Source organism: Streptomyces sp. NPDC006529, from assembly GCF_040611795.1.
Classification (GTDB): Bacteria; Actinomycetota; Actinomycetes; order Streptomycetales; family Streptomycetaceae; genus Streptomyces.
This window is the reverse complement of record NZ_JBEXPB010000002.1, coordinates 182899-294251: the sequence shown is the minus strand read 5'-3', so window position 1 is coordinate 294251 and position 111353 is coordinate 182899. Positions and strand designations below refer to the sequence as shown.

General features: G+C 73.2%; 110 protein-coding genes (1 of these 110 running past the window's edge). 40 read left to right on the top strand and 70 right to left on the bottom strand.

What is annotated here, in order from left to right; genetic code table 11:
• Nucleotides 1–1408, top strand: partial view of a tetratricopeptide repeat protein gene (locus tag ABZY31_RS03315; protein WP_356404277.1) — the end only. It extends 1769 nt beyond the left edge of the window; the window shows 1408 of its 3177 coding nt (coding positions 1770–3177); its start codon lies beyond the left edge, outside the window; its stop codon occupies nucleotides 1406–1408.
• Nucleotides 1409–1498: 90 nt separating this feature from the next.
• Here the strand turns inward: ABZY31_RS03315 and ABZY31_RS03310 are convergent, their stop codons facing one another.
• Together ABZY31_RS03310 and mca are read right to left on the bottom strand one after the other, a co-directional pair.
• Entirely contained in the window at nucleotides 1499–1732 is a 234-nt protein-coding gene (locus ABZY31_RS03310) for a hypothetical protein (protein WP_356404275.1), read from the bottom strand.
• Between the two features lie 2 nt (nucleotides 1733–1734).
• Nucleotides 1735–2616, bottom strand: a complete 882-nt coding sequence (gene mca, locus ABZY31_RS03305) for a mycothiol conjugate amidase Mca (RefSeq protein ID WP_356404273.1) — start codon at nucleotides 2614–2616, stop codon at nucleotides 1735–1737.
• 125 nt (nucleotides 2617–2741) lie between these two features.
• Between mca and ABZY31_RS03300 the strand changes: the two genes are divergently transcribed.
• Together ABZY31_RS03300 and greA are read left to right on the top strand one after the other, a co-directional pair.
• Nucleotides 2742–3158, top strand: coding sequence for a DUF4307 domain-containing protein (locus tag ABZY31_RS03300; RefSeq protein ID WP_356404271.1), 417 nt, complete (start codon nucleotides 2742–2744; stop codon nucleotides 3156–3158).
• Between the two features lie 227 nt (nucleotides 3159–3385).
• Entirely contained in the window at nucleotides 3386–3883 is a 498-nt protein-coding gene (gene greA, locus ABZY31_RS03295) for a transcription elongation factor GreA (protein WP_356404269.1), read from the top strand.
• 112 nt (nucleotides 3884–3995) lie between these two features.
• On the opposite strand, the gene ABZY31_RS03290 is transcribed toward greA, so the two are convergent.
• The 3 genes from ABZY31_RS03290 to ilvA form a co-directional block, all read right to left on the bottom strand.
• Nucleotides 3996–4853, bottom strand: coding sequence for an ABC transporter permease (locus tag ABZY31_RS03290; RefSeq protein ID WP_356404267.1), 858 nt, complete (start codon nucleotides 4851–4853; stop codon nucleotides 3996–3998).
• Entirely contained in the window at nucleotides 4850–5815 is a 966-nt protein-coding gene (locus ABZY31_RS03285; protein ID WP_356404265.1) for an ATP-binding cassette domain-containing protein, read from the bottom strand. The genes ABZY31_RS03290 and ABZY31_RS03285 overlap by 4 nt, the downstream gene beginning before the upstream one ends.
• Before the next feature lie 85 nt (nucleotides 5816–5900).
• Entirely contained in the window at nucleotides 5901–7133 is a 1233-nt protein-coding gene (ilvA, locus tag ABZY31_RS03280) for a threonine ammonia-lyase (protein WP_356404263.1), read from the bottom strand.
• A 233-nt stretch (nucleotides 7134–7366) separates the two neighbouring features.
• On the opposite strand from ilvA, the gene ABZY31_RS03275 reads away from it, so the two are divergent.
• From ABZY31_RS03275 to ABZY31_RS03265, 3 genes are all read left to right on the top strand, one after another.
• On the top strand, nucleotides 7367–7888 hold the full coding sequence (locus tag ABZY31_RS03275; RefSeq protein WP_356404261.1) for a MarR family transcriptional regulator: 522 nt from the start codon (nucleotides 7367–7369) through the stop codon (nucleotides 7886–7888).
• 145 nt (nucleotides 7889–8033) lie between these two features.
• Nucleotides 8034–8486, top strand: a complete 453-nt coding sequence (locus ABZY31_RS03270; protein ID WP_356404424.1) for a sigma factor-like helix-turn-helix DNA-binding protein — start codon at nucleotides 8034–8036, stop codon at nucleotides 8484–8486.
• A complete protein-coding gene (locus ABZY31_RS03265) occupies nucleotides 8486–8737 on the top strand; it encodes a hypothetical protein (RefSeq protein ID WP_356404259.1) in 252 nt (83 codons plus the stop codon). Before ABZY31_RS03270 ends, ABZY31_RS03265 begins: the two co-directional genes overlap by 1 nt.
• Before the next feature lie 39 nt (nucleotides 8738–8776).
• Here ABZY31_RS03265 and ABZY31_RS03260 read toward each other — a convergent pair whose 3' ends face one another.
• The gene (locus ABZY31_RS03260) at nucleotides 8777–9934 is read right to left on the bottom strand and encodes a cystathionine gamma-synthase (RefSeq protein ID WP_356404257.1); all 1158 of its coding nucleotides are present in this window, start codon (nucleotides 9932–9934) and stop codon (nucleotides 8777–8779) included.
• A 163-nt stretch (nucleotides 9935–10097) separates the two neighbouring features.
• Between ABZY31_RS03260 and ABZY31_RS03255 the strand changes: the two genes are divergently transcribed.
• The 5 genes from ABZY31_RS03255 (at nucleotide 10098) to msrA (ending at nucleotide 16077) form a co-directional block, all read left to right on the top strand.
• A complete protein-coding gene (locus ABZY31_RS03255; RefSeq protein WP_356404255.1) occupies nucleotides 10098–11204 on the top strand; it encodes a hypothetical protein in 1107 nt (368 codons plus the stop codon).
• Between the two features lie 129 nt (nucleotides 11205–11333).
• Nucleotides 11334–12446: a hypothetical protein gene (locus tag ABZY31_RS03250; RefSeq protein ID WP_356404254.1), complete on the top strand. Its 1113-nt coding sequence runs from the start codon at nucleotides 11334–11336 to the stop codon at nucleotides 12444–12446.
• A gap of 144 nt (nucleotides 12447–12590) precedes the next feature.
• On the top strand, nucleotides 12591–14198 hold the full coding sequence (locus ABZY31_RS03245) for a M48 family metalloprotease (RefSeq protein ID WP_356404252.1): 1608 nt from the start codon (nucleotides 12591–12593) through the stop codon (nucleotides 14196–14198).
• On the top strand, nucleotides 14192–15301 hold the full coding sequence (locus ABZY31_RS03240; RefSeq protein ID WP_356404250.1) for a hypothetical protein: 1110 nt from the start codon (nucleotides 14192–14194) through the stop codon (nucleotides 15299–15301). Before ABZY31_RS03245 ends, ABZY31_RS03240 begins: the two co-directional genes overlap by 7 nt.
• A 101-nt stretch (nucleotides 15302–15402) precedes the next feature.
• Nucleotides 15403–16077 (top strand): peptide-methionine (S)-S-oxide reductase MsrA, encoded by a 675-nt coding sequence (gene msrA, locus ABZY31_RS03235; protein ID WP_356404248.1) that lies wholly within the window; start codon nucleotides 15403–15405, stop codon nucleotides 16075–16077.
• Between the two features lie 49 nt (nucleotides 16078–16126).
• Here the strand turns inward: msrA and ABZY31_RS03230 are convergent, their stop codons facing one another.
• A complete protein-coding gene (locus ABZY31_RS03230; RefSeq protein WP_356404246.1) occupies nucleotides 16127–16477 on the bottom strand; it encodes an AQJ64_40280 family protein in 351 nt (116 codons plus the stop codon).
• A 107-nt stretch (nucleotides 16478–16584) separates the two neighbouring features.
• The gene (locus ABZY31_RS03225) at nucleotides 16585–17655 is read right to left on the bottom strand and encodes an NAD(P)-dependent alcohol dehydrogenase (protein WP_356404244.1); all 1071 of its coding nucleotides are present in this window, start codon (nucleotides 17653–17655) and stop codon (nucleotides 16585–16587) included.
• Between the two features lie 202 nt (nucleotides 17656–17857).
• On the opposite strand from ABZY31_RS03225, the gene ABZY31_RS03220 reads away from it, so the two are divergent.
• A complete protein-coding gene (locus ABZY31_RS03220; protein WP_356404242.1) occupies nucleotides 17858–18832 on the top strand; it encodes a helix-turn-helix transcriptional regulator in 975 nt (324 codons plus the stop codon).
• 3 nt (nucleotides 18833–18835) lie between these two features.
• On the opposite strand, the gene ABZY31_RS03215 is transcribed toward ABZY31_RS03220, so the two are convergent.
• The 5 genes from ABZY31_RS03215 to ABZY31_RS03195 form a co-directional block, all read right to left on the bottom strand.
• On the bottom strand, nucleotides 18836–19855 hold the full coding sequence (locus ABZY31_RS03215) for a GNAT family N-acetyltransferase (protein ID WP_356404240.1): 1020 nt from the start codon (nucleotides 19853–19855) through the stop codon (nucleotides 18836–18838).
• 76 nt (nucleotides 19856–19931) lie between these two features.
• Entirely contained in the window at nucleotides 19932–20609 is a 678-nt protein-coding gene (locus tag ABZY31_RS03210) for an ABC transporter ATP-binding protein (RefSeq protein ID WP_356404239.1), read from the bottom strand.
• 104 nt (nucleotides 20610–20713) lie between these two features.
• Nucleotides 20714–22213 carry an ABC transporter permease gene (locus ABZY31_RS03205; RefSeq protein ID WP_356404237.1) on the bottom strand — a complete coding sequence of 500 codons (1500 nt, stop codon included), beginning with the start codon at nucleotides 22211–22213 and terminating at the stop codon, nucleotides 20714–20716.
• Between the two features lie 123 nt (nucleotides 22214–22336).
• The gene (locus ABZY31_RS03200; RefSeq protein WP_356404235.1) at nucleotides 22337–23608 is read right to left on the bottom strand and encodes an Ig-like domain-containing protein; all 1272 of its coding nucleotides are present in this window, start codon (nucleotides 23606–23608) and stop codon (nucleotides 22337–22339) included.
• Between the two features lie 131 nt (nucleotides 23609–23739).
• Complete coding sequence (locus ABZY31_RS03195; protein WP_356404233.1) at nucleotides 23740–24081, bottom strand: hypothetical protein; 342 nt, start codon at nucleotides 24079–24081, stop codon at nucleotides 23740–23742.
• 107 nt (nucleotides 24082–24188) lie between these two features.
• Between ABZY31_RS03195 and ABZY31_RS03190 the strand changes: the two genes are divergently transcribed.
• Nucleotides 24189–24515, top strand: coding sequence for a hypothetical protein (locus ABZY31_RS03190; protein ID WP_356404231.1), 327 nt, complete (start codon nucleotides 24189–24191; stop codon nucleotides 24513–24515).
• A 63-nt stretch (nucleotides 24516–24578) separates the two neighbouring features.
• On the opposite strand, the gene hutH is transcribed toward ABZY31_RS03190, so the two are convergent.
• From hutH to ABZY31_RS03165, 5 genes are all read right to left on the bottom strand, one after another.
• Nucleotides 24579–26120, bottom strand: a complete 1542-nt coding sequence (hutH, locus tag ABZY31_RS03185) for a histidine ammonia-lyase (protein WP_356404422.1) — start codon at nucleotides 26118–26120, stop codon at nucleotides 24579–24581.
• A 61-nt stretch (nucleotides 26121–26181) separates the two neighbouring features.
• Complete coding sequence (locus ABZY31_RS03180; protein WP_356404229.1) at nucleotides 26182–27291, bottom strand: GGDEF domain-containing protein; 1110 nt, start codon at nucleotides 27289–27291, stop codon at nucleotides 26182–26184.
• 358 nt (nucleotides 27292–27649) lie between these two features.
• Nucleotides 27650–28474: an enoyl-CoA hydratase-related protein gene (locus ABZY31_RS03175; protein ID WP_356404227.1), complete on the bottom strand. Its 825-nt coding sequence runs from the start codon at nucleotides 28472–28474 to the stop codon at nucleotides 27650–27652.
• Nucleotides 28475–28503: 29 nt separating this feature from the next.
• Nucleotides 28504–29691, bottom strand: coding sequence for an adenylate/guanylate cyclase domain-containing protein (locus ABZY31_RS03170; RefSeq protein ID WP_356404225.1), 1188 nt, complete (start codon nucleotides 29689–29691; stop codon nucleotides 28504–28506).
• A 158-nt stretch (nucleotides 29692–29849) separates the two neighbouring features.
• Nucleotides 29850–30716 (bottom strand): biotin--[acetyl-CoA-carboxylase] ligase, encoded by an 867-nt coding sequence (locus ABZY31_RS03165; RefSeq protein WP_356404223.1) that lies wholly within the window; start codon nucleotides 30714–30716, stop codon nucleotides 29850–29852.
• Nucleotides 30717–30857: 141 nt separating this feature from the next.
• Here ABZY31_RS03165 and ABZY31_RS03160 point away from each other — a divergent pair, with 141 nt between their 5' ends.
• The 4 genes from ABZY31_RS03160 to ABZY31_RS03145 all read left to right on the top strand — a co-directional run bounded on the left by ABZY31_RS03160 (nucleotide 30858) and on the right by ABZY31_RS03145 (nucleotide 33567).
• Nucleotides 30858–32453, top strand: a complete 1596-nt coding sequence (locus ABZY31_RS03160) for an acyl-CoA carboxylase subunit beta (protein ID WP_356404221.1) — start codon at nucleotides 30858–30860, stop codon at nucleotides 32451–32453.
• A 28-nt stretch (nucleotides 32454–32481) separates the two neighbouring features.
• The gene (locus ABZY31_RS03155; protein WP_356404219.1) at nucleotides 32482–32691 is read left to right on the top strand and encodes an acyl-CoA carboxylase epsilon subunit; all 210 of its coding nucleotides are present in this window, start codon (nucleotides 32482–32484) and stop codon (nucleotides 32689–32691) included.
• An 81-nt stretch (nucleotides 32692–32772) separates the two neighbouring features.
• Complete coding sequence (locus ABZY31_RS03150; protein WP_356404217.1) at nucleotides 32773–32910, top strand: hypothetical protein; 138 nt, start codon at nucleotides 32773–32775, stop codon at nucleotides 32908–32910.
• A 33-nt stretch (nucleotides 32911–32943) separates the two neighbouring features.
• A complete protein-coding gene (locus ABZY31_RS03145; protein ID WP_356404215.1) occupies nucleotides 32944–33567 on the top strand; it encodes a nucleoside triphosphate pyrophosphatase in 624 nt (207 codons plus the stop codon).
• Here ABZY31_RS03145 and ABZY31_RS03140 read toward each other — a convergent pair.
• Complete coding sequence (locus tag ABZY31_RS03140) at nucleotides 33548–33997, bottom strand: hypothetical protein (RefSeq protein ID WP_356404213.1); 450 nt, start codon at nucleotides 33995–33997, stop codon at nucleotides 33548–33550. The genes ABZY31_RS03145 and ABZY31_RS03140 overlap by 20 nt on opposite strands.
• A 361-nt stretch (nucleotides 33998–34358) precedes the next feature.
• Here ABZY31_RS03140 and ABZY31_RS03135 point away from each other — a divergent pair, with 361 nt between their 5' ends.
• Nucleotides 34359–36122, top strand: coding sequence for a biotin carboxylase N-terminal domain-containing protein (locus ABZY31_RS03135; RefSeq protein WP_356404211.1), 1764 nt, complete (start codon nucleotides 34359–34361; stop codon nucleotides 36120–36122).
• Between the two features lie 108 nt (nucleotides 36123–36230).
• On the opposite strand, the gene ABZY31_RS03130 is transcribed toward ABZY31_RS03135, so the two are convergent.
• Both ABZY31_RS03130 and ABZY31_RS03125 read right to left on the bottom strand, forming a co-directional pair.
• Nucleotides 36231–37178 carry a DeoR/GlpR family DNA-binding transcription regulator gene (locus ABZY31_RS03130; RefSeq protein ID WP_356404209.1) on the bottom strand — a complete coding sequence of 316 codons (948 nt, stop codon included), beginning with the start codon at nucleotides 37176–37178 and terminating at the stop codon, nucleotides 36231–36233.
• A gap of 144 nt (nucleotides 37179–37322) precedes the next feature.
• Nucleotides 37323–38762: an NAD(P)H-quinone dehydrogenase gene (locus ABZY31_RS03125; RefSeq protein ID WP_356404208.1), complete on the bottom strand. Its 1440-nt coding sequence runs from the start codon at nucleotides 38760–38762 to the stop codon at nucleotides 37323–37325.
• 172 nt (nucleotides 38763–38934) lie between these two features.
• On the opposite strand from ABZY31_RS03125, the gene ABZY31_RS03120 reads away from it, so the two are divergent.
• From ABZY31_RS03120 to ABZY31_RS03110, 3 genes are all read left to right on the top strand, one after another.
• Complete coding sequence (locus ABZY31_RS03120) at nucleotides 38935–39372, top strand: gamma-glutamylcyclotransferase (RefSeq protein WP_356404206.1); 438 nt, start codon at nucleotides 38935–38937, stop codon at nucleotides 39370–39372.
• 123 nt (nucleotides 39373–39495) lie between these two features.
• Complete coding sequence (locus tag ABZY31_RS03115) at nucleotides 39496–40302, top strand: purine-nucleoside phosphorylase (RefSeq protein ID WP_356404204.1); 807 nt, start codon at nucleotides 39496–39498, stop codon at nucleotides 40300–40302.
• Nucleotides 40303–40367: 65 nt separating this feature from the next.
• Nucleotides 40368–42023, top strand: coding sequence for a phospho-sugar mutase (locus ABZY31_RS03110; RefSeq protein ID WP_356404421.1), 1656 nt, complete (start codon nucleotides 40368–40370; stop codon nucleotides 42021–42023).
• A gap of 74 nt (nucleotides 42024–42097) precedes the next feature.
• Here ABZY31_RS03110 and ABZY31_RS03105 read toward each other — a convergent pair whose 3' ends face one another.
• The 3 genes from ABZY31_RS03105 to ABZY31_RS03095 all read right to left on the bottom strand — a co-directional run bounded on the left by ABZY31_RS03105 (nucleotide 42098) and on the right by ABZY31_RS03095 (nucleotide 43904).
• Nucleotides 42098–43285, bottom strand: a complete 1188-nt coding sequence (locus tag ABZY31_RS03105; RefSeq protein ID WP_356404202.1) for a methyltransferase domain-containing protein — start codon at nucleotides 43283–43285, stop codon at nucleotides 42098–42100.
• A gap of 9 nt (nucleotides 43286–43294) precedes the next feature.
• The gene (locus ABZY31_RS03100) at nucleotides 43295–43468 is read right to left on the bottom strand and encodes a hypothetical protein (protein WP_356404200.1); all 174 of its coding nucleotides are present in this window, start codon (nucleotides 43466–43468) and stop codon (nucleotides 43295–43297) included.
• 205 nt (nucleotides 43469–43673) lie between these two features.
• Nucleotides 43674–43904, bottom strand: a complete 231-nt coding sequence (locus tag ABZY31_RS03095; protein ID WP_356404198.1) for a hypothetical protein — start codon at nucleotides 43902–43904, stop codon at nucleotides 43674–43676.
• Between the two features lie 214 nt (nucleotides 43905–44118).
• On the opposite strand from ABZY31_RS03095, the gene ABZY31_RS03090 reads away from it, so the two are divergent.
• Nucleotides 44119–44880, top strand: a complete 762-nt coding sequence (locus ABZY31_RS03090; protein WP_356404197.1) for an XRE family transcriptional regulator — start codon at nucleotides 44119–44121, stop codon at nucleotides 44878–44880.
• Nucleotides 44867–45334, top strand: coding sequence for an NUDIX domain-containing protein (locus ABZY31_RS03085; protein ID WP_356404195.1), 468 nt, complete (start codon nucleotides 44867–44869; stop codon nucleotides 45332–45334). Before ABZY31_RS03090 ends, ABZY31_RS03085 begins: the two co-directional genes overlap by 14 nt.
• A 65-nt stretch (nucleotides 45335–45399) precedes the next feature.
• Here ABZY31_RS03085 and ABZY31_RS03080 read toward each other — a convergent pair whose 3' ends face one another.
• The 3 genes from ABZY31_RS03080 to afsQ1 are packed head-to-tail and all read right to left on the bottom strand — an operon-like array spanning nucleotide 45400 to nucleotide 48247.
• Entirely contained in the window at nucleotides 45400–46062 is a 663-nt protein-coding gene (locus ABZY31_RS03080) for a hypothetical protein (RefSeq protein WP_356404193.1), read from the bottom strand.
• Nucleotides 46059–47573, bottom strand: coding sequence for a HAMP domain-containing sensor histidine kinase (locus ABZY31_RS03075; protein ID WP_356404191.1), 1515 nt, complete (start codon nucleotides 47571–47573; stop codon nucleotides 46059–46061). Before ABZY31_RS03075 ends, ABZY31_RS03080 begins: the two co-directional genes overlap by 4 nt.
• On the bottom strand, nucleotides 47570–48247 hold the full coding sequence (afsQ1, locus tag ABZY31_RS03070) for a two-component system response regulator AfsQ1 (RefSeq protein ID WP_283460500.1): 678 nt from the start codon (nucleotides 48245–48247) through the stop codon (nucleotides 47570–47572). The genes ABZY31_RS03075 and afsQ1 overlap by 4 nt, the downstream gene beginning before the upstream one ends.
• Nucleotides 48248–48450: 203 nt before the next feature.
• On the opposite strand from afsQ1, the gene ABZY31_RS03065 reads away from it, so the two are divergent.
• Nucleotides 48451–49158, top strand: a complete 708-nt coding sequence (locus tag ABZY31_RS03065) for a SigE family RNA polymerase sigma factor (RefSeq protein ID WP_356404189.1) — start codon at nucleotides 48451–48453, stop codon at nucleotides 49156–49158.
• Between the two features lie 171 nt (nucleotides 49159–49329).
• Here the strand turns inward: ABZY31_RS03065 and ABZY31_RS03060 are convergent, their stop codons facing one another.
• Nucleotides 49330–50037, bottom strand: a complete 708-nt coding sequence (locus ABZY31_RS03060) for a uridine kinase (protein WP_356404419.1) — start codon at nucleotides 50035–50037, stop codon at nucleotides 49330–49332.
• Nucleotides 50038–50102: 65 nt separating this feature from the next.
• Between ABZY31_RS03060 and ABZY31_RS03055 the strand changes: the two genes are divergently transcribed.
• On the top strand, nucleotides 50103–50453 hold the full coding sequence (locus ABZY31_RS03055) for a hypothetical protein (RefSeq protein ID WP_356404187.1): 351 nt from the start codon (nucleotides 50103–50105) through the stop codon (nucleotides 50451–50453).
• Between the two features lie 94 nt (nucleotides 50454–50547).
• Here ABZY31_RS03055 and ABZY31_RS03050 read toward each other — a convergent pair whose 3' ends face one another.
• From ABZY31_RS03050 to deoC, 3 genes are read right to left on the bottom strand one after another with little or no spacing between them, the layout of a single operon-like run.
• Nucleotides 50548–51474, bottom strand: a complete 927-nt coding sequence (locus ABZY31_RS03050) for an aldehyde dehydrogenase family protein (protein ID WP_356404185.1) — start codon at nucleotides 51472–51474, stop codon at nucleotides 50548–50550.
• Nucleotides 51467–52909, bottom strand: a complete 1443-nt coding sequence (locus tag ABZY31_RS03045) for an aldehyde dehydrogenase family protein (RefSeq protein WP_356404183.1) — start codon at nucleotides 52907–52909, stop codon at nucleotides 51467–51469. Before ABZY31_RS03045 ends, ABZY31_RS03050 begins: the two co-directional genes overlap by 8 nt.
• Nucleotides 52910–52916: 7 nt before the next feature.
• The gene (deoC, locus tag ABZY31_RS03040) at nucleotides 52917–53879 is read right to left on the bottom strand and encodes a deoxyribose-phosphate aldolase (protein WP_356404417.1); all 963 of its coding nucleotides are present in this window, start codon (nucleotides 53877–53879) and stop codon (nucleotides 52917–52919) included.
• A 255-nt stretch (nucleotides 53880–54134) separates the two neighbouring features.
• On the opposite strand from deoC, the gene ABZY31_RS03035 reads away from it, so the two are divergent.
• The 5 genes from ABZY31_RS03035 to ABZY31_RS03015 all read left to right on the top strand — a co-directional run bounded on the left by ABZY31_RS03035 (nucleotide 54135) and on the right by ABZY31_RS03015 (nucleotide 58397).
• Nucleotides 54135–55148 (top strand): hypothetical protein, encoded by a 1014-nt coding sequence (locus tag ABZY31_RS03035; protein WP_356404181.1) that lies wholly within the window; start codon nucleotides 54135–54137, stop codon nucleotides 55146–55148.
• Nucleotides 55149–55227: 79 nt separating this feature from the next.
• Nucleotides 55228–55854 carry a class F sortase gene (locus ABZY31_RS03030; RefSeq protein WP_356404180.1) on the top strand — a complete coding sequence of 209 codons (627 nt, stop codon included), beginning with the start codon at nucleotides 55228–55230 and terminating at the stop codon, nucleotides 55852–55854.
• Between the two features lie 1011 nt (nucleotides 55855–56865).
• Complete coding sequence (locus ABZY31_RS03025; RefSeq protein ID WP_356404178.1) at nucleotides 56866–57474, top strand: PH domain-containing protein; 609 nt, start codon at nucleotides 56866–56868, stop codon at nucleotides 57472–57474.
• 43 nt (nucleotides 57475–57517) lie between these two features.
• Nucleotides 57518–58150 (top strand): VanZ family protein, encoded by a 633-nt coding sequence (locus tag ABZY31_RS03020; RefSeq protein WP_356404177.1) that lies wholly within the window; start codon nucleotides 57518–57520, stop codon nucleotides 58148–58150.
• A gap of 37 nt (nucleotides 58151–58187) precedes the next feature.
• The gene (locus ABZY31_RS03015; RefSeq protein WP_356404175.1) at nucleotides 58188–58397 is read left to right on the top strand and encodes a PspC domain-containing protein; all 210 of its coding nucleotides are present in this window, start codon (nucleotides 58188–58190) and stop codon (nucleotides 58395–58397) included.
• Nucleotides 58398–58424: 27 nt separating this feature from the next.
• Here ABZY31_RS03015 and ABZY31_RS03010 read toward each other — a convergent pair whose 3' ends face one another.
• The 3 genes from ABZY31_RS03010 to ABZY31_RS03000 form a co-directional block, all read right to left on the bottom strand.
• The gene (locus tag ABZY31_RS03010; protein WP_356404173.1) at nucleotides 58425–59195 is read right to left on the bottom strand and encodes a hypothetical protein; all 771 of its coding nucleotides are present in this window, start codon (nucleotides 59193–59195) and stop codon (nucleotides 58425–58427) included.
• A gap of 157 nt (nucleotides 59196–59352) precedes the next feature.
• Nucleotides 59353–59631 carry a hypothetical protein gene (locus ABZY31_RS03005; protein WP_356404171.1) on the bottom strand — a complete coding sequence of 93 codons (279 nt, stop codon included), beginning with the start codon at nucleotides 59629–59631 and terminating at the stop codon, nucleotides 59353–59355.
• 136 nt (nucleotides 59632–59767) lie between these two features.
• Nucleotides 59768–60916 carry an adenosine deaminase gene (locus ABZY31_RS03000; RefSeq protein WP_356404169.1) on the bottom strand — a complete coding sequence of 383 codons (1149 nt, stop codon included), beginning with the start codon at nucleotides 60914–60916 and terminating at the stop codon, nucleotides 59768–59770.
• Nucleotides 60917–61030: 114 nt separating this feature from the next.
• Between ABZY31_RS03000 and ABZY31_RS02995 the strand changes: the two genes are divergently transcribed.
• Entirely contained in the window at nucleotides 61031–61741 is a 711-nt protein-coding gene (locus ABZY31_RS02995; protein WP_356404167.1) for an alpha/beta hydrolase, read from the top strand.
• 204 nt (nucleotides 61742–61945) lie between these two features.
• Here ABZY31_RS02995 and ABZY31_RS02990 read toward each other — a convergent pair whose 3' ends face one another.
• Complete coding sequence (locus tag ABZY31_RS02990) at nucleotides 61946–63088, bottom strand: ATP-grasp domain-containing protein (protein WP_356404165.1); 1143 nt, start codon at nucleotides 63086–63088, stop codon at nucleotides 61946–61948.
• Between the two features lie 157 nt (nucleotides 63089–63245).
• On the opposite strand from ABZY31_RS02990, the gene ABZY31_RS02985 reads away from it, so the two are divergent.
• A complete protein-coding gene (locus ABZY31_RS02985) occupies nucleotides 63246–64322 on the top strand; it encodes a helix-turn-helix transcriptional regulator (RefSeq protein ID WP_356404163.1) in 1077 nt (358 codons plus the stop codon).
• A gap of 1 nt (nucleotide 64323) precedes the next feature.
• On the opposite strand, the gene ABZY31_RS02980 is transcribed toward ABZY31_RS02985, so the two are convergent.
• Entirely contained in the window at nucleotides 64324–65250 is a 927-nt protein-coding gene (locus ABZY31_RS02980) for a LysR family transcriptional regulator (protein ID WP_356404161.1), read from the bottom strand.
• A 98-nt stretch (nucleotides 65251–65348) separates the two neighbouring features.
• Here ABZY31_RS02980 and ABZY31_RS02975 point away from each other — a divergent pair, with 98 nt between their 5' ends.
• From ABZY31_RS02975 to ABZY31_RS02950, 6 genes are all read left to right on the top strand, one after another.
• Nucleotides 65349–66632, top strand: coding sequence for an MFS transporter (locus ABZY31_RS02975; RefSeq protein WP_356404159.1), 1284 nt, complete (start codon nucleotides 65349–65351; stop codon nucleotides 66630–66632).
• Between the two features lie 87 nt (nucleotides 66633–66719).
• The gene (locus ABZY31_RS02970; protein WP_356404157.1) at nucleotides 66720–67457 is read left to right on the top strand and encodes a GntR family transcriptional regulator; all 738 of its coding nucleotides are present in this window, start codon (nucleotides 66720–66722) and stop codon (nucleotides 67455–67457) included.
• A gap of 345 nt (nucleotides 67458–67802) precedes the next feature.
• Nucleotides 67803–68126: a chorismate mutase family protein gene (locus tag ABZY31_RS02965; RefSeq protein ID WP_356404155.1), complete on the top strand. Its 324-nt coding sequence runs from the start codon at nucleotides 67803–67805 to the stop codon at nucleotides 68124–68126.
• Nucleotides 68123–70318, top strand: a complete 2196-nt coding sequence (gene pabB, locus ABZY31_RS02960) for an aminodeoxychorismate synthase component I (protein WP_356404153.1) — start codon at nucleotides 68123–68125, stop codon at nucleotides 70316–70318. The genes ABZY31_RS02965 and pabB overlap by 4 nt, the downstream gene beginning before the upstream one ends.
• Complete coding sequence (locus ABZY31_RS02955; RefSeq protein ID WP_356404151.1) at nucleotides 70315–71193, top strand: prephenate dehydrogenase; 879 nt, start codon at nucleotides 70315–70317, stop codon at nucleotides 71191–71193. Before pabB ends, ABZY31_RS02955 begins: the two co-directional genes overlap by 4 nt.
• A 78-nt stretch (nucleotides 71194–71271) precedes the next feature.
• On the top strand, nucleotides 71272–72954 hold the full coding sequence (locus tag ABZY31_RS02950) for a class I adenylate-forming enzyme family protein (protein ID WP_356404149.1): 1683 nt from the start codon (nucleotides 71272–71274) through the stop codon (nucleotides 72952–72954).
• Nucleotides 72955–73042: 88 nt separating this feature from the next.
• Here ABZY31_RS02950 and ABZY31_RS02945 read toward each other — a convergent pair whose 3' ends face one another.
• The 22 genes from ABZY31_RS02945 to ABZY31_RS02840 all read right to left on the bottom strand — a co-directional run bounded on the left by ABZY31_RS02945 (nucleotide 73043) and on the right by ABZY31_RS02840 (nucleotide 96328).
• The gene (locus ABZY31_RS02945) at nucleotides 73043–74107 is read right to left on the bottom strand and encodes a histidinol-phosphate transaminase (protein ID WP_356404415.1); all 1065 of its coding nucleotides are present in this window, start codon (nucleotides 74105–74107) and stop codon (nucleotides 73043–73045) included.
• On the bottom strand, nucleotides 74104–74913 hold the full coding sequence (locus tag ABZY31_RS02940) for a LuxR C-terminal-related transcriptional regulator (RefSeq protein WP_356404147.1): 810 nt from the start codon (nucleotides 74911–74913) through the stop codon (nucleotides 74104–74106). The genes ABZY31_RS02945 and ABZY31_RS02940 overlap by 4 nt, the downstream gene beginning before the upstream one ends.
• Nucleotides 74914–75031: 118 nt before the next feature.
• The gene (locus ABZY31_RS02935) at nucleotides 75032–76357 is read right to left on the bottom strand and encodes an MFS transporter (RefSeq protein WP_356404145.1); all 1326 of its coding nucleotides are present in this window, start codon (nucleotides 76355–76357) and stop codon (nucleotides 75032–75034) included.
• Nucleotides 76354–77730, bottom strand: coding sequence for an ATP-grasp domain-containing protein (locus tag ABZY31_RS02930; RefSeq protein WP_356404143.1), 1377 nt, complete (start codon nucleotides 77728–77730; stop codon nucleotides 76354–76356). The genes ABZY31_RS02935 and ABZY31_RS02930 overlap by 4 nt, the downstream gene beginning before the upstream one ends.
• On the bottom strand, nucleotides 77727–78950 hold the full coding sequence (locus tag ABZY31_RS02925; protein WP_356404142.1) for a 3-deoxy-7-phosphoheptulonate synthase class II: 1224 nt from the start codon (nucleotides 78948–78950) through the stop codon (nucleotides 77727–77729). Before ABZY31_RS02925 ends, ABZY31_RS02930 begins: the two co-directional genes overlap by 4 nt.
• Nucleotides 78947–80392: a lyase family protein gene (locus tag ABZY31_RS02920; protein ID WP_356404140.1), complete on the bottom strand. Its 1446-nt coding sequence runs from the start codon at nucleotides 80390–80392 to the stop codon at nucleotides 78947–78949. Before ABZY31_RS02920 ends, ABZY31_RS02925 begins: the two co-directional genes overlap by 4 nt.
• Nucleotides 80389–82374, bottom strand: a complete 1986-nt coding sequence (locus tag ABZY31_RS02915; protein WP_356404138.1) for an FAD/NAD(P)-binding protein — start codon at nucleotides 82372–82374, stop codon at nucleotides 80389–80391. Before ABZY31_RS02915 ends, ABZY31_RS02920 begins: the two co-directional genes overlap by 4 nt.
• A gap of 92 nt (nucleotides 82375–82466) precedes the next feature.
• Complete coding sequence (locus tag ABZY31_RS02910; RefSeq protein WP_356404136.1) at nucleotides 82467–83846, bottom strand: aldehyde dehydrogenase family protein; 1380 nt, start codon at nucleotides 83844–83846, stop codon at nucleotides 82467–82469.
• The gene (locus ABZY31_RS02905; protein WP_356404134.1) at nucleotides 83846–84946 is read right to left on the bottom strand and encodes an AMP-binding protein; all 1101 of its coding nucleotides are present in this window, start codon (nucleotides 84944–84946) and stop codon (nucleotides 83846–83848) included. Before ABZY31_RS02905 ends, ABZY31_RS02910 begins: the two co-directional genes overlap by 1 nt.
• A gap of 126 nt (nucleotides 84947–85072) precedes the next feature.
• A complete protein-coding gene (locus ABZY31_RS02900) occupies nucleotides 85073–86089 on the bottom strand; it encodes a 3-oxoacyl-[acyl-carrier-protein] synthase III C-terminal domain-containing protein (RefSeq protein ID WP_356404132.1) in 1017 nt (338 codons plus the stop codon).
• Between the two features lie 7 nt (nucleotides 86090–86096).
• Nucleotides 86097–86390: a phosphopantetheine-binding protein gene (locus ABZY31_RS02895; RefSeq protein ID WP_356404130.1), complete on the bottom strand. Its 294-nt coding sequence runs from the start codon at nucleotides 86388–86390 to the stop codon at nucleotides 86097–86099.
• The gene (locus tag ABZY31_RS02890; RefSeq protein WP_356404128.1) at nucleotides 86387–87964 is read right to left on the bottom strand and encodes an amino acid adenylation domain-containing protein; all 1578 of its coding nucleotides are present in this window, start codon (nucleotides 87962–87964) and stop codon (nucleotides 86387–86389) included. Before ABZY31_RS02890 ends, ABZY31_RS02895 begins: the two co-directional genes overlap by 4 nt.
• A gap of 93 nt (nucleotides 87965–88057) precedes the next feature.
• Nucleotides 88058–88714: an NAD(P)H:quinone oxidoreductase gene (wrbA, locus tag ABZY31_RS02885; protein WP_356404126.1), complete on the bottom strand. Its 657-nt coding sequence runs from the start codon at nucleotides 88712–88714 to the stop codon at nucleotides 88058–88060.
• Between the two features lie 26 nt (nucleotides 88715–88740).
• Nucleotides 88741–89262: a flavin reductase family protein gene (locus tag ABZY31_RS02880; protein ID WP_356404124.1), complete on the bottom strand. Its 522-nt coding sequence runs from the start codon at nucleotides 89260–89262 to the stop codon at nucleotides 88741–88743.
• 50 nt (nucleotides 89263–89312) lie between these two features.
• Nucleotides 89313–89996 (bottom strand): phenazine biosynthesis FMN-dependent oxidase PhzG, encoded by a 684-nt coding sequence (gene phzG, locus ABZY31_RS02875; RefSeq protein ID WP_356404122.1) that lies wholly within the window; start codon nucleotides 89994–89996, stop codon nucleotides 89313–89315.
• 12 nt (nucleotides 89997–90008) lie between these two features.
• Nucleotides 90009–90872: a PhzF family phenazine biosynthesis isomerase gene (locus ABZY31_RS02870; RefSeq protein ID WP_356404120.1), complete on the bottom strand. Its 864-nt coding sequence runs from the start codon at nucleotides 90870–90872 to the stop codon at nucleotides 90009–90011.
• Nucleotides 90865–91233, bottom strand: a complete 369-nt coding sequence (locus ABZY31_RS02865) for a hypothetical protein (RefSeq protein WP_356404118.1) — start codon at nucleotides 91231–91233, stop codon at nucleotides 90865–90867. The genes ABZY31_RS02870 and ABZY31_RS02865 overlap by 8 nt, the downstream gene beginning before the upstream one ends.
• On the bottom strand, nucleotides 91230–93104 hold the full coding sequence (locus ABZY31_RS02860) for an anthranilate synthase family protein (protein WP_356404116.1): 1875 nt from the start codon (nucleotides 93102–93104) through the stop codon (nucleotides 91230–91232). Before ABZY31_RS02860 ends, ABZY31_RS02865 begins: the two co-directional genes overlap by 4 nt.
• Complete coding sequence (locus ABZY31_RS02855) at nucleotides 93101–93724, bottom strand: isochorismatase family protein (RefSeq protein WP_356404114.1); 624 nt, start codon at nucleotides 93722–93724, stop codon at nucleotides 93101–93103. Before ABZY31_RS02855 ends, ABZY31_RS02860 begins: the two co-directional genes overlap by 4 nt.
• A gap of 14 nt (nucleotides 93725–93738) precedes the next feature.
• The gene (locus ABZY31_RS02850) at nucleotides 93739–94215 is read right to left on the bottom strand and encodes a PhzA/PhzB family protein (protein ID WP_356404112.1); all 477 of its coding nucleotides are present in this window, start codon (nucleotides 94213–94215) and stop codon (nucleotides 93739–93741) included.
• 27 nt (nucleotides 94216–94242) lie between these two features.
• Nucleotides 94243–95445 carry an acyl-CoA dehydrogenase family protein gene (locus ABZY31_RS02845; RefSeq protein WP_356404110.1) on the bottom strand — a complete coding sequence of 401 codons (1203 nt, stop codon included), beginning with the start codon at nucleotides 95443–95445 and terminating at the stop codon, nucleotides 94243–94245.
• 58 nt (nucleotides 95446–95503) lie between these two features.
• Nucleotides 95504–96328 carry an SDR family NAD(P)-dependent oxidoreductase gene (locus ABZY31_RS02840; protein ID WP_356404108.1) on the bottom strand — a complete coding sequence of 275 codons (825 nt, stop codon included), beginning with the start codon at nucleotides 96326–96328 and terminating at the stop codon, nucleotides 95504–95506.
• A 236-nt stretch (nucleotides 96329–96564) separates the two neighbouring features.
• Here ABZY31_RS02840 and ABZY31_RS02835 point away from each other — a divergent pair, with 236 nt between their 5' ends.
• Together ABZY31_RS02835 and ABZY31_RS02830 are read left to right on the top strand one after the other, a co-directional pair.
• Complete coding sequence (locus ABZY31_RS02835; RefSeq protein ID WP_356404106.1) at nucleotides 96565–97287, top strand: class I SAM-dependent methyltransferase; 723 nt, start codon at nucleotides 96565–96567, stop codon at nucleotides 97285–97287.
• Entirely contained in the window at nucleotides 97284–97703 is a 420-nt protein-coding gene (locus tag ABZY31_RS02830) for a VOC family protein (protein WP_356404104.1), read from the top strand. Before ABZY31_RS02835 ends, ABZY31_RS02830 begins: the two co-directional genes overlap by 4 nt.
• Before the next feature lie 76 nt (nucleotides 97704–97779).
• On the opposite strand, the gene ABZY31_RS02825 is transcribed toward ABZY31_RS02830, so the two are convergent.
• The 12 genes from ABZY31_RS02825 to ABZY31_RS02770 form a co-directional block, all read right to left on the bottom strand.
• Nucleotides 97780–99162 (bottom strand): FAD-binding oxidoreductase, encoded by a 1383-nt coding sequence (locus tag ABZY31_RS02825; protein ID WP_356404102.1) that lies wholly within the window; start codon nucleotides 99160–99162, stop codon nucleotides 97780–97782.
• A 49-nt stretch (nucleotides 99163–99211) separates the two neighbouring features.
• Nucleotides 99212–100750, bottom strand: a complete 1539-nt coding sequence (locus tag ABZY31_RS02820) for a DHA2 family efflux MFS transporter permease subunit (RefSeq protein ID WP_356404100.1) — start codon at nucleotides 100748–100750, stop codon at nucleotides 99212–99214.
• Between the two features lie 30 nt (nucleotides 100751–100780).
• Nucleotides 100781–101905 carry a ParB/RepB/Spo0J family partition protein gene (locus ABZY31_RS02815; RefSeq protein ID WP_356404098.1) on the bottom strand — a complete coding sequence of 375 codons (1125 nt, stop codon included), beginning with the start codon at nucleotides 101903–101905 and terminating at the stop codon, nucleotides 100781–100783.
• Between the two features lie 53 nt (nucleotides 101906–101958).
• Nucleotides 101959–103212: a transposase gene (locus ABZY31_RS02810; protein ID WP_356404096.1), complete on the bottom strand. Its 1254-nt coding sequence runs from the start codon at nucleotides 103210–103212 to the stop codon at nucleotides 101959–101961.
• Between the two features lie 337 nt (nucleotides 103213–103549).
• Nucleotides 103550–104320, bottom strand: coding sequence for a 4'-phosphopantetheinyl transferase superfamily protein (locus ABZY31_RS02805; protein ID WP_356404094.1), 771 nt, complete (start codon nucleotides 104318–104320; stop codon nucleotides 103550–103552).
• Entirely contained in the window at nucleotides 104317–104718 is a 402-nt protein-coding gene (locus ABZY31_RS02800; protein ID WP_356404092.1) for an acyl carrier protein, read from the bottom strand. The genes ABZY31_RS02805 and ABZY31_RS02800 overlap by 4 nt, the downstream gene beginning before the upstream one ends.
• Nucleotides 104715–107063: a xanthine dehydrogenase family protein molybdopterin-binding subunit gene (locus ABZY31_RS02795; protein WP_356404091.1), complete on the bottom strand. Its 2349-nt coding sequence runs from the start codon at nucleotides 107061–107063 to the stop codon at nucleotides 104715–104717. Before ABZY31_RS02795 ends, ABZY31_RS02800 begins: the two co-directional genes overlap by 4 nt.
• Nucleotides 107060–107635 (bottom strand): (2Fe-2S)-binding protein, encoded by a 576-nt coding sequence (locus tag ABZY31_RS02790; protein WP_356404089.1) that lies wholly within the window; start codon nucleotides 107633–107635, stop codon nucleotides 107060–107062. The genes ABZY31_RS02795 and ABZY31_RS02790 overlap by 4 nt, the downstream gene beginning before the upstream one ends.
• On the bottom strand, nucleotides 107632–108531 hold the full coding sequence (locus ABZY31_RS02785; RefSeq protein WP_356404088.1) for an FAD binding domain-containing protein: 900 nt from the start codon (nucleotides 108529–108531) through the stop codon (nucleotides 107632–107634). Before ABZY31_RS02785 ends, ABZY31_RS02790 begins: the two co-directional genes overlap by 4 nt.
• Complete coding sequence (locus ABZY31_RS02780; protein WP_356404086.1) at nucleotides 108528–108974, bottom strand: ester cyclase; 447 nt, start codon at nucleotides 108972–108974, stop codon at nucleotides 108528–108530. Before ABZY31_RS02780 ends, ABZY31_RS02785 begins: the two co-directional genes overlap by 4 nt.
• 1 nt (nucleotide 108975) lies before the next feature.
• On the bottom strand, nucleotides 108976–110514 hold the full coding sequence (locus ABZY31_RS02775; RefSeq protein WP_356404084.1) for an MFS transporter: 1539 nt from the start codon (nucleotides 110512–110514) through the stop codon (nucleotides 108976–108978).
• A complete protein-coding gene (locus ABZY31_RS02770) occupies nucleotides 110511–111251 on the bottom strand; it encodes an AAA family ATPase (RefSeq protein ID WP_356404082.1) in 741 nt (246 codons plus the stop codon). Before ABZY31_RS02770 ends, ABZY31_RS02775 begins: the two co-directional genes overlap by 4 nt.
• Nucleotides 111252–111353 lie beyond the last annotated feature (102 nt).

Sequence of the window (111353 nt, the reverse complement as noted above, 5' to 3'; positions counted from 1 at the left end):
CTCGGCGCTGCGGCAGTCGGAGGGGGTGGACCAGCAGGCGGTGCTCGACCTGCTGGGGGCGCTGTGCGATTTCTGTCTGCTGCGCGGGGACCTGTACCGGCTCGGGGAGATCAACGAGCTGGCGCAGGCGGTCGACCAGGGGCTGCTGGTGCGTTCGGTGCAGTGGCGCACGGGGATCGCGGCGCGCCAGCTCGGTGAGCTGGACCGGGCGCGCACCACGCTGACGTCGGTGGTGGACCAGTACATGGAGGCGCACCAGGAGGCGGGCGCGGCGATGGCGCTGGTCTCGCTGGGGATCACGCTGCACCACCAGGGGAACCTGCCGGAGGCGGCGGCGCGGATCCGGGAGGCGATCGCGCTCCAGGAGCCGCCGGAGCTGGCGGGTGACCGGGCGTGGGCGCTGCACGCGCTGGCGGCGGTGGAGCGGGACCGGGCGCACCTGGCGGAGGCGCTGACGCTGCTGGAGCGCTCGCTGGTGCTGCACCGGGAGAACGAGAGCGTGCACGGCGAGGCGTGGGCGCACTTCCAGCTGGGGCAGGTGTGTCTGCGGATGGACGACGTGCCGCGCGCGGAGGCGGAGCTGCGGCTCGCGCTGGAGCTGTACGGGCGCACGCACGACGGCCGGGGAAGGGCGTGGGCGCTGACGCAGCTGGGGCGGGCCCGGGTGGTGGACGGGGATCCGGAGCCGGCGGTGGAGCAGTTGCGGGAGGCGCTCGCGCTGCACCGGGAGGCGGAGGACGCGCGCGGCGAGGCATGGACGCTGTACTACCTCGGGCAGGCGCTGGAGGAGAGCGGGGAGCGGGATCCGGCGGTGCGGGAGCTGGAGCGGGCGCGGGCGATGTTCTCGCGGATGCGGGACGTGTACGGGCTGGCGTGCGCGCGCCACCATTCGGGGCGGGTGACCCGGGACCAGCGGGCGGCGCAGACCGGCAACCTGCGCAATTCCGGCTTCGCGCGGCAGCTGCTGGTGGACGCGCGGGCGGACTTCCGGCGGATCGGGCTGGCCCACGGCGAGGGCTGGACGTGCCTGGAGCTGGCGGTGGTGGACGCGGGCAACGGGCGGCTGGCCCAGGCGGCGGGGCTGTGCGAGGAGGCGGGGCGGCTGTTCGCCTCGTACGGGGACCTGCGGGGCGCGGACTGGGCGCGCTTCCTGCGCTGCACGATGCTGGCGTACGCGGTCCCGGGCCCGGAGGGTCTGGCGGCGGCCCGCGCGGAACTCGAAGCCCTGCTCGCCGACGCGCACCCGGCGCGGGACGGGAAGCTGGAGGACTGCCTGGAGCCGTACGGGGTGATCCTGGCGCGCGGCGTGGACCCGGCGGAGGGCTGGCAGGGGTGGCGGCTGTCGATGGTCCCGGACCGGCACTCGCGGGAGATCATGGGCGTCCCGGTGGCGGCCCCGTCGGCGTAGGCGCGGGCGGCCCCCTCACCAGCCGGCTCGGGCAGGCGGAGCCCGCCGCTCCGCCCCGTGGACGGGGCCGGAGCGGCGGGTCGCGGGGGCCTACGGGGCCCGCGGGGCCTCGGTCGCGGCGGGGCCGGTGGCGGCCGGGTCGGGTGCCTCCTCGAAGGCGACCCGGCCCATGTGGCGGTTCATCGACTTCATCAGGAACCACACGCCGACGGCGAGGGCCGCGAACACGATGAAGCCGAGGAGGCCGGGGGTCACCTTGTTCTTGTCGAAGGTGTCACCCGCCAGCGGAAGGAGCCGGGTCAGTGCTGCGTGCGTAGCGCTCATAGCTACGCATTCTCCCGGATGCCCGCGAAGAGGTCGGACTCGGGGAGGGACGTATCGACGAGCGACTTCGCCAGCTCGTACTCCTCCGTGGGCCAGACCTCCTTCTGGACGTCCATGGGCACGCGGAACCAGCCGCCGTCCGGGTCGATCTGGGTGGCGTGCGCGATGAGGGCCTTGTCGCGGATCTCGAAGAACTCGGCGCAGGGGATGTGCGTGGTCAGGGTCCGCTCCTTGCGCTCGAACTCCTTCCAGCGCTCCAGCCACTCCCCGTAGGGGGATTCCATGCCGCGCGCGAGGAGCGCCTCGTGCAGGGCGACGGTGCGCGGCTTGTTGAAGCCCTGGTTGTAGTAGAGCTTGAGCGGCTGGTACGCCGGTCCGAACTCGTCCTCGGGGTACTTCTCGGTGTCGGCCGCGCCCTCGAAGGCCACCATGGAGATCTGGTGGGTCATGATGTGGTCGGGGTGCGGGTAGCCGCCGTTCTCGTCGTAGGTGGTGATGACCTGCGGGCGGAACGCGCGGATCTTCTTCACCAGCTCGCCGGCGGCCTCGTCGACGTCCGCGAGGGCGAAGCAGCCCTCGGGCAGCGGCGGCAGCGGGTCGCCCTCGGGGAGGCCGGAGTCCACGTAACCGAGCCATTCCTGCTCGACGCCGAGGATCTCGCGGGCCTCGTCCATCTCCTTGGCGCGCACCTCGTGGATGTGCTCCTCGATGTACGTGTCGCCCTGGAGCTTGGGGTTCAGGATCGAGCCGCGCTCGCCGCCGGTGCAGGTGACGACCAGTACGGGCACCCCCTCGGACACGTACTTGGCCATGGTGGCCGCGCCCTTGCTCGACTCGTCGTCGGGGTGGGCGTGGACGGCCATCAGTCGAAGCTGCTCGGTCAAGACAGGATCCTCTGTGATTCGTCAGGGTGAGGGCTCTCTATAGTGACCGAATCGGGGGGCCGAAAATTCCGGGGGCGGCACGGCCCGGGGACCCTCCCCGGCGATCCCTTGCGAGAGGAACGATCATGAGCACGGTGCGCGAGGGACTCCCCGAGGGCCGGTACGGCCGGTCGGCGGACGAGCGGACCGACCGCAGGCTCAAGATCGTCGGCTCCCTGCTGGGGGCGGTTCTGCTGGGCGTGATCGGCTGGATCGGCTGGGACTACGTCGGCGGCCAGAGCGTCAGCGGCGAGATCATCAAGTTCCAGGTGGTCTCGGACTCCGAGGTGCGGGTGCACCTGGAGGTCCGCAAGGAGGCCTCGGTCACCGGCGTGTGCACGCTCAGCTCGCAGGACAAGGGGCACGGCGAGGTCGGCCGGGCCGACTACACCTTCGCCCAGGCGACGGACCGGGTGGACGAGCTGGTCTCGCTGAAGACCACCGGCCGCGCCGCCATGATCGAACTGGTCGGCTGCCAGCAGTCCGAGGGCTCCGCGCGCTAGCCGGGCCGGTCCGGTCCGGGGCCGCCGTACCGTGAGCCCGGGGCCGTCCCACGGGCCGCCGTACGGGTGATCATGAAGTGCCCGGGGGCCGTGCTCCCGGGGCCTGACACACTTCACACGCTCGGTGTCCTCCCCCTTTTCTTCCCGAATTGTTAGGCTCGTGGTTTCGCCCGTTGCCGGCGACATTGTTGTCCCCCCGAGTCCCCCTGTACCGACGAGGAGCACCTGTGACCCAGACGAGCGAGAGCGTCACCTGGCTGACCCAGGCGGCGTACGACCAGCTGAAGGCCGAGCTGGACTACCTCTCTGGTCCCGCACGCACGGAGATCGCGGTCAAGATCGCAGCCGCCCGCGAAGAGGGCGACCTGCGGGAGAACGGCGGTTACCACGCGGCCAAGGAGGAGCAGGGCAAGATGGAGCTGCGCGTCCGCCAGCTGACGCAGCTCCTGGAGAAGGCCAAGGTCGGCACCGCGCCCGCCTCCGACGGCGTGGTCGCGCCCGGCACCCTCGTGACCATCGCCTTCGACGGAGACGAGGACGACACGCTGGAGTTCCTGCTGGCCTCCCGCGAGTACGCCTCCTCGGACTTCGAGACCTACTCGCCGCAGTCCCCGCTGGGCTCCGGCGTGATGGGCAAGTCGGTCGGCGAGGACGCCGAGTACGAGCTGCCGAACGGCAAGAAGGCCCAGGTCAAGATCCTGGCCGTGACGCCGTTCAACGGCTGAGACCACGCCGCGGCCGATGCCGTGCGCACAGCAGAGCCCCCGCCGGACGCGCTCCGGCGGGGGCTCTCGCGTACGGGCGTACGAGCCGTACGGGCGTACGGGCGGACCGGCGCTACGCGGTCGCCGAGCGGTACTTGCGGACCGCCAGGGTCCGGAAGACCACGATGATCACCACGGACCAGATCACGGACGCCAGGACCGGGTGCTGCATGGGCCAGGCGGCCGGGGCCTCGTAGCCGGGCGGCAGGTTCCCGAAGAGCTCCCGGGCGGCCTGGACGGTCGCGCTGAAGGGGTTCCACTCCGCGATGTGCCGCAGGAAGGCCGGCATGTTGTCGGACGGGACGAACGCGTTCGAGATGAAGGTCAGCGGGAAGAGCCAGATCAGCCCGCCCGAGGTCGCCGCCTCCGGCGTGCGCACCGAGAGCCCGATCAGCGCCCCGATCCACGAGAAGGCGTACCCGAGCAGGAGCAGCAGGGCGAAGCCCGCCAGCACCTTGCCCAGGTTCTCGTGGGTGCGCCAGCCGACGATCAGCGCGACGACCGCCAGGACCACGATGGTCAGGGCCGTCTGGACCAGGTCCGCCAGGGTGCGCCCGGTCAGGACCGCACCGCGCGCCATGGGCAGCGAGCGGAAGCGGTCGATGAGGCCCTTGTGCATGTCGTCCGCGATGCCCGCGCCGGCTCCGGCGGTGGCGAAGGTGACGGTCTGGGCGAAGATGCCCGCCATCAGGAACTCGCGGTAGGCGGCGGGCGAGGTGTTGCCGCCGACGCTGATGGAGCCGCCGAAGACGTAGCTGAACAGCACGACGAACATGACCGGCTGGATGACCCCGAAGATGATCATCTCGGGGATGCGGGACATCCGGATCAGGTTCCGCTTGGCGATCACCAGTGAGTCGTTGACCCCCTGGACGATGCCGCCGCGCGGGCGCGGGGCGGTCAGCTCCGGGGTGCGGGAGGTGATGCTCACTTGGCTTCCTCCTCGTCCGCCAGTTCGGCCGCGTGGCCGGTCAGGGAGATGAACACGTCGTCCAGGGTCGGGCGGCGCAGGCCGATGTCGTCGATCTCGATGCCCCGGCCGTCCAGTTCGCGGATGACCTCGGCGAGCAGCTTGGCGCCGCCCGTCACGGGCACGGTGAGCTTGCGGGTGTGCTCCTCGACGGTCGTCTCGCCCTTGCCGAACGCGGCGAGGACCTCGCGGGCGGTGGCGATGTGGTCGCGCTCGTGCACGACCACCTCGACGCGCTCGCCGCCGGTGCGGGCCTTGAGCTGGTCGGAGGTGCCGCGGGCGATGACCTTGCCGTGGTCGACGACGCAGATGTCGTGGGCCAGGTGGTCGGCCTCTTCGAGGTACTGGGTGGTGAGCAGCAGGGTGGTGCCGCCGGCCACGAGTTCCTGGATGATCCCCCACAGCTGCTGGCGGTTGCGGGGGTCGAGGCCGGTGGTCGGCTCGTCCATGAACATCACGGGCGGGCTGACGACGAGGGCGGCCGCGAGGTCGAGGCGGCGGCGCATGCCGCCGGAGTAGGTCTTGGCCGTGCGGTCGGCGGCGTCGCCGAGGTTGAAGCGTTCGAGGAGCTCGTCCGCGCGGGCCTTCGCCGCCTTGGCCTTCATCTGGTAGAGCTGTCCCACCATCCGGAGGTTCTCGCGGCCGGTCAGGTACTCGTCGACGGCCGCGAACTGGCCGGACAGGCCGATCGCCCGGCGCACCTCGTTGGGGTGCTTGAGGACGTCGATCCCGGCGACGACGGCCTTGCCGCTGTCGGGCTGGAGCAGCGTGGTCAGGACGCGCACGGCAGTGGTCTTGCCCGCCCCGTTGGGGCCGAGCAGACCGAGGACGGTGCCTTCGGGGACATCGAGGTCCACCCCGTCCAGAGCCCGTACGTCGCCGAAGGTCTTCACCAGACCTTCGGCGTAGATGGCGCCTGGCATATGGATATCTCCTAGCGAAAAGGATCTTTCCTGCGCAAATCTCTTGGTTGGGCGGGCCGGGGTGGGTCGGGCCGGGCGGGACGGGTTACCCCATCACCTTGTACCCGGCGCTGTGCAGCGACCGCGCGACCTCCGCGCAGTGCTCCTGGCCCTTGGTCTCCAGGTGCAGTTCCACCTCCACCTCGGTGAGCCCGAGCCGCGGATCGGTCCGCACGTGACTCACGTCCAGCACGTTCGCGTCCACTCCCGACAGCACCGCCAGCAGCCCGGCCAGCGCGCCCGGCCGGTCCGTCACCCGCAGCCGCAGCGACAGGTAGCGGCCTGCGGCGGCCATGCCGTGCCGCAGGATCCGCTGGAGCAGCAGCGGATCCACGTTGCCGCCGGACAGGACGGCGACGACCGGGCCGTCGCCGTACCGCTCGGGCTCGCTCATCAGCGCGGCGACGGGACTGCAGCCCGCCGGTTCCACGACGAGCTTGGCCCGCTCCATGCAGAGCAGCAGCGCCCGGGAGAGCGCGTCCTCGGACACCGTACGCACGTCGTCGAGGAGTTCGCCGATGATTTTGAAGGGAACGTCGCCGGGACGCCCCACCTTGATGCCGTCGGCCATCGTCTGCGGGGCCTCGATGGAGACCGGGTGGCCGACCTTGAGCGAGGGCGGATAGGCGGCCGCGCCGGCCGCCTGCACGCCGACGACCCGCACGTCCGGGCGCAGCGCCTTGACCGCGACCGCGATGCCGGCCGCCAGGCCGCCGCCGCCGATGCCGACGACGATCGTGCGGACCTCGGGGCACTGCTCCAGGATCTCCAGGCCCACCGTGCCCTGGCCCGCGATGATGTCGCGGTGGTCGAAGGGGTGGATGAACACCGCCCCGGTGCGGTCCGCGTAGTCCTGGGCGGCGGCGAGGGTCTCGTCGACGACCTGGCCGTGCATGCGGACCTCCGCGCCGTAGTCGCGGGTGGCGGCGACCTTGGGCAGCGGGGCGCCGACCGGCATAAACACGGTGGAGCGGACCCCGAGCAGCGAGGAGGCCAGGGCGACGCCCTGGGCGTGGTTCCCGGCGCTGGCGGCGACGACCCCGGCGGCGCGCTGCTCGGGCCGCAGCCCGGAGATCCGTACGTAGGCGCCGCGCAGCTTGAAGGAGCCGGTGCGCTGGAGGTTCTCGCACTTGAAGTGGACGGGGGCGCCGACGAGCGAGGTGAGGTACCGGCTGCCCTCCATGGCGGTCACCCGCGAGACGCCGGACAGCATCTTCTGGGCCCCCCGGACGTCGTCGAGGATGACCTGGGGAACGGGCTCCGGCACGCGGTAGTTCATGGCGCCAAGTCTGGCAGCTGCGCGCGGACCCGGCCCGGTGCGTCCGGGGGGCGGACCGGACGCCCCCTCGGGGCGGGGGGCGAAATCTCGCCATCCGAGACCGGGGCGGAGGGCGGCGGATGTCCGCCCCGGAACGGCCGTACCAGTTCTCGCACGAGGCGTACGAGCCGCAGCGCGGCCGCGTACTCTGTCCCCCATCCTTGTCGGCCCCCATGTGAAGAGAGCCCACGGCCATGCCTTCCACTCCGGCCAGTTCCGACCTCCCGGCGGCGCCGGACGCGCCCGCCGGGGCGGGTCTCCTCGACGCGCTCCAGCACCAGGTGGCGGTCTTCGCCCGGCGGGCGGAGCAGACCCGCCTCGGCGGGGTCGGCCAGGCCCGCAACTCGATGGACCGCGCCGCGTACCTGCTGCTGAACCGCCTCGACCTGGAGGGTCCGATGGGCGTCAAGGCGCTCGCGGGCGGCATGGGCATCGACTCCTCGACCGTGACCCGCCAGGTCGCGCCGCTGGTCGACACGGGGCTGGTCAAGCGCACCTCGCACCCGGAGGACGGGCGCGCGGTGGTCCTCGCGCTGTCCCCGCGGGGGCTGGCGCGGCTGGAGGAGGTCCGCTCCTCGCGGCGCGAGCTGATGTCGCGGGTGACGGAGGGCTGGACGCAGGAGGAGCGCGAGGTGTTCACCGCACTCCTCACGCGCTTCAACCTGTCGCTGTCGGAACTGATGGCGGCGGTCGCCGAGGGCGGTCCGACCTCTTGACCCGGGTGGTCCGGCTGCCCGCACTATGTGGGTTGTGGACCACCGACCGGCGTACGGACAGGGGGAGTTCAGCGGACTCCCCGGTTCCCGCACGCTTCCCTACGCGGAGTTCGAGGCCTTCGTCGCGGGTGCGGCGGGCCGGCTCCTGCACGTCGCCGTCCTGCTGACCGCCGAGCCCGAACGGGCTGCGCCCGCCGCCCGGCGGCTGCTCTCGGGCGCGCTGGCGCGTACGTTCGCCGACTGGCGGCGGCTGCGCGGCGACGACCCCTACGCCGCGACCCGCGCCGAACTGTGCGCGGCCTTCGCCCGCTCCGCCTGGCGCCACCACGCGCGGCTCCGGCCGGGCGCGGAGGCGGGGGTGCTGGCGAGGCTGAGTCCGCAGGAACGTCTCGTGATCGTGCTGCGGGTGTACGAGGGGGTGGCGGAGGAGCAGGCGGCCGCGCTGCTCGGGATCCCCGCGGACCGGGTCCGGGCGGTGTGCCACCGGGCGATGACCGCCCTGCGGGCGGCCGCGGCGGCGGGCGGCGGGGACGAGGGGGTCGCCGGTGGCGCAGGGGCGGGTGCGCCGGGTCCGGCGCCGACCGGCCGGGCGGCGTGATGGGCGCCCCCGACCGCAGGGAGGCGGAGGTGCGGCGGCTGCTGGAGGGCCCGCACCCGGTGGTGCCCGTGGACCTCGCGGCCGTCGCCGCGGCCCGGGGCGCGCGGCTGCTGCGGCGCCGACGGGCGCTGCGCAGGCTCGGGTGGGCCCTGGTGTTCGCGGCGGCGGTCGCCTTCACGGTGTGGGCCTCGCTCGCCCACCCGTGGGAGGTCCCGCCGACGGACGTGGCCCCGCCCCTGCGGGGCTGGTAGGACCACGTCCACCGGACGGACCGGCGCTTTCGGAACTGTCTAGCCCAGGGCCTGGGTGAGGTCCGCGATCAGGTCGTCGGCGGCCTCGATGCCCACCGACAGGCGGACGAGGTCACCGGGGACCTCCAGGGCGGAGCCCGCCACGGAGGCGTGGGTCATCCGGCCCGGGTGCTCGATCAGGGACTCGACGCCGCCCAGGGACTCGCCCAGGGTGAAGAGCTTGGCGCGGTTGCAGACCTCGACCGCCGCCTCCTCGCCGCCGGCGACCTGGAAGGAGATCATGCCGCCGAAGGACTTCATCTGCTTCGCGGCGATCTCGTGGCCCGGGTGGTCCGGCAGGCCCGGGTACAGGACGCGGGTGACCTTCGCGTGGCGGGTCAGCATGTCGGCGACGCGCGTGGCGTTCTCCGAGTGCCGGTCCATGCGGACGGCCAGGGTCTTGATGCCGCGCAGCACGATCCAGGAGTCGAAGGGGCCGGCGACGGCGCCCATCGCGTTCTGGTGGTAGGCCAGCTCCTCGCCGAGGGCGGCGTCGGCCGTGATCAGCGCGCCGCCGACGACGTCCGAGTGCCCGCCCATGTACTTGGTGAGGGAGTGCAGCACCACGTCCGCGCCCAGCGCCAGCGGCTGCTGGAGGTAGGGGGACGCGAAGGTGTTGTCCACGACGAGCTTGGCGCCCGCCGTCCGCGCGATGTCGGCGATCACGGCGATGTCCGTGATGCCGAGGAGCGGGTTGGAGGGGGTCTCCACCCAGATGACCTTGGTCTTGGGCGTGATGGCCGCCTGGACCGCCGCAGCGTCGGAGGTGTCGGCCACCGACCACTCCACGCCCCAGCGGGAGACGACCTTCGCGAAGAGGCGGAAGGTGCCGCCGTACGCGTCGTTCGGGATGACCACGTGGTCGCCCGGGGAGAGCAGCGTGCGCAGCAGGCAGTCCTCGGCCGCCAGGCCCGAGGCGAAGGCGAGCCCGCGGCGGCCGCCTTCCAGCGCCGCCAGGTTCTCTTCCAGGGCGGTACGGGTCGGGTTCGCGCTGCGGCTGTACTCGTAGCCGCCGCGCAGGCCGCCGACGCCGTCCTGCTTGTACGTGGAGACCTGGTAGATCGGCGGTACGACCGCGCCGGTCAGCGGGTCCGCCTTGTTGCCCGCGTGGATGGCACGGGTCTCGAAGCTCTGGTGCTCGTGGCTGTCGTCGCTCATGGACAGAGCCTAAGGGCTGCCGGGGGGTGTCCGCGGTGAAGCGGCTGGTGGCGGGGGCGGTGGGTGCGCGGGGCGGCCCGGGCGGAGTCCGTCGGCGCCGGTCCGGGGCGCCGGTGGCACCCTCGTTCGCGTCCGGGGGGCCGCGTCTGGTTCGCTTGGGCGCATGGAGATTCTGTGGTTCCTGCTCGCGGTGGGCATGCTCGCCGCCGTCGTCGCGCCGTACGTCCGGCGCCGGCGTTCCGGGCTGCGCCTGGTGGCGCCCGGCAGCCCCGACGCCGCCGACCCCGAGAACTACGGTTTCGCCCGGCAGGAACAGCTCGACATCCGGGTCCCCGGCCCGGACCCGGACCTGATGGACGCCCTCGGCAACGTCGAGCGCAGCGGCCAGTGGCAGGCCGCGTCGATGCTGCTGGCCGGCACCCCGCGGGACGGCGAGGTGCGCTGGCAGCGCGTGCAGGCCTTCGCCGGGGCGGCGGCGCTGGACCTGGCGCAGCGGCCCGGGGTCGGGGCGCCGTGGCTGAAGGCGTGGCGGCTGGAGGCCCCCAAGGACGCGGGCGGCGCGCAGGTGCACGCCGAGCTGCTGGTCCAGCAGGCGTGGCGGCAGTCGGGCGGCGTGGGCACGACGGACCACCGGATCATCCTGGAGGAGGCCCGCACGGCGTGCGCCGGGGCCGCGCTGCTGGCTCCCGGCGACCCCGTCCCGTACATCACCGAGCTGGCCGTCGCCCGTGGACTGGGCTACTCCGAGGCCGAGTTCGACGCCCTGTGGGCGAAGGTCATCGACCGCGCGCCGGAGCACATGGGTGCGCACCTGGCGGCGCTCCACTACTGGTGCGAGAAGTGGCACGGCTCCCGCGAGAAGGCCGACGCCTTCACCCACCACGCGGCCGCCCGCGCCCCGCGCGGTTCGCTGCTCGCCGCGCTGCCGCTGTTCGCGGTGTACGAGCACCTGCCGGAGTTCACGACCGTGCAGAGCTTCTACCGGAGCGCGGTGGTCACCCGCGCCGTGGAGGGCGCGCTGTACGCCGTGCATTCGGCGCGCGCGGACGATCCGATGCTCGCGCACGTACGGCACCTGCTGATCCTGTTCCTGGTCAACGGCGAGCGGTGGGCCGAGGCGATGGAGCAGCTGCGGCACGTCGACGGCTACGTCGGCGCGCTGCCCTGGTCGCACAGCGCGGACCCGGCGGCGCACTACGCGGTGTACCGGGCGCTGGCGGTGGCGGGCTACGAGGCGAACGGCGGCTCGCCGGCGACGCTGCCGCACTGAGCGCGCGCCGCGGCAGGGCCCCGGCCGGGGCGGGGCCCGGGCCGAGGTCGCCGGGCAGGCGCCTCGCGCACGTCCTCACCTCGGTGAATAAGGTTGCCGTAAGCGAGGCCGGGGCCGCATGATCCCGTGGTGATCGCCACCTGCCTCCTCATAGGCCTCGTCGTCTTCCTCTGCGGGATCGTCGTCAGGAGCCGCCTGCGCGCGAACCGGCCCGCCGGCGCCGTCCGGGGCGGCCCGCTCGCCTCGCGCTGGATCCGCACGCGCTTCGACCCCGCCGCCCTCGGCCTTCCCCCGACCGCCGCCCTGGACCCCCGCCGCGCGGGCCCGGAGCCGGACCCGGCGCGACGGGCCGGGGCCAGGCGGACGGCCGAAGCCGCCCGGGAGGGCGACTGGCGGGTGGCCGCCGCCTACTGCGAGGCCGCCGGGAGCGACTGGGACGAGCGGTGGTCGCGGATCGAGCTGCTGGTCCACGCGGCGGGGAACGACGACCGCTGGCTGGCCGACTGGCGCGCCGCCCAGCCCGGCAACGGCGACGCGGGCACCGTGCACGCGATGCTGCTGGTGAGCCGCGCCTGGGCGATCCGGGGGGCGGAGTACGCCCACAAGGTCCCCGAAGCGGACATGCGCCGGTTCCAGGCCATGCTGCCCTCGGCGATGGCCGCGGCCCAGCGGACGGCCGACCTCGCCCCGCACGACCCGGGCCCGTGGGTCGTGATGCTGACGGCGGCGCGCGCGATGGGGTACTCGCACAGCCAGTTCTGCGACCTGTGGCGCAACCTTCAGGCGCGCGCCCCGCACCACATGGCCGCCCACACCCAGGCCCTGCAGTACTGGTGCGCCAAGTGGAGCGGCTCCGACGCCTCGATGTTCGACTTCGCGGTGCGCGCCGTCGCCGGGGCCCCGGCCGGCAGCCCGCTGCCCGGGCTCTACCTCCAGGCCCTCGACGAGGTCGCCCGCCGGGACGGCTTCCGCGGCAGCCGCGCCGACCTCACCGTCAAGGCGCGGCTGCGGGACGTGGCCGTACGGCTGGACACCCTCGCGGCGGACCACGACGCCCTGCCGCGGCTGCGCCACCGCCTCGCCCACCACCTGCTGGCGGCGGGCCTGTACCCGGAGGCGCTGGAGCAGTTCCGCCGCATCGGCCCGTACTGCGGTGCGCGCCCCTGGAACGAGGACCCGGCGGGCGCCGTCGCAGCCTTCGACCACGCGCGCGGCCGCGCCGCGTACGGCGCGCGCGGCTGACGGCACCCGGCGCCGCGGTGGACGGCGACCCCGTTCCGCCGCCCGGGAGCGGGACCGGCATACTCGTCACACTCTTTCCGAGGCGCCGCGCTGCGCTGCGCGCCGTGCCGCCTCGCATCACATCCCGTGGGGGGATCCTTCCAAATGGGCGCTTCGCTGCGCGCCGTGCGCGCGCTCGTACTCCTGTCCGGCTTCTATCTGCTCGGCTTCGTGCTGCTCGGCGCCCTCGCCGGCATCGACTACGCCGTGATCGCCTCGGGCGGGCACGGACCGGTGGTCGCCAAGCTCGTCTTCGTCAGCCTGATCCTCGCCTTCCCGGTCGTGCGCGGCATGTTCATGCTCCGCACGCCCAAGAGCGAGCCGATGGCGGGGCTGCGCCCCACCGAGCGGCAGGAACCGCACCTGTGGGCGACCGTCCGCGAGCTGGCGGCCGCCGTCGGCACCCGCGCGCCGGACGAGATCGTCCTGACCGACGAGGTCAACGCGGCCGTCAGCGAGGACTCCCGGCTGCTGGGCCTGCTGCCCGGACCGCGCCGCATGTACATCGGCCTGCCGCTGATGACCGGTCTCGACGAGATGCAGCTGCGCGCGGTCCTGGCGCACGAGCTGGGCCACTACGGCAACGCCGACACCCGCTTCACCCCGCTGATCGTGCGCGGCCGGGCCCAGATCGCCCGGACCATCGCCCACTTCCACGAGCGGGCGGACCACACCGTCGCCAAGGAGCGCGCCAAGCAGGAGAAGCAGGCCGGCAAGCGGATCGCCAAGGGCAAGAAGGCGAAGGAGGTCAACACCACCGGCTCGGGCGTCCTGTACCGCGTGATGGCCGGGATCTACACGGCCTACGGGTCCTTCTTCATGCGCGCCACCCTCTCCGGTTTCCGCCGCCAGGAGTACGCCGCCGACCTGGCCGCCGCCCGGATCGCCGGGCGCGACGCCTACGCCTCCGCGCTGCGCGAGCTGCCCGCGCTGGTGTCCGCCCACGACTTCTACATGGGCTCCTACGCCACCCTCGGCGTCGGCGCGGGCCTGCTCCCCGCCCCCGGCCAGGTCTTCGGCGGCTTCGGCGAACTGCTGCGCGCCCGCGAGGAGGAGCTGGCGGGGCTGCGCGAGGAGCTGCCGGAGCGCCCCGCCTCCCCGTACGACACGCACCCGCCCATCGCCGACCGGGTGGCCCGGATCGAGGCGCTGCCGGACGACGGCCGCGGCGCCGGCGCCGCCCGTCCCGCGCTGGACCTGCTGGTCTCCGCGGCCGGTGCCTTCGCCGCGCTGGAGCAGGAGGTGCTCACGCCCGAGGCGCTGGGGCTGCGGCGCGCCGACTGGTCGGACCTGGTCCACGAGAGCATGAGCGCGTACGTCGCCCGGGGCGCCGAGGACATCCGTGCGGCCGTGGCCGCCGAGCGCCCGGGCGGCCAGGGGGACCTGGACGCGTTCCTGGACCTGATCGACGCCGACCCGGCCGCCCTGTGGCGGGTCGCGGACCGGCTGCCGAAGTCCCCGGAGGCCGCGGCGGCCACCGGTCGCGCGGCCCGCGAGTTCGCCCGGCCGGGGCTGCGCCGCGCGCTGAACCAGCTGGTCACGGTGGAGCTGACGGGCCGCGGGGAGGCCCGCTGGCAGCTGTCGTGGGCGGACTCGGCGTCGCTGGAGTACCGCACCGGCGGCTTCGGGACCGAGCTGAACGCCGCCCTGGACGCGGCCGTGGCCGACCAGGGCGACACCGGGCCGCTGCGCAGGCTGGTGCGGGCGTGCTGATCTTCCTGGGCGTGCTGGGCCTGGCCCTGCTGGCCGTGGCCGCGTACGTACTGCGCGGCGTCCACCACATCCGCAAGGCCGGGCGGCTGACCGCCGAGGCCGAGGCCGTCGGCGCCCGGGCCGCGGAGCTGTCCGTCGCCCGGGGCTTCCTGCCGGGCGACCGGCTCGACACCGGGCGCGCGGGGCCCGTACCCGAGGAGCACGGCGCCGTTCTGGCCGCCGTCCGCTCCGGCGACTGGCGGGCGGGCGCCGCCTGGGTCGAGGCGGCGGGCCGGGACTGGGAGGAGCGCTACACGCGCGTCTACGTCCTCGGCGACGAGGCCGCGCAGGACGACACCTGGCTGCGCGCCTGGCGCGCGGCCCGCCCCGACGACGCGGCCGCGGCCGCCGTCGACGCGGACTCGGCGCTCACCGTCGCCTCGAACGTACGGGGCGCGCTGCGGGCGAGCCAGACCTCGCGGGAGCAGTTCCGGGTCTTCCACGAGCTCCAGGCGAAGGCGCAGGCCCTCGTCGAAGAGGCGCAGGCACTGGCCGACCCGGCGGACTCCACCCCGTACGTCCTGGAGCAGCCGATCGCGCTCGGACTGAGCTACCCGCACGAGCGCTTCCGCGCACTGTCGCAGGAGATCGTGGAGCGGGACCCGAAGAACCTGTCGGCGCACGTGCGGGCGCTGCAGTACTGGTGCCACAAGTGGCACGGCTCGCACGCGCAGGCACTGACCTACGCGAAGGAGGCCGCGGCGCTGGGCGGCCCCGGCGACCTGCTCTCGCTGCTGCCGCTGTACGCGTACTTCGAGCACGAGACGCACGAGGCCGACCTGGACCCGGACACCTACTACAAGCAGCCGGAGATCGTCGCGGCCGCGACGGCGGCCCTGGCGGACCTCGCGGCGGCCGCCCCGGGCGACCGGCGCGCGGTGCGGCTGCGGCACATGCTGGCGTGGGTCCTGTACTGGCAGGACCGCTACCCGGAGGCGGTCGAGCAGTTCCGCCACATCGACGGGTACATCGGCACGGCGCCGTGGACCTACGTATCCGACCCCGCGTCCCGCTACCTGAAGGCGCGCGACTACAGCGTGGGACGCGTGGCCCGGGGCGCCTGACGCGCGACGGCCCACGGGGCGGTCCGGGATCTCCCCGCGGGGGAATCCCGGACCGCCCCGTCCGGTTGACGCCTGTGCGACCGCCGCCGAGGAGGCACCCTGTGTTCACTTACCGCCGTTCCCCCGAACTCCCCACCCCGGAGCAGGCCCTCAAGGGCCGCCCCACCCCGCAGTTCGACCTGCCGCCGCGCCACACGGTGCTCGGCAACCCGCTGGCCGGTCCCTACCCGGCGCACCTGGAGGTCGCGGACTTCGGGATGGGTTGTTTCTGGGGCGCGGAGCGCATCTTCTGGCAGACCCCGGGCGTGTGGACCACCCTGGTCGGCTACCAGGGCGGCTTCACCGAGAACCCGTCGTACGAGGAGGTCTGCTCGGGCGGCACGGGCCACACGGAGGCCGTCCGCGTCGTCTTCGACCCGGCCGTCCTGCCGTACGAGGAGCTGCTGACGGTGTTCTGGGAGAACCACGACCCCACGCAGGGCTTCCGCCAGGGCAATGACGTGGGCACCCAGTACCGCTCCGCGGCCTACACCCACTCCCCCGCCCACCAGGCCGTCGCCGAGGCCTCGCGCGACGCCTACCAGCAGGTCCTGACCGCGGCCCGCTACGGCGCGATCACCACGGCCGTCCTCCCGGCCGCGGACCGCCCGTTCTGGCCGGCGGAGCCGTACCACCAGCAGTACCTGGACAAGAACCCCACGGGCTACTGCGGCATCGGCGGCACGGGCGTCTCCTGCCCGATCGGCGTGGCGAAGCCCGCGTCCCCGGACGCCTGACCGGGCGGGCCCGCGGTCCGGAGACGGCGGGCCCGCGGGGCGGCCGGGCTCACAGCAGGCCGAAGGCCGCCTGGAGCGACGGGGCCACCGTGTGGCCGACGAGGTGGTTGCGGGCCGTGCCCGGAAGGGCCGGGAGGTACGCCCAGTGGGTGACGCCCTCCGCGCCGCGGGCCGCGGCGGTGTACGGGAAGCGGACGGCGGCCGCGCGGTCCACGAAGCAGTCGTGGACCGCGCGGCCGTCCGGCCCGCTCACGTGCCGCGCGAGGAACCGCATCGGCAGCACCACCCAGAAGTCAGACGCCGGACCCTGCGCGTAGCGGCCGGCGACCGCTGCCAGTACCCCCGAGCCGTTCTCGGGAAGGTCGTCCCGCGCGTCGATCCACTGCAGTTCCACGGTCACTCACATCCTCGACTGCCCCGACAGGATGGGGCATTGAGGACATCCTCCCCCAGCTTCCGCCGCCCCGCCCGTCGAGCCGCGGGCACCTGCCGGGGGCCGGGCCCGCCTCAGATCGTCGACGCGTCGATGACGAAGCGGTAGCGGACGTCGCTCGCCTCGACCCGGCCGTACGCCTCGTTGATCTGGTCGGCATCGATCAGTTCGATCTCCGCGCCCAGCCCGTGCGCGGCGCAGAAGTCCAGCATCTCCTGCGTCTGCGGGATGCCGCCGATCATCGAACCGGCCAGCGTCTTGTTGCCGCCGATGACCGAGAACAGGTTCAACGAGACCGGCTCCTCGGGGGCGCCGACGTTCACCAGCGCGCCCTCCACCTTCAGCAGGCCGAGGTAGGCGCCCAGGTCCAGCGGGGCCGAGACCGTCGAGACGATGAGGTCGAAGGTGCCGGCCAGCTCCGTGAAGGTCGCCGGGTCGTTCGTGGCGTGGAAGTGCGCGGCGCCCAGCTCCAGGCCGTCCGCCTTCTTGCGCAGGGTCTGCGACAGGACGGTCACCTCGGCGCCGAGGGCCGCCGCGATCTTGACGCCCATGTGCCCGAGACCGCCCAGGCCGACGATGGCGACCTTCTTGCCGGGGCCCGCGCCCCAGCGCTTGAGCGGCGAGTAGAGGGTGATGCCCGCGCACAGCAGCGGCGCCGCCACGTCGAGGGCGATGCCGTCCGGGATGCGCAGGGTGTGGCTCTCGGCGACCACGATGTGCGTGGAGTAGCCGCCGTACGTGGGCTCGCCGTCGGTTCCGGTCGCGTTGTAGGTGCCCGTCGCGCCCCGGACGCAGAACTGGTCCTGGCCCGCCACGCAGTTCGCGCACTCGCCGCAGGAGTCGACGAAGCAGCCCACGCCCACCCGGTCGCCGACGGCGAACTTGGTCACGCCGGGACCGGTCGCGGTCACGATGCCCGCGATCTCGTGGCCCGGGACCATCGGGAAGATGCCCTCGCCCCAGCCGTCGCGGGCCTGGTGGATGTCCGAGTGGCAGATGCCGGAGTACTTGATCTCGATCAGGACGTCGTGCTCGCCGACCGGGCGGCGCGGCACGGTGGTGCGCTCCAGCGGGGCCTTGGGCGCGGGGGCCGCGTAGGCGGCGACCCGGGTGGGGACGGACACGGCGGCGGTGGGGTTCGGCACGGGGGGTGCTCCTTGGGAAGTGCGCGCGGGGCGTGTGCCGCGCAGGTGGTACGGGTGTGGTGCACGTGTGGTGATGAGGACACGATGCCCGGCTCCCGGCCCCGCACCCAGACCCCTGTCGGGGCTAGGACTGGCGAACCTACCCCTGGCGGGGTCAGGCTCACGGCCGTCCCCGGCCCCCCGGCCCGGGGATACTGGACGGATGGACCAGGCCGACGACCAGCGCACCGACCAGCGGCCCGCCGCGCGCGCGGCGGACCGTCCCGCCGCCCGCATCGACCCGCTCGACCCGCGCAGCGAGCTCGGCGAGTTCCTGCGCTCCTGCCGGGCGCGGCTGCGCCCGGAGGACGTCGGGCTGCCCGATTACGGTCGCCACCGCCGCGTCCCGGGGCTGCGCCGCGAGGAGCTGGCCCAGCTGGCCGGGGTCTCGGTCGCGTACTACACGCGTCTGGAGCAGGGGCAGGGGCAGAACGTGTCGGCGGAGGTCCTGGACTCGCTCGCCCGCGCCCTGCGCCTGGACGACACCCAGTACACGCACCTGACGCACCTGGCCCAGCCCAAGGGCCGCAAGCGCCGCCAGAGCCAGAGCCACCGCCCCGAGAAGGTCCGCCCCGAGCTGCTGCGGCTGCTGGACGCGCTGGACGACGTACCCGCCTACATCGTGGGGCGGCGCCAGGACGTGGTCGGCTGGAACCGGATGGCGGCTGCCGTCTTCGGTGACTTCGGCGCGCTGCCGCCGCAGGAGCGCAACCTGGTGCGGATGGTGTTCCTGGACCCCGCGACCGCCGAGCTGTACGGCGAGTGGGAGTGCCGGGCCTGCGAGGTGGTCAGCAACCTGAGGCTCTACGCCGGCCAGTACCCCGACGACGCGCAGCTGTCCGCGCTGGTGGGCGAACTGTCCGTGAAGAACGCCGAGTTCCGCACCCTGTGGGCCGAGCACACCGTCCACAACAAGTCGCACGGCAGCAAGGAGCTGCGCCACCCGCTGGTGGGTCCGCTCACCCTCTCCTTCGAGACGCTGACCTTCCCGGACAACCCGGAGCAGTCCCTGGTCACCTACCACGCGGAGCCGGGATCGGCGTCGGCGGACGCCCTGCGCATGCTCGGCTCCTGGGCCGCCCCGGCGCCGTCGTCGTCCGCCCCGTCCGCTCCCTCCGCCCCCTCGTCCTCGGGCTGATCCCTACAGCTTGAGCTGGAACAGGGCGACGTCGCGCTCGCGCCGGTAGCCCAGGGCCTCGTTCACGCCGAGCATCGGCGCGTTCTCGTCCGCGACGGTCGTCGCGATCTCCCGCAGCGCCGGGTACGCCGCCACCACCTCGGCGAGCATCCGCCGCTTGACCAGCCGGCCCAGGCCCCGGCCCCGGTGGGCGGGGACGACGACCGTGTCGTACTGCAGGGCCCGGGTGTCCGCCGGATCGGCGAGGACCAGCTCCGTGTACGCCGCCATCTCGCCGGAGGCGGTCAGCGCGGCCACCGAGAGGATCACCCCGCCCCGGTCCACGACCAGCCGCTGCGCCAGGCGCACCCGCTCCCCGGTCCAGGCCGGGGCGCGCTCGTCCAGGTCGCCCGTGGGCGCGTCCTCCATCGACCCGTGCGCGACGGCCGAGGCGTCCGCCCACGCGTCGGGAACCTCCCCGCTCCAGCTCACGAGCCGGTAGCCGGAGGGGGCCTCGGGCGCCTCGACCGGTCCGGCCGGGACCCGCTGCACGTGCCAGCCCATCGGCAGGACGTTCTCGAAACCGAGGCGCTCCGCGAAGGCCTGCGCGGGGGTGCCGGTTTCCACCAGGACGGCGAGCGAAGTCCGCTGCTGCGCCCGCAGTTCGGCCAGGACCGCCTCCCACAGGGCGCGGCCGAGGCCCCGGCGGCGGGCGGCGGGACGCACCGCGAGGTCGTTCAGGAAGGCGCCGTGCGTGTTGCCCTCGTCGGTGAAGAGCAGCAGGGCGGCGACACCGTCCAGCTCGCCGCCCTCCCCCGGCACCGCCCAGTGCACGGAGCGCCCCCGGATCGAGGAGACCCTGAGCCGGCCGCAGACCTCCACGCGGCCCGGCGCGGGCACCGCGGGCAGGTCCGCCGCGCGGACGGCGCCCAACAGGCGGGTCCAGGAATCGACTTCGGCATCGGTGGGCGGTACGGAGAGCGGAACCACGGCGGGAGCCGGGGCGAGCGGACGGGCGGGCGCGGTGGGCTCGGGTTCGGTCATCAGGCGACCGTAACCGCGGCCCGCGGCGCGCCGCCAAGGCTTTTCCCGCTCGTACCAGTTCGCCGCGCCCCCCGCCTCAGGCGTTCTCGGTCACCGTGACCCGGCCGCGCCGGATCGTCGCCACCCGGGGCGCCCGCTTCGCGAGCGCGCTGTCGTGGGTCACCATCACGAAGGTCAGGCCGTGTTCCCTCCACAGCCCCTCCAGCAGGTCCATCACCTCGTCCCGCGTGGACTCGTCGAGGTTGCCGGTCGGCTCGTCGGCCAGCAGCACCTTCGGCTTCTTCACCAGCGCACGGGCGATGGCGACGCGCTGCTGCTGCCCGCCGGACAGCTCGCCGGGCAGGTGGCCCGCGCGCTCGGCCAGGCCGACCGAGTCAAGGGCCTCGGCCGCCCGCTCCCGGCGGACCTTCGCCTTGAGGCCGAGCGGGACGAGCGCCGTCTCGACGTTCTCCTGCGCAGTGAGGGTGGGGATGAGGTTGAAGGACTGGAAGACGAATCCGATGTTCTCGGCACGGACCCGGGTCAGCCGGGCCTCCGGGAGCGTCGCGAGGTCCAGGCCGTCGAGGACGACGGAACCGGCGGTGGGGCGGTCGAGCCCGCCGAGCATCTGGAGCAGCGTGGACTTGCCGCCGCCGGTGGGGCCCTGGATGACGAGCCGGCCGCCGTCCTCGATGGTCAGGTCGATCCCGGCGAGCGCGGTGACGGTGTCCTTGGCGCGCCGGTAGTTCTTGGTGACACCCGTGAGGTGGTACATCGTGCGGGGGTTCCTCTCGTACGTGCGCCGGTGCGGCGCGTTCGGCGGCGGTCGGCGGCGGTCGGCGGCGCGTGCGACGGTGCGTGGCGGGCCGCGATCCGGGCCTACTCGACGCGGCGCAGGGCGTCCGCCGGGCGCAGCCGGGAGGCGCGCCAGCCGCCGAAGCCGCCCGCGATCAGGCCGCCCGCCACCGCGAGGGCGACGGCGAGGCCGATGGTGGACAGGGAGACGGGCGCGGTGAGCGCGACGTCCAGGGCCTTGGCCGCGGTGCGGCGGGCGCCGCCGAAGCCGCCGCCCCCGCCGCCGAAGCCGCCCGCCCGGCCGCCGCCGCGCGCGCCGCCGCCCGCGAGCTGCGCGGTGAGGGTGGGGCTGACGGCAGTGATCAGGTAGGCGGCGCCGAGCCCGAGCCCGATGCCGAGGGCGCCGCCCATGAGGCCGTTGACCAGGGCTTCACCGGCGACCTGCCCGGTGACCCGGCCGCTCTTCCAGCCGAGCGCCTTCAGCGTGCCGAATTCGCGCACCCGGCGGCTGACGGCCGAGGAGGTGAGCAGGCCCGCGACGAGGAACGCCGCTGCCAGGACCGTGTAAGAGAGCCAGGTGCCGACGGTCGAGGCCAGCGAGGAGGCCGTGGAGAGCGAGCCGGACACGGTGTCGGCGAGGTCCGCGGAGGTGGTGACCGTGGTGTCGGGGACGTTCGCCTGGATGGCCGTCTTGAGCGGACCGATGGCCTGGGAGTCCTCGGCCCGGACGTAGACCGTGGTGATCTTGTCCGGGGCCTCGGCGAGCGCCTGGGCCCGCTTGAGTGGAACGTAGAGGTTGGCGGCCGCGTCGCCGCTGTCGGCGGTCGCGATGCCGATGACCTTGAACGCGGCGCCCTTGACGGTGACGTCGGACCCGACGGCCAGCTTGTTCTTCGTGGCGTAGGCGCTGTCGGCGACGGCCACCGCCGCGTCGGTCTCACCCTTCTGGAACGTGCGCCCGGAGGTGACCTTGGAGGTGGTCAGCGGGCCGAGTTCCGGCTTGGTGACATCGGTGCCGTAGACGGTGAAGGAGTTGACGTCGAAGTCGGCGCCGCCGCCCTGTACGGAGCCGCCCGCGCCGCCCGCGCCCTGGCCGCCGCCACTGCGGCCGCCCGGTGCGCCGCCCTGGCCGGAGCCCTCGGCGCGCCGGAACTCGCCCCGGCTGAACTGCCCGTTGACCTTCATCACCTGGAGGCTGAGGCCGCCGACGGCGTCGGCGACCCCGTGCTGGCCGGAGACCTCGGTGACGGTAGCCGCGTCCAGCGTCTGGAAGCCCTGCGGCATCACGATGTCGCGGCTCTGCTCGGCGCCGGCCGCGCCGGTGGCGCCGTCCTCGGCGTCGAACCGGAAGCGGGGGCGCTGCGGCGCGCCGCCCTCGCCCGGCGGGGTCTGGGCCTTGGTGACGGTCATGTCCGTGCCGAGGCCGTAGAGGGACTGGAGCACCCTGGCCTGCGCCTGCCCCATGCCCGCGGACACGGAGGTCACGACGATGACGAGGGCGATGCCCAGCGCGAGCCCGGAGGCGACGACGAACGCCGCCTTCCTGCGGCGGCGCAGCTCGCGCCGTAGGTAGGTGAAGAACATGCGGCGACGCTAGGCACCGGCCGTGATGGCGGGATAAGCGGCGGATAAACGTCGGATGAGAACACGGACGGCGGGGAGGCCCCCAGGGCTTCCCCGCCGTCGCGGTGACTCGGATCAGGCGTCTCAGACGGCCGAACCGGCCTTCCAGTCCGCCCAGCTGAGGTTCCAGCCGTTCAGGCCGTTGTCCGGCTTGATGGTCTTGTCCGGGGAGTTGACCACGGTGACGACGTCGCCGATGAGCGAGTTGTCGAAGAACCAGGCACCGGGCTGGTTCGGGTCGTTCGCACCCTTGGCGTCGTTCAGGCCGACACAGCCGTGGCTGGTGTTGGCGCTGCCGAAGATGGAGTCGTCGCCCCAGTAGTTGCCGTGGATGAAGGTGCCCGAGTTGGACAGCCGCATCGCGTGCGGGACGTCCTTGATGTCGTACTCGCCCTTGCCGTCACCGTCCTTGAAGCCGACGGTGGCGCCGTCCATCCGGGTCTCCTTGAACTTCTCGGAGATCACCATCTGGCCGTTGTACGTGGGGTTCGCCGGGGAGCCCGCCGAGATCGGGATGGTCTTGACGACCTGGCCGTCGCGCGTGACGGTCATCTTCTTCGTCTTCGCGTCGACCGTGGAGACCTGGCTGCGGCCGATCTGGAAGGTGGCCGTGCGGTCCTGCACGCCGACGACGCCGGGGGCGCCCTGGACCCCGTCCAGCTTCATCTTCATCGTGACGGTGGAGTTCGCGGCCCAGTACTGGTCGGGGCGGAAGTCCAGGCGCTGGTCACCGAACCAGTGGCCGACGACTTCCTGGCCGCTGCTGGAGGTGACGTTGATGGCGGCCTGGACCGCCTTCTTGTCCTTGATCGGCTTGTTGAAGTCGATCGAGACCGGCATGCCCACGCCGACCTTGGAGCCGTCCTCCGGCGTGAACGAGCCGATGAAGCTGTTCTCCGGCGAGACGGTGGTGAAGGAGGCGTTCTCGTGCGCCTCCTTGCCGCCGTCGTCCTTCGCGGACGCGGACAGGGAGTACTTCTGCGAGCGCTTGAGCGCGGCCTCGGGCTTCCAGCTCTTGCCGTCGGCGGCTATCTTGCCCTCGACCGCGGTGCCCTCGGAGGTCTTCAGCTCCACCTTGGTGAGGGTGCCGTCGGTCACCGTCACGGCCGCGTTGTTCAGACCGACGTTGGTGGCGCCGTCCTTCGGCGCGATGACTATTCGGGCCTTGGACGTGTCCTTGGCCGCCGCCGCGTCGACGTCCGCCTGGGACTTGGCGGTCTTGTCTCCGCTGCCGCCCCCGGCCTTGTCGTCGCCGCCGTTGCACGCCGAGAGCACCAGTACCCCACCGAGCACCGCCGCTGCGGCCGCCAGGCCCCGCCTGCGCCGCTTGCTGTCCGTCCTCACACGCCACTCCATCGTTGCCGGATCACCGAGCATCAGCAGGGCAGGGGAGCTGGCTCCCCTGCGTCGATCCCTGCCTCGTACGGACAACGCGTCAACGTGCCGGGCCGGTTCCACATCCGTTCCGAATGTGGGCCACCGCACGGTCAGGCGTTGTCGTCCTCTTCGTCGAATACCCCATCTTCCTCGTCGAGGTCCCACTCCATCGACTCGGGGTCGTATTCGACCGGCTCGGTGCTCCAGGAAGCCTGCGCCAGCTCGACCCCGGGGATCTCGGCGACCAGGTCGGTGGGGTCGATGAGGTACGCGAGCGCCTCGGCGGCGTCCTCGCGCACGGCCGCCTCCGCGTGGCCGCGCTCCTCCTCGGGCATGAACTCGTCGGCCTTGATGTGCGCCAGGGCGGCTCCGGTGAGGGCGTCCGGTTCCGGGACCTCCAGCACCAAATCGACGCGAAGCCGTACGTAACGTGATTCTTCAGAAGCGTTCATACGACGGAGGGTAAGGCTCGCGAACCCCCGGGTTTCCCACGACCCGCCCCTTTAACTAGCATCTGCCCACACGGCCAATTCGCTGCTGCCACAAGGGGGATCGAACTGTGTCCGCACGTCGACCGCTGCTCACCGCTCTCGGGGCGACCACGCTGCTCGGTGCCCTCTGGTTCGTCCCCAACGCGGGCGCCACTTCCGTCTCGCCGCAGGACGCCGCCCCGGGCGCGCCCGTGAGCGCGAACACCCAGGTCACCGGCGTGCGCGCCGATCAGTCCCGGGACCTCGCCGAGGACCGCGGCCAGGATCCGCGGCTGCTGCTCGCCGACACCGGCGGGGTGGACACCGGCCCGTACGTGCTGGGCGGCACGCTCTGCCTGGGGGTCGGGGCCGGGTTCGTCGCCTTCTCGGCCCGCCGGGCCCGCTCCGAACGCTGACCCGGGGCGCGGTCAGCAGCAAGGGCCGCCCCGAGGGGCGGCCCTTGCGGGAGAACGCGCAGGTCAGGCGAGCGGGCCGGTGACCGGCTCCACGGCCTCCAGGAGAGCACCCGAACGGATGAACGCGTCCGCGGCGGCCAGGTCGGGCGCCAGGAAGCGGTCCGGGCCGGGGCCCTCGACGCCCGCCGCCCGCGCGGCGGCGATCGCGGCCCGGCTGGCCGGCGCGGGGGTCAGCCCGTGGCGCAGCTCGATGGCCCGGGTGGCGGCGTACAGCTCGATGGCGACGATCCGGGTCAGGTTGTCGATCGAGGTGCGCAGCTTGCGGGCGGCGGACCAGCCCATGGAGACGTGGTCCTCCTGCATCGCGGAGGACGGGATCGAGTCGGCGGAGGCCGGTACGGCCAGCCGCTTCATCTCGCTGACCAGGGCGGCCTGGGTGTACTGGGCGATCATCAGACCGGAGTCGACGCCGGCGTCGTCCGCGAGGAACGGCGGCAGGCCGTGCGAGCGGTTCTTGTCGAGCAGCCGGTCGGTGCGGCGCTCGGCGATCGAGCCGAGGTCGGCGGCGACGATGGCGAGGAAGTCCAGGACGTAGGCGACGGGCGCCCCGTGGAAGTTGCCGTTGGACTCCACGCGTCCGTCGGGCAGGACGACCGGGTTGTCGACGGCGGCGGCCAGCTCGCGCGAGGCGACCAGGGCGGCGTGCGCGATCGTGTCCCGGCCCGCGCCGGCGACCTGCGGGGCGCAGCGCACGGAGTACGCGTCCTGCACGCGCGGGGCCGACTCCTCCTGGAAGTGCCCGGTGAGCCCGGAGCCCTTGAGCACGGCGGCCATGTTCGCGGCGGAGGCCCCCTGCCCGGGGTGCGGGCGGATGGCGTGCAGCTCGGGCGCGAGGACCTTCTCGGTGCCGAGCAGCGCCTCCAGCGTGAGGGCGGCGGTGATGTCGGCCGAGGTGTACAGCTTGTTCAGGTCGGCGATGGCCATGACGAGCATGCCGAGCATGCCGTCGGTGCCGTTGAGGAGGGCCAGGCCCTCCTTCTCGCGCAGCTCGACGGGGGTGATCCCGGCTTCAGCGAGCAGCTCGCCGGCGGGGCGCACGACCCCGTCGGGACCTTCCGCGTCGCCTTCGCCCATCAGGGTGAGGGCGCAGTGCGAGAGCGGCGCGAGGTCACCGGAGCAGCCGAGCGAGCCGTACTCGTGGACGACCGGGGTGATCCCGGCGTTCAGGACGTCGGCCATGGTCTGGGCGACCTCGGGGCGGACCCCGGTGTGCCCGGAGGCGACGGTCTTGAGCCGCAGGAACATCAGGGCGCGCACGACCTCGCGCTCGACGCGGGGGCCCATGCCCGCGGCGTGCGAGCGGACGATGTTGCGCTGGAGCTGGGCGCGCAGCTCGGGGCTGATGTGCCGGGAGGCGAGTGCGCCGAAGCCCGTGGACACCCCGTAGACGGGCTCGGGCTTGGCGGCGAGGGCGTCCACGATCGCGCGGGCACGCGCGAGGGCGTCGACCGCCTCGGCGGACAGCTCGACGCGAGCGCCCTGGCGGGCGACGGCGATGACGTCCTCGGCGGTGGTCCCGGACGTCCCCATCACGACAGTGTGCATATCCATATTCAGCACCCTACGGACTGAATCCCAACATGTCACTAGGCGGCTTTCCCGGGTCTCACCGGCCCCTGAACCGGCGGCGTTCGCCGGACCCCGCGGGCGGCGCGTCGGCCATCCGCAGCACGGCCGTGTCCCGCCCCGCCACCACCGGCTTGGGCAGCCCGGCCGCCTTCGCCTTGTACTGGGCCGCGTCGGCCAGCCGGAACAGCCGCCGCGAGGACTGCACCACGCCGATGTCGTCGCCGGTCGAGGCGACCCCGCAGGCCACCCCCTCGCCCAGCTCCAGCTCGGCGGCCCGCAGGCACAGCTCCTCGGTGACCCGCACCACCTCGTCGGCCGTCGGGCCCGCGCTCACCAGGCAGAACTCGTCCCCGCCGAGCCGCGCCACCAGCGCGCCGGGCAGCATCGCCCCGCACAGGCTCAGCACCGACCCGAACCGCTCCAGCAGCCGGTCGCCCATGGCGTGCCCCAGGGTGTCGTTGACCCGCTTGAGGCCGTTCAGGTCGCAGACCACCAGGCTGACCACGGCGCCCTTGGTGCGGTGCTCCTCCAGCGCCTCGTCGAGGCGCATGTCGACGGCCCGGCGGTTGGCGAGGCCGGTCAGGGGGTCGGTGAAGGCGAGCCTGCGGGCCTCTTCGAGGCGTTCGTTCTGGGCGAGCCCGGCGGCGACCACGGCCGCCAGTACGGTCGCGAACTCGGCGTCGTCCTCGTCGAAGTCCGGGAGCCCCTCGTCGCGGGCGACGTACAGCTCGCCCCAGGCGCGGCCGCTGAGCACGACGGGGGCCACGACGCAGGTGCCGCGGCCCCGGCGGCGCAGCACCTCGCCCCGGCGGCCGGGGCGGGCGCCGGCCGCGCTTTCGACCCACGCGTGCGGGCAGCCGCCGCCGGCCCAGCGTTCGTGCAGGAACTCGGTGATCTCGGGGAAGTCATGGACGGGGTAGGACTCGTCCTCGGGGAACTCTTCCTCGCCGGCGCGGCGCTCGCCCTCGTTGACGAGGACGCGCAGGCGGCCGTGCTCGCGCTCCCAGGCGGAGATGGCGGCGAAGGACCCGTCCAGTGCCAGCCTCGCTCCGCGGGCGGCCGCGCGGACGCTGTCGCGCGGCATGTGCGCAGCCGCCATGGCCTGCGCGAGTCCCACCACGGCCCGCAGCCGCCCGTCAACTCCCATCCCCCCAGATTAGGGACCTTTCCCCCTTTTCGTCCCCCGCCGGGGACCAATCCGGCATGGCCGAGCCAAAGTCAGCCCCGCCGACGTCTGAGGCGCGGGGTTCGGGGCGGAGCCCCATCCAGCCCCGCCATTCCAGCCCCGCCGGCGTTTGAGGCGCGGGGTTCGGGGCGGAGCCCTGAGAAGCGGACCCGCAGGCGGCCCCTGGGGCTCCGCCCCAGACCCCGCGCCTCAAACGCCGGCGAGGCTGAAATTCCTGGCCCGGAGGCCGACGGCAAGGCTGGCTTTCCCGGCCCGGAGGCCGACACCGGAAGCCGGCCGCCCGAGGCGCCGGGCCGGGGCGGGCTTGCGGGCCCCGGGGTCAGGCCCTGGCCGCCGGCCAGTTCGGGGGGCGCTTTTCGTTGAAGGCGGCCACACCCTCGGCACGGTCCGCGGAGAAGGCCACGCCCCACCAGGCGGCGTCCTCGACGTCCAGCCCGGCCGCCAGGTCGAGCCCGTGCCCCAGCCGCAGCGCCCGCTTGGCCGCCCGCAGCCCCACCGGCGAGTTCGCCGCCATCCGCCCGGCCAGCTCCAGGGCGGCCTCCCGGTCCGTCCCCGCGGGGACCACCGACTCCACCAGGCCCAGCGACAGCGCCTCCGCCGCCTCCACCCGCCGCGCCGTGAAGATCAGCTCGGCGGCCCGCGCCGCCCCGACGCGCCGCGGCAGCAGCTGCGTACCGCCGCCGCCGGGGATCACGCCGACCGACACCTCCGGCAGGCCCACCACCGCGGTGGTGTCGGCCACGATCACGTCGCAGGACAGGGCCAGCTCGAAGCCCCCGCCGAGCGCGAAGCCGTGCACCGCCGCGATCGTCGGCATCGGGAGGGCGAGCACGCCCCCGTAGGCGCCGCGCGAGGCGGGCCGCCGGGCGGCCAGTTCCGCGTCGGTCAGGGAGTTGCGCTCCTTGAGGTCGGCGCCCACGCAGAAGGCCCGCTCGTGCGTCGAGGTCAGGACGGTCACCCGCACCCCCGCGTCGGCGGCGAGCGCCGCACAGGCCTCGCCCAGCGAGCGCGCCAGCGCGTCGGAGACGGCGTTCATGGCCTTCGGGCGGTCCAGGACCAGCTCCGCCACCTCACCGCCGGCCCCGTGCCGCCGTACCGCGACGAACTCCCCGAACCGGACTTCCGCCCCGCCGCCAGTGCCCACAGCGCCCACACCCTCCTGGTTAACGAACGTTACCCGGGGATCTTAGGTGTCCGGCGCGTCAGCAACCAGGGCTCCACGACCCCCAGTCCGCGCACCGGCCGCTGCCACATCGGCTGGAGCGCGAAGCGGTACGTCTCCCCGTCCGCCCCCTCTCCCGCCTCCGCCCGCGCCTCGGCCGCCTCCTTCTCGGAGACCGGCGCGGCACCGGTGCGCCCCAGTTCCAGGGCCATCGCCCCGTCCACGAGCACCGCGTCCTTCGGCGCTATCGAGGTCAGCCGCGAGGCCAGGTTCACCGTGGTCCCGAAGACGTCGCCCATCCGGGTCGTCACCGTGCCGAAGGCGATGCCCACCCGCAGCTCGGGCATCTGCGGGTCCTCCTCCATCGTCTCGATCAGCCGCAGCGCGATCTCCGCCGCCGTCGCCGCGTCGTCGGCGGCGTACAGCACCTCGTCGCCGAGCGTCTTGATCAGCCGGCCGCCGTGCGCGGCCACCAGGTCCGCCGCCGTGGTCTCGAAGGCCTCGACCAGCTCGCCCAGCTCCTCCTCCTCCAAGCGCCGGGTCAGCCGGGTGAAGCCGACCAGGTCCGCGAAGCCCACCGCGAGCCGCCGGTCGACCATCTCCTCGTCGTCGGCGACCTGCACCACCCGCCCGGTGGCCGCCGCCAGCTGGCGCCGCCACACGTAGACGAGGAACTCCTCCAGCTCCGGCAGCAGCAGCTCCACCAGCGGGTACGTGACCTCGGTACGGGTCATCCCCGGCTCCGGCGGCTCCGTCAGCCCCTCCAGGAAGGAGTCGATCTGCCACTCCGCCAGCCGCGCCGTGGTCTGCCCGGTGGAACGGGCCACCTGGACCGCCATCGGCTCGCTCAGCAGTCCGGCCTCCACCAGGCCGGCGAGCCGGCGCAGGGCCAGTACGTCGGCCTCCGTGAGCGCCTTGGCCTGGCCGATGTCGGCGAAGCCCATGGCCCGCCAGAAGCGGGACGCCAGCTCCATGGAGACGCCGGCGCTGCGGGCCGCCTGGAAGGGCGTGTACCGGCGCTCGGCGCCCAGGATGAGCTGCTCCAGCCGGATCGCGAGCGGATCCGCGGTCGGCTGGGCCGTGTGGTCGACCTCGTGATGGGGAGTGTGCTGATCACGCCCGATCGGCGTGCCCGGACCGCTCACCGGCCCGGCACCCTGGGAGCCGGACGCGCTGGACGTAGGGTCGTCGACGGTCAAGGGCCGCCTCCTGTCCATTGCCGTGCGCACTGCCCTGCCGAACCGGGTGATCACCGGGAGCACCGGGATCGCCTAAACCATACGGCAGGTGTGCCGTAGCTCACTCCCCACTCCACCCGCCGGTCGCCGCCGACGGCAACCGGGGGCCGTGCGGAGCCCTAGTGCACCGACCGCAGGTGGACGACGTCGCCCGCGCCCACCGCTTCGTGGGCGTCCTGCGCCGTCCGGATGACCAGCCGGCCGTCCGCGTCGACCGCTTCGGCCGTTCCGGTCAGCTGCCGCCCGCCGGGCAGCTCCGCCCGTACGTGCTTGCCCAGCGTCGCGCAGCCCGCCGCGTACGTCTCCTGCAGGCCGCTGGCCGCCGGATCGCCGCCGGCCGCCCGCCAGCGCTCGTACCACTGCTCCAGGGAGCGCAGTACGGACTTCAGCAGCGGTTCGCGGTCGGTCACGGTGGCCCGGGCGAGCAGCAGCGAACCGGCGGTGGGTACGGGCAGCTCGTCCTCGGTGAGGGAGACGTTCAGCCCGATGCCCACGACCACCCCGTCGCCGGTGCGCTCGGCGAGGATGCCGCCGGCCTTGCGCTCGTCGCCGTCCACGGTGACCAGCAGGTCGTTGGGCCACTTGAGTGCGGTGTCCACCCCGGCCCCCCGGGACAGCCCGGTCGCGGTGGCCACCCCGGCGAGCAGGGTCAGCCACCCCCAGCGCTCCTGCGGGACCTGCGGGCCGGGCTTCAGCAGGACGGAGAAGAACAGCCCCGACCGGGCCGGAGCCGTCCAGCTGCGGTCCAGGCGCCCGCGCCCGGCGGTCTGCTCCTCGGCGACCAGCACGGTCCCCTCGGGCAGCCCCGCGGCCCGCGCGGCGAGGTCGGTGTTGGTGGAGCCGGTGGATCCGGTCACCTCGACGGAGGTCCACAGCCCGCCGGGGACCACGAGGGCCTTGCGCAGCGCGGCGGCGGACAGCGGCGGCCGGTCCAGGCTGGACCAGCGGCCGGCGAAGGCTCCGGATGAGGCATCTGATGGCGTCATGCAACCCACAGTAGGTGTGGCAAACGCCGCACTGCCGAGCGCCATGCCCGCCGATACGCTACGCACCAGTAGCCAACCAGTAGCCAGCAGCAGTCACCCCATTGACCACGGCAGTTGACCACCCAGGGAGCCGCGACCCCGATGTCTCAACCCTCAGAGCCCATCGACATCCACACCACCGCGGGCAAGCTCGCGGATCTGCAGCGCCGGATCGACGAAGCCACCCATGCCGGTTCCGCACGCGCCGTGGAGAAGCAGCACGCCAAGGGCAAGCTGACGGCTCGTGAGCGGGTGGCGCTGCTGCTGGACGAGGGTTCGTTCGTGGAGCTGGACGGTTTCGCCCGGCACCGTTCGACGAACTTCGGGCTGGAGCAGACCAAGCCCTACGGCGACGGCGTGGTGACCGGCTACGGCACGGTCGACGGACGCCCGGTCGCCGTGTTCTCGCAGGACTTCACCGTCTTCGGCGGCGCCCTGGGCGAGGTCTACGGGCAGAAGATCATGAAGGTCATGGACTTCGCCCTGAAGACCGGCTGTCCGCTGGTCGGCATCAACGACTCCGGCGGCGCCCGGATCCAGGAGGGCGTGAGCGCGCTCGGCATGTACGGCGAGATCTTCCGCCGCAACGTGCACGCCTCCGGTGTGATCCCGCAGATCAGCCTGGTCGTCGGGCCCTGCGCGGGCGGCGCCGTGTACTCCCCAGCGATCACCGACTTCACGGTGATGGTGGACCAGACCTCGCACATGTTCATCACCGGCCCGGACGTCATCAAGACGGTCACCGGCGAGGACGTCGGCTTCGAGGAGCTGGGCGGCGCCCGCACGCACAACAGCGTCTCGGGCGTGGCCCACCACATGGCCGGGGACGAGAAGGACGCGATCGAGTACGTGAAGTCGCTCCTCGCCTACCTGCCGTCGAACAACCTCTCCGAGCCGCCCGCCTTCCCCGAGGAGGCGGACACGGAGATCTCGGCCGAGGACCGCGAGCTGGACACGCTGATCCCGGACAGCGCCAACCAGCCCTACGACATGCACACCGTGATCGAGCACGTCCTGGACGAGGGCGAGTTCCTGGAGACCCAGGCGCTCTTCGCGCCGAACATCCTCACCGGCTTCGGCCGGGTCGAGGGCCACCCGGTGGGCATCGTGGCGAACCAGCCGATGCAGTTCGCGGGCTGCCTCGACATCGACGCGAGCGAGAAGGCGGCCCGGTTCGTGCGGACCTGCGACGCCTTCAACGTGCCGGTGCTGACCTTCGTCGACGTCCCGGGCTTCCTGCCGGGCACGGACCAGGAGTACAACGGCATCATCCGGCGCGGCGCGAAGCTGATCTACGCCTACGCCGAGGCCACCGTGCCGCTCATCACCGTGATCACCCGCAAGGCCTTCGGCGGCGCCTACGACGTCATGGGCTCCAAGCACCTCGGCGCGGACCTGAACCTGGCCTGGCCGACCGCGCAGATCGCCGTCATGGGCGCGCAGGGCGCGGTGAACATCCTGCACCGGCGGACCATCGCGGCCGCCCCGGACGACGCGGCGCGCGAGGCCAAGCGGGCCGAGCTGATCGCCGATTACGAGGACACCCTGCTCAACCCGTACACGGCCGCCGAGCGCGGTTACATCGACGCGGTGACCATGCCGTCCGAGACGCGGGCGCACATCGTGAAGGGGCTGCGGCAGCTGCGCACCAAGCGCGAGTCGCTGCCGCCGAAGAAGCACGGCAACATTCCCCTGTAGGACCCCGGACCGGACCCTGGAGGTCTCTGTGGTGATCAAGGTCGTCAAGGGCAATCCGACCGCCGAGGAGCTGGCCGCCGCTCTGGCGGTGGTCCAGGCGCGCGCGGCGGCGCTGGCAGCGGCGGCGCCGGCCGCGCCCCGGGTCGAGGACGAGTGGGCGGCGCCCTCGCGGGTGGCCCGGCGGCGGCTGCCGCAGCCGGGACCGCGGGCGTGGGGGCGTACGTACTGGCCGTCCTGACCCGCGGACCGAGTGAACGGACGGTGGCGCCTGAGTACCCGTACTCAGGCGCCACCGGCGTCCGCGGAGCACGATCGTGGAATGCTCTGGTCCGATCCGAAGAACGAACCGCCGCGGGACATGCGCGAGGCGCAGTCGATGCTCCGCCGGATGGGCGTGGTCCTGGCGCTGGCGATGGTGGTGGTCGTCTACGTCCTCGGCGTGCACGGTCTGCGCTAGAGCGTGCCGACGGGCGCCCCCGCGGCTCCTACGATGGCTCCCATGACCGCCACGCCCGCGCAGCCGCGCGCCCTCGTCCTCGCCTCCGCCTCGCCCGCCCGGCTGAACCTGCTGCGCCAGGCCGGCCTCGCCCCGCACGTGATCGTCAGCGGGGTCGACGAGGACGCCCTGGACGCCGACACACCGGCCGAGCTGGCCCTCGTCCTGGCCGAGGCCAAGGCCGCCGTGGTGGCGGCCCTGCCGGAGGCCGCGGGGGCCCTGGTGGTCGGCTGCGACTCCGTGCTGGAGCTGGACGGGGAGGCGCTGGGCAAGCCCGCCGACGCCGAGGAGGCCACGGCCCGCTGGAAGTCGATGCGCGGGCGGGTGGGCGTGCTGCGCACCGGGCACTGCGTGATCGACACCGCGAGCGGGGCCCGGGTGTCGGCCACGGCGTCCACGACGGTCCGCTTCGGCGAGCCGAGCGACGCGGAGGTCGCGGCGTACGTGGCGAGCGGCGAGCCGCTGCACGTGGCCGGGGCGTTCACGCTGGACGGGCGCTCGGCGCCCTTCATCGACGGCATCGACGGCGACCCGGGCAACGTGATCGGGCTGTCGCTTCCGCTGCTCCGCTCATTGCTGGGCGAACTCGGCGTGTCCATCACGGACTTGTGGACGTGACCTTCATCTCCCCGGCGCCCTCGCGGGGGCTCTCCCCGACGGCCCGGGCGTAGAGCGTCAGGACCAGCACGAGCAGGCAGAAGATCACCATCGTGGCGGCGAAGGCGCCCCAGCCGACCAGCGCGGCGGCCAGGGCGCCGAGCACGACGTGCGTGACGGCCGTGACGACGAACAGCACCCGCGCGAAGCGGCCCGGCGGCCGGTCACGGATCGCGGTAATGGCCAGGAGCACGGCCCCGGCCAGCAGGAACACCCCGATGCCCGCGCCCATGGCGTAGGTGGCCGCGGACATGACGTCCGGGTCCATGCCCGCTATCGACATGGCCTGGTTGTGCGTGGTCGCGCCCAGCACGATGTGCACGAGCACCAGCACCGCCGCTTCCACCACAAGCACGATCGCGGCCACCGAGGCCACGAGTCTGCGCAGCACGGCGCCCCCACCCGATCCGCATGCGTCCACAAAAGCGTTCGACTCCTGGAGGCTACTCACGGGTAAACCCGCGGACAAGGGGTGGGGGCGGCCGGGTTGCGGGCAAAGAAAGCCGTACCCGTTGGTAGGGAGTCCACAAAGAAACCCGGTGACCCGCTGACCCCGAACGCAGAGACCTTGGACACACGGCCCGGCTAGGGTGCAGTCGGGGATCCCGCTGACCTGGGGCGCCACAAGGGGTGTCGACGCTCTAGGAAGCCTCGATTAACGCTCCGTGTGGGCAAGCTCACCTCTGGGGACGGGTCGAAAGGCCGTGTCGGCTGTCCCTAAACTCAGCTTGTTTTTCAAGGAGGGAGTCATCGTGCGCAAGGTGCTCATCGCCAACCGTGGCGAAATCGCTGTCCGCGTTGCTCGGGCTTGCCGGGACGCCGGGATCGCCAGCGTATCCGTGTACGCGGATCCGGACCGGGACGCTCTGCACGTCCGCGCGGCCGACGAGGCTTTCGCGTTGGGCGGTGACACCCCGGCCGCCAGCTACCTGGACATCGCGAAGGTCCTCCAGGCGGCAGCCGATTCGGGCGCGGACGCCATCCATCCCGGATACGGCTTCCTGTCGGAGAACGCCGACTTCGCGCAGGCCGTCATCGACGCGGGCCTGACCTGGATCGGCCCGCCCCCGCAGGCCATCCGCGACCTGGGCGACAAGGTCGCCGCCCGGCACATCGCGCTGCGCGCCGGGGCCCCGCTCGTCGCGGGCACCCCCGACCCGGTCTCCGGCAGCGACGAGGTCGTCGCCTTCGCCGCCGAACACGGGCTGCCCATCGCGATCAAGGCCGCCTTCGGCGGCGGCGGCCGCGGCCTGAAGGTCGCCCGCACCCTGGAGGAGATCCCCGAGCTCTACGACTCGGCGGTCCGCGAGGCCGTCGCGGCCTTCGGACGCGGCGAGTGCTTCGTCGAGCAGTACCTCGACAAGCCGCGCCACGTGGAGACCCAGTGCCTGGCCGACACCCACGGCAACGTGGTCGTCGTCTCCACCCGTGACTGCTCGCTCCAGCGCCGCCACCAGAAGCTGGTCGAGGAGGCGCCCGCCCCGTTCCTGAGCGAGGCGCAGAACGCGCAGCTGTACGCGGCGTCGAAGGCAATCCTGAAGGAAGCCGGCTACGTCGGCGCCGGCACGGTGGAGTTCCTCGTCTCCGCCGACGGCCTGATCTCCTTCCTGGAGGTCAACACCCGCCTGCAGGTCGAGCACCCCGTCACAGAGGAAGTCTCCGGGATCGACCTGGTCCGCGAGATGTTCCGGATCGCCGACGGCGAGGAACTCGGCTACGGCGACCCGGTCCTGCGCGGGCACTCCATCGAGTTCCGCATCAACGGCGAGGACCCGGGCCGCGGTTTCCTGCCCGCCCCCGGCACCGTCACCAAGTTCGCCCCGCCCTCGGGCCCGGGCGTGCGCCTGGACGCGGGCGTGGAGTCCGGCAGCGTCATCGGCCCGGCCTGGGACTCGCTCCTGGCCAAGCTGATCGTCACCGGCGCCACCCGTGAGCAGGCCCTGCAGCGCGCGGCCCGCGCGCTCGCGGAGTTCGAGATCGAGGGCATGGCCACCGCCGTTCCCTTCCACCGCGCGGTCGTCGCCGACCCCGCGTTCGCACCCGCCGGCGGCGCTCCGTTCACGGTCCACACCCGATGGATCGAGACCGAGTTCGTCAACGAGATCCCCGCGTTCGTGGTCCCCGCGGCCGACGAGGAGCAGGACGAGCCGGGCCGCGAGACCGTCGTGGTCGAGGTCGGCGGCAAGCGCCTGGAGGTCTCGCTGCCCTCCAGCCTGGGCATGACCCTGGCCCGCACCGCGGCCGCCGGCGGCGCCAAGCCCAAGCGGCGCGCCGCGAAGAAGTCCGGCCCGGCCGCCTCCGGCGACACCCTCGCGTCGCCGATGCAGGGCACCATCGTCAAGGTCGCGGTCGAAGAGGGCCAGCAGGTCAACGAGGGCGACCTGGTCGTCGTACTCGAAGCCATGAAGATGGAACAGCCCCTCAACGCCCACCGCTCCGGCACCGTCGTCGGCCTCGCCGCCGCCGTCGGCGGCTCGGTCACTTCCGGCGCCACCATCTGCGAGATCAAGGACTGAGGTCCGGGGCCGCGCGGTCCCCGACCGCGCGATCGCGCCGCACGGCACCGCACGCCGACGGGGCCGGATCACTCCGGCCCCGTCGGCGTTCCCACGCGTTCACGCGCCCTAGCGGCGGCGCATGTCCGCGACCCTGGCGCGCTCCCCCGCCTGCTGCTCCAGCATCCCCGCGGGGGCGCTGCGCAGTTGGGCGGTGGGGCCGCCACGGCGTTGTACGGGCAGCGGGGAGTCGCGGCGCGGCCGCCGGCCCTGCATGCCGTCGGCGGCCGGGGCGCCGGCCCCCGCGACCGTGATCTGCACGCCCTGGTCGGCCAGCGCCTGGAGTTCGGTGCCGGCCCGCTCGTCGTGCGGCTGCGGTTCGTCCGTCACCAGCCGGGTGATGACGTCCGTGGGCACCGTCTGGAACATGGTGTCCGTACCGAGCTTGGTGTGGTCGGCCAGGACCACGACCTCGGCGGCCGCCTGGACGAGCGCCCGGTCCACGCTCGCGGAGAGCATGTTGGACGTGGACAGCCCGCGTTCGGCGGTCAGGCCGCTGCCGGACAGGAAGGCCCGGGAGACGCGCAGCCCTTGCAGGGACTGCTCGGCCCCGCTGCCCACCAGCGCGTAGTTGGAGCCGCGCAGGGTGCCGCCGGTCATCACGACCTCGACCCGGTTGGCGTGCGCCAGTGCCTGGGCGACGAGCAGTGAATTGGTGACGACGGTCAGACCGGGCACCCGGGCGAGCCGGCGGGCCAGCTCCTGGGTCGTGGTGCCCGCGCCGACGACGATGGCCTCGCCTTCTTCGACGAGGCTCGCGGCGACATCGGCAATGGCGGTCTTCTCCGCCGTCGCGAGATGGGACTTTTGCGGAAAGCCGGACTCCCGCGTGAAGCCGCCCGGCAAAACCGCACCGCCGTGCCGGCGGTCGAGGAGTCCTTCTGCCTCCAGTGCCCGCACGTCCCGCCGTACGGTCACTTCGGAGGTCTGGACGACGCGGGCGAGCTCACGGAGCGAAACCGCTCCGTTGGCGCGCACCATTTCGAGGATCAATTGACGACGTTCTGCAGCGAACACGAAACTGACAGTAACGCAACCAGTCCGTTCCTTTCAGTCCTCGGCACCGAAATGCAGAAGACGAGAACAGATCGGGCACCGGTGTGATATGCGCGCTTCCGGCGCGACCGGTCGGAACCGGAAGCGCCGGAAGGGGGACCGGCGTTACGCCTCTCCGGCGGCCTTGCGGGTGTGCAGCTGGCGGGCCACTTCGGCGATCGATCCGGACAGCGAGGGGTACACGGTGAACGCGTTTGCGATCTGCTCGACGGTCAGATTGTTGTCGACGGCGATCGAGATGGGGTGGATCAGCTCGCTCGCGCGCGGGGCCACGACCACGCCGCCCACCACGATCCCGGTGCCGGGGCGGCAGAACAGCTTCACGAAGCCGTCGCGGATGCCCTGCATCTTGGCTCGCGGGTTGCGCAGCAGCGGCAGCTTCACGCAGCGGGCGTCGATCTTGCCGGAGTCCACGTCGGCCTGCGTATAGCCGACGGTGGCGATCTCGGGGTCGGTGAAGACGTTCGAGGAGACCGTCTTGAGGTTCAGCGGGGTCACCGCGTCGCCCAGGAAGTGGTACATCGCGATCCGGCCCTGCATGGCCGCGACGGACGCCAGCGCGAAGATCCCGGTGACGTCGCCGGCGGCGTACACGCCCGGGGAGGAGGTCCGCGAGACCTTGTCGGTCCAGATGTGCCCGGAGTCGGTGAGCCGGACCCCGGACTCCTCCAGGTTCATGTTCCGGGTGTTGGGGATCGCGCCGACCGCCATCAGGCAGTGCGAGCCGGTGATGACGCGGCCGTCGGAGAGGGTGACCTCGACGCGGTCGCCGACGCGCTTGGCGGACTCGGCGCGGGAGCGGCCGACGACGTTCATGCCGCGGCGGCGGAACACGTCCTCCAGGACGGCCGCGGCGTCCGGGTCCTCGCCCGGCAGCACGCGGTCGCGGGAGGAGACGAGGGTGACCCGGGAGCCGAGCGCCTGGTAGGCGCCGGCGAACTCGGCGCCGGTGACGCCCGAGCCGACCACGATCAGTTCCTCGGGCAGCTCCTCCAGGTCGTAGACCTGGGTCCAGTTCAGGATCCGCTCGCCGTCGGGCATCGCGTCCGGGATCTCGCGCGGGTGCCCGCCGGTGGCGATCAGGACGGCGTCGGCGGTCAGGATCGTCTCCGTGCCGTCCGCGGCCGTCACGATGACGTCCCGGGTGCCGTCGATGCCCTGCGGGCCGCCGAGCTTGCCGCGGCCGCGCAGCACGCGGGCGCCGGCCCGGGTCACGGAGGCGGTGATGTCGTGGGACTGGGCCAGCGCGAGGCGCTTGACCCGTCGGTTCACCTTGCCGAGGTCCACGCCGACCACCCGGGCCGCCTGCTCCAGCGGTGGGGTGTCGTCGGCGACGACGATGCCCAGCTCCTCGTAGGACGAGTCGAAGGTCGTCATCACCTCGGCGGTGGCGATCAGGGTCTTGGAGGGCACGCAGTCGGTCAGGACCGACGCCCCGCCCAGACCGTCGCAGTCCACGACGGTCACCTCCGCGCCGAGCTGGGCGCCTACCAGGGCCGCCTCATAGCCGCCGGGGCCGCCGCCGATGATCACGATCCGGGTCACGAAAAGTCCGCCTCACGTCTACCCGGCCGGCTGCCCCCCGGCCGGGGGTTCCGGGGGTCCTCCCCGGGGGATGCATTCCGTGCCCCATTGTCCCGCACGCTTCCCGGTGCTTCGCGCCCGGTCCGCCATCCGGGCACGCGCCCGGGCCCGTCCCTCCCGTACCCTCGACCTCATGTCGCTCTACGCCGCATACGCCGGCAACCTCGACCCGCGGCTGATGACGCGCCGCGCTCCGCATTCCCCGCTGCGCGGAACGGGGTGGCTGAACGACTGGCGGCTGACCTTCGGCGGGGAACAGATGGGCTGGGAAGGCGCGCTCGCCACGATCGTGGAAGCACCCCGCCACCAGGTATTCGTCGCCCTGTACGACATCGCGCCGCCGGACGAGGAGTCCATGGACCGGTGGGAGGGCGTCGGTCTCGACATCTACCGCCGGATGCGCGTGCGGGTGCACACCCTGGACGGCGAGGAGGCCGCCTGGGTGTACGTCCTGAACGGCTACGAGGGCGGGCTGCCCTCCGCGCGGTACCTCGGAGAACTGGCGGACGCCGCCGAATCCGCGGGCGCGCCGCACGACTACGTGATGGAACTGCGCAAGCGGCCCTGCTGACCCCTCCCGCCGGGGCCGGGCGGCCCCGGCGGGACATTTGGTCGGAAACGACAAGGCAACGATCCGAACACCGTGAGCTGTGCCATCTACGCGCGTAGGGGCGGAGCGGTTACGCTCGTCCGCGTGAACGCATCTGTTACCGATCCCCACGCCGCCGCCGACGCCGCGGCCGCGCGTCTGCGTGAGCTCACCGGCGCCGAATCCCACGACGTCGCCCTCGTGATGGGCTCCGGCTGGGCGCCCGCCGCCGAGGCGCTCGGCGCTCCCGAGGCCGAGTTCCCGGTCACCGAACTCCCGGGCTTCCCCCCGCCCGCCGTCGAAGGACACGGCGGCAAGATCCGCTCGTACAAGATCGGCGACAAGCGCGCGCTGCTCTTCCTCGGCCGGACCCACTACTACGAGGGCCGCGGCGTCGCCGCCGTCGCGCACGGCGTCCGTACCGCCGTCGCCGCCGGCTGCAAGACCATCGTCCTCACCAACGGCTGCGGCGGCCTGCGCGCGGGCATGCGCCCCGGCCAGCCGGTCCTGATCAGCGACCACCTGAACCTGACGGCCACCTCGCCCATCATCGGCGCGAACTTCGTGGACCTGACGGACCTGTACTCGCCGCGCCTGCGCGCGATGTGCAAGGAGATCGACCCGTCGCTGGAAGAGGGCGTCTACGTCCAGTTCCCCGGCCCGCACTACGAGACCCCGGCCGAGATCAACATGATCCGCGTCATGGGCGCGGACCTGGTCGGCATGTCCACCGTGCTGGAGGCCATCGCGGCCCGCGAGGCCGGCGCCGAGGTCCTCGGGATCTCCCTGGTCACCAACCTGGCGGCGGGCCTGTCGGGCGAGCCGCTCAACCACGAAGAGGTCCTCCAGGCCGGCCGCGACTCGGCCGCCCGCATGGGCCAGCTGCTCACCCGGGTCCTCGCCAGGATCTGAGCCCATCCGAACCGGCGGTACGTGAGGTCACGAGAGGTAAGGCGGAAGCAGTGCAGGCGCAAGCAGTGCAGGAACAGGACGACCTGATCGCCCGGGCGCAGGCCTGGCTGGCGGAGGACCCCGACCCGGAGACCGCCGGGGAGCTGGCCCGGCTCATCGAGAAGCGGGACCTGGACGAGCTGGCGGACCGGTTCTCCGGCCTCCTCCAGTTCGGCACCGCCGGGCTCCGCGGCGAGCTGGGCGCGGGCCCGATGCGGATGAACCGCAACGTGGTCATCCGCGCCGCGGCGGGCCTCGCGGCCCACCTGAAGGCCCAGGGGCACGCGGGCGGCCTGGTGGTCGTCGGCTACGACGCGCGCTACAAGTCGGCGGACTTCGCCCGGGACACCGCGGCCGTGATGACCGGCGCCGGTCTGCGCGCGGCCGTCCTGCCCCGCCCGCTGCCGACGCCCGTCCTCGCCTTCGCCATACGGCACCTGGGCGCCGTCGCCGGCGTCGAGGTGACCGCGAGCCACAACCCTCCCCGGGACAACGGCTACAAGGTCTACCTCGGCGACGGCTCCCAGATCGTGTCCCCGGCGGACGCGGAGATCGCGGCGCGGATCGGCGCGATCGGCGCGCTGGCCGACGTACCGCGCCCGGAGAGCGGCTGGGAGGAGCTCGGTGACGAGGTCCTGGAGGCCTACCTGGCGCGTACGGACGCGGTCCTGACCCCCGGGTCCCCGCGGACCGTGCGGACCGTCTACACGGCCATGCACGGCGTCGGCAAGGACGTCGTGACGGCGGCCTTCGCCCGGCACGGCTTCCCGGCGCCGGTGCTCGTCGCCGAGCAGGCCGAGCCGGACCCGGCCTTCCCGACGGTGGCCTTCCCCAACCCGGAGGAGCCGGGGGCGATGGACCTGTCCTTCGCGACGGCCGCCCGGGTGAACCCGGACATCGTGATCGCGAACGACCCGGACGCGGACCGCTGCGCCGTCGCCGTCCCGGACGCCGCCTCGGCGTCGGGCTGGCGGATGCTGCGCGGCGACGAGGTCGGCGCGCTGCTGGCGGCGCACCTGGTGGCCAAGGGCGCGCGGGGCGTCTTCGCGGAGTCGATCGTCTCCTCCAGCCTGCTGGGCCGGATCGCGGAAGCGGCCGGCGTCGGCTACGAGGAGACCCTTACCGGCTTCAAGTGGATCTCCCGCGTCGAGGGCCTGCGCTACGGCTACGAGGAGGCGCTCGGCTACTGCGTGGACCCCGAGGGCGTCCGCGACAAGGACGGCGTGAGCGCCGCCCTGCTGGTCGCCGAGCTGGCGTCCGTCCTCAAGGAGGAGGGCCGCACCCTCACGGACCTGCTGGACGACCTGGCGCTGGCCCACGGCCTGCACGCCACCGACCAGCTGTCGGTCCGCGTCGAGGACCTCTCCGTCATCGCCTCGGCGATGGCGGCGCTGCGCGCCCGCCCGCCGGTCTCGCTGGCGGGCCTGCCGGTCGTCTCGGCGGAGGACCTGAACGAGGGCACGGCGTCGCTGCCGCCCACGGACGGCCTGCGCTACTACCTGGACGGCGCCTACAAGGCCCGGGTCATCGTCCGCCCCTCCGGCACGGAGCCCAAGCTCAAGTGCTACCTGGAGGTAGTCGTCCCGGTGGCGGACCCCGCCGACCTCACCCCGGCCCGCACCCGCGGCCAGGAGGTCCTGGACGCGATCAAGAAGGACCTGGCGCAGGCGGCGGGCATTTAGCCCTTCGAAGCAGACACCCGACGGCCTCCTCGGCTCCCCGAGGGGGCCGTCGGCGTACGGGGGCCGTACGGGCGTCAGGCCGGGCCAGGAACCGGGTTGTCCGGACTGTCGAGCCACGGCACGTGACGGCCCTCGGGAGTGACCGTCAGCCCGAACCGCTCCGGTCCGGGTCGGCCCGCACCGCTCCACCAGCCGTAGGCGGCCTCCACCGACTCCCACAAGCGCCGGGGGCCGTGTTCCCACACGGTGAAGCGGTCCGAGTTCTCCGGGTTCTTCCCGTCCCAGTCCACCGCCGCCCAGGACGTCGCATCAGTCGTGGCCAGCCACAGGCGGGAGGCCACGCCCTCGACGTCGGGGTTGTCGTGCCAGGTCCGCCAGACGTCGCCGAGCTGGAGACCGACCGCGAACTGCGCCGCCCAGTCGTCCCCGGACACCGCCCACGGGGACAGTCGCGTGGACGACTCCGCCGGGACGTGCTCGTCGCGCAGCACGTCCTTGTAGATCCTCAGGTCCGTGCGCTGACCGCGCATCAGCATGAAGGCCGAGTGCGGAGAGAACGAGCCCGAGGCGCCGCCGTAGCCGTCCACGGTCAACCGCACGAGCCCGTAGCAGAACCACGGTGATTCCCACGGCGCCAGGATCACGCCGCCCGGCCTGGTCTGTTCTCTCCAGGCCGACGGGATCGATCGTACCGAGCACGTGGCGATCACCCGGTCGTACCGGCCGCCTTCCTCGTACCCGAAGGCACCGTCACCACATATCACCCGCGGTTCCAGGCCCAGGTTCCCGAGGCGCACGGCAGCCTGAGCGGCCAGCTCCGGATCCACCTCGATCGTGGTGACGCGCTCCGGCGCGAGGCGGTGCGCGAGCAGGCGCGCGTTCCACCCCGTCCCGGTGCCGATCTCCAGGACGCTCTGCCCTGGGGTCACGTCCAGCATGTCGAGCATGCGGAAGACGATGGAGGGGGCCGAGGCGGAACAGGAAGCGAAGCGGTCCTCCGGTTCCGCGGGCTGCCCGTCGTTGACCTGCGTGACCACGGGCCTGTCCGCGTACGCATGGCGCAGCCAGACTTCCGGCGCCGTCCCCCGTGAGCACTCCGCCAAGTCGCCGACGAGCCAGACCGTCTCGGGCAGGAAGGCATGCCGGGGCACGGCCCAGAACGCGGCTTCCCACGCGGGGGCCAGCGGGGCCCCGAGACTCTCGTTCACCGAGCCGAGCAGGCCGCGCATGGCGGCCCGCTCGGTCGCTCCGATCAATGGCATACCCGCGGCCTACTTTCCCTTGTGCTTCGGTTCCTGCTTCGGCTGCGCGGTGTCCGACGACGGCTTGGCCGTGCCGGGGTCCTTCTTCCCCGCGTGCTTGCCGTCGCCACCGCCGCCGCCCTTTCCTGTTCCCCAACCCATCGCAGTCTCCTCCGACTTGTTCTGATCCTTCAGGACGTTCACGAGGCGGGCCGCAGCGACCTGGCCGACACCGAGCGCCGCCCCACACACCGCGGGCACTCGCACGGCGGGTACCGGCCCGGGTCCGACAGGACCACCACCGAGTCCCCCTCGCGCACCTCGGACGTACGCTCCCAGGTCCGACCGGAATCCCTGGACACCCGCACGGTCAGCAACACGCGCGGCTCACGGTCGCCCGAGCCCCGGATCACGGCCGCGTTCCCGACGCAGCGGCCGCCGGACGGTGGAGACGCAGGCGATCGGCGCGCGTCTGGACGACGTACAGGCTGCCGGGGTCGGTGGTGATCCAATGCGGCGCCAGGAGCCCGTCAGGGGGACGTAGAACCCACACCGCTCCCCCGGCCACGTCGGTGACGACGGCCGGCTGACCGTCTTCGTCCTCGACGAGATCGCCGATCCACGCACGCGGGCCACTCATGCGTCGGCCCGCGACTGTCTGAGTTCGCACAACAGCTCTCCCTGTCCACGGATGTGATGTCGAGTCCCGGTCCTACGACACCGATGGGCGAAATGAGCCGGGCATGCACCGATGCTCCATCGCACGTCAGAGCGTTGCTACCGCGTTTGCAGGACGTTTGGGACGTCTCGCCCTTACCGTTCGTTCCGTCCGCAACGGCCCACGGAGGCGAACTGTGAATCACGCACTGCGCCGTGCGATGGCAAATGCCAAGATGACCGAGAAGCAGCTCGCAGACGCTTGCGGCGTCGACGCGAAGACGATTGGCCGTTGGATCACCGAGTCGAGCCGCATCCCTCATGCCCGCCACCGATGGGCAGCCTGTGAAGCCTTAGGCGAGGAGGAAACTGCCTTGTGGCCCAACGCCATCCGATCGGCACTCACCACCGGCCCGGACAGAGAGATCGTCCAGGTCTACCCATATCGCTCATCCGCACCGGCGAGTCTCTGGCGATCCCTGGTGACAAAGGCCCGACGAGATCTCGTCTTCGCCGGATACACCAACTACTTCCTGTGGCTGGAACAAGCCAACCTCGCGGGCGCCTTGCGCCGAAAGGCCCAGGACGGATGCAGGGTTAGGTTCCTGATCGGTGACCCGGACAGCCCCGTCACCGCGGCACGGGAAGCCGAGGAAGGCGTACCGCTCACGTTGTCCACCCGTATCGCCGTGACGCTGAACGAGCTGGAGCAGCTGCGCGATGTCAGCAACATCGAGGGCCGGTTCGAGACCGGCCACGTCAACCTGTCCGTCTTCCGGTTCGACAGCGAGATGATCGTCACGCCGATCCTGGCGCGCAGAGTCGGTCACGATTCGCCGATGATGCACCTACGACGTCGGCAGGCGGACGGGATGTTCGACCGGTTCGCCGCTCACGTCGAAGAGCTGTGGAGCAGAGGGCGTGACATCAGGGAGGGAACGCGAGATGGGCAGGCGTGACTACGAGGACGATCCCGACGCGCCCCGCGCGAACAGTCTGGTGCCCGCCGCGTCGGCGGTCGTGGTCGACGGCCAGGGGCGGGTGCTCTTGCAGCGCCGTACGGACAACGGCATGTGGGCCCTGCCCGGCGGCACCATGGAGCTCGGGGAGTCCCTCGCGGACTGCGCGGTCCGGGAGACGCTCGAAGAGACGGGCATGACGGTCGAGATCACCGGCATCGTCGGGACGTACACCGACCCCGGCCACGTCTTCGCGTACGACGACGGCGAGGTCCGGCAGGAGTTCTCGATCTGCCTGCTCGCCCGCCCCACCGGGGGCACGCTCCGGACGTCCGACGAGTCGTTCGAGGTGGCGTGGTTCGCGCCGGACGCCACCGACGCCCTCCCCATGGTGCCCAGCATCCGCAAACGCATCACCGACTGGAGGGCCGGTCGGGGGCCCGTCGTCCGCTGAGGACGGGCGCCTCGGCTCCGCGCGGCCGGGGCGGCGCCCCCGCGCCGAGGCGCGCGAGCGGGGCGTCAGGAAGAGGCGGTCGGGGTGGGGGAAGGGGACTGGCGGACCACGTCGCCCAGGGTCGGGACGGATTCCGGGCGGGCGCGGACGGCGTCCGTGCACTCCCACGCGCGCGGCGGGTCCGCGTCCGGGCCGCCCAGGACCACCGGGCCCGAGGACAGGCCCACCGCTTCGGTGCCCACCAGGGTGCACACGATCTGCGACAGGGCGATCGGCGGCAGGTCCTCCGGCTTGCGGCTCAGGCGCAGCGCACCCTTGGGGTCGCCCGGGCGCGGCGCGGCCGCCGAGAGGCCCTGGGGCACTCCGGTGCTGAACCCGGCGTCGGCCTCCTGCGCGGACGGCGCCCGTTCCAGCGTCTCCAGCAGGGCCTGCGCGACCAGGGCCGCCGGGTCGCGCGCCGTGCGCTTCTCCGGCAGCGGCACCAGCCGGTCCACGCCCACCAGCTGCGATCCGCACACCAGCTGCACGCTGGCCCGGAAGGACTGGCCCTCGGTGACCGACCCGGCGGCCGGCGTGTCGCAGGACACCCGCGAGGGCGCCGCCCCGACGTCGACCGGGACCGTCGTGGCCCGGATCCCGCAGCCGGCCGTGCCGGCCAGCAGCCCCGCGACGGCCGCGCCGAGGAGCAGACCGTCCCGCAGCCGCGTCATCCGCTTCGTGCGCCTCATCCGCCCACACCTCCTCCCAGGTCCACCGGCAGCCGCAGCGTGAACACCGCGCCGCCGCCCTCGCCGTTGGCGGCGGTGATCTCACCGCCCTGGATGTGGGCGTTCTCCACCGCGATGGACAGGCCCAGTCCGCTGCCGTCCGAACGCGGCCGCGAGGCGCTCGCCTTGTAGAACCGGTCGAAGACGTGCGGCAGCACTTCCTCGGGGATCCCCGGCCCGTTGTCCTTGACCTCGATGACCAGCCACGACACGCCCTCCTCGCGGTCTTCGGACGGGTCGCTGACGCGCACCGAGACCCGGACCGGCGAGCCGCCGTGCTTGAGGGCATTGCCGATCAGGTTCGCGAGGATCACGTCGAGGCGGCGCGGATCGAGGCGCGCCACGATGCCGCGGTCCGCGTCCAGTTCCACCGCGTCCAGCCAGGCGCGCGCGTCGATGCAGGCCGTGACCTGGTCGGCGACGTCGACGTCGTCCAGCACCAGCCGGGCCGTTCCGGCGTCGAAGCGGGTGACCTCCATCAGGTTCTCGACCAGGTCGTTGAGCCGCCGCGTCTCGCTCACGACCAGCGCGACCGCCGGTGCGATCATCGGATCGAGGGTGTCGGCCTCCTCTTCGAGCACCTCGGCCACGGCCGTCAGCGCCGTCAGGGGCGTGCGCAGTTCGTGGGACATGTCGGCGACGAACCGCCGGCTCGACTCCTCCCGCGCGCTCATGTCGGCGACCTTCTTCTCCAGCGCCTCGGCGGTCTTGTTGAACGTGTGCGACAGATCGGCCAGTTCGTCGGTACCCGACACCTCCAGCCGGGTGTCCAGCTCCCCCTCGCCGAGCTTGCGCGCCGCGTCCCCGAGCCGCTGCACGGGCTTGAGCACGGTGCGCGCCGCCGCCTGCGCGAGCAGCGCCGAGCCCAGCAGGGCGAGCCCGGTCGCGATGCACAGCGACCAGGCCAGCGCGTTCAGGTCGTCCCGCTCCTGGGCGAGCGACTTGTACATGTACCCCGTCGGCCCGCCGCCCACGATCCGCGTCCCGCCGACCAGGTAGGGGTTGCCGCGCGGCTTCGTGCGCTGCCAGTACATGTGGTACTCGGCGTTGTTGGCCGAGGTGGTCTTCTGCCGGTCGCCGACCGCCTGCTGGAGGGACTTCGGTACGTCGTCCAGCCCGAAGGAGTCGGGGCCCGCGGTGCCGAACACCTTGCGCCCGTCCTTGCCCTCGCGCACCAGCAGCACGCTGTAGCCGGGGCTGCTGCCCGCCATCAGCTCGGCGGTGCGCTGGAGTTCCTCCTGCGAGGGGTCGGCCGGCAGCGCCGCCGCCCGGTTCTGCATCTCCTGCCGGAAGTCGCCCAGCGCCGCGTCCTGGGTGCGGGTGAGGACCGCCTCGCGGTTGAGCCAGTACGCGATGCCCGACGCCGAGACCGCGGCCGTCAGCGCGACGAGCGCGAAGACCAGGAGCAGCCGCAGCCGCAGGCTCGTCCAACGGCGGCCCGAGAGCAGCGGGCCCAGTGCCGTACGGATCACTGCGGAGAGTCCAGGCGGTAGCCGACGCCGCGCACGGTACGGATGAGCGTCGGCGAGGAGGGGATCTCCTCCACCTTGGCGCGCAGCCGCTGGACGCACGCGTCGACCAGGCGGGAGTCGCCGAGGTAGTCGTGCTCCCAGACCAGCCGCAGCAACTGCTGGCGCGAGAGGGCCTGGCCCGGTCGCCGGCTCAGCTCCAGGAGCAGCCGCAGCTCGGTCGGCGTGAGCTGGAGGTCCTCGCCGTTCTTGGTCACCGTCATCGCGGCGCGGTCGATGACCAGCGACCCGAAGACCGCCGAATCGGTCGCCTCGCGCTCGCCGCGGCGCAGCACGGCCCGGATCCGGGCGTCGAGCACCCGGCCCTGGACGGGTTTGACGACGTAGTCGTCGGCCCCCGACTCCAGGCCGACGACGACATCGATGTCGTCGTTGCGCGCGGTCAGCAGAATGATCGGCAGCTGGTCGGTGCGCCGGATCCGGCGGCACACCTCGAAACCGTCGATCCCGGGCAGCATCACGTCCAGCACGATCAGGTCCGGCCGCTGCTCGCGCAGCAGTTTCAGGCCGTCCTCACCCGTCGCCGCGGTGGCCACACGGTGGCCCTGGCGTGACAGGGAGAGTTCGAGGGCCGTGCGGATGGCGTCGTCGTCCTCGATCAGCAACAGGAAAGGCACGGGCTCATTCTGTCCCATCGGCCGTCGGGCGTACGACCGTCGTGCGGCGAACTCCCGCCGCGGCCCGTCCACAGGCGCCTGTGACAGGCCTGTGACAGTCGAAGGACACCCCGGTTATCTGCCCGGGGCAGTCTTCTACCAACGCACGGAAGAAGAACCTTCGGAGAACCGAAGCAGACACACTCCACGACGGGGGGCGCGAGATGAACACGCTGTACGGCACCACGACCAGCGCGGTTGTCACGCGGCTGCACGATGTGAACCGACGGGCGGGTGTCCGTCAGGTCAGCGTCGCCCGGCAGCGGCCGGCACACACGGCAGCCATCGACGCACAGCAGTACGCCGCCCCCGCCGCGGCTCCCGCGACCGCCACCGCACCGTCCGCGTCGGCGGAAGCCGAGTTCACGGCGTACGTCCAGCAGCGCCGGGCCTCGCTCTACGCGACGGCCTTCCACCTCACCGGTGACCGCCACGAGGCGGAGGACCTGCTCCAGAGCGCGCTGTTCTCCACCTACCGTGCCTGGGACCGGATCAGCGACAAGGCGGCCGTCGGCGGCTACCTGCGCCGCACCATGACGAACCTGCACATCAGCGCCTGGCGCCGGCGGAAGCTGAACGAGTACCCGACCGAGGAGCTGCCGGAGACGGCCTCCGACACGGACGCGATGCGCGGCACCGAGCTGCGCGCGGTCCTGTGGCAGGCCCTGACCCGCCTTCCGGAGCCGCAGCGCACGATGCTGGTGCTGCGCTACTACGAGGGCCGCACGGACCCGGAGATCGCCGAGATCCTGGACATCAGCGTTGGCACGGTCAAGTCGAGCATCTGGCGCTCCCTGCGCCGCCTGCGCGAGGACCAGGCCCTGAGCTTCGGCGCGGACGAGGCGGAGTCCTTCAAGGAGCTGGTGGCGTAACGCCACGGAGACCACACGGCCGGGGGGACCGTCCTACGGGGGTGGGACGGCGGCCACGGAGGGGGAACGAGCGGGATCAGGCGGCCGGGGGTCCGCTTGATCCCGCTCGTTTTTGCGTGCGTGCGTTTTGCGTGCGTGCGGGGCGTGCCCCGAGGGTGCGGCGCGGCCGGATCAGGCCGGGGCGCCGCTGCGCGTCGTACGGTGGCGCCCGGCCGCGGCGGCCGCCAGCCGGCCCAGGGCCTCGTCCCGGGCACAGGCGTGCGCGCCCAGCGCGGTGTGCCGCGCCACGATCCCGCGCTCGGCCCGCATCAGCCGCCAGCCCCTGCGCAGCAGGAACGGCACCGACTTGCGGCCCTCGCGCAGATCGCGCGCGAGGCGGCGCCGGAAGGTGGTCGCCGGGCGCCCGCGCAGGCAGATCGCGTCGGCCAGCAGCCCCAGCTCCTGGCACCGCGCCACGATGTCCGCCGCGAAGATGCCCTCCGCGATGAACAGCGGGGTGCGCGCGATGTCCAGGGTCTCGGACCCGCTCCGCGAGCTGGTGGCGATGTCGTAGACCGGCACGTCGGTCCGGCCGCCCGCGCACAGGGCGGCGACGGCCTCGACGGCCGCGTCCGCGTCCCAGGACAGCGGGGAGTCCCAGTCGATGTCGGAGCTGCCCTCCACCAGCGGCAGGCTCGGGTCGTCGCCCTCTTTGTAGAAGTCGTCGAGGCGCAGCACGGGCAGCCCGGAGCGCGCGGCCAGCGAAGATTTTCCGGAGCCCGACGGACCGGTCAGCAGGACGACTCGGGTCGGGGAGGGAGAGGAACAGCTCACGGGACACCAGTGTGAACCATTAACCCGCGCAGGGGGTCCTCCCGGTGGCCGGTTGGTATCCAGGATCACACCTCAACTACGCTGCGTGCGCACACGACTACGACCGCAGACGCAACCACAGGTGGAACTCCATGGCACGTCACGCAGCCCCCTCGTCGGTCCTGCGCACCGCAGGCCTCACCCTGACCATGGCCGGTGCGGCCCTCACCCTGGCCACGGGCGGGGCCCAGGCGGGCGAGCTGGACGTACCGGCCGCGCTGGCCGGGGTCACCAACCCGATCGCGAACCTCCAGGTCAACCCACTGGCCAACACCGGCGTGGACCCGCTGAACAACGGTGTCGGCACGAAGGTCGCCGATTTCCCGGCGGTCGGCACGACCATGGTCACCGACAGCGTGACCAAGGGCGCCAAGGTCGGCGAACTCCCCGCCGCGGCGGCCTCCTCGCTGCTCGGGCCGCTGCTCCCGGGCGCGGTGAAGTAGGGGCGCGGAAGCGGGCGGGCCGCCGGGAGCGGGTACGGGAAGGCCCCGACAGCACGGGGGTCGCTGTCGGGGCCGGTCAGGGGGGCGGGTCCGGCTAGTACGCCGAACCGGAGGCGCCCAGGGAGCCCGTGGGGTGCCAGACCGTCTTGGTCTCCAGGAACGCCGTCATCCGCTTCGTTCCCGGGTCGGCGGTCCAGTCGTCGGCGGACGACCGGCGCAGCACGCGCTTGAGGTTGTCCGCCGCCGCGATCTCCAGCTCCGTGGCGAGCGCCTCGTCGGCGCCGGCCAGGTCGATCGCGTTGACGTCCTGGTGCGCGGCCAGGTGCGGGCCCATCTCGGCGGCCTTGCCGGACAGGATGTTGACCACGCCGCCCGGCAGGTCGGAGGTGGCGAGCACCTCCCCGAGCGAGAGGGCCGGGAGCGGGGACGTCTCGCTCGCGATGACGACGGCCGTGTTGCCCGTGGCGATCACCGGGGCGATCACCGAGACCAGGCCCAGGAAGGACGAGTCCTGCGGGGCCACGACCGTGACCACACCGGTCGGCTCGGGCGTCGAGAGGTTGAAGAACGGCCCCGCGACCGGGTTGGCACCGCCCACGAGCTGCGCGATCTTGTCGGTCCAGCCCGCGTACCAGACCCAGCGGTCGATGGCCGCGTCCACGACGGCGGCCGCCTTGGACTTGGACAGCCCCTCGGCCTCGCCGACCTCGCGGACGAACTGGTCCCTGCGGCCCTCCAGCATCTCGGCGACGCGGTAGAGGATCTGGCCGCGGTTGTACGCGGTCGCGCCCGACCAGCCGCCGAAGGCCTTGCGGGCGGCGACGACCGCGTCGCGGGCGTCCTTGCGGGAGGACAGCGGTGCGTTGGCCAGCCACGTGCCCTTGCTGTCGGTCACCTCGTACACCCGGCCGCTCTCGGAGCGGGGGAACTTCCCCCCGACGTACAGCTTGTAGGTCTTGAAGACGCTCAGACGCCCGGCGGCGGAGCCGCCCTTGTCGGTACTGCGCTGCTGGTCAGACATCGAGGTAGCCCTCCAGGCCGTGGCGGCCGCCTTCGCGCCCGAAGCCCGACTCCTTGTAGCCGCCGAAGGGCGAGGTCGGGTCGAACTTGTTGAACGTGTTGGCCCAGACGACGCCCGCGCGGAGCTTGTTGGCGACCGCGAGGATGCGGGAGCCCTTCTCCGTCCAGATGCCGGCGGAGAGGCCGTACTGGCTGTTGTTCGCCTTGGCGACGGCCTCGTCCGGGGTACGGAACGACAGCACGGACAGCACCGGTCCGAAGATCTCGTCGCGGGCCACGGTGTGCGCCTGGGTGACGTTGGTGAAGAGCGTCGGGGCGAACCAGTAACCGGCGGACGGCAGCTCGCACGCCGGGGACCAGCGCTCGGCGCCCTCGGCCTCGCCGGTCTCGGCGAGCGCGGTGATCCGGGCCAGCTGGGCCGCGGAGTTGATCGCGCCGATGTCGGTGTTCTTGTCCAGCGGGTCGCCGAGGCGCAGCGTGGACAGGCGGCGCTTGAGCGAGTCGAGCAGCTCGTCGTGGATCGACTCCTGGACCAACAGGCGCGAGCCCGCGCAGCAGACCTGGCCCTGGTTGAAGAAGATGCCGGTGACGATGCCCTCGACGGCCTGGTCGATGGGGGCGTCGTCGAAGACGATGTTGGCGCCCTTGCCGCCCAGCTCCAGGGTGACCTTCTTGTCCGTACCGGCGACCGAGCGCGCGATGGCCTTGCCGACGGCGGTGGAGCCGGTGAAGGCGACCTTGTTCACGTCCGGGTGCTCGACGAGGGCCGCGCCCGCGTCGCCGTAGCCGGTGAGGATGTTGACGACGCCCTTGGGCAGGCCCGCCTGGCGGCAGATGTCCGCGAAGAACAGCGCCGAGAGGGGGGTGGTCTCGGCCGGCTTCAGCACCACCGTGTTGCCGGTGGCGAGCGCCGGGGCGATCTTCCACGCCAGCATCAGGAGGGGGAAGTTCCAGGGGATGACCTGGCCGGCCACGCCGAGGGGGCGCGGATTGGCGCCGTAGCCCGCGTGGTCGAGCTTGTCGGCCCAGCCCGCGTAGTAGAAGAAGTGCGCCGCGACCAGCGGGAGGTCCGCGTCGCGGGTCTCCTTGATCGGCTTGCCGTTGTCCAGGGTCTCCAGGACGGCCAGCTCGCGGCTGCGCTCCTGGATGATCCGGGCGATCCGGAAGAGGTACTTGGCGCGCTCGGAACCGGGCAGCGCGGACCACTTCTCGAAGGCCTTGCGGGCGGCCTTCACGGCGCGGTCGACGTCGGCGGCGCCCGCCTGGGCGACCTCGGCGAGGACTTCCTCGGAGGACGGCGAGACGGTCTTGAAGACCTTGCCGTCGGCGGCCTCGGTGAACTCTCCGTCGATGAAGAGCCCGTAGGACGGGGCGATGTCGACGACCGAGCGGGACTCGGGGGCCGGGGCGTACTCGAAAAGGGAAGGCTTGTTCATGATGGTCTCAGTCCACCGTCACGTAGTCGGGACCGGAGTATCGCCCGGTGCTCAGCTTCTGGCGCTGCATGAGCAGGTCGTTCAGCAGGCTGGAGGCGCCGAAGCGGAACCACTCGTTGGACAGCCAGTCCTCGCCCACGGTCTCGTTGACCAGGACCAGGAACTTGAGCGCGTCCTTGGTCGTGCGGATGCCGCCCGCGGGCTTCACGCCGATCTGCACGCCGGTCTGCGCGCGGAAGTCGCGGACGGCCTCCAGCATCAGCAGGGTGTTGGCGGGGGTGGCGTTCACCCCCACCTTGCCGGTGGAGGTCTTGATGAAGTCGGCGCCGGCCATCATGCCGATCCAGGAGGCGCGTCGGATGTTGTCGTACGTCGACAGCTCGCCGGTCTCGAAGATGACCTTGAGGCGGGCGGCGGTGCCGTCGGGGCGCACGCACGCTTCCTTGACGGCCTTGATCAGCTCGAAGGTGTCGAGGTAGCGGCCCGCGAGGAAGGCGCCACGGTCGATGACCATGTCGATCTCGTCCGCACCCGCCGCCACGGCGTCACGCGTGTCCGCGAGCTTGACCGGCAGGGCGGCGCGGCCGGCGGGGAACGCCGTCGCCACGGAGGCCACCTTGATGCCGGTCCCGGCCAGGGCCTCGTGCGCGATGCCGGCCATGTCGGGATAGACGCAGATGGCCGCCGTGCGCGGGGTCGTCCGGTCGGTCGGGTCGGGGTTCGCGCCCTTGGCGCAGAGCGCCCGGACCTTGCCCGGGGTGTCCGCGCCCTCGAGCGTGGTCAGGTCGATCATCGAGATGGCCAGGTCGATGGCGAACGCCTTGGCCGTCGTCTTGATCGAACGGGTGCCGAGGGCGGCGGCGCGCGCTTCCAGGCCGACGGCGTCTACGCCGGGCAGCCCGTGCAGGAAGCGGCGCAGCGCGCTGTCGGACGTCGTCACGTCAGCGAATGCGGGGAGTGTGGTGGGCATGGTCACCAGATGAGCATATCTACGCGCGTAGCGGCCTGTCACCCCCCTGGGCTGAAATCGCCCGAAACTCCACCGCTGTCGCACACGGGTCCGCTGTGACACCTTGGTGACAGGAAGCAGATGATCCACACGCACAAGATCCGTAGGTTTCTCTTCAGCAGCCCGCCACACCTGACCCGGTGGAAGACACACCGAACAGACTCAACGAGGCATGCGACTCTCCTCCATCCGCTTCACCATGCTTCAGGAGTCGTTATGCGTTCCGCCCTCGCCCTCCGCACCTCCCTCGTCACCGCCGCCGTCGCGGGGATCCTGCTCGCACCGGCCGCCACCTCGGCGTTCGCGGCCGCTACCGCGCCGCAGGTCGCGGCATCGGCGGTGTCGGCGGCGGGCACGGCGTCGGACGACTCCCGCTACGAGGGCAAGCCGGTCTACATAGGCCAGGGCCTGGTCGCGGTGCTGCGCAACGGGGCCGAGGGCCCGGAGGCCTGGATCCGCTTCGTCGGCGCGGGCTGGAAGCCGGGCGACACCTACATGGTCCGCGTGGTGGAGAAGCTGGACCGCACCCACCTCCGCGCCACGGTGGACGTCCTCCAGCTGAAGCTGACGCACGCGGACCAGGCCGTCCCGGTGCTCACGGTCACGGAGAACGGCACCACGGCCTCCTACCCGCTGCCGAAGGGCAAGGCCGTCCCGGCCGAGCCCACCGACCCGTGCGTCTCCGAGGTCAAGCAGGTCCAGCTCGGCGGCTACCACTTCGCCGACCTGACGATGTCCCCCCAGGGCCCGAAGGCCTACGTCCACGTCACCGACCCGCAGGCGGACCCGTGGTCGGTCACGCTGACCCGCACCAGCCCGACCGGAACCCGCGCGTACTACCTCCACATCGCGAACCCGAGCGGTGCCGCGCCGGTCCTGGAGTGGAAGACCCAGGGCGGCGACTCCCCCGTCCTCAAGAGCTCCTTCCCCGCGCTCCCGAAGGGCTGCAAGGCCGCGTACGAGGTCCACGACGACGCCGCGCCGAAGCCCGCCCCGGCCACCACCCCGGCCGCGACCCCGAAGCCCGTCACCCCCGCGAACATCTCCCCCCAGACCAAGGGCCAGACCACCGTGGTTCCGCAGGGTGCGGTCGCGGCGGGCGCCGAGATCCCGGTCGCGACGGTCGCGGACACCGGCGACACCGCCACCCTGGCGGCGGGTGCCGGTCTCCTCGCGCTCTTCGCCGCGCTCGGCACGGTCGCCCTGCGCCGCCGCCGCAGCCAGGGCTGACTCGGCCTCCCCGCCCCACACCCTCCTTCGGCGGGCCACCTTCGTGGTGGCCCGCCGGTCCCCGTCCTGGAGTTCCCCGATGTCCCGTGCCGCCCGCCGCGCCGCCACGCTGCTCGCGCCGCTCGCCCTGGCCGTCCTCACCGGCTGTACGGGCGCCGCCCCGACCGCCGCCCCGGCGGTGACCCAGCCCGCGCACGTGGCCGCGGCCACCGCTCCCCCCGCCCCGGGGCCGGCCGCCGCGACCGCCGCGCCGATGGCCGCCTCCGAGCCCGTACGGATCCGCGTGCCGGCTGCCGGGGTCGACACCTCCCCGGTGCTGAAGCTCGGGCTGGCCGCCGACGGCACCGTCGAGGTGCCGTCCGTGGCCGACGGGAACAAGATCGGCTGGTACACCAAGGGTGTCACTCCCGGCGAGACCGGTCCCTCCGTGCTGATCGGCCACTTCGACACCGCGCGGGGCCCGGCCGTGCTCAAGGACGTCGCGAAGGTCCACACCGGCGACGAGATCACGGTCGACCGCGCGGACGGCACCACCGCGGTCTTCCGGGTGCGCGCACTGGAGCAGGTGGACAAGAAGACCTTCCCCACCGCGAAGGTCTACGGGAACACCGCGCGCCCCGAACTGCGCCTGATCACCTGCGGCGGCGAACTCACCGCGGGCCACCGCCCGGACAACATCATCTTGTACGCGGATCTGGTGGGTTGAGGTGGTGGGGGGGCGGCTTCGCCGCTCGTGGGTAGGTTTCGCGCTTCGGGGTCGGTGATGCTCCGGGGGCTGCCCGTCAGTTCCACTGTCTTCCCGTGCCGGGGCGTCCTGTCAAGAGCGCTCCCTGCGGTCGCGTCGCTGCGCGATGGCCTGCGGCCACTCTTGACATGCCACCCCGTCCCGGAAAGCCAAGAACTGTCGGGCCGCCCCCGGGGGGAGGCAGGGGGGAGGGTGCCCGTTGCTTGCCGTCCGGCGCCCGGCCGCAGGCCGAATGGGCCCTGTGTGCCGCCCTGTGGGCGGAAAGAGCGCCCCTAATCGCTACGCGCTTCTCCGAGAGAAGCGTCAGCGGGCTGCGTGGGGCTGAGACTTCGGTCAGATGGGTGTTGGTCCGGGTCTGACGCCCGGCCGCCCCAAGAGTGGAGATTAAAGCGCCATAAAAGGGGCGTTTTGAGCGGCTGTTGAGTCTCGACGGCTGCTTGACCCGAGTGGACTCTCGTCTGGCCGAGCTTTGAGTCCTGCCGCGCCCCTCACCAGCCCATAACAGCCCGCAGACGCCTCTCTCGGAGAAGCGCGTAGCGATTGAGTGCGTTCTTGCCGCCCGCAGGGCGGGGCATCGGGCCCACTCGGCCTTCGGCCGGGCGCCGGACCCCAGGCAATGGGCAGCCTCCCCCCTGCCTCCCCCGGGGGCGGCCCGACAGTTCTTGGCTTTCCGGGGTGGGCTGGGCGGTCAAGGGTGGCCGCAGGCCATCGCGCAGCGACGCGACGAAGGAGCGCCCTTGAGGGCACGGCCCACCCCGGAGAGACAGTTGAACTGACGGGCAGCCCCCGGAACCACCCCGACCCCGGACGCACGAAGCGCACCCCACGAGCGGCGAAGCCGCTCCCCGGCGCAGCCGGGCGGACCGGCCGGCGCCAGGGCTCTCCGCCCCGGCCTGAGCCACGGAGGCGCCGCGGCCGCGGCGCCCGGGCCGGGACACCCGCGCCGAACCGCCGTGCGGCAGAATCAGGGGCATGACGAGCCCCGTGCCCCCCGCTGCCGACGAGCCGGTCTACGACGACCGGGTCTACCGCTCCCCCATGGCCATGGTCACCGGGGTGCTGCTGCTGGCGCTGATCGCCTGGCTGTGCGGGGACGCCCTGTTCCAGGGGTCCGGGTCGGCGCGGTGGATCGCCGGGGCCGTGCTGGTGTGCGGGGTGCCGCTGATCGTCGCGTTCACGCTGCGGCCCGCGGTCTTCGCGAACGACAACCGGATGCGCGTACGGAACCCCTTCCGCACCATCGAGCTGCCCTGGGCTGCCGTGGACGCGGTGCGCGCCGGTTACTCGGCGGAGGCGCTGGCCGAGGGGACCAAGTACCAGCTGTGGTCGATCCCTGTCTCGCTGCGCGAGCGGAAGAAGGCCAACCGCCGGGCCGGGCGCGCCGCTGGCGCGGACGCGGCCGCGAAGGATCCGGTTCAGGCCGGGGCGGACAAGGCCGTGAGCGAGCTGTCGGAGCTGGCCGAGCGCGGGACCTCCCGGGCCGGGGCGCAGGGCAGCGTGACGGTGCGCTGGTCGTACGAGATCATCGCGCCGGCGGTGATCGGAGCGGTCGCTCTGATCGTGCTCCTCGCCACACGCTGAACCGGCCGGAACCGCGGCTACCGTCTGTCGCGTCTTCGCAGCTGTGCAGCGTCATGAAGCCGGCGGCAGCGCCGCCATTCAACTCCGGCTCCGGCTCGTGGGCAGCGGTCTGCTGGCCGCCCACCTCCTGCTCGTCGCCTGGGTGACCCTGCGACCCCTGGACGTGCCATGGGCCGCCTCCGCCAATCTGACCCCCTTCGAGGGGATCAGAGCCGACCTGGCCTACGGGCCGCTGGAGGCGGCGCGCCGGATCGGTTCGTCGCTGGTGCTGCTCGCGCCGCTGGGGGTGCTCTTCCCCCTGGTCAGCGGCCGCCTGGCGCCGTCGCCGCTGGCGGCGTGGGCCTCGCTGAGCCGGACGGTCGCGGCGGGTGCGCTGATCTCCGTCAGCATCGGGATGCTCCAGACGGCGGTGCCGGGGCGGGTGGTCGACGTGGACGCGGTGCTGCTGAACGTGGCGGGCGTGGTGCTGGCGCACCTGGCCGTCGTACCGGCCCTGCGCGCCCGGCTGCGGCGCTCGGTGCGGCGGGTCGCCTCGCGGCCCGCGTCCCCGGACTTGTCCCCCGCTCCGTCTCCGACCCCTTCTCCGGTGCGTTCTCAGGGGCCGACCCCGAGAGTTGCCAGGGTCGGTATCGGCCCGTGGACCGAGGTGCTGTCGGCGATTCCCCGGGAGTATTGAGGCATCGCGAGAAAGCGATCCCTACGAAGGAGAAACCATGAGCGCCCTTGCCCGCCCCCGTGACGGACGATGGATCGGCGGAGTCTGTGCCGGTCTGGCGCGACGCTTCGGTATGTCCGCGAACACGATGCGTCTCATATTCGCCGTCTCCTGCCTCCTGCCGGGCCCGCAGTTCCTGATCTACCTGGCCCTGTGGGTGGTCCTGCCGAACGACAGGACCGGCGCCGCCGGAACCGGTTCCTGGTAGCGCCGCCTTCGGCCGCCGACGACCGGCTCAGCGCATCGTCTGCTTGATCTTCTGGACCTGCTTGTCCGTGAGGTCGTGCGGCACTTCCGTCCCGCGCCGGGCGTCCGCGACGTTGAGCGCCATCAGCCGCACGATCGTCGAACCCTGGCGTACGAGGACCAGGTGGACGTGGGCCGAGACGCCCTGGGCGGCCGCGACGACCGTCCAGCTGACGCTGTCGTCGCCCCCGGTCCTGTACGGAACGGCCTTGACCTGGCGGTAGCTGCCGGTCTGCTTCTCGACGGTGGCGTTGAATCCCCCGCCGCAGGCGGCGACGGCCGTCTTCAGCCGGGCCATGAGCCGCTTCGCGTCGCTCTCGCCGTAGGCGCTGAGCGTGTCCGAGATGGCGAGGCCCATCTGGGTCTGGGACCCGACGCCCCGGTTCACGATCTCCCGCGCGGCCGGGTCCGGTTTGTCGCCCATGACGTCGGCGAGGGGCTGGCAGGGCTTCTTGTCGGCCTGCGGCTGGCCGTCGGGGGCGTTGGGGTTCTTGCCCTGGGCAGAGATCTGGTAGCCGACGAGGTCGCCCTGTTCCAGGGCGGACTTCTCCAGCACGGTGCCGGTGCGCGGCGCGGCGGAGGCGCCCGCGGAGGCTCCCGCGGTGGCGCCTGCCGAACCGGGCGCGCCGGCGGCCCGCGTGGCCGCGGAGCCCTTCGGGTCCGGGGTCCCGTCCGCTGCCGGGCCGCCCGCGGAGGTGCAGCCGGCGGCGGCCAGGAGTAAGGGTGCCAGCGACGCGACCGCGGCCGCTCGTGCCTTCATGCGCATGTCCTCGACCTCGTACCCGGTGCGGCGGTGAGCAGTTCGGGGTGATCGTGGCACAGGCGGCGGCGGGGCGCCCACCCCCTCGAAAGGGTGTGCGCCCCGCGTGTGTACGCGCGAATCCCTGTGCGATGTGCGGACCCGCCCTGCGGCGGGGTCAGCCGCCGAGGCCGCCGGGGAGGTTGCTGGTCGGCAGGCCGCCGAGCAGGCCGGTGACGGGCTTGAGGGCCTCCGCCGGGTCGCTCGACTGGCTCTGGCCCTCCTCGCCGGCGGCGACCTTCTGCTGGCTGGTGATGCCCTGGGCGGCGGCGGTCACGGTGCCGAGCGCGTCGGTGACACCGATCGCGGGCACGGCGGCGGAGGCGGTACCGGCGGCGGCCGCGGCGAAGGCGGCACCGATGACGGCGACACCGAGAGTCTTGGCTGACTTCTTCATGAAGAGTCCTTGCGACGGGGAATTGAGCGGCTCCGCAAACTAGTCACTTCAAACCCCCTCCCGCAAACATCCGTAAATATGAGAAAGCACCCGGGAATTGCTCCTCCCGGGCGCTTTCAGTACGTCATGCCGTGGCCTACGCCGAGACGGAACCGCTGGTGGAAGCGGTCTGCTGGAACAGCCACTCCGACTTCAGCTCCGCATAGCCCGGCTTGATCACGTCGTTGATCATGGCCAGCCGTTCATCGAAAGGAATGAACGCGGACTTCATCGCATTGACCGTGAACCACTGCATGTCGTCGAGCGAGTACCCGAAGGTGTCGACCAGGTGCTCGAACTCCCGGCTCATGCTGGTCCCGCTCATCAGCCGGTTGTCGGTGTTGACCGTGAGCCGGAAGTGGAGCTTGCGCAGCAGGCCGATGGGGTGCTCGGCGTAGGAGAGCGCCGCACCCGTCTGCAGGTTCGACGTCGGGCACATCTCCAGGGGGATGCGCTTGTCCCGGACGTACGAGGCCAGGCGGCCCAGCGTGACCGAGCCGTCGGCGGCGACCTCGATGTCGTCGATGATCTTCACGCCGTGACCCAGGCGGTCCGCGCCGCACCACTGCAGGGCCTGCCAGATCGACGGCAGGCCGAAGGCCTCGCCCGCGTGGATGGTGAAGTGGTTGTTCTCGCGCTTGAGGTACTCGAAGGCGTCGAGGTGGCGGGTGGGAGGGAACCCGGCCTCGGCGCCGGCGATGTCGAAGCCGACGACGCCCTTGTCGCGGTAGCGGTTCGCCAGCTCGGCGATCTCCAGCGCGCGGGCCGCGTGGCGCATCGCGGTGAGCAGGGCGCCGATGCGGATGCGGTTGCCGTTGGTCCGCGCGCGGCGCTCGCCCTCGCGGAAGCCCTCGTTGACCGCCTCGACGACCTCTTCGAGGGTCAGGCCGGCTTCGAGGTGCTGCTCGGGGGCGTACCGGATCTCGGCGTACACGACGCCGTCCTCGGCCAGGTCCTGGGCGCACTCGGAGGCGACCCGGAAGAGGGCCTCCTTCGTCTGCATGACGGCGCAGGTGTGCGCGAACGTCTCCAGGTAGCGCGGCAGGGAGCCGGAGTCGGCCGCTTCCCGGAACCAGACGCCCAGCTTGGCGGCGTCGGTCTCGGGGAGGTTCTCGTAACCGGCCTTGTCCGCCAGCTCGATGATGGTCCCGGGGCGCAGGCCACCGTCGAGGTGGTCGTGGAGCAGCACCTTCGGGGAGCGGCGGATCTGATCCGGGGTGGGCAGGTTGGGGGTCTCGCTCGTCATCTGGGCACTCTAGCTCCTACGCGCGTAGAGCGCGGGACAGGCGGACGGGGTCGATACGTAACAGTGACCGTGCGGACGGGTGGCGTACACCCGCCGGTCTGAGAATGTTCCGCCATGGCACAGCATGCGCCGCCGGCGCGCGGGGCCCGCCTGGGGCGGGCGGCCGGCGCGAACGGGCCGGGCTCGACAGTCAATGGTGTGGCGCTCCTGCTTCCCGGGGCGTCCTGGTTCTCCTCCGGCCCGGTGCGGCCGCTCGCGCGGGCGCTGGCCCGGGCGGGCGGGGCCGAGGGGCTGGTCACGCACACCGTCCGGCACGGCGCGGACGGGCGGGAGGAGGCCGCGCGGTGGGCCGTGGAGGAGGCGTTACGCCGCTACGGCGACGTACCGGTGTGCCTGGTCGGCTACGACGCGGGCGGCCGGGCGGCGCTGGCGGCGGCCGGGCACGAGGCCGTCACCTGCGTGGTGGCGCTGGCGCCGCGGCTGCCGGAGGCGGACGCGGGCGGGGCGCCCGAACCGGTGAAGCAGCTGTCGGGGCGGCACGTCCTGATCGTGCACGGCACCGATGACGCGCGCTGTGATCCGGAGGCGTCGTTCCGGCTGGCGGCGCGGGCGAAGAAGGCGAACCGGGCCACCTGCCGGTTCGAGGTGCACTCGGACGGGCACGGGCTGCGGGAGCACCGGGCGGAAGTGGTCGCGCTGGGCGTGGACTTCGTCCTCGGGACGGTGGGGGCGGGGCGGTATGCGCGGCCGGTGGTGGATGCGCTTGCGGCTCCGCCGCCTTTGGGGTTGCGCATGCCGTTGGGTTCCGGCTTCGGGCGGGGGTAGGGGCGGGCCTTCTTGTCCCGGACCCGGGGGTTCCCTCTGCCCTGCGCGGGACGGCCTCCGGGTGGGTGCGGGTTCGTTGCGGGGCTCTGCCCCGGGCCCCGCGCCTCAAACGCCGGCGGGGCTGGTGTTGCTTGCGGGGCTGGATGGTGCGTGCGTGCCCTCCGGGGGCGCCTCAAACGCCGGCGGGGCTGATGTGGCTGGGCGTCAGTTCAGGAGGGTGGTGGCTTGGGTGAGGGTGGTGGTGAGGGCTTGGGCGGTGGGGGCTGTGGCCAGGATGTAGGGGTGGGGGGTGGACAGGTGGATGCGGATGACGCCCGGGACGGCGCGGGCGGCGGCCAGGGCGGTGGGGCGGGGCGGGGCCGGGGGGACGTCGACGTAGCGCACCCCCGCGTGGGCCGCGCGGGGGTGCAGGGGCGGCGGCGGGAGGGCCAGGGCCGCGGCGACCGCGAGGGCGAGGACGTCGATGCCGGTGGCGAGCCGGAGCAGGTCGGGTTCCATGACGCCGGGGCGGGCGTGGGCCTCCACCAGGCGGGGGCCGCGGGGCGTGAGGATGACCTCCGTGTGGGAGGGGCCGTCGCGGTGCCCGGCCAGGTCGAGGAGCCGGCGCACGTAGGCCCGTACGGACGCGGCCGGCCGGGGTGCGAGCGGCACCGGGAACTGGTGGCCCGCGGTGGTGAGCCGGGGGCCGGGGAAGCGGCGGGTCCAGCCGAGGATGCGGTGGCGGCCGCCGCGCGAGAGGGCTTCGACGGTGAGTTCGGGGCCTTCGAGGAGCTCCTCCACGAGCAGGTCGGTGATCTCGGGGTAGAAGCGGGAGGCGGCCCGCGCGTCCGCGGGGCTGGTGAGTTCGCGCACGCCCTCGCCGTCGGCGCCCGCCCGCGGTTTGACCACGCACGGGTAGCCGATGAGATCGGCGATGAAGGGGAGCAGGGCGGCGCGTCCGCAGCGGGCGAAGGAGACGGGGTGGCCGGGGTGCAGGACGGTGTTGGTGCGGGCGCGCAGGGCGGCCTTGTCCATGAGGGCGGTGACGGCGTCGCTGGAGGTGCCGGGCAGGCCCAGGGCCTCGTTGGCGCGGGCGGCGGCGAGAGAGCCGGCCGCGTCGAACCCGAAGACGGCGGCCCGCCGGTCGCGGACCGCCGCCAGCCGGGCGAGGTCCGCGGTCAGGGAGCGGTGGTCGCGCCAGTCCGTCCGTACCGGCCGTTCCGCCCCCTCACGGACGGACGGTACGGACGCGGCCGGCGCGACCACCACGGGACGCGCGCCCGCCCGGCGGGCGGCGGCGACCACGGCGGGGCGCGGGCTCAGCAGGAGGGCGACGGGTCTGGGGCTTTCGCTGTGCACCGTGTCCACCCCCGGGTCCTGCTCGCGCCGCCGGCCGGAGGGCCGGGGCCGTGGGTTCAGCCTGCCGGTTCGGCATATGCCGCGGGGCCGCTGCCAGGCCTCGTCTTGGCGCCCTGCGAGAACCCGAGGGGTTTACAACCCCTTCGTTTCCGGGACGAATACGCATATGCCTGCCGATGACGATGCGGATGGCCTGAGTCCGGCCGCCCGGCGCCTGTACGCCTACGCCGTCGAGCGGCACGCGTTCGACGCGGCCGAGGCCTCCGCGGCCCTGGGCGTGCGGGCGGCCGCCGCGGTCACGGAGCTGGTGGCCGCTCGGCTGCTGCAGCCCGATCCGGCGGGGCCCGGCGAGGACGGCGCGCCCCGCTGGAGCGTGGTGTCGCCGCGGGCGGCGGTGGCGCGGGCGCTGGCCCCGCTGGCGCTGCGGGTGCGCGAGACGCACGACGAGATGGACCGGGTGCGCCGGCGGCTGGACGCGCTGGTGCCGGAGTACGAGGCGGGGATCGCCCGGCGGGACCTGGGCGGTCCGGCCCCGCTGGAGCTGGTGACGGACCTGGGCGCCGTACGGGGGCTGATCGGGGAGCTGGTCGCGTCCTGCGAGCGGGAGGTGCTGACCTCGCAGCCCGGCGGCGGGCGCCCGGCCGAGGCGTTGGAGGAGGCGATCGGGCGGGACGAGTCGGTGCTGGCGCGCGGCGTGCGGATGCGGACGCTCTACCAGCACACGGCGCGCTACTCCCGGCCGACCGCGGCGTACGTCGACCGGGTGACGGCGCGCGGGGCGCAGGTCCGCACCCTCGGTGACGGGCTGATGCGGATGATCGTGATCGACGGGCGTACGGCGCTGATGGCGGTCCCGGACGCGGCGGGGGCGGCGCTGCTCGTGCGCGAACCGGCGGTCGTGCACTTCATGCGGGAGGCGTTCGAGCGGGCGTGGGTGCAGGCGGAGCCCTTCGCGTCGAGCGTCGGGCCGGACCAGGCGCGGCTGCTGTCGGACCAGCTGCGCCGGATGATCGTGCGGATGCTTGCGGAGGGGCTGGAGGACAAGGTGATCGCACGGCGCCTGGGCATGTCGGAGCGGACGTGCCAGCGGCACATCGCGGAGGTCATGCGGGCGGTGGGGGCGAAGTCCCGGTTCCACGCGGGGTACCTGCTGGCCACCGCGGGCGCGGAGGCGTCGGGGGCGGACGGGGCCGAGGCGGACGAGGCGGACGAGGCGGAAGGGGAGACCGCCGGCGGGGCGTAGGTCAGAGTTCGGGGATCAGGCGGCCGCGGCGCGAGAGCAGGAAGCGTTTGAACTCGGCCACCGGCGGGGTGTCCGGGTGGCCGTCCAGCCAGGCGAGGCCGATCTCGCGCACCGCGCGCGGGGCGGTGACGGTCAGTTCGACCACGCCGGGGCGCGGCACGGCGGGCGGGGGCAGGAGGGCGACGCCGAGGCCCGCGGCGACCAGGCCGCGCAGGGTTTCGGCCTCCTCGCCCTCGAAGGCGACCCGGGGGGTGAAGCCCGCCTCGGCGCACAGGTCGTCGGTGATCCGGCGCAGCCCGTAGCCGGATTCGAGGGTGACGAAGGTTTCCTCGGCGGCCTCGGCGAGCCGGATCCGCTTGCGGCCGGCGAGCCGGTGGTCGTCCGGCACCACCAGGCGCAGCCGCTGTTCGTCCAGCCGGCGGGCGACCAGGTCGGGGGCGACGGGCAGCGGGGAGGTCAGGCAGAGGTCGAGTTCGCCGGCGCGCAGCCGTTCCAGCATGGCCTCGCCGTAGTTCTGGACGAGGGAGAAGCGGACCTTGGGGTGGTCGGCGCGGAAGGCGCGGATGAGGCCGGGGACGGTTTCGGAGCCGAGCGTGTGCAGGAAGCCGAAGGCGACCTTGCCGGCGTCGGGGTCGGCGTCGCGCTGGAGGGACGCGGCGGCGCGGGCGATGGAGTCGAGGGCCTTCTCGGTGGAGGCGAGGAAGGTGCGCCCCGCGGTGGTGAGGGCGACGGTGCGGCCCCGGCGGGCGAACAGGGCGACGCCGAGGTCCTGTTCGAGGCGCACGATGGCCCGCGAGAGGGTGGGCTGCGGTACGCCGAGCTCCTGGGCGGCGCGGGTGACGTGCTCGTGCCGCGCGACGGCCGCGAAGTACGCAAGGCGCGGGGCCAGCGAACGTGGCACGCTCATGTCTTCTTCGTAACGAGTCATTGACAGGCGCTCCCCTGAGCTGCACTCATGCGTGGATGTATCGATTATCGCCATTCCGCGCATTGGACGCATAAAAAGGACGGGCCTACTTTCGGGGTATGCCTCCCGCTCATACCGGGGCGTCCACCACCGTGGCCGCCTCCACCCCGTCGTTCCCCGCTCCGGAGCCCCGCTCCCCCGGCCGCCCCGGTTACCGCCGGATGAGCTTCGCGCTCTTCGCCGCCGGGCTCGCCACCTTCGCCCTCCTCTACTCCACGCAGGCGCTGCTGCCCGCCATCTCCGACGGCTTCGGGGTGACTGCGGGTCAGGCCAGCTGGACGGTCTCCGCGGCCACCGGCGCGCTCGCGCTCTTCGTCCTGCCGCTCAGCGCGCTGTCGGAGCGGTTCGGGCGGACCCGGATGATGACCTGGTCGATGGTGACGGCGGTCGCGGTGGGCCTGCTGGTGCCCTTCGCGCCGAACCTGGAATGGCTGATCGCGCTGCGCGCGGTGCAGGGCGCGGCGATCGCCGGGATCCCGGCCTCGGCGATGGCCTACCTCGCCGAGGAGGTCAAGCCGAAGGCGCTGGTCGGGGCGATCGGGCTGTTCGTCGCGGGCAATTCCATCGGCGGGATGAGCGGCCGTCTGGTCACCGGCTGGGCGGCGCAGGCGTGGGGCTGGCGCGGCGGGCTGCTCACGGTCGGCGTGATGTCGCTGCTCTGCGCGGTGGCCTTCCTGGTGCTGCTGCCCCGGGCGCGGTTCTTCCGTCCGGCGTCGCTGAACCCGCGCGCGGTCGGACGTACCGTCGCCGGGCACCTGCGCGATCCGCTGCTGGTGCGGCTGTACGGGATCGGCGCGCTGTTCATGACCGTCTTCGGCGCGGTGTACACGGTGATCGGCTACCGGCTGGCGGAGGAGCCGTACGCGCTCGGGCAGGGCGTGATCGGCTCGGTCTTCCTGGTGTACCTGGTGGGTACGGTCTCCTCCGCGGCCGCCGGGCAGCTGGTGGCCCGGACCGGGCGCCGGGGCGCGCTGTACCTGGCGGTGACCACGACCGCGCTCGGGCTGCTGCTGTCGCTGTCCGACGCGCTGGCCGCGATCCTGGCGGGGCTGGTGCTGATCACTGCGGGCTTCTTCGCGGGGCACGCCGTGGCCTCGTCCTCGGTGAGCCGGACCGCGAAGTCCGGCCGCGCGCAGGCCTCCGCGCTGTACCAGTCGGCGTACTACCTGGGCAGCAGCGCGGGCGGCACGCTCGGCGCGCTCGCCTACCACTGGGCGGGCTGGGGGGCAACGGCCGGGATCGCGCTGCTCGCGGTGGCGGGCGTCGTCTCGATCACGCTGTACGGATCCCACGCGGCCCGCGCCGAGCGGCGCAGCGTGCACCTGGCGGCCGTCGCCCGCTGACGTACGCGACCAGTCCGCCGGCTGCTTAGCGAACCCGCAGGACGTTGGCTAACGTGGTACCACCCTAGGGAGAAAGAGAGATCGATCATGCCCGAGACGGCGCGACAGATCGCCGACGACTTGCGGGCACGGATCGACTCCGGCGAGTTCGGTCCCGGTGCTCGGCTGCCCGGCGAACCGGCACTGGTCAAGCAGTACGGCGTGGCCAAAATGACGGCGGCCAACGCCTTGAAGCTCCTCATCGGCGAAGGCGCCGCTTACGCGCGCCCGGGTGCCGGGACGTACGTTCGCGAGTTCAAGCCGGTCCGCCGGGTGGCGGCCAAGCGGCTGGCCCGGTCGCAGTGGTCTTCCGGGAACTCGATCTGGTCCGCCGATGTGGGCGACCGGCCCATGGACGTCGTGGACATCGAGGTCTACGAGGCCGTCGCGCCGCGCTGGGTGGCGCGGGCCCTCGCCCTGGAGGAAGGCGTGGCGGTGCTGGTGCGTAGTCGCCGCTACGTGGTGGAGGGCTCGGCGGTGCAGAAGGCCACGTCGTATCTCGCTGCGGACCTGGTGCGGACCACCCCGATCGCCGAACCGGACCCCGGCCCCGGCGGGGTCTACGCCCGGCTCGCCGACATCGGCCACGGGCCGGTCGGCTTCGTGGAGGAGCTGCGGGCTCGGATGCCCAGTCCGGAGGAGTCCGAGGCCCTCGACCTGCTGCCTGGTACTCCAGTCGTGGAGATCTACCGGACGGCCCTCACGGCCGAGGGATACCCGGTAGAGGTCAACCACATGGTTCTCGACGCCGGTTCCTACGTGATGCAGTACAACTTCCAGAGCTAGGACTCTCACCAGCGCAAAGGCCCACTCCGGTGGGCCTTTTTCGTTGTGCCGACATGGGCGGCGAAGTGGCAACGACGTAAAGGGCGTTGACCTCCCTTGGGCCTCCCCTTTCCCTCTGCGAGGAGTGATCTGCATGCGTCGGATTCGTGCTGGTGGTCGCGGTGGATGCCGAGACCGGTGCTCAGGTGATGTCGGTGGGCATGCTGTTTGCCGCGAACGAAACCCCGCCGTCGCGGGGGGCGTTGCGCAGCAACGTTCACTCATGCGCAGTGCGCAGACCTGAGCCTTGGCCTCCCTTTCACCGCCCGTCCCGGCGCGTCACGCTGAGTGCATGAAGCGATATCCGTGACGCGGATCGACCGGGAGGTAGTCATGAAGGGCACGGCGCAAGCCACCGCCGGCATAGACGAGTTGCGCGCGAAGCTCGACCGGATCGACGAGCGGCTCCTAGAAGACTTACGGGCGCGCATCGGCGTGTGTGTCGAGATCGCCCTCGTGAAGAAGGACCAGGGCATTCCGATGATGCAGCCGCACCGCATCGGGCTGGTCCAGGAACGTGCCGCGGCCTTCGGGACCGCCCACGGAATCGACCGGGACTTCCTTCGCGCACTCTATGACCTGGTGATCGAGGAGACCTGCCGGGTCGAGGACTTGGTGATCGGATCATGAACACTGCACCCGCCCCGCGGACGCCCCTCGCCCCGCGGACCCTCCGGACGCTCCTGATAGACAATCACGACTCGTTCACCTACAACCTCTACCAGCTGCTCGGTGAGGTCAACGGCCGCCCGCCGGTCGTCGTCACCAACGAGACCGAGTGGTCGACGCTGTCGATGGACGACTACGACGCGATCGTGATCTCCCCCGGCCCCGGCCGCCCCGAGCGCGCCCGCGACTTCGGCATCAGCGCCCGCGCCATCCTGGAGAGCGGGCTGCCCGTCCTCGGCGTCTGCCTCGGCCACCAGGGCATCTGCCACCTCTTCGGCGGCGAGGTCGGCCACGCGCCGCAGCCCATGCATGGCCGGGTCTCCGAGATCACCCACACCGGCGGGGAGATCTTCGCGGGCATCCCCTCCCCCTACCCGGTGGTGCGCTACCACTCGCTGGCGGCGATCCGGCTGCCCGAGGAACTGGAGCCGACCGCCTGGACGTCGGACGGCGTGGTGATGGCCGTGCGCCACCGCAGCCTGCCCGTGTGGGGGGTGCAGTTCCACCCCGAGTCGATCAGCAGCGGGTACGGCCGCGAACTCCTCGCGAACTTCCGCGACCTGGCGCTGGCCGAGGGCGCCCGCCGCACCGCGGCCCCGGGCGCGGCGGCGTACGCCGTCCAGGTCCGCAAGGTGACGATGCTGCCCGACACCGAGGAGGCCTACCGGGAGCTGTTCGCCGGGAACGACCACGGCTTCTGGCTGGACAGCAGCAACGTCACCGAGGGCCTGTCGCGGTTCTCCTTCATGGGTGACGGCACCGGCCCCCTCGCCGAGTACCTCACCTACCAGGTGCTGGAGCGCACCGTCCGGGTCCAGCGCCGGGACGGCCGCGACGAACTCGTCGAGGAGAGCGTCTTCGACTACCTGGAGAAGCAGCTGGCCGGGCGCCGGATCGAGGTGCCCGAGGGGCTGCCCTTCGAGTTCAACCTCGGTTACGTCGGCTACCTCGGCTACGAGCTGAAGGCGGACACCGGCGGTCACCGGGCCCACAAGGCCGACACCCCGGACGCGGCCCTGCTCTTCGCGGACCGCATGGTCGCCTTCGACCACGCCGAGGGCGCCACCTACCTGCTCGCCCTGACCCGCGGCGCGGCCACCGAGAGCGACGCCGCCGACTGGCTCGACCGCACGGCAGCGCGCCTGATGGCGCTCGGCCCGGCCCCGGCCGCCGCCGCCGGCGGCGCCCCGCGCCGCTTCGCCACCACCGGGATGACCGACCCCGCGCTCGCCGGCATCATCCGGATGCGGCACGACCGGACCGGCTACCTGGACCGGATCGCGGAGATCCACCAGGAGATCACCGACGGCGAGAGCTACGAGGTGTGCCTGACCAACCAGGTCGCCGTCAAGGCGCGGATCGACCCGCTGGAGACCTACGCGGCGCTGCGCCGGATCAGTCCCGTCCCCTACGGCGCGCTCCTGGACTTCCCCGGGGTGTCGGTGCTGAGCGGCTCTCCCGAGCGGTTCATGACCATCGGCACCGACCGCACCGCCGAGTCCAAGCCGATCAAGGGCACTCGGCCGCGCGGTGCCACGCCGGCCGAGGACGAGGCGCTGCGCCAGGACCTGCTCGGCAACGAGAAGGACCAGGCGGAGAACCTGATGATCGTCGACCTGATCCGCAACGACCTCAACATCGTCTCCGAGGTGGGTTCGGTCCACGTGCCCAAGCTGTTCCACGTGGAGACGTACGCGCCCGTGCACCAGCTGGTCTCCACCGTGCGCGGCACGCTGCGCGACGGCGAGTCCGCGGTGACCGCGGTCCGGGCCGCCTTCCCCGGCGGTTCGATGACCGGCGCGCCCAAGGTGCGCACGATGGAGATCATCGACCGGCTGGAGGAGGGCGCCCGCGGGGTGTACTCCGGCTCGCTCGGCTGGTTCGCGCTCTCCGGCGCCGCCGACCTGAACATCGTCATCCGCACCCTGGTGGCGACGGAGGACCGGGTCACCTTCGGTGTCGGCGGCGCCGTCATCGCGCTCTCGGACGCCGACGAGGAGTTCGAGGAAACGGTGGTGAAGTCCCGGGCCATGGTCCAGGCCGTGGTGGGCACCGCCCTGCACCCGGTCGCGGCTCCCGCCGGCATCACCCCGCCCGCCGCCGCCCCGCCCGCTGCCTCCTCGGCCGCCCGGAGCTCCGGGAGCGCGGCGTGATCCGCCGCGCGGTCATCGTGGGCGGGCAGGGCGCGGTCGGCCGGCTCTTCACCGAGAAGCTGTTCGGCAGCGGGATCATGATCTGCGTGGTGGACCCGGCCGGCGCCGGGGAACCCGCCGCGGGCGGTGCGCGCCGCATCCACGGCGACATCACCGACATCTCGCCGGCCCTGGAGAAGGAGCTGCGGCTCGCCGACGTGGTGATGCTGGCGGTGCCCGAACCGGTGGCGCTCGCCTCCATCAAGGGGGTGGCGGCCGTGATGCGGCCGGGCACCCTGCTCGTCGACACCCTCTCGGTGAAGCAGCGCATCGCCGAGGAACTGAGCGCGCACCTCGACGGGGTGGAGGGCCTCGGCCTGAACCCCATGTTCGCCCCCGCCCTCGGCTTCGAGGGCCGGGTGGTGGCCGCGTCGGTGACCTACGACGGGCCGCTGACCACCGAGCTGCTGGGGCTGGTGGAGTCCTGGGGGGCCCGGGTCGTCCGGGTCGATGCCGTCGAGCACGACCGGCTGACCGCCGTCTCCCAGGCGCTGACCCACGCGACCGTCCTCTCCTTCGGGCTGGCCCTGCACGGGCTCGGCACCGACAGCGTCGAGGTCGGCCGGATCGCCCCGCCGCCGCACAAGACCCTCGCCTCGCTGCTCGCCCGGGTCTCCTCCGGCACCCCGGAGGTGTACTGGGACGTCCAGGCGGCCAACCCGCAGGCAGCGGGCGCCCGTACGGCGCTCGCCGAGGCGGCCCGGCGGCTCGCCGACACCGTCAAGGACGGCGACGAGGCCGACTTCGCGGCCCTGATGGCCACGGTCCGCGGCGCCCTCGGCGCCGAACTCGACAACTACCGCGAGCTCTGCGCGCGGATCTTCGCTTCGGTCTGACCCCGGACCGCACCCCGTACGGCGCCGTCCCGGTCCGCCGTACCCCCGTACAGCCACCGACTGAGAGGCACGAGAGACATGACCGACTCCCGCCCGGGCTTCGCCGACACCGTCCTCAACCCCGCCCAGCGCGCCGCGCTCGCGGCCGACGAGAGCGTCGGCGGCGGAAACCTGCTGCGCTCCGCGCTCGCCGCCAGCCCGAGCCCGACGACCCCCTTCGTCCACTCCACCCGGCCGATCACGAACCTGGACGGGGTGGAGCAGTACGACTACAGCCTGACGGAGATCGACCGCCTCGCCCAGTCCTGGTCCGCCTGGTACCTGAGCCGCGGCGTGCAGCCGGGGGACCGGGTGGCCGTGTGGTTCGAGGACTCCTTCGCCTACTCGGTGCACTTCTACGCGATCGCCCAGATCGGCGCGATCGCCGTCCTCATCAACAGCAAGGCGACCCCGGCGATCGCCGAGTCCCTGATCGAGCAGACCGCCCCGGTGGGCCTGTACGCCGACCGGGCGCGGCTGGACGGGCTCGCCGCGACCGGCTCCGCCCTGGACGGGCTGGTCTGGACCGAGACCGAGGAGGCGCTGCCCGCGCCGCCGGCGGCGGAACTGCCCGAGGACGCGTACTGGCAGCACGTGGGCGAGGACCCGGTGGTGATCCTGCACTCCTCCGGGACCACCGGCCGCCCCAAGCCGACGATCCACACGCACAAGACCATCGTGGCGGGCCCGCAGTTCCGCCTGGTGGACTTCAAGGAGAACCCGGGCGCGCTGATGCTGACCGCGCTCCCCCAGTCGCACCTGGGCTGCATCGCCTTCACCGTGTACGCGGTGCTGGCCGGGACCCCGGTCGTCGCGCACAGCGACCGCGACGGCGCCGACCTGGCGGCGACGGTGGCCGCGCACCGGCCCACCGCGGTGATGGCCTTCGCCCACTCCTACGCCGAACTCGCCTCCCTGGACAGCGCGGACGGCGCCCTGGACAGCGTCAACTCCTGGGTGTCCATCGGCGACGCGGTGCACCAGGCGCACATCAACAAGGTGCTCTCGCTGCGCTCGGCGGAGCTGGACTCGGCGCAGTTCTTCGACCGGCTCGGCACCACCGAGCTCGGCTGGGGCGTCCTGCTGAAGATCCGGACCCGGGACTCCGAGCGCAACGACCGCTGCGCCGGCCAGCCGGTGGGCGTCGCCGAGGTGGCGATCCTGCGCAAGGACGGCAGCCACGCGGACGTCGGCGAGGTCGGCTTCCTGGCCGCGCGCGGCCCGGCGATCACCCCCGGCTACTGGGGCGACTCGGCCACCACCTACCGCTACAAGCTGGCGGGGCACTGGCTGCCGGGCGACATGGCGTACAAGGACGCGAACGGCGACTTCTACCTCGTGGACCGCGCCGCCGACCAGATCCAGACCGCCCAGGGGCCCGCGTACTCGGTGCTCATGGAGGAGGTCCTGCTGAACGACGTGCCGGCCTTCGAGGACGTCGCGGTGGTCGCGGGCGGCGAGGGCCAGGACATCGTCCCGGTCGCCGTGGTGACCACCAAGGAGGGCGCCGACGACGTCGAGAAGCTGCTGATCCGCGCGAACGAGGCGCTGGCCGCGGCCGGTCACCCGACGCTGCGCCTGCTCGAAGTCGCCGCGCACGAGGCCGACTTCCCGGTCGGTGTCACCGGCAAGGTGCTCAAGCGCAAGCTGCGCGAGAAGTACGCCGACCTCGGCAGCTACCTCCGGGCCGGCACCGGCAAGACGCTCGCGGCGGCGGGCTGAGCGCAACCACATGGGACGGCCCTGTCCCGGCCCGGCGAGGGGCGGACCGGGACAGGGCGGCAGTAGAGCGAGCGGAACGGGGGCCGGATCAGGGCCGGGGCGCGAAGGCGGCGGCCACCGCGAGAGCGGTGTCGTTGGCCTCCGGGTCACCGATCGTGATCCGGACCCCCTCGCCGGGGAAGGCCCGAACGGCCACCCCGGCTTCCGCGCATGCGGCGCCGAACGCGGCGGCGCGGGCGCCGAGGCCGAGCCACAGGAAGTTCGCCTCGCTGCGGGCGGGGGCGAGCCCGAGGTCGGTGAGCGCGAGCGCGGTCCGCTCCCGCTCCTTGACCAGCGTCTCGACCCGCGCGAGCAGCTCGGCCTCCGCGTCCAGCGAGGCCACCGCCCCGGCCTGGGCGGCGCTGTTCACCCCGAAGGGCACGACGGCCGCCCGGATCCGTGCGGCCACCGGCTCGTGGGCGACGGCGTACCCGATGCGCAGGCCCGCGAGGCCGTAGGCCTTGGAGAAGGTGCGGACGACGACCAGGTCGGGGCGGCCGGGCAGCAGCGCCACCCCGTCGGCCGAGAGCGGGTCGGTGACGAACTCGCGGTAGGCCTCGTCCAGGACGACGAGCACGCCGGCCGGTATCCGGTCCAGGAACCGTTCCAGGTCCGCGCCGGGGACGGTGGTGCCGGTCGGGTTGTTCGGATTGCAGACGAGGACCACGCGGGTGTGCTCGCCGACGGCGGCGGCCATCGCGTCGAGGTCGTGGACGGCGCCCGGGCCCAGCGGGACGCGCACGGCGACGCCGCGGGCGAGCTCCGTGAGGTGCGGGTAGGCCTCGAAGGACGGCCAGGCGAAGAGGACTTCGTCGCCGTCCTCGCGCACGAAGGACTGGAGGAGGTGCTGGAGCACCCCGACCGAGCCCGCGCCGAGGGCGAGCTGCCCGGTGGGGACGCCGAGGCGGTCCGCGAGGCGGTCGGTGAGCTCGGTGGAGAAGCGGTCGGGGTAGCGGTTGACCCGGCCGGCGGCTTCGGCGAGCGCCTCGGCGACCGAGGGCAGCGGCGGGTAGGGGTTCTCGTTGGCGGCGAGCAGGTACACGGCGGGTTCCTTTCGGGAAGGGGTGCGGTGATGCGGGACGCGGGATGCGGGCGGGGGCGGGAGCGCGCTCAGGACCCGTCGCGTTCGGCGAGGCCCATCAGGTAGCCGAGCTGGAAGCGGTGCTCGGCGCCGAACTCGTCGCGCAGGCTGGACACGTGGCCCTGGACCGAGCGCAGACTGATGCCGAGCCGGCGGGCGATGGCCTTGTCGGAGCGGCCCTCGATGAGCAGCTTGCGGATGGCGCGCCGCATGTCGGGGATGACCTCGCAGGCGGCGTCCGCGGCGCGGACCGGGCGGAAGGGGTAGGGCTCGGCGCGGTCCCAGGCCTTCTCGAAGACGTCGACGAGGAAGCGGCTGACGGCCAGGTCGCGGACCAGGACGGCGGAGCTGCGCGCGTCGTCGGCGGGGATGAACGCCACCTCGCCGTCGATGACGATCATCCGGTTGAAGAACTCCGGGAGGGTACGGACCTGCGCGCCGCGGGCCTGTACGCAGCCCACGTACCGCTTGGTGGCCTCGTGGAAGCGGGAGCTGTGCTGGTAGAGCGTGCGCATGGCGACGCCGCGGTCCAGGTGGCCGCGGACGGCTTCGTAGGCCTCGTCGAGGGTGGCGTCGGGGCGCGGCCCGTCGGGCTGCGCCGTGAGTATCTCGTGGCGGGCCCCGCGCAGCGCCTCGTGGATGGCGCGGGTGATGTCGTCGCCGCCGTGCAGGTACTCGATGCCGGGGGCGGCGGCGGGGAGCGGCGGGAGGATGCCGGTGGCCGTGGCGTGTTCGGCGCTCTCGGCGGCGTACCGGGAGAGGCTGCCGAGGGTGTCGGCCATCCGCAGCAGGGTGTCGAGCGGGTCGATGGTGGAGGTGGCTCCCTGGGTGGTGTTCATGGCGTTGCCTCTCGTGATGACTCTCGTGACGGAGGGACGGGCGGGTGGGGCGCCGGGACATACGGGCAGGGCCGCGCGGGGATGCAGCATCCCCGCGCGGCCCGTGGTGCGTCCGTGCTCACTCCTCCCCCGGCCCCGGTGTCGCCGGGGCGCCGCGCAGCGCGAGCAGCGCCAGCACGGTGGCCAGGAGGGAGATCGCGCCGACGGCGTACCAGAAGGAGTGGCCGAGGGCGGCGAACAGCCATCCGCCCGCCACCGGGCCGAGGGCGGAGCCCAGGCCGAAGGCGAAGTGGAAGCTGCCGAGGTAGTGGCTCTTGAGGGGTGCGGGTGCGATCACCGCCGGGTACGAGAAGATCGCGGGCCCGCCGATGATCTCGCCCAGGGTCCAGACGAGCGTGGCGATGACGATGACGGCCGGGCCCATCGGGAGCCCGTACAGCGCGACTCCGGCGCCCAGCAGGGCGAAGGCCAGGCCGATGGTGACCCGTACCGGCCAGTCCTGGGTGACCTTGGTGAGCAGCAGCTCGAAGGCGATGACGAGCAGGCCGTTGAGGGACACGGCGGCGGTGTACCAGACGAGGCCCAGTCCGGCCGCGGCCACGTCGAGCGGCAGCGTGGACAGGTACTGGGTGTAGACGGCGGTGTGCAGGACGGTGGCGAGCAGGTAGAGGGTGAAGCGGCGGTCGCGCAGGACCGCCAGGTAGCCCCCGGCCGGGTCCTTGACCAAGTGCCCCTTGGCCAAGGAGTCCTGCGCCGAGGGGTCCTGGGCCGCCGCCCGGCCCGCGGGCAGGGTGCGCCAGGCCAGTACGGCGAAGGCCAGGGCGATCAGCGCCTCGCCCCAGAAGAGCAGGTCGTAGGAGTCGTGGCCGAGCCGGAAGAGGCCGAAGCCGACGAGCGGCGCGGCCATCGCTCCGAGGTTCAGCCCGAAGCGGTACATGGCGAAGACCATGACCTGGCGCTCGGGGCCCGCGAGTTCGGAGAGCAGGGCCGCCGAGGCCGGCCGGAACATCTGCCCGGCCAGCCCGGCGAGGACGACCACGGCCAGCAGGGCGCCGTAGTCGGTGAGGTAGAGCAGGGCCGCGGTGAGCGCGGCCGAGCCGGCCATGCTGACGGCGGTGGTGTTGCGGGCGCCGAGGCGCGCGGAGAGCGAGCCGCCGATGAGCACGCCGAGGACGGTGCCCGCGCCGTAGGCGCCCAGCGCGAGGGTGGCCCGGCCCGGGGTGTGCCCGAGCGAGGTCAGGTAGAGGACGAGGAAGATGTTGAGGAACCCGCCGAGCCGGTTGATGAACACCCCGGCGAGCAGGGTCTTCACGGCGAGCGGTGCTTCGGTGAAGGTCGCGCGTACCGAGGCCCGCGCGGCCGGGGGCACGGCCGCGCGGGGTCCGGCGGCCGTGTCCGGGGCGTCGGGGGTCCCGGTGTCCGGCCCTGGTGCGGTGTACGTCACGCCCCGGCCACCGCCTCCGGCGCGGGCCCGGCGGGCGAGGTGCGGATGGTGATGGCGGCCCGGACGCGGGCTTCCAGGGCGTCGAGGGCGACGCCGGTGGGGGCGTCGATGAAGAAGTTCGCGACCCGGTCCTCGGAACTGAGCAGCGGGCCGACCTCGGAGCCCTTCTCCTTCTGTGCGAAGACCGCGCGCAGGGTCGGCGGGTCGTTCGGGCGGCCGACCGGCACCTCGGGCCACAGGTCGCCCTCGCCCGCCCATTCGACGACGGTGCCGGGCCAGTCGACGCTGATCTCGTCGAGGATGCCGGGGTCGTGTTCGAGGTAGACCTGGCGGGCGTGCCGGATGGGCTTGGGGTATTCGGCGGGCTCACCGAGGGCGATCTTGATGATCTCCGGCTCCAGCGGGCGGCCGGTGGCCAGGTGGTAGAGAACGGTCAGGCCGTCGCCGGGGGTGCGGGCGGCGACCTCCATCAGCTTGGGGCGGCCGTTGGCGTCCAGGCGCCATTCGGAGTGGGTCATGCCGTCCTTGAAGTCCAGCAGCTTCATGGTGCAGCGGTTGGCCTTGAGGAGGGTGCTGCGTTCCAGGCCGACGGCGCTGGAGACGGTGTGGGACAGCTCGACGAAGGTGTCGGCGTGGGAGTCGGTGGTCCGCTTGACGGTGACCGACTCGAAGACGATCTTGCCGTGCTGGACCAGGGCCTCGACGGAGAACTCCTGCCCGGAGACCCGCTCCTCGACCAGGATCGTCTCGTGTTCCGGGTACCCGGCGAGCAGTTCGGTGAGCTGCGCCGCGTCGGCGGCGGTCGCGACGCCCGAGCTGGAGTGCCGGGTGGCGGGCTTGACCACGACGGGGAAAGGCAGGGACGAGGGGTCGAAGCCTTCCCGGGCGCCGGGCGGCAGGACCACGGATGCCGGGTTGAACTCGCCCAGGTGGAACCGCTGGAGGTACTTGCTGCGGCAGACCCGGGTGGCGCGCAGGCCAGGTCCCGGCAGGTCGAGGGCGTCGGCGATCAGGCCGGTGGGCTCGACGAGGGTCTCGCCCGCCGCGTAGGCGCCGATGATCTCGTACGTGGACTCCCAGGCGCGGACGGCGGCGATGACCCCGGGGGTGAAGGAACCCTCGCGGTCGACGGAGCCGTCCACGAAGGCGATGTCGGCGATGTCGGCGGCGGGGTGACCGGGCTCGCTCAGGCCGGCCAGGGCCTGCTCCCGCCACGCGGACGGGGTGATGACGAGGATCTTGAGTCCGCGCGCGGTGAGTTCGCTCAGGTAGCGCGGGGCCCGGCAGATGGCCAGGAAGGATCCGGTGAGCAGGAAGGCTGCGGGTCTTTCCGACAGCGGCGGGACGTGCTCGTTCACGTGGTTGGTGCTCATCGCGCGGGCCTCCACAGGTCGGCGGCCAGAAAGGCCATGTCGAGTGCCTGGCCGCGGTTGAGGCGCGGGTCGCAGGCGGTGGTGTAGTTGCGGTCGAGGTCGTCGAGGGTGACCGGGTCCGTGCCGCCGACGCATTCGGTGACGTGGCTGCCGGTGAGTTCCAGGTGCAGGCCGCCCGGGTGCGTGCCGAGCGAGCGGTGGATTTCGACGAACGCCCGGATCTCGGCGGTGATGTCGCCGAGGCTGCGGGTCTTGAGGCCGCCGGGGGCGACCTGGGTGTTGCCGTGCATCGGGTCGCACACCCACAGCACGTCCGCGCCGGACGCGGTGACCTTCTCCACCAGGGCGGGCAGGACGTCGTGGATGCGGTCGGCGCCCATGCGGGTGATGAAGGTGAGGCGGCCCGGCTCGCGGTCGGGGTCGATGATGTCGGTGAGGGCCAGGAGTTCGTCGGCGTTCGCCGTCGGACCGACCTTGACCCCGATGGGGTTGGCGACGGAGGCGGCGAAGGCGACGTGGCCGCCGTCGAGCTGGCGGGTCCGCTCGCCGATCCACACGAGGTGGCCGGAGCCCGCGTAGCGGCGGCCGCTGGCGGGGTCGGTGCGCACGAGCGGGGTCTCGTAGTCGAGGAGCAGGGCCTCGTGGCTGACGTGGAAGGGCGCTCCGGCGGTGCCTTCGGCGAGGCCGTCGGGGCCGATGAGGTCGTCGTCGGAGCCGGGCAGCTGCCGGATGCGTTCCAGGGTGCGGGCGGCGGTGCGGTAGGCGGTCTCCATCCGCCAGGGGTCGGGCGCGCGGTCGGCGGCGGTGAAGCCGAGGCCGTTGACGGAGTCGCCGCGGTAGGCGGGGAGTTCGACGCCTCCGCGGGTCTCGGTGGGGCTGGAGCGCGGCTTGGCGTACTGCCCGGCCATCCGGCCGAGCGGTACGACGGGCACGGCGGCGCCGTAGGAGACGATCTCCGCCATCTGGCGCAGGGTGGTGACCGTGCTCTCGGCCTCGCCGAGGGCGCGGGGTCCGAACTCCTCCGCGCAGTGGCCGCCCTGGAGCAGGAGTGCCTCCCCGCGGGCGGCGGCGGCCAGCCGCTCGCGCAGGGCGTCGGCTTCCGACAGCGGCACGAGGGCCGGCAGTCCGGCGAGCCGGTCGGTGACGGTGGCGAGGATCCGGGGGTCGGGCCAGTCCGGCTGCTGAGCCGAATGGAGTGTCCCGCTGGGGGCAGTGATCATCGTGTACTCGCTCCTCGCTTCAGGGCCCGGTCGGTCAACGGACCGGCCACCCCGGTGTATTGGGCGGGTTCCAGCAGGTCGCGCAGGTGCTCCGGGGTCAGGTCGGTGGTGCCCGACAGGGTCTCGGTCAGCAGGTCGGACAGGGTGGCGGACAGGGGGGTGCCGGTGGCGCGCGCCGAGGCCGTGGCCTCGGTGAGCAGCCGGCGGGCTGCCGCCTTGCCCAGGTGCGGGGCGAGGACGGCGGCGAGCCGCTCGGTGACGACGCCGCTGCCGGTGAGGGCGAGGTTGGCGCGCATCCGTGCGGGGTCGGGTTCGAGGCCCTCGGCGAGCTCGACGGCGGTGTGGGCGGCGCCGCCCGCGAGCCGCAGGCATTCGCGCAGGGCGTGCCATTCGCTGTGCCAGACGCCGGCGGAGCGCTCTTCCTCCGAGACGAGCGCCTGGGCGAGGACGGCGGCCAGGGCGGGGACGGTGAGGGCCGCCGAGCGGATCAGGGTGGCCAGGACGGGGTTGCGCTTGTGGGGCATGGCGGAGGAGGCACCGCGGCCCGCGGGAGCTGGTTCGGCGGCCTCGGCGGACTCGGTGCGGGTGAGCAGCAGCACGTCGGCGGCGAACTTGCCGAGGGTGCCGGTGGTGTGGGCGAGCACGGCGCCGAGGTCGGCGACGGGCGTGCGCAGCGCGTGCCAGGGCAGCAGGGGCGCGGCGAGGCCGGTCTCGGCGGCGAAGGCGTCGGTGAGGCGCTCGTGGAACGCCTCGGTGTCGAGGCCGGCGCCGCTGTGCGCGGCGGCGGTACGGGCGTACTCCAGGTAGCCGCCGAGGGTGCCCGCGGCGCCGCCGAGGGACACGGGCAGCCCCCCGTCGAGCAGCCGGTCGACGCGCCGCACGGAGTCGAGCAGCCCGTGCCGCCAGCCCGCCGCTTTCAGCCCGAAGGTGGTGGGCACGGCGTGCAGGGCCAGGGTGCGGCCCGCGATGACGGTGTCGCGGTGGGCGGCGGCGAGGCGGCCCAGCGCGTCGGCGGTGCGCAGCAGGTCGGCGCGGAGCGGGACCAGGGTGCGGGCGGCGACCAGCATCATGGCGGTGTCGAGGATGTCCTGGCTGGTGGAGCCGCGGTGGACGTACTCGGCGGCGCTCCCGCCGTCGAGGTGCGCGGTGAGGGCGGCGACCAGGCCCACGACGGGGTTGGCGGTCTCCCGGGCGGCCAGGGCCAGGGCGCGGGCGTCGAAGCGGTCTGCCCGGGCGGCTGCGGTGATCGCCGCGGCGGCGTCCGGAGGGACCGTGCCGAGGCGGGCCTGCGCCCGGGCGAGGGCGGCTTCGGCGTCCAGCATGGCCTGGAGCCAGGCGGTGTCCGAGGTGGTGGCCTCGGCGGGGGTGCCGGCCCGTACCGGGGAGAGCAGTCCGACGTCGGTGTCGGCCCCGGTGGCGGCTCCCGGGCGGGGCGGGGTCACGGCCGGGCCTCCGCTCCGGAGCCGCCGGAGGCGTTCGCGAGCGGCGCGGTGACGGCCGGGAGGGCCAGGGCCGCGTGCGCGATGGCGTCGGAGTCCTCCAGGGTGACGGAGCCGACGCCGGGGCGGATGCCGGCGGCGGTGACCCAGTGCACGGATTCGGTGGGGACGCCGTAGGCGAAGCGGCGCGGGTGTTCGCGGCCTTCTGCGTCGACGAGGCGGTAGGGCCGCTCGGAGACGGCCAGGCCGCCGGTCTCGTACTCGATGCCGCAGGCGCCGCGGATCTGGTAGGGGCGGCACTGGCCGCTCTCCAGCAGCTGGACGAGCAGCGCGTCGGTGGTGCGGCGCAGGTCGGGGTGGGGCAGCCGGGCCTCGATGAGGGCGGTCGTCCGGATGTCGGGGGCGTCGACGCCGGTGGCGGTGGCCACGAAGGCGGGGCCGTCGGGGCCGTCGGGGTCGGCCGTGACGCGCAGGCCGGGGCCGGTGAACTCGACGATGCCCGCGGAGGCCAGCGCGATGAGTTCGTCGATGCGGGAGACGGGCGGGCCGATGGAGAGGAAGCCGTTGAGCGGGGTGTACCAGCCTTCGAGCTCGTCGCGGTGCGAGGTGGCTTCGAGGCCGCCGTGGTCGACGGCGATGCGGATCTCGTTGCGCAGGTCGCGCAGCACGTCCAGGGCCGCCTTGAGGGGGCCGCTGACGTTGCCCTGGCGCGCTTCGTGGGCGTCGCGCAGCAGGTAGGCGAGCATCCAGCGGCGGAAGTCGTCGCGGCCGGTGAAGCGCAGATCGCCGTAGGGGCGCGAGAGCGTCTCCCAGTTCCAGCGCTGGCCCTCCTCGACGCCCGCTTCGAGCAACAGGAGGTCTTCGGCGTCCTCGTCGGGTGCGGCGAGGTAGCGGTCGATGAAGGAGGCGACGGCGGCGGGTTCCTCGCCGCGGTTGGCCAGCAGGCGCTCGTAGTAGACGCTCTGGACCTCCTTCTGGATCAGCGGCCAGATGTGGATGCCGAAGTGGATCCAGTCGCCGTCCTTGGCGGCGGCGCGCATCGCGTCGACGCGGGCGATGGTCAGCAGGCGGGGGGCGTAGCGGCCGTCGGGGCCCTTCTCGTTCTCGCCGCGCGCCTGGTAGGGGATGCCCCGGCGGGACCCGGCGTACATCTTGGGCTCCAGGCCGGAGGGCCGGTAGACGAGGCGGCCGTCCGCTCTGCGCTCGAAGAAGCCGCCGCGGCCGAGGGTGAACAGCGCCATGTAGTCGAAGAAGTTGAGGCCGAGGCCGCGCATCAGGACGGGACGGCCGGGGGTGATCGCGGTCAGGTCGGTGTCGGCGGGGTTGGACGGGCCGGTGTACGAGAGTCCGTACTCGGTGGCGAAGTCGGAGAGCCGCTGCTCCTCGGGGGTGAGCTTGGCGGGCAGGTGGCCCTGGGCGAGGACGACCGCGGACAGGCCCGACAGGCGGACCCCGTCGGCGAGTTCGACGGACTGGGCGCCGCCGGGGGTCTCGGAGTCGTGGAGGGCGATGGCGCGGGTGCGGTGGACCTGGATGTCCACGTGGGCGGGGGCCGCGTCGAGGGCCTCCTCGAAGGCCCACTGGAGGTAGTGGCCGTAGAAGGCGCGGGTGGGGTAGGTGTCGGGGCCCAGCTCGCGGGCCTCGGCGAGGGTCTGGGCGCCGTAGCGCTCCTCGTGCCCCGGGTCGGAGGGGTCCAGGCGGCGGGCCCACGCGTAGAGGCTGGGGCCCTCCTCGATGGGGCCCTCGATGCGCACGCTGTCGTCGGTGAAGAGGGTGATCTGCGAGGCGACCGTGTTCATGAGCAGGTGGCGGGGCTGGGCGGTGCGCCACACGTTCCCGGCGCCGGGCGGGGCGGGGTCGACGATGTGGACGGTCAGGGCGTCGTGCGCCGGGGACTTGCGCTCCTGTGCGCAGATCCGCTCCAGGACGGACAGGCCGCGGGGGCCTGCCCCGACAATGCAGATCTGGGCGTGGCTGTGCTGCATGGCTGATCCTTCTGTTCGGGCCGCGGATCACGCGGAGGGGATGTTCCAGCCGACGTCGGAGAGTCCGCACCTGGTACACATGGCCGCTCCTTTCAGTCGCGGATGACGGTCTTGCTGCGCATGAGGAATTCGGCGAGGTAGCCGTCGTGCGGGAGGCCGGGGCCCATCCAGTACGTGGGGTGGTCGCCGGCGTGGACATTGCCGATGGAGGGCTCCGCGACGAGGTCGTCGAGGAGGCGTTCGTCGCGGGTGAGCGCGGTGACGACGAGGCTGCCGCGCAGCGGTCCGATGCCGTCGGCGGGGTCCCAGGGGGCCACCCACACGCAGGGGAAGGGGAGTTCGATGCCGGCCTGCGGTGCGTCGGCACGCTCCAGCTGGTGGACGGCGGGGCGCAGGGCGGCGCTGCCGTCGCCCAGTTCCTCGGCGATGCCGTCGCCGCCGAGCCAGGCCCTGGCGCCCCCGGTGTGGGAGAGCAGGTAGCGCTCGATCGCGAGGGCGCTGTCGAGCGGCTGGACGGGCAGCACCGCCTTGTCGTCCTCGGGGGGCAGGGCGGGGAGGACGGCGAGGCGTTCGGCGAGCTGCTCGGCCAGCGCGGTGGCGGCGTCCGCGCCTTCGACCAGGACGGTGGTGGTGTTGACGCAGCCGGTGCCGCCGTGTCCGGCGACGGAGGCGACGACGGTGTCGAGGTGCTCGCTCCAATCGGTGTCGGCGGTGATGAGGATCTTGCTGCGGCCGGGGCCCTGGAGGTGGACGGCCGGGTTTCCGGCGTATTTGCGGATGACGTCCTCGCCGCCGTAGACCAGGGCGCGGTCCACGGCCCGTACGAGGGTGTCGGCCTCGGCGTGGTCGGTGGGCAGCAGCACGATGTGGTCGTCGCCGAAGCCTGCCGCGCGCAGGGCGGTGACCAGCCGGTGTGGGGTGAAGGGTTCGCGGCGGGAGGGGCGGACGGCGACCCGGTAGCCCAGGGCCAGGGCCTCGGGCCACAGGCTGTGGGTGCCGGGGTGGTTCCCGGCGGCGAGGACCCCGAAGGTCTCGCCGCGGCGGGTCCACACGGCGCGGCCGGTGCGGGTGAGCGGGGAGCGCCAGTCCTCGGCGGCGCCGGCCGGACGGGCCTGGGCGAGGCTGTCGTAGACGCGGGTGAGGCGGGCGGCGATGGCGGTGGTGGTGGCCCGTACGACGGGGAGCGGGACGCCGCCGACGCGGCTGACGGCGCGCTCGTGGGCGTCGATGGTCCGGCCGTCGAGTTCGGCGGTGGCGAAGAGGTGGGCGGCGCGCAGCACGGCGGCGACGCGGGCGTCGGCGTCGAGGGGCCGGGCCCGGTGCAGGGCTTTGGCGGCGCGGTCGACGAACAGGGCGGGGACCAGGCTGAGTTCGGCGGCCGGGGCGCCGCAGACGTCGGTGACGGAGAGCCGCTTGCGGGCGCGGAAGGGGCCGCGCGGGCCGAGCGCGTCGAGGCGCGGGACGGTGCTCACTAGTACACCCCTTCGATGACGGGCTCGTCCTCGAAGGTGGCGACGGGGGCGATGTCGGCGACGGCGTCCCCGACGAGGGCGCCGGCCGCGGGGAGGCGGGTGGCGAGGTCGCGCTCCAGGTTGTTGGGGAGCAGGAAGCCCTTGCTGACGTGGCTGACCAGGACCTGGCCGCGCTCGCCGTAGGGGACGGGTTCGCGGGTGCCGGGGTCGACGACGGAGAAGGTGACGTAGGGGCTGAGCGGGTCGAAGACGCAGGGTTCGTCGTCGGGCAGGCCGGCCCGCTCGCCCGCGAAGCCGAGGATCATGGTGCTGCCGTAGTTCCCGCAGAACGCGACGTTGGGGAAGATCTCCGTCTTGTAGAGGTGGCGGGAGTCGGGGTCGAGCTGGGTGCCGCCCCAGCGGATCGCCTTGACCTTGTGGTTCACCAGTTCGACGAGGTCCTCGCGGCCGGCCAGCCGTTCCAGGACGGACGGGGTGATGGTCAGGACGCCGATGTCCTGGGAGCGCAGGACGAACTCGGCCTGTTCCAGCAGGTGCAGGGCGTAGGCCCCGGCGTCGGCGCCGCGGCCCTGGGCGATGAGCTTCTTCACCCAGCGGGGGTCGAGGTCGATGGTGAAGCCGCGGGCGCCGTGGGTGGTGGCGGAGCGGTGGAAGAACTCGCCGACGATGTGCGGGCCGGTGGGGACCAGGCCGAGCCAGTTCGCGCCGCGCGGGAAGCCGTGGGCGTCGATGTTGGCGTTGGACCACGCCACCATGCGCTCCAGCCAGTCGCGGGTCAGGACCACCCGCTTGGGGGCGCCGGTGGTGCCGCCGCTCTCGAAGACGCCGACGACGTCGGCGTCGGAGCCGTAGCCGCGCGGGATGAGGTCCTCGGCGCGCACGTGGCGCAGCTCGCCGGTGACGTTGGGGAAGAGGCTCAGGTCCGCGTGGGACTTGATGTCGCGGCGCGGGTCGAAGTCGAGGGTCTCGGCCCGCCGCAGCCAGAACGGCGATCCGGTCTCCGGGTTGAAGTGCCATTCCATCGCGGCCTGGAGGAACTCGTCCGGATCGGGCTGCACGTCGTACGGAAGGTCCAGGATCGGGTGGGCGGGCGCGGGCACGGTGGTCTCCTTCGGGCAGGGCAGCGGGTACGCCGGCGGGGCCCGGCACGGGGGAATGGACGGCCCCGCCGGCGTACGCGCTGGTCTGGTGGCCCGGGTGACCGGGCGTGCTGGTGCAGGACGCGGCTAGACGCGGATCAAGGTGGCGCACCAGCGGCCGGTGGAGATCCCGCAGAGGGCCACCAGGTCGCCGGGGTTCAGTTCGCCGCTCTCCACCTGGAGACCGAGCGAGATCAGCTGGTCGGCGCCGCCCATGTGGCCGTGGCCGGGGGCGATGGCCGCGTTGGTGCGTTCCAGCGGGATGCCGAGCGGTCCGGCGACGGCGGCGATGCTGGAGGGGACGTCGTTGAGGTAGATGACGTGGTCGATGTCGGTGCGGGCGACGCCGGCCCGGCGGCAGGCGCCCTCGACGACCTCCACCAGGCGGGTGTAGCGCTCCCCGATGAAGGTGCGCAGGGCGGCGGGGTTGCCGCCGAACTGCTCGCGCACCTGGTCGTAGGCGGAGGGCGCGTCGGCGCTGGTCCAGCCGACGGGGGGCAGCGGGGTGACGGCGCCGCCGAAGTCCAGGCGCAGCAGGTCGCTGTACTCGGGGTCGGTGAACTGCTCGCTCGCCAGCCACCGGTTGGCGGTGTGGCCGCGCCGCACGACGACGGCGACGGCGGCGTCGGACAGCACGGTGTTGATGACGTTCATCCGGTTGCGGTGGAACTCGCTGACCCGGTTGACGACGACGAACAGGGCGTACTCCGCCTCGGGTTGCAGGGCGAAGGTGGAGGCGACGTAGAAGAGGCCGTTGACCCCGGACCCGCACCCTTCCTGCAGCAGCAGGGTCTGGGTGCGGCCGATCTTCAGTTCGCGGGCCAGTGCGGAGGCGCTGTCCCAGTAGGAGTACTCGGGCATGTCGGTGATCGCGACGACGACCAGGTCGAGGGCGTCGGCGCTGATCCCGGCGCGGGAGAGGGCCCGTTCGGCGGCGTCGCGCGAGAGGTCGGTGCCGGTGACGCCGTCGGGTGCGCGGTGGAAGGTGTGGTAGCCCCACTTCACGACCCGCTCGGGGTCGCTGACGTAGTCCGCGGCGGCGCTCGCGACACTCTGGTCCTCCCCGAACGCGTAGCCGAAGGAGACGATGCCGATGTCGGTCACGGCGGCCTCAGGCGGCTTCCGCGTCGGCGGCGGTGATCCGGGCGATCCGCTCGGTCAGCTCGTCGGCGGCCTCGCCGAGCGGGCGCTCGAAGAGGACCAGCAGGTCGTACTCGATGCCGAAGCGCTCGTGGGCGTACCGGCCGAGCTGGAGGGCGAGGGCGGAGTGGCCGCCCAGTTCGAGGAAGGTGTCCTCCAGGGTGACGTCGGGCTCTTCGAGCAGCTCGGCCACCCAGGCGCGGGTGGCCTCGCGGACCTCCTCGGGCAGTGCGGCGGCGGTCGTGTGGTGCTGGGGGATGCTCATGCGGACTGGCTCCTCTGCTCTTCCCAGATGCGGGCCACCTCGGCCCGGTTGACCTTTCCGTTGACGGTGCGCGGCAGGTAGGCCAGCGGCAGCGCCTGGTAGACGGACGGGTGCATGTACGACGGCAGCAGGTCGCGGACGTGGGCGCGCAGGGTGCGGGCCCGGGGGTCCTCGGCGCCCTCGGCGACGAGGTAGGCGCAGGCGAGCCGGTCGTCGCCGGGCTTGAAGGCGTGCACCCAGACCACGGCGTCGGTGACGGCGGGGTGGGCCTGGACGGCGAGTTCGATGTCGCTGAGTTCGATGCGGTGGCCGCGCAGCTTGACCTGGAGGTCGGCGCGGCCGCGGTAGACGAACCGGTCGTCGTGGCGGCGGCTGACGAGGTCGCCGCTGCGGTAGTAGCGGACGCCGTCCACCGTCGGGAAGCGTTCGGCGGTCAGCTCGGGGCGGCCGAGGTAGCCGTCTGCGACCTGCGGCCCGGCCAGCCACAGCTCGCCCTCCTCGCCGGGGGCGGCGTCGCGGCCGTCCTCGGTGACCACGCGGGCGGTGCCGGAGAGCAGGATGCCCACGGGCAGGTCGTCGCGGTCGAGGTCCTCCTCGGTGACCGGGTGGTAGGTGCTGAGGACGGCGGCCTCGGTGACCCCGTACATGTTGACCAGGGCCGGCTGGGACAGCCCGAACCGCTTGGACCAGGGGCGGACCGTCTCGGGGGTGAGCTTCTCGCCGCCGAAGATGACGTAGCGCAGGGCGGGCAGGGCGGTGTCCTCGCGCAGCACGATGGTGGTGAGCGCGCCGAAGGCGGTCGGCGTCTGGTTCAGGACGGTGATGCCCTCCTGCTCGACGAAGCGCAGGGTGGCCTCGGGCGAGCGGGCGACGCCGGCGGGCAGCACCACGCAGCGGGCGCCGGTGGACAGCGGTCCCCAGATCTCCCAGACGGAGAAGTCGAAGGAGATGGAGTGGAACAGCAGCCAGCTGTCGCGCTCGTTGAAGGCGAAGGGCCCGTCCGCGCTGGCCAGCAGGACGGCCGCGGCGCCGTGCGGGACCAGGACGCCCTTGGGGCGGCCGGTGGTTCCGGAGGTGTAGATGATGTAGGCGGTGTCGTGCGGGGCGGGCCCGGGCCCGGCGGGCGGGGCGACGGCCGGTCCGTCCAGCAGGGCGGCGAGGTCGGCCTCGGGGACGACCGGGACGGCGCCGGTGGGGCAGCCGTCGGGGTCGCCGAGGAAGGCGGCCACGGCGCTGTCGGTGACGATGAACTCGTTGCGGGCGGGCGGGTTGCGCACGTCCAGCGGCACGTAGGCGGCCCCCGCCTTCATCACGCCGATCATCGCGGCGATGGCCGTGGCGCCGGGCGGCAGCCGCAGCGCCACCCGGTCACCGGTGCCCACGCCCCGGCGCTCCAGCAGCGCGGCGATGGCGTTCGCCCAGCCGTCCAGGAGGCGGTAGGTGTACGAGATCCCGTCGGCCGACAGCGCGGTGTGCTCGGGGAAGCGCGCGACGGACCCGGCGAGCAGGTCGGTGAGCGTGCGGTAGTCGGTGGCGCGTTCGGTGTGCGGCGGGCCGATGGTGGCGATGGTCATGGCGGGCTCCGGGGCTCCGGGGTGCGGGCGGTCGGGTCGGGGGCGGGTGGCCGGTGGGGGCGGCGGCTCGGCGGGCGGGCCGGGTTCCGCCGGTCAGGCGTGCTTCACCGCGCGGGCGAAGCGCACGACGCGCTCCGCCTGGGCGCGGGCGGCGTTGCGGGTGGTGTCGTCCACGGGCCGGGCGCCCTTGCCGCCGGACCAGTGGGCCGTGCCGTAGGGGTTGCCGTCGGTGAACTTGTCGGGGTGGGTGTAGCCGGGGGCGACGACGATGCCGCCGAAGTGGTGGAAGGAGGCGGTCAGGGCGAGCAGGGTGGACTCCTGGCCGCCGTGCTCGCTCGCGGTGGAGGTGAAGCCGCCGTAGACCTTGTCGGCGAGCAGGCCCTGGCTCCAGGCCGGGCCGAGCGAGTCGAGGAACTGCTTGAGCTGGGCGGAGACGTTGCCGAAGCGGGTGGGCGAGCCGAAGAGGACCGCGTCGGCCCACAGCAGGTCCTCGGGGGTGGCCACCGGGACGGCGGCGGTCTCGGCGGCGTGCCGGGCCCAGACCGGGTTGGCGTCGATCGCCGACTGCTGGGCCAGTTCGGCGACCTTGCGCAACCGGACCTCGGCGCCCGCCTTCTCGGCGGTCTCGGCGATCTCCCGGGCGATCTCGGTGACGTGCCCGGTGGCCGAGTAGTAGATGACGGCGACGTTGACGGCGGTGCCCGGGGCGGCGGGCGCTGCGGGTGCGGTGCTGGGCGCTGCGGTGGTCACGGCGTACGGCTCCTCGGCTCGGTGGTTCACCAGTCGGCGATGTGGCAGGCGCTGAAGTCCTGGTCGGCCCGCGACGCGTTGGGCGTGGGCCGGGCGAAGGCGCGGTTGTAGTAGACGAGCGGGGTGCGGTCGCTCGTGTACGTCTCCTCGACGCAGCCGAGGAGGATGGTGTGGTCCCCCGCGTCGACCGCCGAGTGCATGGAGCAGGCGACCCGGACGCCGGCGAGGTGCAGGCCGGGCAGGCCCAGTTCGCAGGTCTCCATGTCGCCGGCGGCGAACCGGTCGATCCCGGAGGTCGCGAACCGCTTCGCCACCGCGTGCTGTTCCTCGGTGAGGACGTTGATCAGGAAGTGCCGCGCGGTGGCGAACGCGGCGTGCGTGCTGGCGCCCTTGTCCAGGCAGACCGAGACGAGCGGCGGGTCGAGGGAGACGGAGCTGAACGAGCTGGCGGTGAAGCCCCAGCGCGTGCCGTCGCCGTCGATCGTGGTCACCACCGTCACCGGGCCCGGTACGCGGGCCATCGTGCCGGTGAGCAGGGAGCGCTCCATCGCACCGTCCTTCCTTTCCGGTCGGGTCGGTTCTCATCGAAAGGGGCTGGTCAGGGCTGGAGGCGGCTGGTGTGCCAGTCGCCGCCGAGGCGGGTGTAGGAGAGCCGGCGGTGCAGCCGGTCGGAGGCGGCGTTCCAGAACTCGACCTCGGCGGGCTCCAGCAGGTAGCCGGTGAACCGCTCGGGGCGCGGCAGCGGCCGGCCGCCCTCCGCGAGGTCCAGCGCCCGCTCCCGCAGCGCTTCCAGGTCCCCGGCCGGGTCGCTCTGGTGGGAGACCGTGGTCATGGAGTGCAGCGGGGTGGGGCGGGCGGCCCACAGCTCGTCCGACGCGGCCGCCGGCAGGGCGGTGACCGGGCCGGACAGGATGAGCTGGCGGCCGCTCTCGCGCCAGTACAGGACGCCGGACGCCCAGCAGTTGGCGGCGAGTTCGCGGCCCTTGCGGCTGGTGCTGTGGGTGGTGAAGACGAAGCCGCGCTCGTCCTCCCGGGCGATGGTGACGATCCGGTTGGAGGCGTGCCCCATCCGGGAGGCGGTGGCCAGGGCCAGCGAGCGGGGCTCGCGGACCCCGCGCCGGACGGCGTCGGCGATCCACTGCCGGGCCAGCGCGAGGGGGTCGGCGGGCGGGTCGTCGTATTCGGGGAAGGGGAGGTCGGTGGCGCCGGTCAGGGACTCGTACTTGCTGGTGTCGAGCCCGGGGCGGGCGGTGGCCGCCGCGGGTGTGGTGGTCGTGGTCATGGCCGCTGCTCCCTAGACGTAGATGGTTCCGCGGGCGATGACCGTGCCGTAGCCGCCCACCCGCACCCCGTTGACCCGGTCCGCCTGGCCGTGCGCGGTGGCGCACATCCGGGACGGGCGGCCCATCTCGACCCCCTGGGTGATCTTGATGCGCTGTCCGTACGGGGCCAGCCCGTGCCGGGCCAGGTGGATGGCCAGCGGCCCCGCGGCCGATCCGGTGGCCGCGTCCTCCACGACCCCGTAGGCCGGGGAGAACATCCGGGTGCGCCACTCCTCCCCCGCGCCGGCGAAGCAGTTCGCCGCCATGTCCGGGAAGCGGGACAGCGCCCGGTGGTCGGGCCGCAGCGCGGACAGCGCCTCGACGCTCTCCACGCCGACGAACACGTGCCGCGGGCCGTTGTGGTAGATCTCCACGGGGGCGATGGACTCCTGCACGCCCAGGGCTTCGAGCAACTCCTCTGCGTGCTCGTACGGTTCCCAGCTCGGGTGCGGCTGGCGCATCTGCACGATGACCGAGCCGTCCCCGTTGTCCATGCCGACGTCGAAGGGGATCACTCCCATCCCCGTCTCCAGCCGCAGCCGTTCCTCCTTGCGGCCGACGCCGAGCGCCTTGCGGGACAGCCCGAGCGCGACGGCGGTGCCGAGCATCGGGTGCCCGGCGAAGGGCAGTTCGTTGACCGGGGTGAAGATCCGGATCCGCGCGTCGGCCTCGTCCGCGTCGGGAGGCAGGACGAAGGTGACCTCGGAGAGGTTCATCTCCCGCGCGATGGCCTGCATCCGGTCGGCGGTGAGGTCCTCGCTGCCGAAGAAGACGGCCACGGGGTTGCCTTCGAGCGGGTTGCGCGCGAAGGCATCCACGACCATGTAGTCATGCATGGGGAAGCGCTCCCTGACTGAGTGAGGTGGCGTCGGCGAACGCGGCGCCGAGCCCGTGGAGGGTGACGAGGGGGTGTACGCCCTCCACCGCGGCTTCGACCTCGAACCGGGACCGGTGCGTGGGCGGCCCGCCGATCAGCTCGGCGGCCCGGTTCGCGGGCAGGACACCGGCCGGAGGGCGCTCGCTCCAGAGCATCACGGCCCCCCACCGGTTGCCGGGCCGGTCCGCGATCCACAGCTTGAGGACCAGTCCGGGCACCTCCGCCCACGCGTCCACGGCCTCCTCGCGCAGGTGCTCGCGCAGGGAGTCGATGCTCGCGCCGGTCCCGGCCAGTTCCCACCAGGCGATGTCCACCCTCATCGGGCCGCCACCTCCAGGGACCCGAGGGCCCGCAGCAGGGCCTGCCCCAGGATCCGGGGGCCGTCCACGGTGAGTACGGATTCGGCGTGGAACTGCATGGAAGCGAAGTGCGCTCCGCGCAGGGCGTGCACCTCGCGGGTGCGCGGGTCGCGGCTGATCTCGACGATGCCGAGGTCCCCCGCGTCGATCTTGTCCTCGGTGCTCTGGGCGGCGTACGTGTTGTAGAAGCCCACGCGCTCCGCCGACCCGAAGAGGTCGATCTCCCGCTGCACGCCCTGGTTGGGGGTGGCACGGCGGACCAGGCCGAGGCCCAGGCGCAGGCTCAGCACCTGGTGGCTCAGGCAGACCGCGATGAACGGCCGTCCCTGGTCGAGGAGCCGGCCGGCGAGGGCGTCCAGGTGGATGATCCGCGGGTCGGTGGCGTCGCGCGGGTCGCCGGGGCCGGGGCCGAGGACCACCAGGTCGTGGTCGGCCACGTCGTAGGGCTCGTCGAAGCGGCGGACGCTCACGTCGAGGCCGAGGGAGGCGAGCTGCTGGCCGATCATCGCGGTGAAGGTGTCCTCCGCGTCGACGACCAGCGCCCGCAGCCCGGCGAGCCGGGGCTCCCACGCGCCGCGGTCGCCGCGTTCGGCGCAGCCGCGCAGCCAGAACGCGGCGATCCCGGTGTTGCGGGCCTCCAGGGCCGCCCGTACCTCCGGGTGGGCGGCGAAGCGCACGGCGGTGTCGGACTCCAGGGCGCTGAGCACCCCGGCGGCCTTGGCGCGCGTCTCGGCGACCTCGGAGGCGGGGTCGGAGTGGCGCACCAGGGTGGCGCCGACGCCGATCCGCATCCGGCCGTCCGCGCCGATCTCGGCGGTCCGGATCAGGATCGCGGAGTCCAGGGTGCGCCCGCCCGCCGGGTCGCGGCCGATGAGGGCGGCGATCCCGCCGTAGTAGCCGCGGCCCTCGGGTTCGTAGCGCCGGATGACCCGGGCCGCGCTCTCCAGCGGGCTGCCGGTGACGGTCGGCGCGAACATCGTCTCGTGCAGGATCTCCCGCACGTCGCGGTCCGTGGTGCCCTCGATGAAGTACTCGGTGTGCGCGAGGCGGGCCATCTCCTTGAGGTGGGGTCCGGTGACCCGGCCGCCGGTGGCGCAGATCCGGGCCATCATCTTCAGTTCCTCGTCGACGACCATGTACAGCTCGTCGGCCTCCTTGCGGTCGGCGAGGAAGCGGGTGACCCCGTCGAGGGTGGGGCCGGTGGCCGGGTAGCGGTAGGTGCCGCTGATGGGGTTCATGACGGCGGTGCCGTCGGCGAGCGAGAGGTGCCGCTCGGGGGTGGCGCCGACGAAGGTGCGGCCGCCGGTGTGCAGGGCGAAGGTCCAGTAGGCGCCCTGTTCGCGTTCCAGCAGGCGCCGGAAGAGGGCGGGCGCGGTGCGCCGCGGGACGAAGTCCTCGATGGCCGCGGTGTAGGTGCGCTTGATGACGAAGTTGGAGCCGGCGCCGGCGCCGATCTCGTCGGTGACGATCCGCCGGACGGTCGCCGCGTACTGCGCGTCGTCCACGTCGAAGCCGCCGCCGCGCAGGCGCACGTCCTGGTCGGCGATCCGGGCGGGCAGCTCGGCGAGCGCGACCGTCTCCCGTTCGGTGACGGTCATCGCGAGCAGCGGCGCCCCGTCGTCGGGGGCCTCGAACCCGCGCTCGGCGAGCTGCCGGTAGGGCACGACCACGAGCACCTGGTCGGCGTCGAGCGGTACGTCGGCCAACGCGGCCGGGGTGTGCACGGCGCCGGTGAGCACCTCGACGGTGCCGGGGGCCAGCTCGGGGCGGTGCAGCAGTGCGAAGTCGGTGACGTCGCCGGCGAGGATGCGGGCGAGGAGGTCTCTGTTCACGCGAAGACCTCCCCGGCGGGTATGACCCGGCCGCAGCGCTGGGCGACGTACTCCAGGGCCTGGGCGTGGTGGGCCGCGGAGAAGTCGCCGACGGCGTCCGCGGCGAGGAAGGGCTGGATGTCGTGGGCGAAGGCGTCCAGCGCGGTGGCGAGCACGCCGATGTGGGCGTAGACCCCGCACAGCACGAGCTGGTCGCGCCCTTCGGCGCGCATCCGCTCCAGCAGGCCGGAGCGGAAGAAGGCGCTGTAGCGCCACTTGGTGAAGACCCAGTCGTCCGCGTCGGGCGCCAGCTCGCCGACCACCTCGCGGTCCGCGTCACCGGTCCGCATGCCGGGCCCCCAGAAGTCCTTGAGCAGGCCGCGCTGGGTGTCCGACATCCGGCCGGGCTGGGCCGTGTAGGCGACGGGGACGCCGAGGGCGGCGGCGCGCTTGCGGAGCTGGGACGCGTGGTGCACGAGGTCCGCGCGCAGCGGGTCGGGCAGGGCGGCCAGGAAGTAGCGCTGCATGTCGTGGACGAGCAGCACGGCCCGGTCGGGGTCAGGGGTCCAGGAAACGGTGTTGGCGGGCAGTTCCGCCGCGGTGGGCAGCGGATAGGACTCGACGGGGGGCAGGCCGGGCATCGGGCATCTCCTTATTACGTGGGGATTCCTTCGCGCCGTACCTGCGGGACGTCGATCCCGAGGGCGCGGAACTGCTGGCAGGGGTTCATGAACTCGCGCTGCTGCTTGATCTTTCCGTCCTCGAAGAGGAAGGAGTGGATGAAGTGGTTGGTGTAGTGGCCGACGGGATAGCCGGGATAAACGATCTTTCCTTCGCCGCGGCATTCGACCCAGAAGCGGTCGGGGTCCTGGGTGGCGAAGATCTCGACGTCCGTCCAGGTCCAGTCGGGGAAGCAGCGCAGCGACCACACGGCGTGCTCGCCGAGCCGGTCGCGGCCGGTGATGGTGATCGGTTCGCCGGTCTCGTTGGTCCACAGACCGCCGACGCCGTCCTCGGTGAAGAGGAGGTGGCGCTTCAGGCGGTCCTGGCCGCGGGTGTTCATGTACTGCTCGACGACGGCCCGGTTGTGTTCCCGGACGGCCTGCTCGTCGGCCTGCTGATCGAACGACATGGTGATCCTTTCCGGCGGGGAGGGGGGTCAGACCAGCAGGCTGATCTCGCGCGGGTCCCGGCCGACCAGGGCCCGGCCGTAGAGCTGCTGCGGGATGCCCATGCCGAAGCCCGCGTGGCGGCTGCCGACGTTCACGTCGCGCCAGATCCGCTGGAGCGGGTTGGACTCGTTGAAGGCGGAGGAGCCGTACGCCGTCATCAGGATGTCCACGGCCTCCCGGCAGAGCTGGGCGACCTGGGTGGAGTACTGCCGGGCGGCGGCCCGGACCAGGACGTCCGCGAACTCCCCCGCGCAGGCGGCCTCGTCGGCCGCGTCCGCGATCTTCCCGGCAAGCAGCCTGGCCGTCTCGATCTTCGTGGCGGCCTCGGCCAGGTCCAGCTGGAGCGAGGGCGACTCGGCCTGGTTCGGGTAGCGGGAGCCGGCCGCGGGCCGCTGGGGGGCCGCCTCGCGAACGAAGTCGAAGGCGGCGGTGGCGCCGCCGAGCAGCGAGCCCAGCAGGCCGATGGAGAAGAGCCCGACCAGGCTGTTGCGGTAGCGGTGGGCGGGGTCGACCAGCCCGTCCGTCTCGCCGTTGAGCAGCGGCAGGTAGGGCAGCAGCCGGCGTTCGGGGACGAAGACCCCCGTCGCCACCACGGTGTTGCTGCCGGTGCCGCGCATCCCGGCGAAGTGCCAGGTGTCCTTGATCGAGACCTCGTCGGCCCGCATCAGGGCGAAGTGCACGACCGGGTCGCGGTCCGGGACCGGTACGGCGATCAGGACGCCCACCCAGTCGGCGTGCAGCGAGCCGGAGACGTACGCCCACTCGCCGGTGACGAGCACCCCGCCGTCGGCCGGCTCGACCCCGCGGGCCGGCATGCCGAGCACCAGGGCGGTGCGGGCGTCCGGGTTCAGGCTCCACACCTCGTCCTGCACCGCGCGGGGGAAGAGGGAGGCGACGAAGTTGCCCGCGTTCAGCACTCCGGTGATCCACGCGGTGGAGCTGCACCCGCGGCCCACCTCGGTGGCGACCTCCAGCAGGGTGCGGATGTCGGCCTCGTAGCCGCCCAGGCGCCGCGGGGTCATCAGCCGCATCAGGCCCGCGCCGGTGACCGCGTCGATGCTCCGCCCGGTCAGCCGTCGTGCGCCGTCGCTCTGCGGTGCGTCCTCCCACAGGCCCGCGCGCAGCGCGGCCGCCCGGGCCACCAGCTCCGCGCGGCCCGGGGCCACGCCGTTCACGGCTTCACTCTGCACGGTCTTCTTCCCTTCAGCGGGGTCGGTCGGGGTCGGTCGGTGCGGTGGTGCGGCGGGTTCAGTCGCCCTGGGCGGCGCGGGCGAGGGTGTCCCACTGCTTCCACCCGGCCAGCCGCTCCTCGTAGGCGGTGGTGATCGTGTCCAGTACGGTCGCGCCGAGCAGCACGCGCAGCGGCGGGTCCGGGTGGTCGACCAGCTCCAGCACCGGCCCGGCCGTGGCGGCCGGGTCGCCGGGGGCGGAGCCGGCCGAAGGGGCCTTCGCGACCTCCGCGTAGGCCGCGGAGGGCTCGGCCCAGACGGCCGAACTGCCGCGCCAGTCCGTCTTGTACGGGCCCGGCTCGACCAGGGTGACGCGGATGCCGAAGCGGGCCACCTCCTGGGCGAGGGAGTCGGTCAGCCCCTCGACCGCCCACTTGGAGGCGTGGTAGAGCCCGAGCATCGGCCAGGACGCGAGTCCGGCGATGCTGGACATTTGGAGGATGTGGCCGCTGCCCTGGGCCCGCAGGACCGGCAGGACGGCCTGCGTCACCCACAGCGTGCCGAAGAGGTTGGTGTCGAGCTGCTCGCGGGCCTGGGCCTCGGTGACGTCCTCGACGGCGCCGAACAGACCGTAGCCCGCGTTGTTGACCACGACGTCGATCCGGCCGAAGTGGGCGTGGGCGGCGGCGACCGCCGCGAAGGCCGCGTCCCGGTCCCGGATGTCGAGCCGCAGCGGCAGGACCGCGTCGCCGTACGCCTCGACGAGGGGGTCGAGGGAGGCGAGGTCGCGGGCGGTGGCGGCGACCCGGTCGCCCCGTTCGAGTGCGGCCTCGGCCCAGACGCGGCCGAATCCCCGGGACGTGCCGGTGATGAACCAGACCTTTCCTGTCACTGCGGCAGTCACTGCGGCTCCTTAACCCGTCGGTGAGGCTTGGGCTCCATTCATCCCGACGCACGGCGGGCCTGTCCACGAAGGGAATTCGGACACCCCGTCCGAGTGAGGAATTTCCTCGGACGGACACCCGGAACGTCTCCTCGGACACCAACCGGCGTTTCGGACAACGGAGTCGGCGGGTGATACTGCCGGGAATCCCGCACCCTACGGATCCCCGAGATCGAATTCACCGCAAGGAGATTCGCGTGAGCGCCACGGAACAGACGTACGACTACGCCGCCGCCGACTTCAACGCCGTCTACACCGGCGGCGAACTGCTCGAAGGGGCCGCCATCAAGGTCGTCCCGTGGGACATCGGCGAGGCCCAGCCGGACGTCGTGGAGCTGGAGCGCCTCGGCCGCTTCGCCGGTGAGGTCCTCGACGTGGGCTGCGGCCCCGGCGACAACGCCGTCTTCCTGGCCGGCCGCGGCTACAAGGTCACCGCCGTCGACGCCGCTTCCGCCGCCATCGAGCAGGCCCGCGCCCGGGCGGGCGACCTCGACATCGACTTCGCCGTCGCCGACGCGACCGCCCTGACCGGCTACGAGGGCCGCTTCGACTCCGTCCTGGACAGCGCCCTCTTCCACACCCTCCCGGCGCCCGCCCGCCCGCTGTACGCGGCGGCCCTGCACCGGGTCACCCGGCCCGGCGCGCGCCTGAGCGTGCTGTGCTTCGCCGACGTGCCGGGCGGCATGCCCGCGCCGCTGTCGGTGTCGGAGGAGGAGCTGCGCACGACGCTGACGGAGGCGGGCTGGACGATCACCTCGCTGGAGCTGTCGGAGTACGCGGGCGTCGCGGCCGGCATGGAGAAGTTCTTCGAGCGCACCGGCCGGCGCCCCGAGCTGGACGCCAAGGGCCGCACCCGGCTGCCGGTGTGGAAGCTGTTCGCCGAGCGCGCCCCCGAGGCGGTCCCCGGGGCGGCGGCGTGAGCGCGGCGCACGCCTCCGTCCCCATCGCCCCCGCCCGTCCGGCCCCTCCCGCCCCGGTGCGGCGCGCGTTCCCCGTGCTGCGCGCCCGCCGGGTCGGTGCCACCGCCGCCTTCTACGAGCGGCTCGGCTTCCGGGCCGGGCACCGCCACCCCGCGAAGGGCGAGCCGGACTTCGTGGCGCTGCGCCGCGACGACGCGGAGCTGGCGGTGAGCCGGGACGACGGGGCCGTGGAGCTGCCCTCGGGGGGCGTCGACCTGTTCGTGTTCGTGGAGGCCGTGGACGCCACCGTGGACGTCCTGCGGGCCGCGGGCGCCCCGGTGGTCCAGGAGCCGGAGAACACGCCGTGGGGCGAGCGGGTGGCTTACGTCCGCGACCCCGCGGGCAACCGGGTGGGCCTCGGCTCACCGGCTGCCTGACCCCTGCGCACGCGGAAGCGCCCCGGGACCGATCGGTCCCGGGGCGCCGCTGTGTGTGGAGGCGGCCGTAGGAGGATTACGCGGCGGGCTCGATGTTCAGGTTGGTGCGGAACACGTTGCCCGGGTCGTAGACGCCCTTGAGCTTGGCGAGGCGGGCCCGGGTGGCCGGGTCGTACAGCTCGTCCGCGTAGGCGTCGGCGGTGCGCTCGCCGTAGACGAAGTTGAGCGAACGGCCCAGGGTCCACGGCCGGACGGCCTCGTCCAGGGCGGCGTGTGCGGTGCGGATGTCCGCCAGGGGCGCCTCGTCCGAGCCGGACAGGACCCGCAGGATGTAGGCGGCCTCGCGGAACGGCACCGCGTTGGGCACCTCCGGCTGCCGCGCCAGGGCCCCGCCCATGTGGCGCAGGTCGACGATGCAGTCCACCGGCGATCCGGGTCCGGCGAGGGTGCGTACGGCGTCCAGGATCTGCGGGTTCAGCTCGCTCAGCAGGACGCTGTTGCCGTCGTAGGCGTGCGAGAAGGTCGGCTCGGCGTAGATCGAGCCGACCTCGGGGTAGGCCAGCTCCCCCAGGTGCTCGTGGATGATTTCCACGCCGAACCCACGCCACGGGGCGACCAGTTCGGGGCCGCCGGCCAGGTCGGTGGTGGCGAAGCGGACGTGCACGACGTGGCGGCCGCGCAGCGGCTCGGGGAAGACCGGGATCGGCGGGTACTCGATCATCCCGAGGGAGGCGGTGACGCTCTCGGGAGCCGTCGCGGTCCAGCTGCGGAACTGCTCCAGCACCCGGTCGGCGTGCGCGGCGTCGAAGTACATGCCGCCGCCGTAGACGGTGGCGACCGGCAGCAGCGAGATCTCCAGGGCGGTGACGATGCCGAAGTTGTCGCGGCCGCCGCGCAGCGCCCAGAACAGGTCGGGGTCGCTGTCGGCCGTGACCCGGCGGGCCCGCCCGTCGGCGGTGACCACCTCGACGGCCTCCACCAGGTCGGCGGCGTAGCCGAACTCCCGCGCCAGCAGGCCCAGTCCGCCCGCGAGGGTGTAGCCGGTCACGCCGACGTGCCCGGCGGAGCCGCTGAGCGGGGCCAGCCCGTGCGGGGCGGTCCGCTCGACGACCTGCTCCCAGCGGGCGCCCGCCTCGATGCGGGCGGTCCGCGCGCCGGGGTCGACGGTGACGCCGGTCAGCCGCCGGGTGCTGATCACCAGGCCGCCCCGGTCGAGGACGGTGACCCCGTGGCCGGTGGCCTGGACCGAGACCGGGATTCCGCGTTCGGCGGCGAAGGCCACCGCGAGCCGGACGTCCTCGGCGTTCGCGGCGCCGAGGACGGCGGCGGGGTCGTGCCGGTATCCGGCCTGGAATCCGGTGAGTTCCTCCTCGTAGCCCTCCTGTCCGGGAGTGAATACCGGCCCGGTCACCGATTCCACAAGGGGGGTGAAGTCAATCCGGGTGCTGTCATGGGACATCAGGACTATTCCTTTCGATGGCGCGCAATGCGGTGGTTCACAGGGTGGTTCAGCCGACTTTTTGGAGGTCGGGATTCGGGGCGTCCACGGGAAGCGCGGCCGGTTTCCCGGTCTCCGCGGATTTACCGGACGGCATCAGGAGGCAGGCGAGGGCGCCCACGAGCAGCACCGCCACGGGCAGCAGCAGGGTCGTCCCGGAGGCCTGCGCCAGCCCTTCGTGGAAGGCATGGCGTTCGGCGGCCGACGCGCCCTCGGCGAGGGTCTCGGTGGCGAGCCGGGAGGACAGCTGCGCCTGCATCAGCACGCCGACGGCGGCGGCGCCGATGACGCAGCCGACCTGCCGGATCGAGTTGTACATCCCGGCCCCCGCACCGATGTCGGCGACGGGCAGCGTGCCGGTGGCCACGTTCGCCATGGGCGCGAAGGCCGCGCCCGTACCGATCCCGGCGAAGAACAGCGCGCCGGCGAGCTGCCAGACCCCTCCGTCGGGGCGCATCGCGAGGACGATCATGCCCAGGCCGGCCGCGAAGACGAGGAATCCGGCGAGGACCACCCATTTGCCGGGGACCCGGTCGGAGAGGGTCCCGGCGAGCGGCCCGGCCAGCCCGCTGGAGACGGCGACGGGCACCATCAGCAAGCCGGCCTGCTGCGGGGAGAGTTCCATGACCGCCTGCATGTAGAGGGTGAGCGGCAGGTAGAGGCCGGTGACGGCGAAGCCGATGGCCGCCGCGGCGAAGGCGGCGGTGGAGAAGTGGCGGCGCCGGAAGAGGGAGAGCGGCATCAGCGGCTCGCGCGGGTTGAAGCGCTGCCACAGGACGAAGGCGGCGAGCAGGACCACGCCCGCGCCGATGACCACCGGCACGGTGAGCGGTCCGGCGACGGTGCCCCAGTCGTAGTGCTGGCCGTTCTGCAGGCCGAACACCACGGCGAACAGGCCGAGTCCGGAGAGCAGGGTGCCGAGCAGGTCGAAGCGGCGGTGGTTGCGGGGCTGGCCGCCGGGGACCAGCTTCGCGGTCATGACGAGCCCGGCCAGGCCGATCGGCACGTTGACCAGGAAGATCCACTGCCAGCCGGCCGAGCCGACGAGAAAGCCGCCGAGCAGCGGTCCGACGGTGGTGGCCAGGCCCGCGACCGCGCCCCAGACCCCGAGGGCCGCGCCGCGCCGGTTGGCGGGGAAGAGGGTGGTCACGAAGGCCATGGTCTGCGGGGCCATCAGCGCGGCCCCGACGCCCTGCACGGCGCGCGCGGTCATCAGCATCTCCGCGCTGCCGGAGAGCCCGCACCACAGGGAGGCGGCGGTGAAGACGGCCATGCCGGCGAGGAAGACGGGCTTGCGGCCGAAGCGGTCGCCGAGCCGTCCGGCGACCAGCAGGGGGACGGCGTAGGTGAGCAGGTAGACGCTGTGCACCCAGGTGATCCGGTTGAGGTCGGCGTGGAGGCCGTCCATGATGCCGGGGATCGCGACGGTCACGATGGTCGTGTCCATCATGATGAGGAAGAAGCCGACACAGAGTGCCGACAGCGCTGCCCACGGATTCTTCGCGCTGGTCGCGCTCTGTCCTGCGGTGGCGTTCGCGGTGGTCGTCATCGTGTCAACTCATCTTCTCTCAGCGGTTCTTCAGTTCTCGTCGGTACGTAAGCGGGCGCCGCGGTGCTCCAGTTCGGTGGCTATCTCGTCCCAGTGCGCGGCGCAGGCGCGGGCCATGGCGGCGATCTTCGGGGCCTGGTGGTCGGGGGCGCGCAGCACCACGCCGCTCTCGCCCTCGCGGATCATCCGGGCCTCCAGCCAGCGGATCATCGCCCGGCCCTCGTCGCTGTACTTGAGGGTGGGGTCGCGCTTGAGGGAGTCCAGGACGACGGAGAGGTCGACGGGGGCGCGGCCCGCGGCGCGGCCGGGGCGGGCGCCGTCACCGTCCGGCGCGGGGGTGCGTACGCCCGTACGGACGCCCGTACGGACGCCCGTACGCGCCCCCGCGCCGCTGCCGGGCAAGGGGCCCTCGCCCCGGGCGAGGCGGTCGCGCACGTCCCGGGCGGTCTCCACCGAGATGCCGGAGGAGCGGGCGATCTCGCGCAGCGAGGCCTCGGGGCGGACGGCGAGGTAGTCCATGGCGCGCAGCCGGCCCTCGGTGGCGTTGAGCGGGCGGGCCCGGCCGTCGCAGCCCACCCGGGCGGCGGGCAGTTCGCCGGGGGCTCCGGCCTCGCCGTTCTCGGCGGCGGCGCGGCGCAGCACGCCGACGGTCTTGCCGGACAGGCCGACCTTGGCGGCGACGGCCCGGTCCGACCAGTCGGGCCAGGCGCGCAGGATGCGGCGCGCGGACTCGCGGCGGTCGGAGAGGGTCAGCGGCAGCCCGTGCCGGTTGTTCGCCTCGACGGACAGCAGGAACGCCTCCGACGGCGTGCCGTCGAACCAGCGGACGGCGATGGAGGCGCGCCCGCGCAGCCGGGCCGCGTGCAGCCGGTGCATCCCGTCGACCACGCGCAGGGTGGAGCGGTGGACGACGATCGGCGGGAGTTCGGTCTCCAGGCCCGCCAGCATCCGGACGTGGTCCTGGTCCACGCCGGCGAGGCGCGGGGACTCGGCGTCGAGCAGCGCGTCCACGGGCACGCAGCCGGTCATCAGGGCCGAGGCGGGCGTCGGCAGGGTGACCGGGCGCAGGGCGGTGACACCGGACAGGGCGGGCAGGGCGGTGAGGGCGGGCAGCTTGATCGTGCGGACGGGGGCTGCCGCCGTGTCGACGGTCATTTCGACTCCTTGGGTCGCATCCTCGGCTCGCGTCCTCGCGTCACGGAGCGCGGTCAGCCGCTGAACGCGTGGGCGCGGGCACGGGGGTGGGCGCGGTCGGAGGTGCGGGCGCGGTCGGCGGTGAGCGTGCGGTCGGCGGCCGCGGCGCGGTCGGCCGCGAGGGCGCGGTCGGCGGCCGCGCGGTCGACGGTGCGGTCGGGGGCGGTACGGGCCGTCCGGCGCGGGGCGCTCAGCAGGCGGTGGGCGGCGGCGGCCGAGACGAGGGTCATGTGGCGGTGCCAGCCGGGGAAGGAGCGCCCCTCGAAATCGAGCAGCCCGCAGTCCTCCAGCACCTCCATCGAGGTGGCCAGGGACAGCGAGGTGGCGGCCGAGAGGGAGAACCGGGCGGCGGCCAGCGTGCGGCCGTCGGGGTCGGCGATCCAGTGCTTCGCGGGCCGGTCCGGGGCCGCCGGGTCCCACTCGGTGAGCAGGGCCAGCGGGCGGGCCACCCCGGGCACCCGGATGAGCGCGGGCGCCCGGCGCAGCCGGCCGCCAGCGAGCGGGGAGGCCGCGGGGCCGAGGCGGGCGGCGAGCCGGGCCACGGTGGTGGTGTGCGGGGCGCGGTCGCCGGGCGGCCCGCACAGGACGGGCGTGCCCGGAGGTACGGACACGGCGAAGCCGAGGCTGCGGCCGGCCAGCCCGGCGACGAGCCGCACCGCGTCGGCGGGTGCCTCGGTGGCGGCCTCGGCCACGACGGGCACGCCCGCGGCGGACGCGTGGGCGGCGGCGGCCTCGGCGGCCTGGTCGAGGCCGAGCCCGGGGTGGGGGGTGGGGGCGGTGCGGGCGGCGGCCGGTATCCGGGCCCGTTCGCACAGCTCGTCGTCCTCGCTCCAGCGGCCGGGCAGGCACAGCCGCCAGTCGACCGGGACGCTGCCGAGGTCGGTGACGAGGAACAGCCCCAGCGCGAGCTGGCAGCTCAGGGTGCGCCCGCCCGCGGGATCGAAGCGCCGGTGCACCCCGGCGGAGCACTCCCCGCGCTTGGGGATGACCACGGGCACCATGCGCAGCGCCCGCACCCCGGCCTGCTCGCCGCACCAGGCGGCCAGCTCCCGGCGGACCGGGTTCCAGTCCCACGTACTGGCGTTGACCACCTGGTGCAGGGACTGCGAGGCGGCGCCGAGCGCGGCGGTCGAACGCGCCATGTTCCGCACGGACTTCTTGCCGGGCGTACCCAGCAGCCCGGACAGATAGGCACCGGCCCAACGGCGCTGATCGGTGCGGGGCAGGCAGTGGAAGAGACGCCGGGCGAGTAGGTCGGCGGTCGGCATGGCGGGCAGCTCCCTCCGGCGAACGGGTCGATCGGGTCGGTTGGCCAGCGAAATAAAGAATAGCGAGTGTTCTCTATGTTTTGCGACCCCGCGGCACCTACGAAACGACTTTGTCACTTCTACGGCCGCCGACTCGGCCTCCAACTGACGTTCAGCAGAAGGCGGTTGAAGCGTCCTACCCCGGTACCCCACCCCGCGCGGCAACCCCCCCGCGCCCGGCCCGCGGACCAGGCGGAATCCGAAAGGGACGGCCCGGCCACCACGACGAGGATCCCCCGGCCGGTTGTTCTCCCCGGCCGGGGGATCCTCCTGCGCGCGGCCCGTGGGCGGGGCGCGGTCAGGCGGCCAGCTCCGCGAGGACCGAGTCGCGGTTGGCCAGGTCGGCGCGGACGCCGCTGAACAGGCTCTCCATGGGGAGCCAGCGCAGCGTCACCGGGCCCGACGGGGCGCCGTCGTAGCCGATCGCGGCCGCCGCCGTGTGGCGGGGGCCCGCCGGTACGTCGACCACCGACCAGCCCTTCGGGTGGCGTTCGCTCTCCCACCCGAGGTAGTCCAGGGACAGGTCCCGGCCGAGGCCGGTGCCGAGCCCCTTGAGGTAGGCCTCCTTGCGGGTCCACAGCCGGCCGAAGGCCGAGGTGCCCGCGCATTCGGGGACCTCGGCCAGCTCGGCGCGCTCGTCCGCGTGCAGCGCGGCCGTGCACACCCGGGCCGTCTCGGCCGTCGGCACCTTCTCGACGTCGACGCCGATCGGTACCGAGGCCACCCCTATCAACACGATCCCGCTGCTGTGCGACAGCGAGAAGTGCAGGTCGGAGGCGGGTCGCAGGAGGATCGGGCGCCCGTGCTGCTGGTCGCAGCACGGGCAGGGACCGCGGCCGAACTCCAGCGACCCGGCCGGTTCCCCCACGTACGTGGCGAGTACCCGGCGCAGCGCGATGTGCGCCGCCGCGTACAGGTAGCCGCCCGACTGGCGGCGGCAGGCGCGGGCCCGCTGGAGTTCGTTCTCGTCCAGTTCGGTCATCTCCAGCACGCCGGTGATGTCGTCCGGCTTCGGCTGCCGCAGCAGCCAGACATCAGCGCCGGCCGGCGGCGCCAGCTTCGCGGTCATCCGCCGGACCCGAGCAGCGCGACGACCATCGCGGCCAGCGCGTGCGTGTCCTTGGCCATGAGCAGGTCGGGCAGTTCGGGTGCGACGCCGAGGGCGGAGCGCAGCCGGTACTGGAGCTCCAGTCCCAGCATCGACCCGATGCCCACGGTGACCAGCGTCCGCTCGGTGTCCAGTGCGGCCGGGCTGACGCCCACGGAACGGGCGACCTCCCGGCGCACGTAGTCGGCGATCAGCGCGTCGCGCTCGGCCGGGGTCGCGGATGCGAGCGTGGCCGCCGAGGGTGCGGTCACGTCCGCCGAGACCGGGCCGTCGGACACCGGACCGGCCGGCTCCTGGCTCGGGACGTCCCAGTCGGGTTCGGTATTGAGCCAGTCGAGAACCGCTTGGTTCACTGTCACAGCTCCTCCTTCGGGTCGTGGTGCGGCGTGTGGTGCGGGGACATCAGGGAGCGCACCCTCGCGGGGTGCAGCGGGAGGGCGCCGACATCGCCGGGCAGCCCCAGGGCGTCCCGTACGGCGCCCGCGACGACGGCCCCGCTGCCGGCGGTGCCCCCCTCGCCGGCTCCGCGCAGACCCAGCGGGTTGCCCGGGGCCGGGGCGTCCTCGTAGACCTCCACCTCGAACTCGGGGAGGTCCGCGGCGCGGGGCCACAGGTACTCGTCGAGGGTCAGGGACAGCGGGCGGCCGCGCTCGTCGTAGCGGAACTCCTCCGACAGCGCGCCGCCGATGCCCTGGACGGCGCCGCCGATCAGCTGGCCGCGCACCGCCTCGGGGTGCACGGCGCGCCCGATCTCGTAGGTCATGGCGTACCGCAGCAGCCGTACCGCGCCGGTCCCCGGGTCGACCTCGGCCTGCGCGAAGTGGGTGCCGTACGGGTACGTCATCCCCTCCGCGACATAGGTCGCCCGGCCGATCAGGCCGACCTCCTCGCCGGTCCTGATCCAGCGCGGGGTGAAGGCGGCGGCGGCGAGCGCGGCCCAGCCCACCTCACCGGCGGCTTCCGAGGAGGCCAGCCCGCCGGGGACGAGGTGCACGGATTCCGGCGGGACGCCGAGCAGGCCCGCGGCCACCCGGACCGCCTTCTCGCGGACCGCGACCGCGGCCCGGCGCACGGCCTCGCCGCCCACGACCGTGGAGCGGCTGCCGAAGGTGCCGCCGCCGTCGGGCAGGACGTCGGTGTCGGAGAGCACGACCCGCACCGATGCCACCGGTACGGCGAGCTCGTCGGCGGCGATCTGCGCCATCACCGTCTCGATGCCCTGGCCGACGGTCGCACCGCCCATCGCGACCCGGACGGCGCCGGTCACCCCGATGTCGACGACCGCGCTGTCGTAGCCCAGCCCGGCCTTCTCCAGGATCACCGCGCAGGCGGTGCCGACGAGCCGTCCCGCGGCCCGGGCCTCCTTCGCCTCGGCCCGCCAGCGGTCGTAGTCGAACCTCGCCAGCGCCTTGTCGAAGTGCTCCAGGTGGTCCTTTCCGTCGAGGACCATGGGCGAACCGAAGACCTGCATCGGCCGCTGGTGCGGGAGTTCACCGCCCGTGAGCAGATTGCGGCGGCGCAGCTCGACGGGGTCCAGGCCCAGTCGGGTCGCGGCGAGATCGAGGGCGTGCTCGCGCACGAAGTTGTGCTGGAAGCGGCCCGGGGCCCGGTAGGTGCCGATGGGCGTCTTGTTGGTGGTGACGATGTGCACGCGCGAGCTGGCCGCGGGGATCCGGTAGGCCCCCGAGATCATCGACGCGGTCAGCGCCGCGACGACGGCCCCGTGCGTGCGGATGTACGCGCCGTTGTCGAGCCAGGCCTCGTCCCGCAGCCCCAGCAGCAGGCCGTCCGCGTCGAAGGCCAGCTCGATCCGGTGCTGCTGCTCGCGCGCGTGGTTCGCGGCGCTCATGTGCTCGGCCCGGTCCTCGGACCACTTCACCGGGCGTCCGGTGCGCAGGCACAGGAACGGCACGAGGAGGTCCTCGGGGTAGAACTCGCCGCGGATGCCGAAGCTGCCGCCCGCGTCCGTCTCCCGCATGTGGATGCGGTGTTCGGGGAAGGAGAGCAGCGAGGCCAGGACCCGCCGGTTGATGTGCGGGATCTTCGCCGCGCCCCAGATGGTCAGCCGCCCTTCCGGCCCGACGGAGTCGTCGATCTCCGCGATCAGGCCGCGCGGCTCCAGCGGGGTGCCGCTGTGCCGGCCGGTGCGCAGGTCGGCGCTGACCACGTGGGCGGCCGCGGCGAAGGCCGCGTCCACGTCCCCGTAGCCGAAGTCGACCGTGCCGACCTGCGCGGGGGGCTGCCCGGCCAGGGATACGGGCCCGGGTCCGGCCGCCGTCGTTCGGGCGTCCATCGCCGGGGGCAGCTCAGCGAGGTCCAGGCGGACCAGCTCGGCGGCGTCCTCCGCGAGGTAGGGGTCCTCGGCGAGGACGACGGCCACCGGCTCCCCCGCGTACCGGACGTACCCGGTGGCCAGGGGCGGCTGGAGGTAGGCGGTGAAGTCGATCCCCGGGTGCGGCTGGCGGACCGGGATGCGCAGGCCCGGCGGCAGGTCGTCGGCGGTGATCACGGCCGCCACCCCGGGCAGCGCGGCGGCCCGCGCGGTGTCCACGCCGAGGATCCGGGCATGGGCCAGGGGGGACCGTACGACGCGCATCCACAGCTGACCGGGGCGCGCCACGTCGTCGTGGAAGCGGCCGCGGCCGCGCAGCAGCCGGTCGTCCTCCAGACGGGGTACGGAGCGGCCGACGACGCCGGTGCTCATGATCCCTCCCCGGTGGAAGCCCCGGCCGCAGCGTCGGCGGAATCGGACGCGGCCGCCGAACCGGACGCGGAAGCGACCGCCGCGGCCGCCGACACCGCGTCCACGATCGGCTGGTAGCCCGTGCAGCGGCACAGGTTCGCCGAGACGCAGGCCCGGACCGCGGCCCGGTCCGGGTCGGGCTCGCGGCGCAGCAGCCCGGTGGCGAGCATCAGGAAACCGGGGGTGCAGAACCCGCACTGGAGGGCGAAGTTGTCGCGGAACGCGCTTTGCAGCGGCCCCAGTTCACCGCCCTCCGGGGCGAGGGACTCGACGGTCTCGACGCGGCCGCCGTCGGCCTGCGCGGCCAGCATCGCGCAGGCCCGGACCGGCTCGTCGTCCAGCAGCACCGTGCAGGAGCCGCACACCCCGGTCTCGCAGCCCACCGTGGTGCCGGTGAGCCGCAGTTCGCGGCGCAGTACGTCGGCCAGACTGCGCCGCGCCTCGACGTCCAGGGAGTGCGGCTCACCGTTCACGGTCAGCTTCACGGGGACGGCGCGGGCGGCGGTGGCGGAGGCCGGGGTGAAGGAGGTCATACCGGCACCAGCTCCATTCTTTCGCGGCGCACCGGCGCCAGTACGGCGGCCCGTGCGGCGGATTCGGCGAGCGCCCGGCGCATCAGTACGGCGGCCAGGGTGCCCAGGTCACCGCTGGTCCCGGTGATCCGTACCGCCTGGGCGGCGGCCACCGCGAAGCTCTCCTGGCCGGGACGGATCCCGATCAGGAGGGCTTCGGCGGCCGGGATCCGCGTCGGGCGCTCCAGCGGACCGGCCAGGGCGAGCCGGGCGGAGGCGATCCGCCCGTCGGCGTCCAGGACCAGGGCCGCGGCGGCGGCCACCTCCGGGATCCGGCCGGGCTGGGCGGCGTACTCGATCAGCGCGGCGGCCGGCTCGGCCACCGGGAACCGCACCTCGACCAGGATCTCCCCCGGCCGCAGCGCGGTGCGGTGCCGCCCGCGCAGGAACGCGTCGGCGGCCACCACCCGTCCGCCGTCCGGCCCCAGCAGGGTCAGTTCGGCGCTCAGCAGCACCGCCAGCAGGCACCACTCGGCGCCCGGATCGGCGTGCGCGAGGCTCCCCCCGACCGTGCCGCGCACCCGCACCGGCAGCTGCCCGATCAGGGCGGCCGCCTCGGGCAGCACCGGCAGCCGCCGGTGCAGCCCGGCGTCGGTGCTGCGCTCCACCGTCGCGTGCGGGGTGAGGGCCCCGATCCGGACGCCGCGCCGGCCGGTCTGGATCCCGCTGAGCGCGGGCACCCGGCCGAGGTCGACGATCAGGTCGGGCCGCACGGCCCGCCGGTTCAGCAGCGGGACCAGCGACTGGCCGCCCGCGAGCACCCGGGCCTCCCGGCCGGCCGTGTGGGCCCCGGCCAGGGCCCACACGGCCTCCGCCGCGCTCGCGGGACGGACGTAGTCGAACGGGGCGGGCCTCACGGCTTGTCCTGCGGCGGGACCTGGAGTTCCGTGTGCCCGTACTTGCGCATCAGGTCGGCGAGGTCGAAGTGCGCCGACCGCTCGATGATCTTGTCGTCGCGGAACCGGTCGATACCCAGCGCCCCGAAGGTGGCCTTGCGTCCGCTGGGCGGCAGGCCGCGGAAGGCGCCGAGCTGGGTGGCGGTGCACTCCACCCGGGAGATCACCGTGTCCCCGTCGGCCCACTGCTCGACGACGGTGTCCACCATGTCGGGGAAGGAGGTCCGGAAGGCCCGCACCCAGGTGCGGACGCCCTCCGGGCCGTGCAGGCCGAACTGCGGCCAGCTGAAGTCCTCGTGGAAGAGGTCGTCGGCGAGGTGCAGCTCGTTGTGCGTGATGATCCGTTCGAAGAGCAGCGCGGCCTTCGCCTTGCGCTCCTCCGCAGTCAGGGCCGTCCCCTGCATGTCACACCTTTCCCAGGATCTTCTTGGACGGGTTCTTCTCCGCTACGCCTTCGGCCGCGTTCCCTTTGACCGGGGTCCCTTCGGCCGGAGCCTTTGCGGCCGGGACCTCTTTGGCCGTGGCGTCGGCCTCCGGCCGGAGCAGGGCCCGGCTCGCGGCGGCCGCGATCAGCACCAGGACCAGACCGATCCCCGCGACCCAGCGCAGGGCGATCGCGTAGGCGCCGGGGCCCTCACCGGAACCGAGGACCGAGAAGAAGACGGAGCCGAGCAGGGCCACACCGGCGGCGCTGGCGAACTGCTGGGCGGTGGTGAGCACTCCGGCGGCGGATCCGGCCTGGCCGGGGCCGACTCCGGTGAGCACCGCGCCGGTCAGGGCGGGTACCGCGAGCCCGTTGCCGAGGCCGATGAGGATCATCGGCGGCAGCAGCCGCAGGGCGCTGATGTCGTCGGGGGCCCAGGCCACCTCGGCGAGCAGGACGATCAGTCCGGTCGCCGCGACGAGCGTGCCGCCGAGGACCGTACGGGCGGCCCGCGCCGGCGGGATCCGGCGCGCCGCCATGGACGCCCCGGCGAAGGCCAGGCCGAGCGGGGCGAAGGAGAATCCGGCGGCCAGCGGGCTCAGGCCGAGACCGGACTGCAGGACCAGGGTCAGCGCGAACATGAAGCTGAAGAACGCCCCGAACACCGCCCCGCTGACCACCAGACCGCGGTGGAAGGAGCGGATCCGGAAGAGCGAGAGGTCGAGCAGCGGGCGACGGCCCTGGCGGGCCAGCTTCCGCTCCCAGCCGAGGGTGGCGGCGAGGACGGGCACCGAGGCGGCCAGGCACAGCCAGGTCCACAGCGGCCAGCCCTTGGCCGCGCCGAGCATCATGGGGACGAGCGCCAGCGCGAGGCCGGCCGGGATGCCGATGGCGCCGACGGGGTCGAGGGTGCCGCGCGCCGCGGACGAGGCGGCCCGCTTGGGCACCAGCCGGTGGGCCAGCGCGAAGGTCAGCAGGCCGGCGGGCACGTTGACCAGGAAGATCGCGCGCCAGCCGAGACCGGAGGAACCGGCCTGGAGCAGCATGCCGCCGAGCACCTGCCCGGCGACCGCGCCGACGCCGACGGTGAAGCCGAACCAGGCGAGCGCGCGCGGCCGTTCGGCCGGGCTGAACACTCCGGTGATCAGCGCGAGCACCTGCGGCACCATGGCCGCGCCGGTCACGCCCTGGAGCAGCCGGGCGACGACGAGCTGGTCGGGGCTCTGGGCGATCCCGCAGAGCAGCGAGGCGAGGGTGAAGGCCAGGGCCCCGCCGAGGAACATCACGCGGGAGCCGAAGAGGTCGCCGAGCCGGCCGCCGGTGATCAGGCCGCTGGCGTAGGTGAAGGCGTAACCGGCGACGATGAGTTCGAGGGCGACCGGGCCCGCGCCCAGTTGCCGCTGGAGGGTGGGGGCGGCGACGTTGACGACGTACAGGTCGAACTGGGCCATGAAGAGGGCGGCCAGGACGACGGGCAGCATCAGCCAGCGCCGTGCGTAGGGGGTGGTTTCGGTGGTCACTTGGTGCCTCCGGCAGCAGCGGCGACGAGCGAGGCGGCGCTCTGCGTGCGCTCGCCCTCCAGCCGCCAGTCGATGGATTCGTACTCGCGCGTCGCCAGCTCGATCGCCTCGTCGGCGGACCGTACGACGGGCAGGCCGAACAGGTCGGCGATCTTCTCCAGCCGCTCCGGGCGCGGGCCCTCGACGACGTGGTAGGTCACGTCGAGGTCCACCAGGGCCTGGAGCAGCATGTCGTCGCAGAACGCGCGGAACTCGGGGTGCATCCGGCGGTGCCCGCCGGGCTTGACGGCCCCGGGTGCGGCCCGCAGGTGCACGAAGCCGTCGTAGGTCTCCTTGACGTGCTGGCGCATCGCGTGACCGATCTGGTCGACCGCCTCGGCGAAGAAGCCCATCGCCGCGGTGGCCGGCGCGGTGGCCGCGGGGGCCGCGGGATCCATCCCGAAGCGGACCCGGGCGGCCGCGTAGATCCACTCCTGGAGCGAGGAGCCGTCGGACACGAAGCCGGCGCCCCCCACTCCGAGGCGTGCCTCGTTCTGCACCCGGCCGACGTGCCGGCGCACGGCGAGCTGGAGGTACTCGGCGGGCGTCACGTCGGCGAGCGCCTTGCCGGGCACCGCGTCGGGGAGTATCTCGCGGATGGCCCGGGCGGGGGCGAAGCCGAGACCTGTGTAGGAGGCGAGGGCAGTGGCCGTGGAGGTCTTCCCCGCGGAATAGGTACCGGACACGGACAGCCGCATCGGTGTCTCCTTAGTGGTGTTCGGTTCGATGGTGGTGGGCCGTGGGACGGCCCCCCGGGCGGGGCCGGATCCGCCACGGGCGGTCCGGCCCCGTCCGGGACG

Bases quoted from the DNA above. Each gene is read 5' to 3' on its own strand.
- ABZY31_RS03120 (WP_356404206.1), top strand. From the start codon at position 38,935: ATGTCGCTCTACGCCGCATACGCCGGCAACCTCGACCCGCGGCTGATG.
- ABZY31_RS03260 (WP_356404257.1), bottom strand. From the start codon at position 9,934: ATGAGCGACGACAGCCACGAGCACCAGAGCTTCGAGACCCGTGCCATC.
- ABZY31_RS02980 (WP_356404161.1), bottom strand. From the start codon at position 65,250: ATGACTCGTTACGAAGAAGACATGAGCGTGCCACGTTCGCTGGCCCCG.
- ABZY31_RS03000 (WP_356404169.1), bottom strand. From the start codon at position 60,916: ATGACGAGCGAGACCCCCAACCTGCCCACCCCGGATCAGATCCGCCGC.
- ABZY31_RS03255 (WP_356404255.1), top strand. From the start codon at position 10,098: ATGGAGATTCTGTGGTTCCTGCTCGCGGTGGGCATGCTCGCCGCCGTC.
- ABZY31_RS03030 (WP_356404180.1), top strand. From the start codon at position 55,228: ATGTCCCGTGCCGCCCGCCGCGCCGCCACGCTGCTCGCGCCGCTCGCC.
- ABZY31_RS02870 (WP_356404120.1), bottom strand. From the start codon at position 90,872: ATGCATGACTACATGGTCGTGGATGCCTTCGCGCGCAACCCGCTCGAA.
- ABZY31_RS03150 (WP_356404217.1), top strand. From the start codon at position 32,773: ATGCTCTGGTCCGATCCGAAGAACGAACCGCCGCGGGACATGCGCGAG.
- ABZY31_RS02925 (WP_356404142.1), bottom strand. From the start codon at position 78,950: ATGATCACTGCCCCCAGCGGGACACTCCATTCGGCTCAGCAGCCGGAC.
- deoC (WP_356404417.1), bottom strand. From the start codon at position 53,879: ATGCCCACCACACTCCCCGCATTCGCTGACGTGACGACGTCCGACAGC.
- phzG (WP_356404122.1), bottom strand. From the start codon at position 89,996: ATGACCACGACCACCACACCCGCGGCGGCCACCGCCCGCCCCGGGCTC.
- ABZY31_RS02780 (WP_356404086.1), bottom strand. From the start codon at position 108,974: ATGCAGGGGACGGCCCTGACTGCGGAGGAGCGCAAGGCGAAGGCCGCG.
- ABZY31_RS02855 (WP_356404114.1), bottom strand. From the start codon at position 93,724: ATGCCCGGCCTGCCCCCCGTCGAGTCCTATCCGCTGCCCACCGCGGCG.
- ABZY31_RS02915 (WP_356404138.1), bottom strand. From the start codon at position 82,374: ATGCAGCACAGCCACGCCCAGATCTGCATTGTCGGGGCAGGCCCCCGC.
- ABZY31_RS02880 (WP_356404124.1), bottom strand. From the start codon at position 89,262: ATGGAGCGCTCCCTGCTCACCGGCACGATGGCCCGCGTACCGGGCCCG.
- ABZY31_RS03220 (WP_356404242.1), top strand. From the start codon at position 17,858: ATGGACCAGGCCGACGACCAGCGCACCGACCAGCGGCCCGCCGCGCGC.
- ABZY31_RS03055 (WP_356404187.1), top strand. From the start codon at position 50,103: ATGGCACGTCACGCAGCCCCCTCGTCGGTCCTGCGCACCGCAGGCCTC.
- ABZY31_RS03005 (WP_356404171.1), bottom strand. From the start codon at position 59,631: ATGAAGAAGTCAGCCAAGACTCTCGGTGTCGCCGTCATCGGTGCCGCC.
- ABZY31_RS03275 (WP_356404261.1), top strand. From the start codon at position 7,367: ATGCCTTCCACTCCGGCCAGTTCCGACCTCCCGGCGGCGCCGGACGCG.
- ABZY31_RS02795 (WP_356404091.1), bottom strand. From the start codon at position 107,063: ATGAGCACCGGCGTCGTCGGCCGCTCCGTACCCCGTCTGGAGGACGAC.
- ABZY31_RS03010 (WP_356404173.1), bottom strand. From the start codon at position 59,195: ATGAAGGCACGAGCGGCCGCGGTCGCGTCGCTGGCACCCTTACTCCTG.
- ABZY31_RS02810 (WP_356404096.1), bottom strand. From the start codon at position 103,212: ATGCCGACCGCCGACCTACTCGCCCGGCGTCTCTTCCACTGCCTGCCC.
- ABZY31_RS02975 (WP_356404159.1), top strand. From the start codon at position 65,349: ATGCCTCCCGCTCATACCGGGGCGTCCACCACCGTGGCCGCCTCCACC.
- ABZY31_RS03160 (WP_356404221.1), top strand. From the start codon at position 30,858: ATGTCTCAACCCTCAGAGCCCATCGACATCCACACCACCGCGGGCAAG.
- ABZY31_RS03195 (WP_356404233.1), bottom strand. From the start codon at position 24,081: ATGAACGCTTCTGAAGAATCACGTTACGTACGGCTTCGCGTCGATTTG.
- ABZY31_RS03105 (WP_356404202.1), bottom strand. From the start codon at position 43,285: ATGCCATTGATCGGAGCGACCGAGCGGGCCGCCATGCGCGGCCTGCTC.
- ABZY31_RS03165 (WP_356404223.1), bottom strand. From the start codon at position 30,716: ATGACGCCATCAGATGCCTCATCCGGAGCCTTCGCCGGCCGCTGGTCC.
- ABZY31_RS03285 (WP_356404265.1), bottom strand. From the start codon at position 5,815: ATGCCAGGCGCCATCTACGCCGAAGGTCTGGTGAAGACCTTCGGCGAC.
- ABZY31_RS02820 (WP_356404100.1), bottom strand. From the start codon at position 100,750: ATGACGACCACCGCGAACGCCACCGCAGGACAGAGCGCGACCAGCGCG.
- ABZY31_RS03095 (WP_356404198.1), bottom strand. From the start codon at position 43,904: ATGAGTGGCCCGCGTGCGTGGATCGGCGATCTCGTCGAGGACGAAGAC.
- ABZY31_RS02940 (WP_356404147.1), bottom strand. From the start codon at position 74,913: ATGAACACCACCCAGGGAGCCACCTCCACCATCGACCCGCTCGACACC.
- ABZY31_RS02995 (WP_356404167.1), top strand. From the start codon at position 61,031: ATGGCACAGCATGCGCCGCCGGCGCGCGGGGCCCGCCTGGGGCGGGCG.
- ABZY31_RS02865 (WP_356404118.1), bottom strand. From the start codon at position 91,233: ATGAGGGTGGACATCGCCTGGTGGGAACTGGCCGGGACCGGCGCGAGC.
- ABZY31_RS03180 (WP_356404229.1), bottom strand. From the start codon at position 27,291: ATGGGAGTTGACGGGCGGCTGCGGGCCGTGGTGGGACTCGCGCAGGCC.
- ABZY31_RS03310 (WP_356404275.1), bottom strand. From the start codon at position 1,732: ATGAGCGCTACGCACGCAGCACTGACCCGGCTCCTTCCGCTGGCGGGT.
- ABZY31_RS03015 (WP_356404175.1), top strand. From the start codon at position 58,188: ATGAGCGCCCTTGCCCGCCCCCGTGACGGACGATGGATCGGCGGAGTC.
- ABZY31_RS02850 (WP_356404112.1), bottom strand. From the start codon at position 94,215: ATGTCGTTCGATCAGCAGGCCGACGAGCAGGCCGTCCGGGAACACAAC.
- ABZY31_RS02815 (WP_356404098.1), bottom strand. From the start codon at position 101,905: ATGACCGTCGACACGGCGGCAGCCCCCGTCCGCACGATCAAGCTGCCC.
- ABZY31_RS02930 (WP_356404143.1), bottom strand. From the start codon at position 77,730: ATGAGCACCAACCACGTGAACGAGCACGTCCCGCCGCTGTCGGAAAGA.
- hutH (WP_356404422.1), bottom strand. From the start codon at position 26,120: ATGCACACTGTCGTGATGGGGACGTCCGGGACCACCGCCGAGGACGTC.
- ilvA (WP_356404263.1), bottom strand. From the start codon at position 7,133: ATGAACTACCGCGTGCCGGAGCCCGTTCCCCAGGTCATCCTCGACGAC.
- ABZY31_RS03080 (WP_356404193.1), bottom strand. From the start codon at position 46,062: ATGAGGCGCACGAAGCGGATGACGCGGCTGCGGGACGGTCTGCTCCTC.
- ABZY31_RS02970 (WP_356404157.1), top strand. From the start codon at position 66,720: ATGCCCGAGACGGCGCGACAGATCGCCGACGACTTGCGGGCACGGATC.
- ABZY31_RS02890 (WP_356404128.1), bottom strand. From the start codon at position 87,964: ATGACCATCGCCACCATCGGCCCGCCGCACACCGAACGCGCCACCGAC.
- ABZY31_RS03025 (WP_356404178.1), top strand. From the start codon at position 56,866: ATGACGAGCCCCGTGCCCCCCGCTGCCGACGAGCCGGTCTACGACGAC.
- ABZY31_RS03085 (WP_356404195.1), top strand. From the start codon at position 44,867: ATGGGCAGGCGTGACTACGAGGACGATCCCGACGCGCCCCGCGCGAAC.
- pabB (WP_356404153.1), top strand. From the start codon at position 68,123: ATGAACACTGCACCCGCCCCGCGGACGCCCCTCGCCCCGCGGACCCTC.
- ABZY31_RS02950 (WP_356404149.1), top strand. From the start codon at position 71,272: ATGACCGACTCCCGCCCGGGCTTCGCCGACACCGTCCTCAACCCCGCC.
- ABZY31_RS03065 (WP_356404189.1), top strand. From the start codon at position 48,451: ATGAACACGCTGTACGGCACCACGACCAGCGCGGTTGTCACGCGGCTG.
- ABZY31_RS02805 (WP_356404094.1), bottom strand. From the start codon at position 104,320: ATGACCGCGAAGCTGGCGCCGCCGGCCGGCGCTGATGTCTGGCTGCTG.
- ABZY31_RS03300 (WP_356404271.1), top strand. From the start codon at position 2,742: ATGAGCACGGTGCGCGAGGGACTCCCCGAGGGCCGGTACGGCCGGTCG.
- ABZY31_RS03215 (WP_356404240.1), bottom strand. From the start codon at position 19,855: ATGACCGAACCCGAGCCCACCGCGCCCGCCCGTCCGCTCGCCCCGGCT.
- ABZY31_RS03245 (WP_356404252.1), top strand. From the start codon at position 12,591: ATGGGCGCTTCGCTGCGCGCCGTGCGCGCGCTCGTACTCCTGTCCGGC.
- ABZY31_RS03145 (WP_356404215.1), top strand. From the start codon at position 32,944: ATGGCTCCCATGACCGCCACGCCCGCGCAGCCGCGCGCCCTCGTCCTC.
- ABZY31_RS02770 (WP_356404082.1), bottom strand. From the start codon at position 111,251: ATGCGGCTGTCCGTGTCCGGTACCTATTCCGCGGGGAAGACCTCCACG.
- ABZY31_RS03200 (WP_356404235.1), bottom strand. From the start codon at position 23,608: ATGGAGTGGCGTGTGAGGACGGACAGCAAGCGGCGCAGGCGGGGCCTG.
- ABZY31_RS02985 (WP_356404163.1), top strand. From the start codon at position 63,246: ATGCCTGCCGATGACGATGCGGATGGCCTGAGTCCGGCCGCCCGGCGC.
- ABZY31_RS03035 (WP_356404181.1), top strand. From the start codon at position 54,135: ATGCGTTCCGCCCTCGCCCTCCGCACCTCCCTCGTCACCGCCGCCGTC.
- ABZY31_RS02895 (WP_356404130.1), bottom strand. From the start codon at position 86,390: ATGAGCATCCCCCAGCACCACACGACCGCCGCCGCACTGCCCGAGGAG.
- ABZY31_RS03265 (WP_356404259.1), top strand. From the start codon at position 8,486: ATGGGCGCCCCCGACCGCAGGGAGGCGGAGGTGCGGCGGCTGCTGGAG.
- ABZY31_RS03205 (WP_356404237.1), bottom strand. From the start codon at position 22,213: ATGTTCTTCACCTACCTACGGCGCGAGCTGCGCCGCCGCAGGAAGGCG.
- ABZY31_RS02790 (WP_356404089.1), bottom strand. From the start codon at position 107,635: ATGACCTCCTTCACCCCGGCCTCCGCCACCGCCGCCCGCGCCGTCCCC.
- ABZY31_RS02825 (WP_356404102.1), bottom strand. From the start codon at position 99,162: ATGTCCCATGACAGCACCCGGATTGACTTCACCCCCCTTGTGGAATCG.
- ABZY31_RS03210 (WP_356404239.1), bottom strand. From the start codon at position 20,609: ATGTACCACCTCACGGGTGTCACCAAGAACTACCGGCGCGCCAAGGAC.
- ABZY31_RS03045 (WP_356404183.1), bottom strand. From the start codon at position 52,909: ATGAACAAGCCTTCCCTTTTCGAGTACGCCCCGGCCCCCGAGTCCCGC.
- ABZY31_RS03050 (WP_356404185.1), bottom strand. From the start codon at position 51,474: ATGTCTGACCAGCAGCGCAGTACCGACAAGGGCGGCTCCGCCGCCGGG.